The organism is Blautia sp. AF17-9LB, assembly GCF_003479185.1.
GTDB lineage: Bacteria > Bacillota > Clostridia > Lachnospirales > Lachnospiraceae > Fusicatenibacter > Fusicatenibacter saccharivorans.
Genome location: NZ_QUGU01000008.1, coordinates 57,672 through 173,014, shown reverse-complemented (window position 1 = coordinate 173,014; position 115,343 = coordinate 57,672). Strand labels below are relative to the sequence as shown.

92 protein-coding genes and 2 tRNA genes (2 of these 94 cut by a window edge) are annotated in these 115,343 nt (G+C 48.9%); 7 read left to right on the top strand and 87 right to left on the bottom strand.

Translation table 11 applies throughout. The features are described from left to right. The 15 genes from DWX00_RS10580 to DWX00_RS10510 all read right to left on the bottom strand — a co-directional run. A protein-coding gene (locus tag DWX00_RS10580) for an undecaprenyl-diphosphate phosphatase (protein ID WP_118595187.1) crosses the window boundary here: on the bottom strand, positions 1-259 show its start. 653 nt of this gene lie to the left of the window's left edge; only the first 259 of its 912 coding nucleotides appear in the window; it begins with the start codon at positions 257-259; its stop codon lies off the left edge, out of view. A gap of 202 nt (positions 260-461) precedes the next feature. Further along, positions 462-3,668, bottom strand: coding sequence for a carbamoyl-phosphate synthase large subunit (carB, locus tag DWX00_RS10575; RefSeq protein ID WP_022462958.1), 3,207 nt, complete (start codon positions 3,666-3,668; stop codon positions 462-464). Further along, a complete protein-coding gene (locus DWX00_RS10570; protein WP_055219571.1) occupies positions 3,668-4,741 on the bottom strand; it encodes a carbamoyl phosphate synthase small subunit in 1,074 nt (357 codons plus the stop codon). The genes carB and DWX00_RS10570 overlap by 1 nt, the downstream gene beginning before the upstream one ends. A gap of 241 nt (positions 4,742-4,982) precedes the next feature. Next, positions 4,983-5,066, bottom strand: a tRNA-Leu gene (locus DWX00_RS10565). A gap of 303 nt (positions 5,067-5,369) precedes the next feature. Then, positions 5,370-5,453: transfer RNA gene (locus DWX00_RS10560), tRNA-Leu, on the bottom strand. Between the two features lie 162 nt (positions 5,454-5,615). Then, positions 5,616-6,074, bottom strand: a complete 459-nt coding sequence (locus tag DWX00_RS10555) for a signal peptidase II (RefSeq protein ID WP_118595186.1) — start codon at positions 6,072-6,074, stop codon at positions 5,616-5,618. Continuing rightward, a complete protein-coding gene (locus DWX00_RS10550; RefSeq protein WP_117509222.1) occupies positions 6,071-6,562 on the bottom strand; it encodes a zinc-ribbon domain-containing protein in 492 nt (163 codons plus the stop codon). The genes DWX00_RS10555 and DWX00_RS10550 overlap by 4 nt, the downstream gene beginning before the upstream one ends. Before the next feature lie 80 nt (positions 6,563-6,642). Beyond that, positions 6,643-8,079, bottom strand: a complete 1,437-nt coding sequence (clpX, locus tag DWX00_RS10545) for an ATP-dependent Clp protease ATP-binding subunit ClpX (protein ID WP_055219393.1) — start codon at positions 8,077-8,079, stop codon at positions 6,643-6,645. Positions 8,080-8,304: 225 nt separating this feature from the next. Next, positions 8,305-10,026, bottom strand: coding sequence for a trypsin-like peptidase domain-containing protein (locus tag DWX00_RS10540; RefSeq protein WP_118595185.1), 1,722 nt, complete (start codon positions 10,024-10,026; stop codon positions 8,305-8,307). A 145-nt stretch (positions 10,027-10,171) separates the two neighbouring features. Then, positions 10,172-11,998 (bottom strand): glutamine--fructose-6-phosphate transaminase (isomerizing), encoded by a 1,827-nt coding sequence (glmS, locus tag DWX00_RS10535; protein WP_117509223.1) that lies wholly within the window; start codon positions 11,996-11,998, stop codon positions 10,172-10,174. A 173-nt stretch (positions 11,999-12,171) separates the two neighbouring features. Next, positions 12,172-13,125, bottom strand: a complete 954-nt coding sequence (locus DWX00_RS10530; RefSeq protein ID WP_118595184.1) for a glycosyltransferase family 2 protein — start codon at positions 13,123-13,125, stop codon at positions 12,172-12,174. 22 nt (positions 13,126-13,147) lie between these two features. Next, the gene (locus DWX00_RS10525) at positions 13,148-14,344 is read right to left on the bottom strand and encodes an LCP family protein (RefSeq protein WP_118595183.1); all 1,197 of its coding nucleotides are present in this window, start codon (positions 14,342-14,344) and stop codon (positions 13,148-13,150) included. Positions 14,345-14,362: 18 nt separating this feature from the next. Beyond that, positions 14,363-15,772, bottom strand: coding sequence for an undecaprenyl-phosphate glucose phosphotransferase (locus DWX00_RS10520; protein ID WP_118595182.1), 1,410 nt, complete (start codon positions 15,770-15,772; stop codon positions 14,363-14,365). Positions 15,773-15,922: 150 nt separating this feature from the next. Further along, positions 15,923-16,897 carry a glycosyltransferase family 2 protein gene (locus tag DWX00_RS10515; protein ID WP_117509227.1) on the bottom strand — a complete coding sequence of 325 codons (975 nt, stop codon included), beginning with the start codon at positions 16,895-16,897 and terminating at the stop codon, positions 15,923-15,925. After that, entirely contained in the window at positions 16,885-18,720 is a 1,836-nt protein-coding gene (locus DWX00_RS10510) for a glycosyltransferase family 2 protein (protein ID WP_118595195.1), read from the bottom strand. The genes DWX00_RS10515 and DWX00_RS10510 overlap by 13 nt, the downstream gene beginning before the upstream one ends. 250 nt (positions 18,721-18,970) lie before the next feature. Here DWX00_RS10510 and DWX00_RS10505 point away from each other — a divergent pair, with 250 nt between their 5' ends. Further along, positions 18,971-20,278, top strand: coding sequence for a D-alanyl-D-alanine carboxypeptidase family protein (locus tag DWX00_RS10505; RefSeq protein ID WP_118595181.1), 1,308 nt, complete (start codon positions 18,971-18,973; stop codon positions 20,276-20,278). A gap of 194 nt (positions 20,279-20,472) precedes the next feature. Here the strand turns inward: DWX00_RS10505 and DWX00_RS10500 are convergent, their stop codons facing one another. The 9 genes from DWX00_RS10500 to rfbC are packed head-to-tail and all read right to left on the bottom strand — an operon-like array spanning position 20,473 to position 31,407. Continuing rightward, on the bottom strand, positions 20,473-22,686 hold the full coding sequence (locus tag DWX00_RS10500; RefSeq protein ID WP_442857807.1) for a glycosyltransferase: 2,214 nt from the start codon (positions 22,684-22,686) through the stop codon (positions 20,473-20,475). A 21-nt stretch (positions 22,687-22,707) separates the two neighbouring features. After that, entirely contained in the window at positions 22,708-24,141 is a 1,434-nt protein-coding gene (locus tag DWX00_RS10495) for an ArnT family glycosyltransferase (RefSeq protein WP_118595179.1), read from the bottom strand. Next, positions 24,122-25,363 (bottom strand): rhamnosyltransferase WsaF family glycosyltransferase, encoded by a 1,242-nt coding sequence (locus DWX00_RS10490; protein ID WP_227093573.1) that lies wholly within the window; start codon positions 25,361-25,363, stop codon positions 24,122-24,124. The genes DWX00_RS10495 and DWX00_RS10490 overlap by 20 nt, the downstream gene beginning before the upstream one ends. 18 nt (positions 25,364-25,381) lie before the next feature. Then, positions 25,382-26,353 carry a glycosyltransferase family 2 protein gene (locus tag DWX00_RS10485; protein WP_022462975.1) on the bottom strand — a complete coding sequence of 324 codons (972 nt, stop codon included), beginning with the start codon at positions 26,351-26,353 and terminating at the stop codon, positions 25,382-25,384. 2 nt (positions 26,354-26,355) lie between these two features. After that, positions 26,356-27,732, bottom strand: coding sequence for a hypothetical protein (locus DWX00_RS10480; protein WP_022462976.1), 1,377 nt, complete (start codon positions 27,730-27,732; stop codon positions 26,356-26,358). 4 nt (positions 27,733-27,736) lie between these two features. Further along, positions 27,737-28,660 (bottom strand): class I SAM-dependent methyltransferase, encoded by a 924-nt coding sequence (locus DWX00_RS10475; RefSeq protein WP_118595178.1) that lies wholly within the window; start codon positions 28,658-28,660, stop codon positions 27,737-27,739. 28 nt (positions 28,661-28,688) lie between these two features. Then, positions 28,689-30,020 carry an ABC transporter ATP-binding protein gene (locus DWX00_RS10470; protein ID WP_117801715.1) on the bottom strand — a complete coding sequence of 444 codons (1,332 nt, stop codon included), beginning with the start codon at positions 30,018-30,020 and terminating at the stop codon, positions 28,689-28,691. 9 nt (positions 30,021-30,029) lie between these two features. Next, positions 30,030-30,830, bottom strand: a complete 801-nt coding sequence (locus DWX00_RS10465; RefSeq protein ID WP_055227566.1) for an ABC transporter permease — start codon at positions 30,828-30,830, stop codon at positions 30,030-30,032. A gap of 16 nt (positions 30,831-30,846) precedes the next feature. Then, positions 30,847-31,407, bottom strand: a complete 561-nt coding sequence (gene rfbC / locus DWX00_RS10460) for a dTDP-4-dehydrorhamnose 3,5-epimerase (protein ID WP_022462980.1) — start codon at positions 31,405-31,407, stop codon at positions 30,847-30,849. Positions 31,408-31,712: 305 nt separating this feature from the next. Between rfbC and DWX00_RS10455 the strand changes: the two genes are divergently transcribed. Further along, positions 31,713-33,662 carry a sulfatase-like hydrolase/transferase gene (locus DWX00_RS10455; RefSeq protein WP_243002033.1) on the top strand — a complete coding sequence of 650 codons (1,950 nt, stop codon included), beginning with the start codon at positions 31,713-31,715 and terminating at the stop codon, positions 33,660-33,662. A gap of 117 nt (positions 33,663-33,779) precedes the next feature. On the opposite strand, the gene DWX00_RS10450 is transcribed toward DWX00_RS10455, so the two are convergent. The 5 genes from DWX00_RS10450 to DWX00_RS10430 all read right to left on the bottom strand — a co-directional run bounded on the left by DWX00_RS10450 (position 33,780) and on the right by DWX00_RS10430 (position 37,620). Then, on the bottom strand, positions 33,780-34,910 hold the full coding sequence (locus tag DWX00_RS10450; protein ID WP_118595177.1) for an acyltransferase family protein: 1,131 nt from the start codon (positions 34,908-34,910) through the stop codon (positions 33,780-33,782). A gap of 95 nt (positions 34,911-35,005) precedes the next feature. After that, a complete protein-coding gene (locus DWX00_RS10445) occupies positions 35,006-35,344 on the bottom strand; it encodes an EamA family transporter (RefSeq protein ID WP_022462983.1) in 339 nt (112 codons plus the stop codon). After that, complete coding sequence (locus DWX00_RS10440) at positions 35,337-35,687, bottom strand: EamA family transporter (protein WP_055265337.1); 351 nt, start codon at positions 35,685-35,687, stop codon at positions 35,337-35,339. The genes DWX00_RS10445 and DWX00_RS10440 overlap by 8 nt, the downstream gene beginning before the upstream one ends. Before the next feature lie 16 nt (positions 35,688-35,703). Continuing rightward, positions 35,704-36,540 (bottom strand): hypothetical protein, encoded by an 837-nt coding sequence (locus tag DWX00_RS10435; protein ID WP_118595176.1) that lies wholly within the window; start codon positions 36,538-36,540, stop codon positions 35,704-35,706. Positions 36,541-36,552: 12 nt separating this feature from the next. After that, positions 36,553-37,620 carry a DUF6077 domain-containing protein gene (locus DWX00_RS10430; RefSeq protein WP_118595175.1) on the bottom strand — a complete coding sequence of 356 codons (1,068 nt, stop codon included), beginning with the start codon at positions 37,618-37,620 and terminating at the stop codon, positions 36,553-36,555. 199 nt (positions 37,621-37,819) lie between these two features. Here DWX00_RS10430 and DWX00_RS10425 point away from each other — a divergent pair, with 199 nt between their 5' ends. Further along, positions 37,820-40,066 (top strand): hypothetical protein, encoded by a 2,247-nt coding sequence (locus DWX00_RS10425; protein WP_158578799.1) that lies wholly within the window; start codon positions 37,820-37,822, stop codon positions 40,064-40,066. Positions 40,067-40,124: 58 nt separating this feature from the next. Here the strand turns inward: DWX00_RS10425 and DWX00_RS10420 are convergent, their stop codons facing one another. The 36 genes from DWX00_RS10420 to ftsH form a co-directional block, all read right to left on the bottom strand. Then, positions 40,125-41,105, bottom strand: a complete 981-nt coding sequence (locus tag DWX00_RS10420) for a glycosyltransferase family 2 protein (RefSeq protein WP_055219419.1) — start codon at positions 41,103-41,105, stop codon at positions 40,125-40,127. 17 nt (positions 41,106-41,122) lie between these two features. Then, positions 41,123-41,998 carry a LicD family protein gene (locus tag DWX00_RS10415; protein ID WP_118595173.1) on the bottom strand — a complete coding sequence of 292 codons (876 nt, stop codon included), beginning with the start codon at positions 41,996-41,998 and terminating at the stop codon, positions 41,123-41,125. Continuing rightward, a complete protein-coding gene (locus tag DWX00_RS10410) occupies positions 41,991-43,388 on the bottom strand; it encodes a sugar transferase (RefSeq protein WP_118595172.1) in 1,398 nt (465 codons plus the stop codon). The genes DWX00_RS10415 and DWX00_RS10410 overlap by 8 nt, the downstream gene beginning before the upstream one ends. After that, entirely contained in the window at positions 43,388-44,152 is a 765-nt protein-coding gene (locus DWX00_RS10405; protein WP_117804423.1) for a glycosyltransferase family 2 protein, read from the bottom strand. The genes DWX00_RS10410 and DWX00_RS10405 overlap by 1 nt, the downstream gene beginning before the upstream one ends. Positions 44,153-44,291: 139 nt before the next feature. After that, entirely contained in the window at positions 44,292-44,852 is a 561-nt protein-coding gene (locus tag DWX00_RS10400) for a manganese efflux pump (RefSeq protein WP_055219426.1), read from the bottom strand. A gap of 80 nt (positions 44,853-44,932) precedes the next feature. After that, positions 44,933-45,604 carry a ribulose-phosphate 3-epimerase gene (locus tag DWX00_RS10395; protein ID WP_118595171.1) on the bottom strand — a complete coding sequence of 224 codons (672 nt, stop codon included), beginning with the start codon at positions 45,602-45,604 and terminating at the stop codon, positions 44,933-44,935. A gap of 6 nt (positions 45,605-45,610) precedes the next feature. Continuing rightward, entirely contained in the window at positions 45,611-46,624 is a 1,014-nt protein-coding gene (locus DWX00_RS10390; RefSeq protein WP_118595170.1) for a galactitol-1-phosphate 5-dehydrogenase, read from the bottom strand. Continuing rightward, positions 46,621-47,325, bottom strand: a complete 705-nt coding sequence (locus tag DWX00_RS10385) for an IspD/TarI family cytidylyltransferase (RefSeq protein WP_055219430.1) — start codon at positions 47,323-47,325, stop codon at positions 46,621-46,623. The genes DWX00_RS10390 and DWX00_RS10385 overlap by 4 nt, the downstream gene beginning before the upstream one ends. A gap of 1 nt (position 47,326) precedes the next feature. Further along, positions 47,327-50,065, bottom strand: a complete 2,739-nt coding sequence (locus DWX00_RS10380) for a translation factor GTPase family protein (protein WP_118595169.1) — start codon at positions 50,063-50,065, stop codon at positions 47,327-47,329. 740 nt (positions 50,066-50,805) lie between these two features. Continuing rightward, positions 50,806-52,485, bottom strand: a complete 1,680-nt coding sequence (locus DWX00_RS10365; RefSeq protein WP_118595168.1) for an FMN-binding protein — start codon at positions 52,483-52,485, stop codon at positions 50,806-50,808. A gap of 254 nt (positions 52,486-52,739) precedes the next feature. Then, positions 52,740-53,678: a translation elongation factor Ts gene (tsf, locus tag DWX00_RS10355; RefSeq protein ID WP_022461153.1), complete on the bottom strand. Its 939-nt coding sequence runs from the start codon at positions 53,676-53,678 to the stop codon at positions 52,740-52,742. Positions 53,679-53,798: 120 nt separating this feature from the next. Continuing rightward, on the bottom strand, positions 53,799-54,530 hold the full coding sequence (rpsB, locus tag DWX00_RS10350) for a 30S ribosomal protein S2 (protein ID WP_022461152.1): 732 nt from the start codon (positions 54,528-54,530) through the stop codon (positions 53,799-53,801). Positions 54,531-54,708: 178 nt separating this feature from the next. Then, positions 54,709-56,328, bottom strand: coding sequence for an HAD hydrolase-like protein (locus DWX00_RS20440; protein ID WP_117801725.1), 1,620 nt, complete (start codon positions 56,326-56,328; stop codon positions 54,709-54,711). A gap of 90 nt (positions 56,329-56,418) precedes the next feature. Continuing rightward, positions 56,419-57,864: a hypothetical protein gene (locus tag DWX00_RS10340; RefSeq protein WP_118595167.1), complete on the bottom strand. Its 1,446-nt coding sequence runs from the start codon at positions 57,862-57,864 to the stop codon at positions 56,419-56,421. After that, complete coding sequence (locus DWX00_RS10335; RefSeq protein WP_243856003.1) at positions 57,861-59,318, bottom strand: serine/threonine-protein kinase; 1,458 nt, start codon at positions 59,316-59,318, stop codon at positions 57,861-57,863. Before DWX00_RS10335 ends, DWX00_RS10340 begins: the two co-directional genes overlap by 4 nt. 292 nt (positions 59,319-59,610) lie before the next feature. Continuing rightward, a complete protein-coding gene (argS, locus tag DWX00_RS10330) occupies positions 59,611-61,377 on the bottom strand; it encodes an arginine--tRNA ligase (protein ID WP_022461148.1) in 1,767 nt (588 codons plus the stop codon). Positions 61,378-61,399: 22 nt separating this feature from the next. Further along, positions 61,400-61,867, bottom strand: a complete 468-nt coding sequence (locus tag DWX00_RS10325) for a CBS domain-containing protein (RefSeq protein WP_022461147.1) — start codon at positions 61,865-61,867, stop codon at positions 61,400-61,402. A gap of 275 nt (positions 61,868-62,142) precedes the next feature. Further along, positions 62,143-63,393 (bottom strand): ABC transporter permease, encoded by a 1,251-nt coding sequence (locus DWX00_RS10320; RefSeq protein WP_117760814.1) that lies wholly within the window; start codon positions 63,391-63,393, stop codon positions 62,143-62,145. A gap of 11 nt (positions 63,394-63,404) precedes the next feature. Beyond that, a complete protein-coding gene (locus DWX00_RS10315; protein ID WP_117760812.1) occupies positions 63,405-65,801 on the bottom strand; it encodes an efflux RND transporter periplasmic adaptor subunit in 2,397 nt (798 codons plus the stop codon). Then, complete coding sequence (locus DWX00_RS10310) at positions 65,798-66,481, bottom strand: ABC transporter ATP-binding protein (RefSeq protein ID WP_022461144.1); 684 nt, start codon at positions 66,479-66,481, stop codon at positions 65,798-65,800. Before DWX00_RS10310 ends, DWX00_RS10315 begins: the two co-directional genes overlap by 4 nt. Beyond that, on the bottom strand, positions 66,478-67,908 hold the full coding sequence (locus DWX00_RS10305; RefSeq protein ID WP_118595166.1) for an efflux RND transporter periplasmic adaptor subunit: 1,431 nt from the start codon (positions 67,906-67,908) through the stop codon (positions 66,478-66,480). Before DWX00_RS10305 ends, DWX00_RS10310 begins: the two co-directional genes overlap by 4 nt. A 222-nt stretch (positions 67,909-68,130) precedes the next feature. Then, positions 68,131-68,394, bottom strand: a complete 264-nt coding sequence (locus DWX00_RS10300) for a hypothetical protein (protein WP_022461142.1) — start codon at positions 68,392-68,394, stop codon at positions 68,131-68,133. 223 nt (positions 68,395-68,617) lie between these two features. Continuing rightward, positions 68,618-70,426 (bottom strand): aspartate--tRNA ligase, encoded by a 1,809-nt coding sequence (aspS, locus tag DWX00_RS10295; RefSeq protein ID WP_055227607.1) that lies wholly within the window; start codon positions 70,424-70,426, stop codon positions 68,618-68,620. A gap of 92 nt (positions 70,427-70,518) precedes the next feature. Next, positions 70,519-71,775 (bottom strand): histidine--tRNA ligase, encoded by a 1,257-nt coding sequence (hisS, locus tag DWX00_RS10290; protein ID WP_055227609.1) that lies wholly within the window; start codon positions 71,773-71,775, stop codon positions 70,519-70,521. Beyond that, entirely contained in the window at positions 71,708-72,388 is a 681-nt protein-coding gene (locus DWX00_RS10285) for an HD-GYP domain-containing protein (protein ID WP_070103204.1), read from the bottom strand. The genes hisS and DWX00_RS10285 overlap by 68 nt, the downstream gene beginning before the upstream one ends. Further along, positions 72,385-73,884: a coproporphyrinogen dehydrogenase HemZ gene (gene hemZ, locus DWX00_RS10280; RefSeq protein ID WP_118595165.1), complete on the bottom strand. Its 1,500-nt coding sequence runs from the start codon at positions 73,882-73,884 to the stop codon at positions 72,385-72,387. The genes DWX00_RS10285 and hemZ overlap by 4 nt, the downstream gene beginning before the upstream one ends. Continuing rightward, complete coding sequence (locus DWX00_RS10275) at positions 73,856-74,479, bottom strand: MBL fold metallo-hydrolase (RefSeq protein ID WP_243037998.1); 624 nt, start codon at positions 74,477-74,479, stop codon at positions 73,856-73,858. The genes hemZ and DWX00_RS10275 overlap by 29 nt, the downstream gene beginning before the upstream one ends. A gap of 15 nt (positions 74,480-74,494) precedes the next feature. Continuing rightward, on the bottom strand, positions 74,495-76,792 hold the full coding sequence (locus tag DWX00_RS10270) for a RelA/SpoT family protein (RefSeq protein ID WP_022461136.1): 2,298 nt from the start codon (positions 76,790-76,792) through the stop codon (positions 74,495-74,497). Positions 76,793-76,839: 47 nt separating this feature from the next. Next, positions 76,840-77,364, bottom strand: a complete 525-nt coding sequence (locus tag DWX00_RS10265; protein ID WP_117509253.1) for an adenine phosphoribosyltransferase — start codon at positions 77,362-77,364, stop codon at positions 76,840-76,842. Positions 77,365-77,495: 131 nt separating this feature from the next. Then, positions 77,496-79,220, bottom strand: a complete 1,725-nt coding sequence (recJ, locus tag DWX00_RS10260) for a single-stranded-DNA-specific exonuclease RecJ (RefSeq protein ID WP_117509254.1) — start codon at positions 79,218-79,220, stop codon at positions 77,496-77,498. Positions 79,221-79,299: 79 nt separating this feature from the next. Next, complete coding sequence (gene secD / locus DWX00_RS10255) at positions 79,300-81,579, bottom strand: protein translocase subunit SecD (protein WP_118595192.1); 2,280 nt, start codon at positions 81,577-81,579, stop codon at positions 79,300-79,302. 24 nt (positions 81,580-81,603) lie between these two features. After that, positions 81,604-82,962 carry a thioether cross-link-forming SCIFF peptide maturase gene (gene scfB, locus DWX00_RS10250; RefSeq protein ID WP_117509255.1) on the bottom strand — a complete coding sequence of 453 codons (1,359 nt, stop codon included), beginning with the start codon at positions 82,960-82,962 and terminating at the stop codon, positions 81,604-81,606. Between the two features lie 116 nt (positions 82,963-83,078). Next, on the bottom strand, positions 83,079-83,219 hold the full coding sequence (gene scfA, locus DWX00_RS10245) for a six-cysteine ranthipeptide SCIFF (RefSeq protein ID WP_022461131.1): 141 nt from the start codon (positions 83,217-83,219) through the stop codon (positions 83,079-83,081). 133 nt (positions 83,220-83,352) lie between these two features. Continuing rightward, on the bottom strand, positions 83,353-83,745 hold the full coding sequence (locus DWX00_RS19630; protein WP_158554962.1) for a TIGR04086 family membrane protein: 393 nt from the start codon (positions 83,743-83,745) through the stop codon (positions 83,353-83,355). Positions 83,746-83,806: 61 nt separating this feature from the next. Next, positions 83,807-85,504 (bottom strand): hypothetical protein, encoded by a 1,698-nt coding sequence (locus DWX00_RS19625; RefSeq protein ID WP_158565830.1) that lies wholly within the window; start codon positions 85,502-85,504, stop codon positions 83,807-83,809. 152 nt (positions 85,505-85,656) lie between these two features. Next, positions 85,657-87,516, bottom strand: coding sequence for an ATP-dependent zinc metalloprotease FtsH (gene ftsH, locus DWX00_RS10235; protein WP_022461128.1), 1,860 nt, complete (start codon positions 87,514-87,516; stop codon positions 85,657-85,659). A gap of 257 nt (positions 87,517-87,773) precedes the next feature. Here ftsH and DWX00_RS10230 point away from each other — a divergent pair, with 257 nt between their 5' ends. After that, positions 87,774-88,664: an RluA family pseudouridine synthase gene (locus DWX00_RS10230; RefSeq protein ID WP_055219470.1), complete on the top strand. Its 891-nt coding sequence runs from the start codon at positions 87,774-87,776 to the stop codon at positions 88,662-88,664. A gap of 113 nt (positions 88,665-88,777) precedes the next feature. Here the strand turns inward: DWX00_RS10230 and DWX00_RS10225 are convergent, their stop codons facing one another. The 10 genes from DWX00_RS10225 to DWX00_RS10180 form a co-directional block, all read right to left on the bottom strand. Further along, complete coding sequence (locus tag DWX00_RS10225) at positions 88,778-89,278, bottom strand: heme-degrading domain-containing protein (RefSeq protein ID WP_022461366.1); 501 nt, start codon at positions 89,276-89,278, stop codon at positions 88,778-88,780. A gap of 191 nt (positions 89,279-89,469) precedes the next feature. Next, entirely contained in the window at positions 89,470-90,264 is a 795-nt protein-coding gene (locus tag DWX00_RS10220) for an RnfABCDGE type electron transport complex subunit B (protein WP_022461367.1), read from the bottom strand. Positions 90,265-90,277: 13 nt separating this feature from the next. Then, positions 90,278-90,853, bottom strand: coding sequence for an electron transport complex subunit RsxA (rsxA, locus tag DWX00_RS10215; protein WP_022461368.1), 576 nt, complete (start codon positions 90,851-90,853; stop codon positions 90,278-90,280). Then, entirely contained in the window at positions 90,850-91,554 is a 705-nt protein-coding gene (rsxE, locus tag DWX00_RS10210; RefSeq protein ID WP_022461369.1) for an electron transport complex subunit RsxE, read from the bottom strand. Before rsxE ends, rsxA begins: the two co-directional genes overlap by 4 nt. Then, on the bottom strand, positions 91,551-92,189 hold the full coding sequence (locus DWX00_RS10205; RefSeq protein WP_022461370.1) for an FMN-binding protein: 639 nt from the start codon (positions 92,187-92,189) through the stop codon (positions 91,551-91,553). Before DWX00_RS10205 ends, rsxE begins: the two co-directional genes overlap by 4 nt. Continuing rightward, positions 92,186-93,142 carry an RnfABCDGE type electron transport complex subunit D gene (locus DWX00_RS10200; protein WP_118595164.1) on the bottom strand — a complete coding sequence of 319 codons (957 nt, stop codon included), beginning with the start codon at positions 93,140-93,142 and terminating at the stop codon, positions 92,186-92,188. Before DWX00_RS10200 ends, DWX00_RS10205 begins: the two co-directional genes overlap by 4 nt. Before the next feature lie 13 nt (positions 93,143-93,155). Beyond that, a complete protein-coding gene (rsxC, locus tag DWX00_RS10195; protein ID WP_118595163.1) occupies positions 93,156-94,484 on the bottom strand; it encodes an electron transport complex subunit RsxC in 1,329 nt (442 codons plus the stop codon). Positions 94,485-94,590: 106 nt separating this feature from the next. After that, positions 94,591-95,328 (bottom strand): tRNA pseudouridine(38-40) synthase TruA, encoded by a 738-nt coding sequence (truA, locus tag DWX00_RS10190; protein WP_118595191.1) that lies wholly within the window; start codon positions 95,326-95,328, stop codon positions 94,591-94,593. 29 nt (positions 95,329-95,357) lie between these two features. Continuing rightward, a complete protein-coding gene (locus tag DWX00_RS10185; protein WP_118595162.1) occupies positions 95,358-96,797 on the bottom strand; it encodes an ATP-binding protein in 1,440 nt (479 codons plus the stop codon). A gap of 87 nt (positions 96,798-96,884) precedes the next feature. Further along, complete coding sequence (locus DWX00_RS10180) at positions 96,885-98,357, bottom strand: vWA domain-containing protein (protein ID WP_055227624.1); 1,473 nt, start codon at positions 98,355-98,357, stop codon at positions 96,885-96,887. Between the two features lie 175 nt (positions 98,358-98,532). Between DWX00_RS10180 and DWX00_RS20435 the strand changes: the two genes are divergently transcribed. Then, positions 98,533-99,072 carry an FKBP-type peptidyl-prolyl cis-trans isomerase gene (locus DWX00_RS20435; protein WP_055227626.1) on the top strand — a complete coding sequence of 180 codons (540 nt, stop codon included), beginning with the start codon at positions 98,533-98,535 and terminating at the stop codon, positions 99,070-99,072. 118 nt (positions 99,073-99,190) lie between these two features. On the opposite strand, the gene DWX00_RS10170 is transcribed toward DWX00_RS20435, so the two are convergent. The 9 genes from DWX00_RS10170 to DWX00_RS10130 form a co-directional block, all read right to left on the bottom strand. Beyond that, positions 99,191-101,182 (bottom strand): ABC transporter permease, encoded by a 1,992-nt coding sequence (locus DWX00_RS10170; RefSeq protein WP_118595161.1) that lies wholly within the window; start codon positions 101,180-101,182, stop codon positions 99,191-99,193. Then, the gene (locus DWX00_RS10165) at positions 101,175-101,942 is read right to left on the bottom strand and encodes an ABC transporter ATP-binding protein (protein WP_055227632.1); all 768 of its coding nucleotides are present in this window, start codon (positions 101,940-101,942) and stop codon (positions 101,175-101,177) included. Before DWX00_RS10165 ends, DWX00_RS10170 begins: the two co-directional genes overlap by 8 nt. A 146-nt stretch (positions 101,943-102,088) precedes the next feature. Then, positions 102,089-103,108, bottom strand: coding sequence for a sensor histidine kinase (locus tag DWX00_RS10160; protein WP_226906369.1), 1,020 nt, complete (start codon positions 103,106-103,108; stop codon positions 102,089-102,091). Positions 103,109-103,132: 24 nt separating this feature from the next. Beyond that, on the bottom strand, positions 103,133-103,804 hold the full coding sequence (locus DWX00_RS10155; RefSeq protein WP_118595160.1) for a response regulator transcription factor: 672 nt from the start codon (positions 103,802-103,804) through the stop codon (positions 103,133-103,135). 135 nt (positions 103,805-103,939) lie between these two features. Beyond that, positions 103,940-104,461: a nitroreductase family protein gene (locus tag DWX00_RS10150; RefSeq protein ID WP_118595159.1), complete on the bottom strand. Its 522-nt coding sequence runs from the start codon at positions 104,459-104,461 to the stop codon at positions 103,940-103,942. Positions 104,462-104,535: 74 nt separating this feature from the next. Next, complete coding sequence (locus DWX00_RS10145) at positions 104,536-104,712, bottom strand: DUF6472 family protein (protein ID WP_243025989.1); 177 nt, start codon at positions 104,710-104,712, stop codon at positions 104,536-104,538. 115 nt (positions 104,713-104,827) lie between these two features. Continuing rightward, positions 104,828-106,030: a class I SAM-dependent rRNA methyltransferase gene (locus tag DWX00_RS10140; RefSeq protein WP_118595157.1), complete on the bottom strand. Its 1,203-nt coding sequence runs from the start codon at positions 106,028-106,030 to the stop codon at positions 104,828-104,830. Positions 106,031-106,166: 136 nt separating this feature from the next. Beyond that, positions 106,167-107,075 (bottom strand): radical SAM protein, encoded by a 909-nt coding sequence (locus DWX00_RS10135; protein ID WP_226906368.1) that lies wholly within the window; start codon positions 107,073-107,075, stop codon positions 106,167-106,169. A gap of 90 nt (positions 107,076-107,165) precedes the next feature. Beyond that, positions 107,166-108,041: a methionyl aminopeptidase gene (locus tag DWX00_RS10130; RefSeq protein WP_022461385.1), complete on the bottom strand. Its 876-nt coding sequence runs from the start codon at positions 108,039-108,041 to the stop codon at positions 107,166-107,168. Positions 108,042-108,412: 371 nt separating this feature from the next. Here DWX00_RS10130 and DWX00_RS10125 point away from each other — a divergent pair, with 371 nt between their 5' ends. Both DWX00_RS10125 and DWX00_RS10120 read left to right on the top strand, forming a co-directional pair. Next, positions 108,413-108,841, top strand: coding sequence for a hypothetical protein (locus DWX00_RS10125; protein ID WP_118595156.1), 429 nt, complete (start codon positions 108,413-108,415; stop codon positions 108,839-108,841). A 283-nt stretch (positions 108,842-109,124) separates the two neighbouring features. Then, on the top strand, positions 109,125-110,888 hold the full coding sequence (locus DWX00_RS10120) for a Na/Pi cotransporter family protein (RefSeq protein WP_118595155.1): 1,764 nt from the start codon (positions 109,125-109,127) through the stop codon (positions 110,886-110,888). A gap of 221 nt (positions 110,889-111,109) precedes the next feature. Here the strand turns inward: DWX00_RS10120 and glgD are convergent, their stop codons facing one another. From glgD to DWX00_RS10105, 3 genes are all read right to left on the bottom strand, one after another. Further along, positions 111,110-112,252 (bottom strand): glucose-1-phosphate adenylyltransferase subunit GlgD, encoded by a 1,143-nt coding sequence (gene glgD / locus DWX00_RS10115; RefSeq protein ID WP_055227642.1) that lies wholly within the window; start codon positions 112,250-112,252, stop codon positions 111,110-111,112. Then, positions 112,246-113,454, bottom strand: a complete 1,209-nt coding sequence (locus tag DWX00_RS10110) for a glucose-1-phosphate adenylyltransferase (protein ID WP_022461389.1) — start codon at positions 113,452-113,454, stop codon at positions 112,246-112,248. The genes glgD and DWX00_RS10110 overlap by 7 nt, the downstream gene beginning before the upstream one ends. A 300-nt stretch (positions 113,455-113,754) precedes the next feature. Next, positions 113,755-115,343: the 3' portion of a glycoside hydrolase family 3 protein gene (locus DWX00_RS10105; protein ID WP_118595154.1), read on the bottom strand. It continues 1,027 nt past the right edge of the window; 1,589 of the gene's 2,616 nt are visible here — the last part of the coding sequence; its start codon lies beyond the right edge, outside the window — the gene reads right to left on this strand; it ends in the stop codon at positions 113,755-113,757.

Below are 115,343 nucleotides of genomic sequence, written 5' to 3'. Positions count from 1 at the left end.
GATTGGCAAAATAGCTCTTGCTTTTCGCTTTGCTTTTGCCATGAAACGGCCAGAGATCCCAGAAATAGATGACGACAACCGCAAGGATTGCACCGAGCTGGATAACAACTTCAAAAACATTCTTGAAATCAGCTGTCACATTCAGCTTAATAAACTCATCTACCAGAATCATGTGGCCGGTGCTGCTGATCGGAAGCCACTCGGTAATGCCCTCTACGATACCCAGCAGGATAACCTTTAACCACTCAATGATGTTCATACGATATGTACCTTTCTCTTTTTGAATTGGATGCCCTTTTCTGGCATTCTATTAAAAATCTATCATACTTATGCTAAAAACACAAGCGCGTCACGTTTTCTTTTTTGTAAAATCCATTCAAACCCACATTCGGCCAAAAAAGCTCTCTGCCGCTTTGTTTCTGCAGCAGAGAGCTTTTCTTTGCTTTATGCTTCTATCATGCTTATCTCTTGTCGATCGTTGCGATATCGATCAGGGTCAGCTTCTTCACATCTGTATTTTCCAGACTGGTTACGAGTGCGGTTGCGGTATCCAGAGAGGTCAGTACGTTGACACCTGTCTCGATCGCGTTCCGGCGGATGACGAATCCGTCTTTGGAGTGCTCAACACCCTGGGACGGAGTATCGATGACGAGGTCGATCTTGTGGCCGAGGATCAGGTCCATCAGGTTCGGGGACGGCTGCTCGATCTTGTTGGTGCGGATCGCATTGACGCCGTTCTCGTTCAGGGCTTTCGCGGTATTTCTCGTCGCATAGATCTTGTAGCCGAGAGCCTGGAATCTCTGTGCGATCGGAACGATATCCTCTTTATCCTCATCCTTTACGGTGATGATCATGTTTTTGTATTTCGGCAGGTTGATTCCGGCGCCGAGGAATGCTTTGTAAAGAGCCTCGTTGAAGGTCTTTGCAATACCAAGGCACTCACCGGTGGATTTCATCTCCGGTCCAAGGGCGATATCTGCGCCGCGGATCTTCTCGAAGGAGAATACCGGCATCTTGATGGCAATGTAATCTGCCTCTCTCTGCAGACCCGGCTCGTAGCCAAGCTCGCGGATCGTGTGGCCGAGGATGACTTTCGTTGCCAGCGGCACGATCGGGATTCCGGTTACCTTGCTGATGTACGGCACGGTACGAGAAGAACGCGGGTTGACCTCGATGACGTAAACATCCTCACCGCATACGATGAACTGGATGTTGATCATACCGATGACATGCAGGGATCTTGCCAGACGTTTCGTATACTCTACGATGGTGTCTTTTGCATGCTGGCTGATGCTCTGTGCCGGATAAACGGAGATACTGTCTCCGGAGTGAACGCCGGCGCGCTCGATGTGCTCCATGATACCAGGAATCAGGATATCGGTGCCGTCGCAGACTGCATCAACCTCGATCTCCTTGCCCTGCAGATATTTATCAACCAGGATCGGATGCTCCTGTGCGATCCGGTTGATGATGCCGATAAATTCATCGACGTCCTCATCGCTGATGGCGATCTGCATACCCTGTCCTCCAAGGACGTAGGACGGGCGGACGAGTACCGGATAGCCGAGCTCATTGGCTGCTTTTTTCGCCTCTTCTGCGGTGAATACGGTGTGTCCCTTCGGACGCGGGATTTCACACTGCTCCAGGATCTCATCGAACAGCTCACGGTCCTCTGCGGCATCTACGTTCTCTGCAGATGTTCCAAGGATCGGCACACCCATTTTCAGGAGTGCTTCGGTCAGCTTAATCGCGGTCTGGCCGCCGAACTGTACAACGGCTCCGTCCGGATGCTCGATGTTGACGATATTTTCTACATCTTCCGGTGTCAGCGGCTCGAAATACAGTTTATCTGCGATATCGAAGTCGGTGCTGACGGTCTCCGGGTTGTTGTTGATGATGATGGTCTCATAGCCCTCTTTCTTGAATGCCCAGGTACAATGTACGGAGCAGAAGTCAAACTCGATACCCTGTCCGATACGGATCGGGCCGGAACCAAGGACGAGGACTTTCTTTCTGTCGTTTGTCTCGACAGCTTCGTTTTCGCCGCCGTATACGGAATAGTAATACGGTGTGGTTGCTGCGAACTCAGCGGCACAGGTATCTACCATCTTGTAAGCTGCGGTGATATCATACTGTTTTCTTAACGCTTTTACTTCTTCTTCGGTCTTTCCTGCCAGTTTTGCCACCAGATAATCCGGGAACTCAAGGCGTTTTGCTTCGCGCAGCAGATCCTCATCCAGCTCTTTGGCCTGTAATGCCTGCTCCATCTCAACGAGGATAGCCAGCTTATCGATGAACCATACATCGATTTTGGTGATCTCGTGGATCTCGTCGTAGGAGATGCCCTGACGGATCGCCTCTGCGATTCTCCAGATTCTCATATCGTCTACGATGTGAAGCTCTTCGATCAGCTCGTCTTTTGACAGGTGGCTGAAGTCATAGGACATCAGGGAATCTACGTGCTGTTCCAGGGAACGGATGGCTTTCATCAGCGCACCCTCGAAGTTGTTGCAGATACTCATAACCTCACCGGTTGCCTTCATCTGTGTGGTCAGGGTACGTTTTGCACTGATAAACTTATCGAACGGCAGACGCGGGATTTTTACAACACAGTAATCCAGCATCGGCTCGAAGCTTGCGTAGGTTTTTCCGGTAATGGCGTTCGGGATCTCATCCAGAGTGTAGCCAAGTGCGATCTTTGCAGCAACCTTTGCAATCGGATAACCGGTCGCTTTGGAAGCCAGTGCGGAAGAACGGCTGACACGCGGATTTACCTCGATAACACAGTACTCGAAGCTGTCCGGATTCAACGCATACTGTACGTTGCATCCGCCGGTGATACCGAGCTCGGTGATGATGTTGAGTGCGGAAGTACGCAGCATCTGATACTCTTTATCTCCCAGGGTCTGGGACGGTGCTACGACAATACTGTCTCCGGTGTGAACGCCGACCGGGTCGATGTTCTCCATGTTGCAGACGGTGATGCAGTTTCCTACGCTGTCCCGCATTACCTCGTACTCGATCTCTTTCCATCCGGCGATACATCTTTCAACGAGTACTTCGCCGACACGGGAAAGACGGAGTCCGTTCGAGAGGATCTCGATCAGCTCTTCTTCGTTGTAAGCGATACCGCCGCCGCTTCCGCCGAGGGTGTAAGCCGGACGCAGTACAACCGGATAACCGATCTTGTTGGTGAAATCGATACCAGCCTGTACATCATGGACAACCAGGGATGCCGCTACCGGCTCGCCGATTTTTTCCATGGTATCTTTGAATTCCTGACGGTCCTCTGCTTTTTTGATGGTCTGTGCTGTGGTACCGATCAGGCGTACGTTGTTTTCTTTTAAGAAGCCTTTTTCTTCGAGTTCCATCGCAAGGTTCAGTCCTGCCTGGCCTCCCAGAGTCGGAAGAACGCTGTCCGGTTTTTCCTTCTGGATGAGCTGCTCTACCACTTCTACGGTCAGCGGCTCGATGTAAACGCGGTCTGCGATGTCTTTATCGGTCATGATGGTTGCCGGGTTGGAGTTCAGAAGAACAACTTCCATTCCCTCTTCTTTCAGGGAACGGCACGCCTGTGTTCCTGCGTAGTCGAACTCTGCTGCCTGTCCGATGACGATCGGACCGGAACCGATAACCAGAACTTTTTTAATATTCGGATTCTTTGGCATTATTTGTTACCTCCCATCATCTCAAGGAATCGATCAAACAGGTATCCGGAATCCTGCGGGCCAGGGCATGCCTCCGGATGGAACTGTACGGTAAAGATGTTTTTGCCGACGTATTTGAGTCCCTCGTTGGTGCCGTCGTTGACGTTCACAAAGGCCGGAACTGCCACATTCGGATCCAGGGTATCGGTATCTACGACATAGCCGTGGTTCTGGGAAGAAATGTAAACTCTTCCGGTTGCAAGGTCCTTGACCGGGTGGTTTCCGCCGCGGTGGCCGTATTTCATCTTGTGGGTATCTGCGCCGGTAGCCAGTGCCATCAGCTGATGTCCAAGACAGATTGCAAAGATCGGTACATTGGAATCGTACAGTTTTTTAATCTCTTTGATAATGGATACGCACTCTTTCGGATCTCCAGGGCCGTTGGACAGCATGATTCCGTCCGGATTTGCGGCGAGGATCTCTTCTGCTGTAGTAAGCGCCGGATAAATGGTCACTTCGCATCCGCGCTCATTTAAGGAACGTGCGATGTTGTTCTTTGCGCCAAGATCCAGAAGTGCAACTTTAAAGCCTTCTCCTTTTAAAACTGATTTTTCAGAGCAGGTTACCTTTTCTACAACTTTTCCGGTATTATACGCTTTTAATTTTGGAATAATTTCATCGAGGTGATAATTTTCGTTGGTCGTGATCATACCGTTCATGGTACCTTTTTCACGAAGAATTTTGGTAAGAGCACGAGTATCGATTCCGGCGATTCCGGGAATATCGAACTTTTTCAGGAAATTCTGAATGGTGTCCTGGCAACGGAAGTTGCTGGGGAGACGGGATAATTCTCTTACAATATAGCCATCCGGCCAGGGTCTTAAGGACTCCTGATCATCATAACAAATTCCATAGTTTCCAATAAGAGGATACGTCATACATACTGCCTGTCCCGCATAGGATGGGTCGGTCAGCACTTCGAGATATCCAGTCATGGATGTATTAAATACGATTTCACTGATCACTTCTTTTTGTGAACCAATGCTGGTTCCGGTAAAGACATGCCCGTCTTCTAAGATTAGAAAAGCTTTCATCATTCCACCGTTTTCCTTTCTTTTTCGTTCGGTTTTAGGTTTGCATAAGATATGCGTCTCATACTTTAATCTTTCAGATTCTATCACAACCAGGGAAACATTTCAACTATTTTTGTCGAATTACGGAAATTTCTTTTCTGGAAAAATAAAAATACCCTGACGGAAAGTTTTCACACTTCCCATCAGGGCAATCCGAATTGGTCCACCGGACCAATTCTTGATACGCAAAGCGAAAAAATAATGCAGGAGATGGGACTTGACCCCCCACGATCTGGCGACCACAGGCACCTGAAGCCTGCGCGTCTGCCAATTCCGCCACTCCTGCATTTCTTAGTTGTCTTAGCGGTTGTCCGCTTGACAAGATAGATAATAACAGCTTTCCAAAGAAAAGTCAACACCTTTTTTGAAAAAATTTTAATTTTTTTGATTTTATGAAAAATATGGATAATAGCGATAATTTTAAACAACTTTACACTGTCTGAGATTCGTCTGTTTTTCTTTCCCCGTCTGCACATCTTCTTCGCACAGAAATAAAAAGACCCTGCCGGGAAGTTTCTGCATCATTCCCGGCAGGGTAATCCGAATTGGTCCACCGGACCAATTCTTGATACGCAAAGCGAAAAAATAATGCAGGAGATGGGACTTGAACCCACACGATCTTGCGACCACAGGCACCTGAAGCCTGCGCGTCTGCCAATTCCGCCACTCCTGCATTTCTTGTCTTGCAGCTCTCATGTGCCGCTCAACAAAACATATATTACCAGATGATTCCGAATCTGTCAACAGCTTTTTTCAAATTTTTTCAAAAAATTTCAAATTTTCTTTTTTGCCCCGAAAAGCCCGCCATCCGCAGGGCTTTTCGTGAGATCCTGCATCACCTGGACTCCCGGCAGGAAATTGCCGTCAGCAGCGCAAGTCCGAAGAAAATACAGAAATCAGAAACATTGAACACAAGTCTGCGGAACTTCTCCGGTCCAAACCGGAAGCTGACATAGTCGGTCACGTAACCTCTCTTATGCCGGTCATACCAGTTCGACATGCCGCCGCCAATCGTAAGCGCAAGCCCAAGCTTCTTCGCCTTACACTTACGTCTGCCCGCCAGCGCTCCGAGACGCGCCCACAGTCCGGACAGCAAAAAGAAGGTGAGAATTTCCACCTTCTTCGTGCTGTCCGCGAAGCCGCCGCCCGCTACGCCGCGGTTATGACATTTCCGCAGGACAATATGTCCTTTGCAGACCGGGATCTGCTCATTTTCCTTTAACTCCTCTTCTGCCTTCTTTTTCAGGCCTCCGTCTGCAAGGAAAACCGCTCCCGGCAGCAGGGTCCAGATCATTCCTCTTCCGGTACCTCTGCTTCTTTTTCAGGCTCTTCTTCCGGCGCTGCTGCTTCGGTTTCTTCTGCTTTTTCTTCCGGTTCTACGTGTACAAACTCGGCATCCTCCGGCTCATCTTCCTTCTCCGGCATAGCAGCACCGCAGCGCATGCAGAAAGCTGCATCTTTCGGAACACTTGCGCCGCAGGCCGGGCATACGATGCGGCCTCTCTTGTTTGCCACATCTTCCTTGCAGTCTGCAATCTCTTTTTCCAGATCGGTGATATCTTTGCAGAAGCCGGCAAGATTCTCGTCGAATGCTTCGCCGTTCAAATAGCGGTTGTAGATGATCTGTCCGATATCCTGGTAATTCTTCTCAATCTGATCCTCGAGCGCATGCTGACGGGTGCGGATCTTCTGAATTTCTACGAATTCATCTGTTTTCTTTCCCACAGTATCCACTGTTTTTTTCAGTGTTTTACTTAAATTTCCAAAAAAATCCTCTGCCATAGTTAAAACCCTCTCTTTCTTATCTCTTATTTCAAGAAAACGCCAGTTTCACGTCTGCTCCGCTGTGTTTTCCAGTTACCTTATTTCTGCTCTAACTTTGGAACTTCCTGGCCGCGCAGGAGAATCGTCGGCCCGCCGGTCTTTTCAATATAGTCTTTTGTGATGATAACCTCTCCGATGCTGCTGTCCTTTGGAATCTCATACATGATATCCAGCATGAAATCCTCGATGATCGAACGGAGTGCTCTCGCACCGGTATCTTTTTCCAGCGCTTTTCTTGCAATAGAGCGAAGTGCATCATCATCAAATTCCAGTTTCACCTCGTCGAGTTCGAGCAGTCTCTTATACTGCTTCAGGATCGCATTTTTCGGTTCTTTTAAGATCTCGACCAGCATATCCTCATTGAGACTCTCCAGCGTAAATACGATCGGCAGACGGCCAAGGAACTCCGGCACCATACCGAAAGTCCGAAGGTCTTCTAAGGTCACCTGTGACAGCAGGTTCTTATCCCCATCATACTTGTCCTTCAGATCCGCCTGGAAGCCAATGGAAGCTGTCTTGTTCAGACGCTCCTTGATGATGTCCGTCAGATCCGGGAAGGCACCGCCGCAGATAAAGAGAATGTTTCTGGTATTGACGGTCTCGAGCGGAACCATCGCATTTTTGCTGTTGGCTCCCACCGGAACTTCGATGTCGCTGCCCTCGAGGAGCTTCAGCATTCCCTGCTGTACGGCTTCTCCGCTGACGTCTCTCTGGTTTGTATTTTTCTTTTTCGCAATCTTGTCGATCTCGTCGATGAAGATAATACCGTGCTCCGCGCGCTCCACATCGTTGTCTGCGGCCGCTAAAAGCTTAGATACCACGCTTTCAATATCATCGCCGATATAACCCGCTTCGGTAAGGGATGTGGCGTCCGTGATGGCAAGCGGCACATCTAAGAGGCGTGCCAGTGTCTGCACCAGATACGTTTTTCCGGAACCGGTCGGTCCGATCATCAGCATGTTGGATTTTTCGATCTCGATATTTCCGTCCTGCGGTGCAAAGACACGTTTGTAATGGTTGTAAACGGCAACCGACATGACTTTCTTTGCACGTTCCTGGCCGATGACGTATTCGTCAAGCATCGCCTTGATCCGGTGCGGCGGCGGAATGTCCTTGATGGAAAATTCTTTTGTTTTCTTCTTTTCTTCTTTTTTCTTTACCCGCTGCCGGTTCGGGATCTGGTTGGAAAGCCCGGAGAGATCGAACATGCCGATATTCGGCATGTTGTTCATATTATTCATCATCTCATTGATCTGGCCCGGGTTCTGGTTCATGGTATCAAAGCTCTTCTGCATGCAGTCCGGGCAGATATTGATGTTTCCCGGAAGGGTAATCATCTTTCCGGCTTTGCTCTCCGGTCTGCGGCACATGAAGCAGACTTTTTCATAAGTATCTTCTGTATGATGGTCAGAGCTTTTTGTTTCCGCCTTCGTTTCGTCCGCGGTACCGTCCACTCTGTCTTTCTCTTCTGACATGATTTTTCAAATTCCTTTCTGTAATAGATCGCTTGGTCTAGCTTGATTATAGCCCAAAAGCCATAGGGTCACAAGTAAAAACTTTCTTAAAAATTACCAACTTTTTTAAGAATTTTACGAATTCAAAAAATTATATCAAAAAATGCAGAAAAAGGCGGACAGCCAGGCGTTCATATTCCTGTGCTGTCCGTCTTTTTTCTCTTAGGAAATAGTTATTTCGAGTTTTTATCTGTTGCCAAACGGATTCTGAATACCCTGGTCATTCTGATCGGAGCTTCCGGTTCCATCGTTTGTGGTTCCGTTGCTGCTTCCGCTCGTCTGCGGCATATCTGCTGCAGAGCCAAGGGTCAGCGTCAGTGTTACTTCTTTGTACTCACCGTTATCCGCGCGCTGTACGGTGACATCTACAGTCTCGCCTGCCGCATAATAGGTCAGTGTCTCTTTTAAGCCTTTGGCGTTCGAGATGCTTCTTCCATCAAACGTGGTGATAACATCGCCTTTCTTGAAGCCCGCATCGGCTGCCGGGCTGCCGTCCACAACGCTCATGATGCAGACACCGGTCGGAATACCGTAGTTCTGGGAAACATCTGCGCTGACATCCGCCATGTTGATTCCGATATAAGCAGCCTCATCATCGCTGACTTTGTATCTTGTTGTCAGGTTCATCAGGTTCTGCAGAATCGGCTCCGCTTTCGAAATCGGGATCGCAAAGCCCATGCCCTCGACCTGTGTGGAGCTGTATTTTGCTTCGTTAATGCCGATCAGCTCACCGTTCATGTTCAGAAGGGCGCCGCCGCTGTTTCCAGGGTTGATGGCTGCATCGGTCTGGATCAGTCCCTCAGAAGTAATCGTCTCGCCGGTACTCTCATCCTGACTGGAGATCGTACGGTCTTTTGCACTGATATATCCGCTCGTCAGGGACTGGCCGGTTCCCAGTGCATTTCCGATTGCCACAACCTGATCACCGACCTCAAGGTCATCGGAATTTCCCATCACGGCAATTTTGATCTGGCTCTTTGTCTCGTCCTTGATGTCGGAAAGTTTTACTGCAACAACAGCAAGGTCATTGTCCGCATCGGTACCTTTGATCTGGCCTTCTACCGTCTCATCGTCGATAAAGCTGACGGAAAGAGACGTTGCACCGCTGACAACGTGGTTGTTTGTCGCAATCAGGAGCTCATCGTCGTTCTGTCCGACAATAACTCCGGTTCCGCTTGCAGGAACTTCCTGGCTTGTGGTTCCGAAGAATGTCTCAACTTCTTCCACCGTTGTCGTAGAAATTGCTACCAGAGACGGCATCGCACTCGATGCAACATCTTTCACGGACATCTCGCCGGTTGCTTTTACGGTATCGGAGGTATCACTGCTGTCTGCTGCCGTTGTTGTGGTGGTCGTCGGAATTGTAACTTCCTGCTTCTGCTCTGTTGCTGTACCGATCACTTTCGTACCGACTGCTGCAGTCCCAATGAAAACACCGCCTGCCACGAGTCCGAAGCACGCTGCCATGGCAAGTGTCATGCCCCATTTTTTTGCGGCTGACATTGGTTTTTTCGCTTTCTTTTTGTGATCCTGCGGCTGCGGAATGGCAGAAAACTGTGGTTTTTCCTGCTTCGGAGCACTCTGTGTCTGTGACTGGTACTGATAATGTTCTGTCTTTGCAGAAGATGTCTGCTCTGCCTTTGCCTCCGACGGGTCCGGTTTTCCGGTGTAGGAAGCACTGTTATTCTCCTCGTCGGTCTTTCCGCTGATTTTCGGATTCACCCAGCTGTAGGTTGTCGTTTTCTTTTCTTCCGCCTTCGGCGCTTCTGCGGTTTCCTGCGGTTTTTCCGTCTCTGCCGCACTCTGCTCTGCTGTCGTTTCTGCTTTTACTTCTTCTGTATGCTCTGCAGCTTTGGTTTCCTCTGCTGCCTCACCATTTATTTCTTCTTTTTTGAATTCTTCACTCATGGCTGATCCCTCTTTCTCTTTTCTATCTCAGGCACCAATACACAGTGCTCTTATTTCTTTCTTCATTTTCTACTGCCTATTGTACGTTAGAATTGTGTTGAAACTGTGATAATTTTGAAAAAAGAGGAATTTTATGCTGCGGTTTTTATTCTACCGTAACGGATTTCGCCAAGTTTCTCGGTTTATCCACATCGAGGCCTCTGCCGATCGATACGTAGTAGCCAAAGAGCTGCAGTGGAATGATCGCCAGGGAGTTTGCAAAAATCGGATTTGTCTCCGGCAGGTAAACTACGTAGTCGGCTACTTTTTCCACTTCTGTATTGCCAACGGTCGTTACCGCCATGACAAACGCGCCTCGTGTCTTCACTTCCTGAATATTGCTGATCGTTTTCTTGTAGAGCTCCGGCTGGGTCAGCACGGCTACGACAAGGCGTCCGTCCTCAATCAGGGAAATGGTTCCGTGTTTCAGCTCACCGGCTGCATACGCCTCGGAATGGATGTAGGAAATCTCTTTCAGCTTCAGGGAGCCCTCCATCGAGATTGCATAGTCGATGCCGCGTCCGATGAAAAAGACGTGTTCTGCCGCAAGATAACGGTTGGCAAAACGCTGTACGTTCTCCTTGTGGGACAGCAGCAGGGAAATCTGCTCCGGCAGGCGCTCAAGGCTCTGGATCATTGCATCGAAGTCATTCTGTGAAACGGTTCCGCGTACTTTGGCAAACTTCATCGCCAGAAGATACTGCGCGATAAGCTGTGTGCTGTACGCTTTCGTTGTCGCAACAGCGATCTCCGGACCGGCCCAGGTGTACATGACATTGTCTGCCTCTCTTGCAATCGAACTTCCAACTACATTTACGATGCCAAGGGTACGCACGCCCTTTTCTTTTGCAAGGCGGAGAGCCGCGAGGGTATCGGCCGTCTCACCCGACTGGCTGACGATGACCACGAGCGTATTTTCCGGCAGAATCGGATCACGGTAGCGGAATTCGCTTGCCAGATCTACCTCAACCGGGATTCTTGCCAGCTTTTCGAAGATGTATTTTGCGGTTACACCGGTGTGATATGCAGAACCACAGGCAACAATAAAGATCTTGCTGATTGCACGGATCTCTTCGTCCGTCATGCCAAGCTCCTCGATCACTACGTCACCATTCTTGATGCGTGGGGTCAGCGTATCTTTTACGGCTTTTGGCTGCTCATGCATCTCTTTCAGCATAAAATGCTCATAGCCGCCTTTCTCTGCGGCATTCATATCCCATTCGATGTGCGTAGGCTCCTTTTGCAGCTCCTCCTCATCGATATTGTAAAAATGAAGGCCGTCTCGGGTCAGCTTGACAATCTCCTCATTTTCCAGAAAATAGACATCTCTTGTATATTTCAGTACAGCCGGAACGTCGGATGCAATCAGGTTTCCGCTCTTACTTGTACCAACGATCAGCGGGCTGTCTTTACGGACCGCATACACCTCATCCGGATGGTCGCGGAACAGGATACCCAGTGCATACGATCCCTCCATACGGTGCATAACCTTTGTGATCGTTGCAAGCGGATCGCCGTTATAATAGTAATCCAGCATATGGGCAATTACCTCGGTATCTGTCTCCGAAAGGAACTCATATCCTTTGGACATCAGTTTTTTCTTTAATTTCAGATAATTCTCAATAATTCCATTGTGTACAACGACAATCGAGTGGTCTTTATTGAAATGCGGATGTGCATTCAGATCGGAAGGTGCCCCATGCGTTGCCCATCTCGTATGTCCGATTCCTACGGTACCCGGAAGTGTCGCTCCATTTTGTGTCATTTCCTCAAGCACCTTCAGACGGCCCATTGCTTTCTGCATCTGAATTTTGTTTCCATCGTATACAGCAATTCCGGCCGAATCGTATCCGCGGTACTCCAGCTTTGACAATCCGTCCAGCAGCACCGGGGCAGCCTGGCAGGTTCCAATATATCCAACAATTCCACACATAGATTTTTTCCTCCTAACAGTAAAAGGCGGCACCCTTGTTCTGTTTTCAGGTTATGCCGCCTTCTAATTTCTTGTTCTTTACTTTTTTACCACTCTGCTCCGTTCTCTGTCAACCTTATGGAGCATTTCGTATTTACTTACAAGATCTTTTTATTTTTGTTTTTTACTTTCACTTATCTTCTATTTCGTTTTTTTCGTATCTTTCCGTGATATTCCCACCATGTTTTGTTTGAGGTACACCAGCGGATTACACTGTCCGGAAGGCTTTTGTATCGTTTTCCGAGGAAGTAGCCCACATATTTGAATCCGCTTTGAAAGAATAAAGTGACGAGCAGCCACGGCTTATGAATTTCGCAGACGTAAGATGCCGATTTTTTCACCATACGGATTCCCTCACTCTCAGACGGATACGCATCAAAGATCTCCGGATGCTGTGCCTGGGATACACCGAGGTCGAAATTGCGGTGAAGCTGTGCCAGACAACCGTAATTGTGGGAATGTACCACCTTCGCATCTGCCGCATAGGCAATCGCATAGCCCGCCTGCACAAGATGCCCGGCATAGATCATATCTTCGTTAAACAAGGTGCTTTCTACAAATCCACCCAGCTCTTCATATGTCCTGCGGTCATACATTGCACAGACATTGGAACAGAAAAAAGTCTTAACACCAAGTTTTGGCAGATCACCGGCATCCTTGATATCACTCTCGTCCGGATAGTTAAAGCCTCTCGTAAACCGTTCCAGTGTACGGCAGTCATCCCGCGGAAGCTGCCGCGCATAGGCCGCCTTCACATGCGGCAGTGAAAATTTTTCCACCAGATGTTCCACGCACGCATTATCGTACGGCATGGCATCCTGGGTCATAAAAAGCAGAAGATCCGCATCTGAACTTTCTGCCATCGCCCTTCTCGTTCCGCCGTGGTCGAACTCGCTCGGCTGAATATGCTCCACCATAATCTTGTCTGAAAGCTGCTCCCACGCCGGATTCCAGAACTTTTTCCCCGTATTCACGACCCGGATCGAACGGATCGGGTAAGTCTGTTTTAAAAGGCGGGGCAGAAGTTCTGCGAACTCCTGCCCTGGTTTATACGTTGGTATCATGACATCAACGGTATATTGACTCATCTTGTCGTATTCTCCCTGTATTTTAATCTCCTGCTACCACAGAATCTGTTGCAGCGCCCGGTCCCTGATTCAGTACATACTCAATCATATCATCATCGTAGCCGCTCTCTCTTGCAATATAGTCACTGTACTCTATCACGGCTGCAGATGGATCATAGCTCATCGTCGGATACAGATAAGCGTGCAGTTCCTTTACATTGTGTTCCAGTGTAACCGGAATTACGACATCAACACCAAGTGCGCTTTCTACATTTTCTCCATAACACAGCTGGAACGGATATGCATAAGATGTTCCCATTTTGTACGTTACCGCATGCATGCCAAGTTCCAGAATTTCGTTTTTGGTAAGACTGGTGCTGACATTTCCCATCACTTTATCCAGAATCTCCGGAATCTTGGTCGGATTCTGTTTAATCTTCTGTACCATGAGATTGATGACGATTCGCTGACGGCTCGTACGTTTCGCATCGTCGCCGCCGCCGTAACGGATCCGCGCATAGGAGGTTGCAAGTGCACCGCTGACATGACGTACTTCGCTGTAATCATCCCCAAGGTCCTCATCATACGGAATAGCTTCATACTCTACGCCCTGTGCTTCCGATACCTCTCTGTTGTAGTTGTTTGCATGAACACACTCTGCATTTGTCATCTCGATGTCGAGACCGCCCAAGACATCAATCGCATCGGCGAGTGCCTTGAAGTTTACGGTAACGTAATCGGTCAGTGCAAGGTCAAGGTTTGTATTCAGCATGGAGAGCATACTCTCCGGACCGCCGCGGTTATAGGCGGAATTGGCTTTGTCAAACTCATAATATTCATCGGTATATTTCGCCATATTCATCCAGGTGTCACGCATAATCGACACCATACGGATTTCCTGCTTGTCGTGATCAATACAACAGAGAATAATAGTGTCACTGTTCATGCTTTCTGCCAGCTCGGAGCCTTTCACACCTCTGGCATCCACGCCGACCAGCGCGATGACCTGTGTACCGGACATCTGTGAGAGATCGGTATTTGCCTTTACTTCACTGTTGATCTGAATCTGGGAGCTGTCCAGCGTATCCTGATTCATCTTATCCATCGAACGGTTGATCCATGCGTAGACGAACAGAATTCCGGAAAGAATCAGCAGAACGGTGATTTCAATTCCGAAAATTATTTTTCTGCGGCGCATTTTTTTGTATTTTCTGCTCTTTTTGTAATTCTTCTTCGACATCTCTTTTCCCCTTATCTTTTAGTAAGCGTTTTTATTCACAAATCCTTTGAAAAAGGTCAGGAACAGAATTTTAAAATCAAGTCCCAGCGTCCAGTTTTCAATATAATACAGATCACAGTCAATACGCTTTCGGATGGAAGTGTCTCCCCGGTATCCATTCACCTGTGCCCACCCCGTAAGACCGGGACGCACCTGATGTTTTACCATATAACGCGGGATTTCCTCCCGGAATTTTTCCACAAAGAAAGGTCGCTCCGGCCGCGGTCCGACCAGGCTCATATCTCCTTTTAAGATGTTAAAGAGCTGTGGAAGCTCATCAATGCTGGTATGGCGCATGAATTTTCCAAATCCCGTCACACGCGGGTCATTCTTCACGGTCCATGCCTTCTTTTCTTTCTCCTCCGTCTGAACTTCCATCGAACGGAACTTGTACATTTCAAACGGTTTGTTGTGCAGTCCGACGCGTGTCTGACGGTAGATCAGCGGACCCGGTGAGGTCAGCTTGATCATGATGCAGGAAAACAGCATCACCGGTGAGAACAGAATGATCGCCACGAACGCGCCGAAAATATCCACAATCCGTTTCAGCATCGCGTTGAACGTGTTGGAAAGCGGCACATAGCGGATATTGATGACAGGAAGTCCCTGCAGGTCTTCTGTGTACGGCTTTGTCGGAATGATGTTGTGGTAATCCGGCACAAACTGGGTATGTACGCCGGATTTTTCACACATGGCAACGATCTCCTCCAGGCGGAAGTATTCGTTCAGGCCAAGGGTAATGGCAATTTCATCCAGTTTGTTTTCCGGCAGAATGACTGAAAGATTGTTGATTCTTCCAAGAACCTTGACACCGCGGTACATCGTTCCCGCTTTGACATGGTCATCGAGGATTCCGCGGACGAGATAGCCCCACTCCGGGTTTGCAATGATCCGGTCAATATATTCCTCGGTCGCACGGCTGTAGCCGACCATCAGAATCTGCTTCTGGTTGCGGCCGTGTTTCCACATATTGCTTAAGATATAGTGGATCAGATTTCTTATGATCGTTTCCAGTGTCACATTCAGCACAAAGAAGATGCAGAGCATACCACGGGAAAAGTGAACCTGGCGCACCATGTAAAGGCTGGCCAGCCAGACCAGAAATCCAACCGTATTCGCTTTTAAGATATTGGCAAATTCCAGACGTCTTCCCTGAAAACGCTTGGATGCATAGAGATTGAATGCATAGTAAAGCAGCAGATAGCCGGGCACGATATAGAGCAGTGCCATCATATACGTCGCCGGCGGCAGAATTCCCCTCTCCGGATGATTATTCATAACGCCCAGCCGCACATAGCAGTACCAGGACAGTACGTAGGAAAGTGCGAGCACCAGGGCATCGATCAGAACGTGCATCCGGTCAAAATATTTCTGATTATCGTTGATCAAATTCGTTCACCTTATCTGTTTTTTTCGGGATTTAAAAATTCCCTACCCCTAACTATACAATAAGTTTCAAAAAAGAGCAATCATATTTTTCTAACATTCTTCTTATTTCCGTAAACTTTTTAACTTTTTCGTAATCTTTTGAAAGAATCCTTATGCCCTCTCCAGAAATCTCCGGAACACATTGATAAAAAGCTCCCATTCGATGACAAAATACGTGCCGAGGCGCTTCCACTCAAAACGGATCTTTTTTGCTCTGTTTTCCGGCTTCCGGCAGATGAAAAAACCATTCTTGATTCCTGCCAGATATTCTTTTCCGTATCCCTTCGATGCAAAAAAGACCAGTTTTGCCGAAAAACCGAGGATAAAGGCCGGCAGGTTAAGCAAAATCTGTAAAACCGGCATATTTTTATAGATCAGATAAATATTGTTCCTGGAAGAATAACGGATTTTAAAGAGGTTATACCGGGAGCCGCTCGTTCCGCTTCCGACGTGGTAAACCTTCGCGGACGGCTCATACCAGTTCTCGTAGCCCAAAAGCCGCGCACGATAGCCGATGTCGGTATCTTCCAGATAAGCGAAATGTTCTTCGTCAAAAAGTCCGGTCTTTTCCAGAAATTCCCGGCGGTAGATCGCTGCTCCGGCGCAGGCCGCAAAAATCCGGTCGGACGTTTCAAATTCACTGACCGGTTTTCCTTTTCCTCTTGCGAATGCCCATCCCAGCATATTATAGTAATTTCCCGCATCGTCGATTTTATCACGCTCCTGATAGGAAATCAGCTTTGCGCTGCATGCAAACGCATTCTTTCTTTTACAGATTCCCTCATAAAGGCGCTCGACAAAGTCCTGGAACACTTCGGTGTCGTTGTTTAAAAGGATCACATACGGCTCCTTCGACTGGCGGATGCCTTCGTTGACCGCACGGCTGAAGCCATAGTTATCATCGAGCTGGATGATTTTCGTCTCCGGGTAGTGTTCCCGCAGAAACGCACAGCTCTCATCCTGTGAACCATTGTCCACGAAATATGTGGTAAATTCCGTAAAGGTCTGCTTTGCAAGCGCTGCAAAGCACGTCTCCAGATACCGGTATCCATTATAATTTGGTATTACAACTGCTACTTTGTCCATGGTTTTACTCCCCTGCCGTCGGCACGCAGTCCATAGTTCCACGATGCCAGCGTTAAATTTGGATTGTAGCAGGGATCTCCTGCCTTTAACAGCCCAATCCAGCGGCTGCGCATAAATTCGATTTCCGACTGGAAGCGGCGCACCTTCTTCTCGTCATCCTCTGCTCCCCTGGATTTAGATTCATAATGGTACAGCTCCACGTGCGGATTGTATACGATTTTATAACCTGCTTTTCCAATGCGCAGGCACAGATCAACATCATTGAAAGCGACGGACAGTTCTTCTTCAAAGCCGCCGACCTCCTCAAAAACCTCTTTTTTCATCATCATGCACGCTGCTGTCACCGCACTCACATTCATCTGGAGCGATGCCTTATGCAGGTAGCCGCTTCTTCCGCGCGCCAGTCCTAAAAAGGCGTGGCCCGCAATGCCGCCGATACCGATGATGATACCCGCATGCTGCACCGTGTTGTCCGGGTAATACAGCTTCGCGCCGACCGCCCCGATCTGCGGTCTTTGCAGATTGGACACCATCTTTTCCATAAAATCGGGTGTAATAATTTCCATATCGTTATTGAGAAACAGGAGATACTCTCCCTTTGCCTCTTTGACGCCGAAATTATTGATCGCAGAATAGTTAAAGCCCTGTTTTGGATACTTCAGGACACGGATGCCCTGTGCTTCGAGTTCTTTGTAATAGGAAAACGTTGCTTCCTCAGTGCTGTTGTTCTCAATAATCAGAATCTCATAGGATGGATACATGCACTTCTTCTTAATGGATTCCAGACAGGTGCGTAACGTATCGGCCTGATCCTTGTTCGGGATCAGAATCGAAACCAGAGGCGTTCCCCGCAGTTTATAATCTACATCGTAGAAGCCATAATCCGAACGCAGTGTGACGGTTCCCTCTTCGCCGCAGCGCGCAAGGTTTCCCTCAATTGCCTTTTTTCCGGCCTCATACGCGTACAGCTTGCTTGCCGGATTGTCTGCGGTGGAAGCGCTGTGGACCCTCCAGTGATATAAAACTCTCGGAATGTGTACAATTTTTCCCGCCATTTCCGTGCAGCGGAAGATATAATCATAATCCTGCGCCCCATTGTATTCCGGACGAAGGCCGCCGGTTTTCTCCGCAATCTCCCGCCGTACAACGAAGAAATGGCAGATATAATTGTTTGACCGCAGCAGATCCAGATTGAAATCCGGTTTGAAATGCGGCTGGAAATACTCGGACAGATCGGTCCGTACCTTGTCCTCATCGGTATAAAAAGCATTGATGGACGGATCTTTTTCCAGACGGATGGCAATTTCAAAGAGTGCATCCGGCGCAAGCAGATCGTCGTGATCCATAAAACCGACGAAATTTCCCGCTGCTGCGGCAAGCGCTGCATTTGTATTCTCTGCAATGCCGATATTTTCCGGAATCGGAACGTTCTTTACGCGCGGATCTTTTCCGGTATACTCTTTCAGGATGCGCGCCATCGTCTCATCCTCCGGGCTGGCATTTCCGATCACCAGTTCCCAGTTTTCATAACTCTGTTTTTCCAGGGATTCGATCATCTGACGCAGAAAAATTTCCGGCGTACGGTAAGCCGGAACAACAACGCTGATCTTCGGACAATAAGAAAATTTATGATTTTTCTGACACGCCAGGTCCTCCTCTTTTGCGCAGTACTGCTCCCGCCACGGTCCGTACGGAACCTCCTCCGGCTCCATCCTCTCCGAAAGACGGATCAGGAATTCCTTTGGGCCATAATGTTTCAGGTAACGCAGTCCCTTCTGTATGTTGTAAGGTTTCAATTTCCGTATAAAACGGAGCCATTTCATATCTGACACTTTTTTTAACTCCTTGGGGTTTTTGTTTTTCAGGTTTTTTGTTTTTCCGTATGAACTCGTTCGCATTATACTCTATTTTACTGCATTTTGCAAATCCCGACTGAAAATATTAAGAAATTATGTGTTTCTTCCCTGCTCGCTTTATGTTATAATAATAAAAGTGTGTCTAATACATTTTAGAGAGATCCGCTGCCCGGACAGTCTTATGCAGCTGTACCCGCTGGATCAGAAGGAGTGAGTTATGATTAGAAAGAATTCTGCAGCCCGCACATTTTTATGCCTGTTGCTTGCTTTTGTTTTTGCCGCGTCCTGCCTCCCGCAGACGATTTTTGCCACAACCGATAAAAAAACAGTCACCACCTGGCCCGAAGGACCGGAAAACAATTCCGGCGCTGTCTGTTTACTCGATGCCGATACTGGTGCTGTTTTATACGATAAAAACATGGACGAGCAGCGCTATCCTGCCAGCATCACCAAGATTCTGACGGCTCTGCTGATCATTGAAAACAAGCAGATGACCGACACCGTTACCTTCGGCGAACATGCTGTCAGCGAATCCATTCCGGGAAATGCCCGCATCAACGTTCAGCTTGGCGAAACGATCACAGTGGAGGATGCTCTTCACGCGATTCTTCTTGCCTCGGCAAATGAGGTCTGCACACAGCTTGCCATCGACATTGCCGGAAGCGAGGAAGGTTTCGCCGCCATGATGAACGAACGCGCCGCTGCACTTGGTTGCACGAATACCCATTTTGTCAATGCAAACGGTCTGCCAGATCCGAACCACTACACCAGTGCACACGATATGGCACTCATTATGCAGGAGTGCATCAAAAACGAGACCTTCTGCCGCATCGAGTCCGATCTGACCTACACAATTCAGCCGACCAATATGACCTCGACACCGCGTGATCTTCAGAACCACCACGCATTGCTGTTCCAGGACGGTCAGTGGGGATACAAGGGTGCTTTCGCCGGAAAGACCGGTTATACCGATGAGGCACACAACACACTCGTTACCGCTGCCAAGCGAGGCAATATGACGCTGGTCTGCGTTGTTTTAACCTGTGATAACCTCGATTATATCAACGATACCCGTACCGTACTTGATTTCGGTTATGATAATTTTACACATTATACCCTGAAGAACGCAAAAAAGGAAAGTCTTTCCGGTGTGGTAACGCTTCCAAAGAATGCGAAAATTGAAACTGCAACCTACACCGATCCGGACGGCGCTTCCGTTGAGGAACCGTACACCCGCCAGTATTTTTTCGATGATCACTTCATCGGAACAGCCGAGGTTTCCGCTCCAGGTACTGTTTCCGACAGTTCTTCGGTTTCCTCCAATTCATCAGAAGAAACCGACAGCACAGATATTCCAACACCGGAAGAAACCAAGAAAATTTCTTTTCTCTCCACACTGCTCTATATTCTGCTTGGCCTGAACGGTGTCGCTTTTCTAATTCTGATCATTGTCGTGATCAACAACGCGAGAAAGAGACGGAAACGCAGAAACAGACGCCGCAATAACCGAAACAAACGGCACTGATCTTCTAATTTATAAGCAATCAGGACCTCCCGTCCAACGGGTGATCCTGATTCAAGAGTTCGACGGAAGTCGAACTTTCCTATAAGAAGTAAAGAATGGCATCGAAAACGCAACCGATTTCGATGCCATTTGGGTATAAAGCAGAGCTACCGCCAGAAATATTTGCTAGTGCGACAGCCCTTTTTGTTGCTTATTTATTTTCCAAGATACTGTTCTAAAATCTGTGGTTCGATTCTTTTCCAGTTTCTTTCCTTTACCGTCTCTTCTGCTCCCGTATCCAGTTTTTTCCTCAGTTCCGCATCTGTCAGAATACGCTCAATCGCCGCTTTTGCCTCCGCGAGATTTCCCTGCGGATAGAGAATACAGTTTTCCCCATCTTTCAGGTATTCCAGATTGCCACCGTTCGGCACAGCAACGACGTAGCCGCCGGACGCCATCATCTCAAGCGGCGGATAGGAAAAGCTTTCCAGCAGGCTTGTTTTCAGCAGGATATCACACGCCGCATAGACTTCCGGTGTTTTTTCATATGGAACCCGGTGTAAAAAGCGGTCCACGCGGTACCAGGATTTCGGATTTCCATTGTAGGACATGTACCAGATCTCGAATTTTTCCAGATCCAGCTGTTCCACGATACGGAAGCTCTCGTCCACGTTTTTATGCTCCGCGCTGCAGTCTCCCTCGATCAGAATCCGAATTTTTCCCTGCAGATCCCGCCCCCGTTTCGGATAGAAGGACGGATCGATGCCGTTCGGAAGATAGGCTGCTTCGGTATGGTATTCCTCCCGCAGCCAGTTCTGACACCATTTGGAAATGGTTACGTACTCCATCGGGCTCCTCATCCGGTAAGTCGCCGAAGTTGCGATCCGGTACGGGCTTCCCGGCGGATAAAATCCAACTTCAAAATTCTGCACCAGATATTTTTTCTTTCGGATCTTGCTGGACTGTTCGACGAACTCTGCGGTATTCCACATCGTCGCTACCGCAAGATCCAGCGTTCCCTGCAGTTTCTCTCGCTCGGCCGACAGCACCGGAAAATGGAAATCACCCTCATGATACCACTCCACCTCCCCTTCCAGAGTAAAGAGGCTGACCTGCGCTCCTGCTTTTACCAGCATTTCCGCATGAAGAAGTGCAACGCGGATGCCTCCGCTGATCTCCATCGCTGGAAGCACAAAGGCACAGCGTAGATTCCAGTGGCGCTCCACCCACTCGCAAATCCCGGTGGCATGAAAGATTGTGACACACTCGCGGCTGCACCGGCCATATGCCCGTCCGGCAATGGCTTTTCGTGCCGGTTCGTCGTCGATCAGCCACTGCAGTTTTTCCAACCACTCCGCTTCGTCTCGGCAGAGTACGCCGTCTTCTCCATCCTGTACCATCTCAGCAAAAGCGCCGAGATTGCTGGCTGCTGTCACAGTCTGCACCAGAGCCGCTTCCACCCATTTATTTTCCGATTTCGCACGGTTAAAAATCGTATCGGTAAGCGGAGCCAAGTTGATATCCACCGACGCAATCCGCTCCGGCAGTTTTTGGTAATCGACAAAGCCCTCCATCTGGATCTGGGAAGCAAACAGTTTCAGCTCCACCGGGAGTTCCAGAATTCCCACGATGAGGAGTTCCAGGTTCGGATTTTTGCCAAGCAACTGTTTCAGCACCGGAACGATCATCTCGATGTCGTCCAGATGCGTCGCACTGCCGCTGAAATAGCCAAGGCGTACTTTTTTCGCCGTTCCATCTGCTTCGTTCTTTTTCTGTTTTTCTTTTAACACCGCCTCGGACAGTAGCAGCATCTCATCTGACGCACAGTTGCGGTTGATCAGCACCTCCGGTACGTACTGCTTCAGTTCTTCTGCCAGCGCCGCTGTCGTCGTAACCGCCGCATCGCAGAGGGAAAGCAGCTCGCCCATGTTTCGGACATTCTGATCGTATGCCTGCCGTTCTTCCGGCTGCATCCGGTCGAGAAACGGAATCTGATCGGTGTATTTCGTATCGATCACAAGATCATCCACATCGTACCACAGAGGCTTGTTCATCTGCTTTGCCATTGTGGCAAATTCCCGCAGGGTGTCCGTCATCGGGCAGCGGAAAATCACGAACGCGCCGTAGCAACGTACCATCCAGGGCTTCAGCTCCTGAAAATAAACCGTATCACACGTATATCCGCCTGCCTCCAGCTGCTCCATCTGATGCACCACGCGGTACCGGTGTGGATGCGGCAGCTGTTCATTGCAGCCACTGATAAAGAGAATATCCCGGTAGACCCGGGATTTTTCTCTCTGAAACTCTTTTTCTTTTTTTGCCCGCGCAAGGTACCCTTTCGTACGCCCAGCCAGACCGCCGATTCCTTCTTCTGCAACAGCTTTTTTTAATTTTGCTGTCAGCACTGAAATTTTTTCCAAACGTTTCACCGCTTTCTTTCTCTGTTCCGCTTACCGCAATCCGTAGTAGTTCTGCAAGTACATCGGATAGATGATTCTCGCCCAAGTAAATGCCGCTAATGCCGCTGCCGCCACACAGACCAGAATACAGAACAATTTTTCATACTTCTGTAGTTTTTTCTCCCGTTTCAGGAACGCCTGCACACCCTTCGTCACGAAATACATCAGCGGAATCAGCATCGGCATGCTGTATCGTCCCTGCGGCTGAAAATCAGAACTGTAGGAGTAATACGCATTCAGATAATTCGGGATCAGCAGGGCAAACACATTAGCCCAGGTAAACCATCCCAGTTTACTCCATTTTCTCTTCGTTTTTCCGGTAAGAGCCGTCTGCGTGCCGTCTGCATTCCAGAAGAAAAAGTCTCTCTGGCAACAGTTCCGCATCAGAATGAGACCGACAAGAAGACAGCAGAGGTACGGAACAATAATCATCGTGGAAAGATAAATCTTATTGTAGCCAAACGCGCCGACAAAGCTGTACAGCACTGTTACCAGCCAGTCATGTTCCAGAAAACTCGGCTTATAGAAGATCATATGCAACATGGAGCCTCCTTTTTTCTGGAAGGTCTTGCTGTGCGACGGCTTGTACTGGTATCTTGCATACAGTTCCGCGCTTGCGCTCGATGCCTGGCGTCCCAGAAAATCTCCTCCATAGAGAATAGCATTTCGAATAAACCACCACAGAGCAATGACACAGACGATCACCAAAATAAAAAGACCTTTTTGGATCATTTCTTTCCATCGTTCTTTGACCGGTTTCGACTGGTCCGTCAGCATCGTTCCCACAAAGTAGAAAAACGTCATCAGAATAAATCCATACGCATTGTAATACGACAAGAAACAGATTCCCATTCCAACGGCCGATACCGCACACGTGGTCCAGCTCCATCCCTCTTTGTACGCCTTTACCCAGGAATAAAAGATAATGGCCGTCGAACACATTGCAAGCGCGTCGCAGTTGACATAGGAATATAAAATCACATTGCCCGGCAGGAAAACCACCAGAGTCGTAAACATCCATGCGTAGCGTCTTGGAAACAACAGCTTTGCCGTCTTTAAGACCACCCAGGCAGTAAGCGCTCCCAGCAGAACATTTACAAAACGGGCGGAAATGAGCAGCATCCACTCATCCGTGGAAAACAGGCTCATCCCCTTCATCAAAACTGCAGATGCCATATAGGAGAGAATCGGATTGAATGCATAGGAAATCCCCCAATCCTCATTCCGAATCAGCGGTTCGTCACCCCGCGGAAGCTTCCCATATTCATAAATGAACTGTGGAATCTGATACCGCATTGATTCATCCGACGAGAAATTGTATCGCTGCGTACAGGACCACAAAAAGTAAAACAGGAATACGCCGAATACAAACAGAATCTCGATTCTGTGTTCTCTGCTCACATCCTTACTGCAGTTTTTTCTCATCTTCCTCAATTCCTTTTAGCATACTTGCGTAAACTTTTTCGGCTTCTTTGTACCAGGAGGTTCCCTTTACGAAATCCATTCCCTTTTTGCGGATTGTAGCCAGCTCATCCGGGTGGTTGAAGTAATATTCCATTCTATCTGCGATCTGGATCGGATCATAGTCAACCAGAATGGAGTTTTCCTCATTTACCATCCAACTGCTGTTTGCACCCTTGGAGCAGACAGCGACCGAGTTGCAGGCCATAACCTCGAACGGTACGAGGGAAAGGTTGGTATTCGAAATAACAAGGCACATATCACAGATCGCATAGGAATCTGCCAGCACCTGCGGTGTTACGATACCTAAATTTCTGTGTTTGAACGGAATCTCATAGCCGCTGACATCCCATCCCGCGAAAACAACCTCGATCTCCGGCATTCTGCGGCACAGCTCATTGAGTGCCAGCATACCGAGCTCAAAATCACGTCTCGGGGTAACCGGGCGGGCATAGAAGAAAACTCTCTTCTCGTTGTCCTGCTTTTCCTTCGGCTGATATACCTTGTCATCGTAGGAGAAATGGAAGCTGTCTGCCTGCATGCCGTATTCATTTCTCATGATATCCCGCAGCCAGTCTCCTGCTGTGATTCCTCGGAATCCCATCTTGTACGTGTTCTCTGCAAACTCATACTCCGAACCGTGTGCATAGAAATGCGGCTCGAAATCCTGTACGAAGTAAAACTTCGAAATCGTATTCTGGAATTTTCTTACGTAGTAAGCGGTGGTCCAGGAGGTTGCTACGGTTGCATGTGCAAATTTCATCTGGGATACATCGCAGTAAACTTCTACTTCCGGCACAAGAAGCGGGAAGTACTCTTTTAGGAATTTGCGGATGGACGCATTATCCTGAAAATTCGGGGACATGTAGAGATAAACTCTACTGTGGAAACCGAGGCGCTCCAGGTTGGAAATAAAACGGAAAATGGTGGTATGACCGCCGGAACCAGGTCCCATTTCCGGTACAACCCAATTCAGGATCTTTTTCTTGTCGTTTTTATGTTTCTCATACTCTTTTTGATTGAACGGGATCGGATCGTTGTCTACGACAAATCTGTAAAATCCGATGACGTTGTTCTTCGGCGGTACAGCCGGCTCATTGCCCTGTTTTGCGCGCTCAATCGTTTCTTTTAATCCATGATTCTTCAGATACCGTAACGCACGGTATGCTACATTTGGTTTTTTCACGTTTCTTTTTCCTTTCTTCTATGCATGTCTCTGATCGTACTGCTGCGAAATGTGACGATCCAGGAACTGTTGTTTCCGTTTGGAATACAGATGGTATTTTCCGCCGAGATAGCCGCCCACAAAGCGGTCAAAATTGCGAAACAGGGAATAAAATGCCCAGTGGATTTTCTCTTTTTTACTGAGCGGCTGCTGACGGATATACACGCAGTCCCCTCTCACCTGACGGTACAGCATGCCCGGAAGCTGCGTCCATTTCTGTGCAATCATATACTGATGAACTTCATATAATCCCTTCTGCTCATCATAATACCGTTTGAAATACGTTCTGAGTTTGAAATTGTGGGAATGATATACCGGTGCATACGGGCAGTATACTTTTTTGAATCCGAGTTCAATCATCTTTCTCGCCCAGATCTGATCCTCGGCAAAGTTGACATCCTCATACGGATATTTTTCAAAAATATCTCTTCGGATACAGGAGTTATTGTCGGAGAAAAACGCCAGATAATGACGATATCCTTCTTCTCTTTCGTAGCGTTCCGGATCATCAAGGTGGAAAATCGTATTAGTTTCTCCAAATCCTTTAAAATGGCCGTCCAGATCACGCTTGTCAAGCAGATTGCAGTCCGGATACGGATAATGAATCCCGAATCCTCCCACGATTTCCGGGTCCATCTTCATGGCATCAATGAAATTCTGCAGCCAGGTATCGGTCGCCGGAAGCGCATCCTGCGTAATAAAGATGATATACGTTCCGTTTCCTTTGGAAGCACCATAGTTTCTCGTTTTTCCATGTCCAAATTCGGACGGCTCAATCTGAAACAAACGGCATGGATATTTGCGGATCACATCGAGAGTTCCGTCCTTTGACCCGGAATCCACGCAAATTACTTCATATTCATACTCTGTCTTCTGTTTGAAAACGGCATCCAGCACTTTTTCAAACAGATGCCCACCATTTTTGGTAGGAATGACAATGGATACATCCATAGTTATTTACTCCTTTTTATCACATGCTGCACTTTATCTGCCATACGCACAACCTTACGCTGGCGCATCCGCTCCAGCTCTTCCTCCAGAAACTGCTTCTGTTTTCTCGTTTCCTGGAGTTCTTCTTCCCTGTGTGCAAGTGCCGCTTTTTCTGCTTCGATTTCTGCCTGCAGCTGGCCTTTCCGATAAATCTCCCCGTTCAGTTCATCCCTCAGATCTTTATTCTGACGGATATATTGAATAAACTGGGACGTAACGCCATCGCCTTTGTAGTAAATCCGGTAATCAATCCGGATCTGTTCATAACCGGCATTCCGGAATTTCAGAACCGGCGTTCCAAGGAAATAATAGTCGTCGATAATCTCAAGCTCGGCGTTGTGCGAAAAAGCGATACGTTCCGTCTTTCCATCGCTGCATACGCCCGCGAGAGAACGGATTTTAATGACAGCCCCCTCTTGCATCAGCTGAAGGGAAAGCTCTCCGTCCGCGTCTGCCTTTTCAAGCATCATCACCTTCTGCTCATCCAAGCCGAAGCAGTCCTCATAATAGAGTTCTCTCTCCTCCGGTGCTGTTTCGGTGAGCACAACCGGGTACATCATTTTTTCTTTTTCCCAGATAGAAAGCGGATAATTGTGCCGGTGCAGTTTTCCATAGAACGTGGCGAGCGCATTTGGCTCACCCTTTCCGGCCGCGAATTCCTGGAAGCACTCTTCCATATGGTAGTATACCGGAATCTCTTCCATGGAAATACCGCCAATGGCGTACAGTTCTTCCTGCTCTTCCTTCGTCAGTGCACTCGCCGCCTCCTGTAAAAAGACGCTCCGCGCATAGATAAATGCAATCGGTACGGCAAACGGGAATACCCACTCGTAGTCTGCCACCCAGACCTTTTCTCCATCCAGAAGAAGGTTGCCCGGAATCATGTCAATATTGGAAATCTCCGCTGCGGCAAGTCCTTCTTTCAATGCCGGATGGCCGAACACCTCACAGAACGCATCGGTTTCCACAAAGGATTTCTGCCCTTTTGCCGATGCAATGATCTGATACAGCAGTTCATAATCCTTTTTCAGCGATGCAAAATCTTTTTCTTTTCCATGACGGGAAATGCGCGTTTCCAGACTTTCCCCTTCTACAAAAGGAAATGCAAGCGCGCATTTTTCTTCATCCAGTTCGCATGGGCAGATCTGTACGCCCGCATAGGTGTACAGATGCTCCAGCTTTCTATAGTTTTCATACATATGCCGGATGTGGAGTTCTCCCTCTTTCTGCAGCGAAAGCTTCCACACACGCCGGATCCCATCCTCTTCTGTAATCCGGGTCATAATCTGAAATTCGTTCCGACGTTCTCTCGAAAATTTCGTATACAGAACTTTCCTCATACGTTTACTCCTTTTTCTCCACTTCAATCAGAAAGGAATTAGAAAAAACCGGAAACAGACCGGACTTCAGGATTCCGTCAAATGCTTTGCCTTCGTCAAAAAGTGTGATCCTGTCAGCATCAAAATTCCGCTGATTTTTTCTCAATTCACCCGGCTTCGGCAGATATTCATCCGAATAAATGACCGCCGGAAATTTGTAATCCGGATAGGGATAATAAAACTTAAACTTCGAAAAACCGTTTTCCTGCAGCATCTGCTCCAGCTCCGGTTTGCTGAATGTCTCGACAAAATCGATCCCCGGATATCCTTCAATTCCGACAAATTCCCGGCCCACATGGTCTTCCCTGCAGCCGGCAAAATACTTCAGTCCCAGACGGTTCTCAATCGCAATCAGGATTTTTCCGCCCGGTTTTAAGAGACGATTGATCTTTTCCAGATATTCCGGATACGGATTATCCTTTCCAATATAGCTTTTTGCATACTCCAGAACACCGATCAGTGTCACGTAATCGAAGCGTTCTTCCATTTTTTCTGCAACAACATTAAAGTTTCCAACCATAACCTCCAGGTTGGACGCATCCTGATTTTTGTAGGCATTGATCGTACTGCGCCGCTTCGACAGATCGTTTGCCACTACCCGCTTTGCATTTCTGCAGAGCACGCCGGAAATGGCTCCGCAGCCGGCTCCGACTTCAAATACGGAAGCATCGTCTTTCCACTCATACCAGTCCAGAATATTTTCCCGTTCCGGAGAGAGATGATAAAAAATCGGCCAGCTTTTTTCTGTGAGGATTACCTTCTGGTAATCCTCTTTCGGCGTCGTCTTGACGATCTCCAGCAGCCGGTCCTCAATGCTGCCGTCGCTGTAAGCATCTTCGCCGTCATAATAATCCAGGTTCAAAAGAACATTTCCTATTGTTTCTTTCATATAACCCCCGTCGTTTATCCTCCGCATCCTACTCGTAGGTCACGGTAGAGTTCATATCAAAAAATCCTACGGTGTCTTTCATGGAGAAGACTTCCAGGAAGCAAGCATCGTACAGTCTGTGGTGGATCACCAGCTCTTCCAGATGGTAGCTGGTACATCCAAACGACATCAGATACTGTCCGCTCTGCAGCGGCATGATCTGGTCAAAGCATACCGTGACGGTCTTTCCTGCTTCCACCACGTCTTTTGTGTAATCCTCCAGCGCCGTATTCGTTCCGGTAATCTCCGTTCCCTTCCGGTCTTTGATCGAAAAGGCAAAAATCGGATGCTCCATCGTTTCATGGAACTTGATTTTCATCTTGATGCGGAATCTCTGGTTTTTATCCACAGAAGATGTAATCATACCTTTGTGGTCGATAATCGCAAAGTCCACGATCTCCGCAGCCTTGTCTCCATACTCTACCAGCTGCGCATTCGCAATCAGGCGTTCTCTCCAGAGGCCTTTTTTCGGCTTTTCTGCCGATACGGCACCGGATGCATCTGCTTCGGTTCTCTCTTCGGTCTGTTCTGCACTCTCTTCGGTCTCTTCCTCTTCTTTTGTCTCGTCATCGTACTGGTTGGCAAGAATCTTCTTGTAGACATCGACTGCCTCCGACGATTTTCCAACCATCACCTGTTTTCCTTTGTTAATCAGAAGACATCTCTCACAGTACTTGATGACGCTGCCCATATCGTGGGAAACGAAAAGGATCGTTTTTCCTGCTTCTTTCAGATCGTTAAATTTCCGGTAACACTTGGACTGGAAGAAAATGTCTCCGACGCTTAAGGCCTCATCGACAATCAGAATATCCGGATCCACATTGATCGCAACCGCGAAGGCAAGGCGGGCAAACATACCGCTGGAATACGTCTTAACCGGCTGATTGATAAAGTCACCGATCTCTGCAAACGCAATGATATCGTCGAGCTTTGCCTTCATCTCCTCCTCGGTATAGCCAAGCATCGTTCCGTTCAGGAAAATGTTCTCAATACCGGTATACTCCATGTTAAAGCCTGCACCCAGTTCCAGAATGGCACTGACTCTTCCCTTTAACTCCACGTTTCCGCTCGTCGGGTTTAAGACACCTGTGACGATTTTCAGCAGTGTGGATTTTCCGGAACCGTTCGTTCCAATGATACCGACACACTCGCCCTTATGCACCTCGAGCGAGATATCCTCCAGCGCAAAATGATCGGTGTGATAGTTTTTATGTGTCAGTGAAAGCGATTCTTTCAGACGGTCCATCGGCTTTTCAAACAGCTTGTAGACCTTGCTGACATGGTTAATTGAAATTACTGTTTCTGTATTTTCTGTGCTCATTCCATCCTCCTATAATACATCTGAGAAATGAACCCGGAGGCGCTTGAACACTTTGGAACTGATTAGTCCTGCCATAAGCACAAAAGCCCAGAAGTAAAGGGTGTGCCATGGATGCTCGAAGAACCAGAGTCCATTCATAAAGCTGTCACGATATCCCTGGACAATATAGTACAGAGGATTCAGCTTCAGAAGGCTGTTCAGCCAGTTCGGAATATTCGGAATTGTTGTGGTATCCCACAGAATCGGGGTTGCCCACATGCCGACATTCAGAATTACATTGATAATCTGGCCGAAATCGCGGAAAAACGGTGTGATGGAACAGGTCAGATAGGAAAGTACAACGACGAGACAGATCACCGCAAAGGTATAGTACCCGATCTGGATAATCTGAACCGGCGGAAGTTTTCCCATCAGTGCAAAAATCAAAATAGCAAACACAATAAAGAACAGATGTACAAACAGGGAAGAAATCACCTTCACAATTGGAAGCACACTGATCTTAAATACAACCTTCTTTACCAGGTAACTGTATTCCAGCAGACAATTTGACGCACTTGGCAGTGCATCAGAAAAGAAGAACCACGGAATAATACCGGAAACCAGCCAGCAGATATACGGATATCCAGTGGCAGCTGGCTGTACACGCAGTCCGAGCTGAAACACGACAAAATAAACAGCAACCGTCACCATCGGCTGAATGAATGCCCATACGATGCCAAAATACGCTCCGGCAAATTTGTTGCGGAAATCATTTTTCGACAGTTTCCAGATCAGTTTCCGGTTCTGATAAAGTTCTTTGAATACGTTCATAAATGTTTTTTACTCCTTATTTCTTTAAATCCTTAATTCCGCCCCATTTATGATCTTTTTCCGAAATAATCAGATCTTCTTTTGTCATTCCTTCCGGCATCGGCCACTCCACGCCGATCTCCGGATCGTCAAAGTACAGACCGCCCTCATCGTTTGGATGATAGAAATCGGTACATTTATAAGCAAACTCTGCATAATCAGAGAGTACGATAAATCCATGTGCAAAGTTCTTCGGAATAAAGAACTGTTTCTTATTTTCTGCCGAAAGCAGGACGCCGAACCATTTTCCGTAGGTTTTGGATCCCTCGCGAAGGTCAACCGCAACATCGAATACTTCTCCGTTTACCACGCGTACCAGTTTGTCCTGCGGGTAATTGATCTGGAAGTGAAGTCCACGCAGGACACCTTTTTTGGATGCAGACTGGTTGTCCTGTACGAACTGGACATCAATGCCGGCTTCTTTAAAATCATTGTAATTGTATGTCTCCATAAAATATCCGCGCTCATCGCCGAATACGGTCGGGGTAATTACTTTTAATCCTTCAATTTCACAAGATTCTACTTTAATTTTTCCCATTTTTCTTTCCTTTCTCTTCTCCACAAAAATGTGAACAGATCTTTTTTTGACCTCTTTTGTGTCTACAATCTTTGCTATTATACCATTCTTTTCTGAGAAACTCAAGAACCCATTTTCACGCCCGCCCCGCCGCTTTTTATGTAAATTCCCGGATTTTCATTTTCCACTCGTATTTTTTAAGAAAATACTATTTTTTTCGTAAAGTTTCTGTTATAATATCGTAAGTTCCCAGTTATATTTTATACCTAACGCTACCTGTTTGTTACCTATTATAAAACACTAAAGAAAACTGGAGGTTATTTACTGTGTCTCGCAAAAAAGTACAGCATGTTGGAAAGATACTTTTTTCCATTCTTTCCGTTCTGTTAGGATTCCTTGGGATCCTTCTTTTTACGTCTTCCCGCTGGATGCTCGCGACCTGGGCGCATCTTGATATGGAAGAACTTGTTTATCACTTAAAGGCACCCCTTGAGGGTACCAGCAAGGATGTGCTCTGGAGTTACGTCTGGTCCTGCGGCATGATCTCTTTTGCCGTTCTTGCTATTCTGATCGCGCTTTTTATTATCCTGCGCCATCGGAAGAAAGTGGAAATCATTCTCGGTTGCATCTGCATTGCCCTGGGAATCGCTCTTTCTTCCTATTCTCTTTATAATGTCTGGACGACGCTGGATATCGATACTTACCTGCACATTCAGAACAGCTACAGCACTTTGATCGAAGATAATTACGTCAATCCGTCCCAGACAACGATTACATTCCCGGAAAAGAAACGGAATCTGATCTATATTTATCTGGAATCAATGGAAAGCACCTATTCTGATAAAAAAGACGGCGGTGCTTACGACCACAATTTTATTCCCGCCCTGACTAATCTTGCCCTGGACAATATCAATTTTTCCAACTCCGACAAGCTGGGCGGCGCTTATCCGACAACCGGAACCACCTGGACCATGGGCGGTCTCTTTGCACAGACTTCCGGTCTTCCGCTGAAGCTTTCGATTCAAGGCAATGAGATGGCTTATCAGGACAGCTTTTTTCCGCAGCTTTCAACACTTGGCGACGTTCTCAATGAAGCCGGCTACAAACAGTACTTTATGATGGGTTCCGATGCCGCATTCGGCGGACGGAAGAATTACTTCACTTCGCACGGTGATTATGAAATTGACGATTACTACTGGGCGATCAGCGAGGGACTGATCCCGGAAGGCTACTACCAGTGGTGGGGCTATGAAGATGCCAAACTGTTTGAGTATGCAAAAGATAAACTGACGGAGATTTCCAAGAATGACGAACCGTTCAACTTCAGTATGCTGACTGTTGCCACCCACTTCGAGGACGGCTACAAATGTGACGAGTGTGATGAAAAGCAGTACGGAGATGACCACTACGGTATGGTGATTGACTGCTCCAGTTCCCGTGTCAGTGAGTTTATAGACTGGATCAAGGAACAGCCTTTTTATGAAAACACGACTATAATTCTTTCCGGTGATCATCTGACCATGGACTCTGATTTTTGTGAAAACATCGCTGAAGATTATCAACGTTCTACTTATAACGCTATTTTAAATTCACCCATTCTTCCGGTTCATGAAAAAAATCGGATTTTCACCACGATGGATATGTTCCCAACTACTCTCGCAAGCCTTGGAGCTGTCATTGACGGTGACCGTCTTGGACTTGGTACGAATCTTTTTTCAGACAAGCCTACACTTGCCGAAGAACTTGGCTTCGATGAACTGAATCGCCAGCTCTCTATGGGCTCCCGATTCTTCGATGAACTTGATGCTGATCTTACCCCCGTCTGGGTCGGCGATGGCGAATATCAGAAATTTTATATTAAGGAAGAAGATCGATTTGCCAATAACGAATGGGTAACTTACAATCCACATCAGCTCTGGGCTGACGGTAAGCAGTCTTATTTTATTGATAAGGACGGCCACGCGGTTTCCGGCTGGCAAAAGCTTGAGGATGGGAAATGGTATCATTTTTCCGAGTCGGATTACCATCTCATCGAGGGTCCTTGCGATACAAATCCTGAATTGGAAGAGGAAACACCCGACTCCACTTCGGTAAATGACATTTCCTCCGCTTCTTCTTTTACAGAAAACGATTTGGATTCCACAGTCGAAAGTTCTTCTTCTGGAATAGATGAGGACGATTTCTCTGAAAATGAGGATAATTCCAAAACCATCAGACATCTAGGCTCTTCTGCGGAAGATGATCCTCACGACCTGTCTCCTATCGATTATCAATAAAAATTTGATAACGATTCAGATCTATGCAATATAAAATAAAATCCCGCAGAAAAAGTTTTCATTTCTTTTTCTGCGGGATTTTTATCTTGCAAAATATTTAAAGCAGTATACGCTTAACTATTGTCTTACGTACAAAAATATGTTTTTTCCCATTTTTTTCACCTGTGTAAGGATCCACTGGATCAGTAAGGCAGCAAAAATCGCTGCTAATAAATACAGAATTTTTGTCTGTTCTACGTCCTTCGGCATATAATACCACCAAATATCACTTTTACATCTTGACCAGTCAAACTTCAAAAACAGCTTTGTGCCATTCGCAATTGTTCCGAAAGCAACTTTTACAAGTAAAAAACCCAAAAACTGATTTTCCATAATCGAAAATGTGTTGTCTGCAAGAAGATTAATCCACTTTTTTCTTCCAAATACTGGTTCCATTATCGTTGCAATCCGCATCCAAAGTGCAATTCCCAAAAAACCAATAATAATTGGCATGACCGGTCCTTGATTAAAGTCATTGCACCACGCTGGCGTATAAGCCAACCTAGTTTTATAATGAAGAAAAATCATAAGTTTTGCAGCAAACACAATCGCAAAATACACTACAGATGGAATCCTGTCCACATATTTCTCCAGTATCTTTTTATAAAAAATACCCATTGCATAAAACGGAGCAAAATACAGAATTCTGACCACTGTCAGCCACCAGCTGGTGCGATATTCCATAATCGCCAAAAAATTGCCGCCCATTCCAATAAGTACTGCCCCTGCAAAAAATATCCATTCCGGTATCTGCCATCCTTTTCGCTTAAAAAATGCCCGAATCATACAATTTAATATTTCTACCATAAACAAGGGCACAATATACCAGCCGGCCATATTAAGGACAAACTGATGCCCATCGTTTAAAGGTGAAATCAGAATATTGTGCAAATTAAATTTTCCACCGATTTGAAAGCCCCACCGATGTAATAACCTGACAAGCAGCCCATACGCAATCATATACCCATACATTGGAAGTATCAGGGTACGAAGCTTTTTACAGACATATCTCCCCGGTCGTTTCAGTGCTGCATCTTTAAAAAAATATCCTGAACAAAAAGTAAACAGCGCCAGATGGATTCCCTCATACGGAAACCATTGCGCAAAGTCCAAAGAAATTCCACCACCATCACAATGTCCCGCAACAACCATCAGAATCGCCACAGCATATAATATCTTAAAACGATAATCTATTTTTTTCTTATTCATAATCAAAAGCCGTTCGTTTGTTGTACGCAGACCCCCTATTTCAAAGGACAAGGACTGCTTAGCTGATATCGCTTTCTTTCCATCATCGGAACGTTTTACGGCAATGTATACACCAGTACTCCCAGGATAATAATCAGATTCCCAATCAGCTTTCCTTTTGATACCTTTTCTTTCAAAACGCCAAAGGAAAGCAGCAGGACAAAGACGTACGTAAAGGTATCCAACACCGGACCGTATTTCAAATCTACCTGTGTGTAGGCATACGTATTTAAAAGAAGTACACTGCCAAAAATCAGATACGCCACAATCACGCGCCAGTTCAGATACTCGCGAAGTGCAGATGCATGCTCCTCGTTGGCGCTCTGTTTCAGCAGAATCTGTGATACTGCTGAAAACATTGTACAGATCAGCATTAAAATCATATATTTATTCATATCGCTGCACCACCATAACTCCCACCAGCACAATCAGAAGGCCGATGATATTTTTTACCGTCAGATTTTCATGAAAAATGAGCACGGCCCAGATCTGGGACCAGATCAGATAGACGCTGCGGTTTGCATATGCGGTTGACAAAGAGAATTTTTTGATTACCTTCTGCCATGCAATAGCGTAAATGCCACAGTTTGCAACCATCAGAAATAAAAATACATATAATAGAGGATTTTTGATTCCTCCCCGGTTCAGCTGAACCGATGCTGCTTTTGAGAACACACTCGTCAGAGAAAACAGCAGGATATTCAGGTGCAGCTGAATATAATCTTTTGCCTTATTCAAAAACAAGTCCTCCTTCTTACTTTTCTTCCACGCGGAAAATGATATGCCCTTCTACTTCTCTTACCGGGATGCACCCCGCTGTTTCCACATAGGATACTGCCGCTGAACTGCTCGAAAGTACAATATACTCTGCATTCATTTCCCTAAGACTTCTGTAAAATTCTTTCTGATCCAGCGACAGATCCATCTGTGTGATAATCTGAAGGATCTTTGTTTCGTCTTCAATTTCCTGCTCGGTCAGTGCATCGGTTGATACCGTATTGGAGCCCTGATAGGTCAGAACCATATCGCGATCCAGAACCAGTTCAAACGAAGCATCATACTGCCGCACGATCAGGTTGAAATCCGGTTCAAAGACAACTCTTACGGTTCCCTCTCCCGCTTCTTCGTGCAGCACCGTACAGACGGCCAGAAGATCATCTGGCATCTTGTACTGGTTATCCGGTACCTTCGGCAGTCCGCCAGCCAGTACGGAATTTCCGCCAAAACAGATGACCGCTGCCAGCGCAGCCGCGGTCAGATACCGTCTCCAGCCTTTTTTCTGCCCGCCCACAACTTTCGTGCAGGCATATCCGATGGTCAGTACCATCGGCAGAATCCAGAAAAACCGGTAATAGACATTGACCATTCCAAGTTTTCCCAGGATATATTTCACCGCAAATGGATTGTATACCGTAAAGGCCAGAAAAACAGCGGTTGTTACGAACACATACCGCTCTTCCTTTTTTCCTTTTAAAGCGAGATACAGCACCGACAGCAGAAACAGCGTCAGTACGGTTGTGTTTCCTCCAAACGTCACAAAGACCTGTCTCACAAAATCGAGGCCGCTCTCATTCAGATTTATTCCGCCCACATTTTCTCCTTTCTACCGCACAACCGGAATCTGCAGGATACCGCGCACACCAAGGAGATAGACCCCAAGCACCAGCACACACGGCAGCACAGCAAGCAGATAGAGCCCGCTCTTTCCCCAGCGTTTTTTCCGCACAAGATTCGGCAGAATCACAGCACTCATGGCCACCGGTACGGTCATCATGGATGACATCGTAAGGTCAATCGCAGCGACGCCTGTCATGAAAAACAGCAGCCAGACTCTCTTTCCGTTTTTCTCCTGATACATGCGCAGGCCAAGATAAAACAGAAACGGGAGGATGATATTGCACAATACGGCCTTTCCCTCGTATCCCCTCGTCAGTAGGAACGACGCATTTGAAAAGATCGTATGAAAATTCAGATTCACAACACTAATAAAGCACAGGAGCACCCATACCATCTGTTTTTCTTTTAACAGCGCCTTTCCGATCTGTGCATAGACGAGATAACTTAAAACTACCGTCATCATACAGAGAATCACCTTCGTCACTACGAGCGGATGAAGGCCCGTTAAACGGCACAGTACTGCATTTGCTGCCGGATACATGCTGAACACATAACGGATGTTAAAAAAATCCAGTGCTTTTCCTGTATATGGGTCAAAGCTACTGATGGAATCTGTCGCAAGGTTCGTTGTCACACTTCCCACATAATACGCTGCATCCGCACTGCCGTTTTCCTGCAGTGCAGCAACAAAATACAGCTGGATTCCAATCAGCACCAGCATCACATAAAAAGCCGCCGTCTTTCCTCTCCAGAAACCGCCGCTTCTTTTTCCCCACTCTCTCCACATTCCCAGATGAAGACAGATGGAAGCAATTACAAGGACAGCCACAACAGCAGCCCATACCCATGCGAGCAGATGCAGCTTTGCACCGAGCACCATCATCGGCACAGAAATCAGTTCAAATAAGAAGTAATATGCAATAAAGCCAAACAGCACAGTTTCACCCAGATGTCCGCTCTCATACCTGTTTTCTCTGATAAAAAAAGAACCCAGGCAGCAGAACACTGCGAGCATTCCCAGAAACAGTGCCGGCATTTTTAATAAGGTAATCATGTTTGGTTCCTTTCTTTTCCTTACATTCCCAATCCCACTCATTCTAACATGATGCCCTGTCTGCGTCAAGTAATCGAAATTCTAATAAACATTGACTTTTCCCTGAAATTTTGTATAATTGTGATGTTGAGCGCTTATTTTCCACCCGGCTGTTTTACTTTTTGTTTTAATGATATATGTTACGAAAGGAGCCATTGATATGCCTTTTTCCCGGCATACCCGCAGATCCATGTTTTCCATTGGCGCGGCATCCCTTGCCGCTGCTTTTCTTTTTCTCACCCCGGAAAACACACATGCGGCTGATACTACAGCAAAAATTCACATTCTGACACTCGACAGCGGCTCCAATGCCATCGTTCTGGAAAGTGTAGACGATAATGGCCAGAAAATTTTCGGCATGGTAGACTCCGGCGAGGACTGGGATTACCCTGACGGATCTGATCCGCGTTATCCGCTGCGCAGCGGCATCACAACGTCGACCGGCTACGACGATGAGGTACTCTCCTACCTGGACTCCCTCGGTGTCACCTCCGATAATCTGCAGTTTTATGTTGCAACACATCCGCACAGCGACCATATTGGAACCGGCGATACCATCGTGCGGCTGTATTCCCCCGACCGGGTTTATCTGCTCCCGTATGATGACAGTTATATCTATAATACTGCGCGTCTCTGGGACAATCTTTATGTCTACGACCAGCTTCTTACTGCTGTAGAAGAGACTGAAGGTGTGACCCTGATCCAGCATCTGAATCCCGGTGCCGCCTCCGCAGAAGAAGGATCTCCTGATTTTGCTTTTGGAAATTTCCAGATCCAGATTGTCAACTACGAGGAAGATTATCTCACAAGTCCAAAAGAGGACGCCAACCAGTTCTGTCTTGGTGTAATTGCCTCCGCAAACGACCACCGCGCTTTTCTGACGAGCGATATCGACGACGTCGAGGGCGATGCCAGCCGGATTGTTTCGAACTACGGGCTGTACAGCATTGATCTGATGACTTCCAATCATCACGGATATCCGAATGCTGTCGATGCAGACTATCTTGCTGCCGTCAACCCGGAATATTTTATCCAGACCGGTGACTTCCGTATTATGGATAACGATACCGTCGAGACCCTGACCTCTCTGGGGCTGCGCGTATTTTCCACGACAGAATATTCCGGCGATCTTCCGGCAGTCATTGCTGACTTTTCCGGTTCCGCGGTCACTTCCAACGTGGATGATACCTATGAAATTTACCGCGGCCGTTCTTCCAAGCTCGTTGCTTATCATGACGGCATCCCGTACAGCGGATTTTTCACCCGCGGCGGACAGAAATATTATGCAGACAGCAGCCATCTTCTCGTATGCTCCACTTCCTGGCGCGACACAGAAACGGGCATCGAATATACCTCCGATGAAAACGGCGTGATCACAAACGAACGCCACGTCATCGGCTGGATAAAACGGGATGGAAAATGGTATTACTACAACGATGATGAAACACCGTATACCGGCTGGCTCACCCTCGACCACAAAACGTATTACCTCGGCGCGGACGGCGTTATGGCAACAGGCTGGCTTCTGCTTGATGGAGATTACTATTATTTTTCCGGCAGCGGTGAGATGCAGACCGGATGGCAGTTTATCAGCAACAACTGGTACTATCTCGCCAAGGATACCGGTATTATGTATTCGTCCGGATGGCACGCTGATCCGGAGACCAAAACGATGTACTATTTTTACACATGGGGAGGTGCCGCACGCAATACGACACTTACCTTAAACGGTTACCGCGTCAAATTTCTTTCCTGGGGCGGTATTTCCGGCAGCACCTGGCTGTACCATGACGGTGCCTGGTATTATGTACAGAAATATTCCTGCGTAACCAATGGCTGGTATCAGATCGATGGCGCCTGGTATTTTATGAATGCGGACGGTTCCCTAAAGCAGAACGAAAGTTTCCTGTATGACAACAATCTCTACTTTGTAAATAAGAGCGGAAAAATGTATCAGAACCAGTGGCTGAAATGGGATGGAAACTATTATTATCTCAGAAGCTGGGGCGGTGCCGCACACGAAGGCTGGCTGCTGCTTCAGAATAAATACTATTATATTAATGAGGACTGTACACGGAAAACGGATGAAGCCTTTACGTATGATAACAATCTTTATTTTGTTGATGAAAACGGCGTCATGCCGGCAAACCAATGGGTGATCCGGGACGGTGTCTGGTACTTTACCTACAGCTGGGGCGGTGCGAGAAAATCGCAGTGGTTCTATTATAAAAACAACTGGTATTACTTCAACGATGATGCTTCCATGCAGACCGGCTGGGCAGAAATTGACGGAAAAACATATTATTTCCAGAGCTGGGGCGGATGCGTCACCGGGACGAAAAAAATTGACGGAACAACGTATGTGTTTGATAAAAACGGTGTTCTGCTTTCCGAAAAAGAAAGCTAGAAAAATCCATATAAAAATGCGGCAGAAACGAAAATCTCATTCGTTTCTGCCGCATTTTTTATAAATTTCTTTTCCGGAACAGTGCACGAACGCACTGCCGGTAAATTCCGGTTCCCAGAAACAGGGTCAGATAGGCGATTTTCCGCCCATTCGTGAAGTGATCGCCTTCCAGTACCAGAAGCGGATGCTTTTTAAGCTCTTTTGCCAGCCTCTTCGCAAGCGCCTTTTTCTCCGCGTCCATGGTTTCCAACAGCATCAGCTTGTCCAGCACGAAAAACCGCGCCCAGCAGCAGCGCACACCTGCTTCTTTTTTCAGCGCCGGGTGGCGTTCTTCCACGACATTCTGATTATGATCCCATACTTCCACCGAACCCAGATCTGACCAGCGAAAACCGCTTGTCGTGAGGCTTTCGCGCCGGTGCACATAATAGTATTTCTGTGCTGTGGAAAAGGCCACCTTCCGGCAGTGCTCCATTAACGGAACGATGACGTATGCATCCTCGGCGATTGTTTTCTCCGGATAGACAACGCCCTCGAAAATCTCTCTCCGATACAGCTTGCCCCACGGCATCACGCCGAACACGCGCGCCTTCATCACCTGGCGCAGTCCCTCCTCGCTGTCGGTCACAGATTCGATTCCCTCCTGTTTCAGATCCGGCACCGGCCTTCCTTCATAGAGATCGTATCCGCGGCAGATACTCATTTCGGCATCATATTTTTCCGCCAGACGATACAGTGTTTCCAGAAGATCCTCCGCTGCGAAATCGTCGCTGTCCACAAACGTGATATAACGCCCCTCTGCAAGCGCAACGCCCGCATTCCGCGCCGAACTGACGCCGCCGTTCTCTTTTTGGTGATAACGGATCCGCGCATCCTGTTCTGCGTATGTCCGGCAGATTTCACTGCTCTTGTCGGTGCTTCCATCATCTACAAGAAGCAGCTCCCAGTCCGTAAAAGACTGGGAGAGAATGGAATCCACACATTTTTTTAAAAATTTTTCTGCCTGATACACCGGGGTAATGATTGAAATTTCCGGCATTGTTTTATCCTCTTTCTTTATTTCTTACAGCAGTAGTGTATCCCCTTATACTGCTCATACGGATGATCGAGATCCAGAAACGCCGCATCGTGGTGCCCTTTCTGCTGTTCTTTCGGCGGCAGTTTCATATAATTGCCGAACGCCATGCGCAGATATGTGTCATATCCGACCGGAATCGGCAGGCACTCATTCTCGAACGGAACCTCAATCGCCGATGCAAAAATCTTTTTCGGATATTTCCGGAGAATCGCCTGCGGTGCGCACATCTCGGTGATGCCGTCCACCCGTGGGCTGTCGATATCAAATTTTGTAATATAGTTCTCTGCCTGCTTCCAGATCCGGTACCGCATCTTCTGCGTCGGAGCCAGCGCCAGCAGAATCGTTCCCAGGTAATGCATAAACGCGCCGTGGCGTTCTTTGGTCGGAATAACCTGCGTGCAGAAGAGCTGGAAAATCTTTCCCTCGATCACCTGCCATTTCCGCGCAAGGTTTCCCGGTGCATAGCCCTCGATCGGGAGAATATCAAGCGCAACGCCGTGGCAGAGATCCATATCGACCTGCTCCTTTTTCACCTGCGTGGTGCGGCTGTCGCGGATGTTCGCAAACGTGTGCGCATTGCAGAAGCCCTCTTTCGGGTACTCGAGCTTGTAGATTTTACTCTCCTCCTGCGTATCCCAGATTTTCAGGAACTTCTCGTAATCTTTCCGCGGCATGAAAAAGTCGAGATCATCGTCCCACGGAATAAAGCCGCCGTGGCGGATTGCACCGATACAGCCGCCGCCGCAGAGATAACAGGTCAGATGATTTCTCTGGCACCAGTGGTAAAACATAACGGCCATTTCCAGATTTTTTTCCTGCAGCCGGCGCAGAATTTCGTCCTCGGTATTAAACATCTTTTTTCTCCTCTTCCTTCGCGTTCAGGCTGATCGTCTGTCCTTCCTCGAGCCCTTCTGTGCTCTCCTTTGTGAAGACAATCTTAAAGGTTGCAAGAATCAGCTTCAGATCCTCTAAAATCGAATAGCTCTCTATGTACATCAGATCCAGCTTCAACTTGTCGTATGCGGTCGTGTTGTACTTTCCGTAAATCTGGGCGTAGCCGGTAAGGCCTGCCTTTACTTTCAGACGGTAAGCAAACTCCGGAATCGATTCCTCATATTCCTTTGCAATCTCCGGCCGCTCCGGGCGCGGTCCGACGACGCTCATATCGCCCTTGAAAATGTTCAGAAGCTGCGGCAGCTCATCAATTCTCGTCGCGCGGATCACCTTTCCGACCGGCGTAATGCGGCTGTCGTTCTTCGTTGCCAGACGGGCTACGCCGTCTTTTTCGGCATCCACGATCATGCTTCGGAATTTGTAGACATAGAATTTTTTTCCGCCGATCGTGAGACGTTTCTGTTTAAAGAACACTGGGCCATGGTCATACAGCTTGATGCAGAGCGCTGCGATCAGCATAATCGGCGACGTGATCACAAGAAGAATCGTCGATACGAGCAGATCCAGCAGGCGCTTGCAGAATCTCTGATCAAACGAAAGACCACTGTTTCGCGCGAGCAGAAGCGGTGTATCGAAAATATGGAGCGCTTCCGCTTTCCGTACCATAATATCCGACAGCTTCGGCGTCAGATAGACACGGATTTCTTTCGCATAGCAATATTTCAGCAGACGGTTGCGCAGCTCCGAATGAAGATCGCCCAGGATCACGCCCTCCTGACCGTATGCGTCAATCTGGCGGCAGAGCTCTTTCTCTCCCACTTCCACGCTCACCTTATGTGCTACAATATACTTGTCCGGCCGCTGGTTCATCTTCAGCTCCAGGCTTTCCATCGGGTATTCACCGTAAATCAGAAGCACCTCTCTTGGCGGAAAGAGACGCGCAAACGTCTTCTCAAAAAGCCAGGATACAATGCCTGCCAGCGCAAAGTCCACGAGTGTCATGCCGACCATCGGCAGAATGTACGGCAGGTGGCGCCACAGCAGGATAATCTGCAGATACATCAGCGCATTGGCACAGAATGCCGTCATCATCTGGGAATAGATGATGCTGCTTCCCTTCATGTAGCCGATCTTCATGCCGCCGTAAATGTACATGAAAACCAGAAGAAAAATGCCGTAGATCACGACGATAATCTGATTTCCCTTATCCCAGAACGGCTCCAGCCACAGGTGGCTCGCATAGTATCTGTCCCAGAACACAGAAAAAACAGCGCATTCCAGAAGCACAATCGCCGCGACCGCCAGGACACGCATCAGATGTTTGTACTGTTCCCTGTTTTTATAGTTCATCAATCTCTTCCTCTCTTTTTGCCCTTACCGTAATACTTCCGCACACCGTTTACGGCATAGCACGCAAAACAGTACAGGGAGCGGAACGTTCCCATTCCCAGCTCGCGGTAAACACGGTAAGTCATTCCTGCAGAATGCAGTTTATTCCCCGATTTTCCTGTGCTGGACAGCCGGTATTTCAGCAAAGGCTCATCCACACCGCAGGCTGTCCCGTATTTTTTCAGGATCCGCAGCCAGTCCAGATAATCCTCGTGGCACTCGTCCTTTTCCATCGGGAATTCCAGCAGAACGCTTCTTTTGGCCAGTACCGACGAGCAGCCGATCACGTTGCCGCGCAGTAGCATTTTGTAGGTGATCCGCTCCGGGACAGAAAAAATCTTCTGCTTTTCCGGTTCCTGATCGTAAATCAGCTCCCGACCCGTACAGCAGAGCACATCACCGGTCTTTGCAAGGGCTTTTTCCTGCTTTTCCAGTTTTTCGGGATCCCAGTAATCATCCGCGTCCAGAAAGGCAATGTAATCGCCCTTTGCGAGCTGTACACCGCGGTTTCTGGATGCGGATGCTCCTTTGTTTGTCTCATTCCGGATATACCGTACCCGGTCATTTTCTCCGTAACGCCCCATCTTTTCCATCGTATCGTCCGTGGAATGGTCGTCGATCACCAGGATTTCCAGCGGGGTTTTTGTTGTCTGGCAAAGGACTGAGTCGATTGCCTGAAACAGTGTTTCTGCACCGTTGTACGAAGGGATTACTACTGAAATCATGTATTTTCCTCTCTTACTTTGTCTGCTGCATCTGTTTTTTAAATTTTCCAGCAGCAAACCTCCTACTTTTATAGCATATCTGCACGGGCTTGTCAATTTTACGCCGGGATCTGCTGGTTTTTCTTTCTTACATGTAATTCTATGTGAGCTTTAAAAACGCCAGTAAATAGAACAGAATTCCTCCGAACAGTGCTCCGTTTCCGCCGTTTTTCTGCCCCGTCTTTTTTCCGATGGCAGTTCCGGCATACATCGCCGCCATTCCGACCGCGAAGGAGGCAAAAAAGATCTGTCCTCCTGTCACCGGAAGATCCGCGGCAAAGACGCCGGAGACAATTCCATCCACCGACATCGAAACCGCCAGCAGGCCAAATTCCAGTGGGTGGAGCTGTTTTTCCAGATGTTCCAGTCTTGCTTCTGGTTTTCCCTGCTTTTTTCTTCTGCGTTTTCTCAGTTCTTCGAAAATTTTCAGCGTTCCCATAAGAAAAAAGCAGCCCGCACCCACTCTGGTTCCCCATTCCGGTCCTGCGGACTGCAGAAATCTTTTTCCAAACTGCGCGGAAGCAACCAGGGCAGCACTGCAAAACAGATTCAGCAGCGCCGTCATGCCGGGTGAAATTCTCGTATTGCTGCTTCCATATCCGATGCTTACTGCAAAGTTATCGGCTGAGAGCGCCGCAGCAAGCAGAAGCAATTCTACCATATGACACGCTCCGTCATTTCTCACTTTACAGTATTCGTCTGTTTTTCAAACCGTGCATCCCGGGAAGGCAGTTCTTTTTCTTATTCCACTGCTTTCCGGAATTCCCGGATTTTTTCTCCGAAGTGCGATACATTGGTGCAGAAAATGCTCGAAGTTCCCGCCACAAAAATGCTGGCTCCAAAGGAACGCAGCGTCGCGCCGTGCTCCTTCGTAATGTTTCCGTCCACTTCTAAAATGATGTCCTCCCGGTGCATCTCCTGCAGAAATTTCTGCAGCTTTTCCGCCTTGCGCAGCGTACTCGGCACAATTTTCTGTCCGGCAAAGCCCGGATTCACCATCAGAAGATTGACGCCGTCGATATAATCAAGCACTTCCTCGATCTGCCCGATCGGTGTCGCCGGGTTGATCGCGAGGAACCGCTTGCAGCCGTACGGCACGAGGTAATCGAGCGCGCGCTGCACCTGGAAAGTGCTCTCATAATGAATCGTCACGATGTCCTCTTTGTAAATGCCGATCCACGGCAGCTTGTACTCCGGGTCTTTAATCATCAGATGAAGATCGAGCGGAATACTCGTCAGTTCCCGCAGTCCGCGGATGTAGTCGACGCCAAGGCCGAAGTTCGGAACGAACTCGCCGTCCATCACATCAATATGGAGATATTCGACTTTTTCTTTTTCAAATACATCGATCGTCGCCTGCAGATCCACAAGGTTTGAGCACATCATGGATGCCGATATCTGACTTTTTCTCATATTTTTCTACTCCCATGAAACCATTACTTTGCAGTATGGCTCTTTATGATTTTTCATCAGTTCCAGTCCGTCCATCAGCTTTTCGGACGGGAAACAGTGCGTGATCAGCGCCTGTGCCGGGATTTTCTTCTTCGAAAGCGCATCGAGTGCCTCCGTCCAGTCGCAGGCTTCATCTTTTTCATAAGAAGAATTCCACGTTCCCATCAGGTTCAGCTGTTTGCGCAGGATGCGCCAGTACACGTTCTTTTCCATCGCAAGATCGCCCGATGGATTTCCCATCAGCACGATGCTTCCGCCCGGTCTTGCAAGAAGAACTGCACCGGAAACGGCCTGCGGCGTTCCGACCGCTTCTACTACAACATCCGCCTGAATCGCTTTACTCTCCTCTTCCGTCACATATGAGATGCCCGGGATCTGTTCTGCGATCGCACGTTTTGCTTCGCCCCGTCCAATCACAAAAACGGTTTCGGCGCCGAGCGCTTTCGCCCACGCTGCCGCTGCAAAACCGATCATGCCCGTTCCGATCACTGCTGCGGTATCGCCCGGCTTCACACCGCTTCGTTTCACCGCATGAAGCGCCACAGAGAGCGGCTCCAGCATTGCTGCCTCGCGGAAGCTGACGTTTTCCGGCAGCTCCATCAGGTTCCAGTCCGGCACGGCCACGTATTCCGCAAAGCCGCCGTCCCGGCGCGAGCCGAGGTAATCGTAGTGTTCGCACATCTCATATTTTTTCTGCCGGCACTGCGGGCAGGTGCGGCATGGGATCAGCGGGAAAATGCCGACCCGTTTTCCAACTCGCTCTTCCGGCACACCCTCGCCGTATGCGGCAACCACGCCTGAAAACTCGTGACCCGGAATCGTTGGAAAATGGTATGTTCCGTTTGTGAAAATCCGCGGAATATCGGAGCTGCAGATTCCTGATGCCTTTACCTGCACCAGAACCCAGCCGGATGGGATTTCCGGTTTTTCGATGTCTTCCCTTCTTAAATCATTGACTCCATGCAGCTCGTATGCTCTCATTTCGTTTCTCCTTCCACAATCGTACAGAAACGCTCCAGGTCGCTCCTTGTTGTAATCTTAAAGTTCCGCTCATCCCCTGGGATCATCGCCACATCCATTCCATGGCGGTAGGCAATTTCACTCGTTCCCCTTGTGAGGGACAGCTCCTCTTTCGATGCTTCCCGGTTGATCTTCGCGTACGGATGCAGCCGGAAGGCTTCCGGCGCCTGACCGGCAAACAGCGTGCTGCGCTCCAGCAGATGGTCAATTTTCGTTCCGTCGCTGCTCTGATAGATCGTGTCCTTCATCGGCAGCACCGGCATACAGCCCTCATGATCGGCAAGCGCCGCAAGGCAGTCGCCAATCAGCTGTTCGCTCACCAGAGGCCGCACGCCGTCGTGGATGATCACACCGTCGTTCTCCGATACGGAATCCTCCATGCAGACGGTAAGGCCATTATGAATGGATTCCTGCCGCGTATCCCCGGCATCCGCAAAGGCGAGAAATTTCGTAATCCCGTCTTCTTCCATCCATCCGCGGATCTTCTCTCTCCAGGCATCTGCCGCCACGATGACGATTTTCTCAACGGCACTGCTTTTCTGAAACTGCTCCAGCGTATACAGCAGAATCGGTTTCTTTTCCACTTCCAAATACTGCTTCGGAAAATCCCCCATCTGCATTCTCGTTCCGATTCCCCCCGATAATATGATTGCGTAATTCATCTTAAGCCTTTCCTTTGCTCTTTTTACTCTCTTTTTTTCGCTCTTCTTCCAGCTCTTTTAAAAAGTCTCCCAGTTCTCCAGAGGCGTTCTCCAGCAGGTACGACTTCGTTTTCTGTTCTTTCTCCAGATAGTTTTCCCGGATCTGGCCGTTTGTATGTTCAATCTCGGTGCGCAGATCCCGTGCGGAGAGACGATGCGCGCCCGCTCCCATAATGATGATCTGCTCGAGACCGTCCGAGGAAGCCACCGTTACGTTGCCGTTGTGGCCGATCCTGTGAACCGTTTTCTCGATGTACTGGTCAGCCGTCTCCGCCTCTTTCGTATAAACGACATGAATATTATGGTACATGCCGACCTCACCCTGGTTGCCTTTTACTTTGTAGGCATCAAAGACAAGAATCAGCGTCATTTTTTTATATCCCTGATAATTTGACAGGATGTCCATCAGCTTTCCTCTGGCGCTCTCAATATTATACCTCGCCAGCTCATTTAAATCATCCCATGCAAAAATAACGTTATAGCCGTCCACCAGCAGATATTCCTCCTGCGGCTCCTTCGGGCGGTTTGATTTTGCATATTTGGGATCCCCGATGCCGGATGACGAGGTGACCGGACGTGTCCGCCGCTCGAAACCGGCGCGCTTCCGCTCCACTTTGCCGTATGTCCTCGTAAAGATTTCTTCCAGCTCCTTTGCCTCCTGCAGGGAAGCTGCCATCGGCACGCGGTCGGATGCTTTTTTTGCTTTCTGCACAGAGGATACTCCGCCGCTCCGGTCTGCCGCAGATTCGGCTGAATCGCTTTCTTCTTCCGGATTTTCCAGCGTGTATTCCAGATGCATATGGTCTTCCACTTCATTCCATGGAACGACAAAGCCTGCCCCGTTGGCACAGAACACAGAACCCGTCGGATTTTCCACATCCGCCTCGGAATCGTAGCCGATGGAGGCAATCACTTCCTCCTCGTTGTGACACGGCTCATATCCTTTTAAGGTACAGAACACTCTTCCGCGTCCCCGGCTGTAAGCAGTTACTTCTTTCTGATAATCCCGCATCGTCACAACCGGTGCGGTTCCGGTAATCACTGTCATATCGCCTTCCATTTCCGGCGGTTCAAAGCTGCCGTACATCCGCTGGATATCGTTCAGCGCCCGTCCCGTCGATTCCGACGGAATTTCCAGACGGAACGCATAGACCGGCTCCAGCAGAACGGATTCTGCTTTTTTCAGCCCCTGCCGCACCGCACGGTACGTCGCCTGGCGGAAGTCGCCGCCCTCGGTGTGCTTAATGTGCGCACGGCCCTTGACCAGCGTGATTTTCATATCAGTAATCTCCGACCCGGTCAGCACGCCGGGATGCTTCCGCTCCAGCAGATGTGTGAGGATCAGACGCTGCCAGTTGCGGTCCAGGGTGTCCTCGCTGCAGACGGTTCCAATCTGCAGTCCGCTGCCCGGTTCTGCCGGCTCCAGTAGCAAATGAACTTCCGCATAATGGCGCAGCGGCTCGAAATGGCCGACACCCTCCACGGTACTGCGGATCGTCTCTTTGTATACAATATTTCCGGCTCCGAATTCCACCCATTCGCCGAAACGCTCGTGGATCAGACTCTTTAAGATCTCGATCTGCACCTCACCCATGACCTGCGCATGGATTTCCGCGAGGCGCTCATTCCAGACAATGTGGAGCTCCGGGATTTCTTCTTCTAACTGGCGCAGTTTTCCAAGCATCTGATGGACATCGCAGTCCGGCGGAAGCTCGATGCGGTACGTCAGCACCGGCTCCAGCACCGGTTTTTCCGCCTCGGTTTCGTTGCCGATGCCCTGACCGGAGAAAGTGCTGTTCAGTCCCGTTACGGCACAGATCGTCCCCGCCGGTGCTTCCTGTACCATCGTATAGCCCGCACCGGAATAAATACGGATCTGGTCTGCCTTTTCTTCGCCGAGCATCTGCTTCACCTTCAGCACGCCGCCCGTGATTTTCAGATGCGTCAGACGGTTTCCTGCCGTGTCCCTTGAAATCTTAAAAACGCGCGCGCCAAAATCCCCGCCGTACTCCGGCGTTTTTGTAAACCGGTCCAGAATTTTCAGAAATTCCGTCACGCCCTCCATCTTGAGTGCAGAGCCAAAGCAGCACGGAAAAACCTTCCGCTCTGCGATCATCGTGCGGATCTGGTCTTCTTCCACGCTTCCCGTTTCCAGATACTGCTCCAGCACGTCCTCATCACACATGGCGAGTTCTTCCAGCAATTCTGCGTTCTGGAGATCCTGCGAGAAATTCAGGCAGTGCTCTGAGAGACGGCTCTGCAGTTCTTCCAGCAGTTTTTCCGCATCCGTGCCTGGCTGATCCATCTTGTTGATAAAGAGAAAGACCGGGATCTCATACCGCGCGAGCAGCCGCCACAGGGTTTCCACATGCCCCTGCACGCCGTCCGCACCGCTGATCAGAAGAACCGCATAGTCCATGACCTGTAAAGTGCGCTCCATCTCCGCCGAGAAATCCACATGGCCCGGCGTGTCAAGGAGTGTGACCTCCGTCTCGTTCAGCTTCAGCACGGCCTGTTTGGAAAAGATCGTGATGCCCCTTGCTTTTTCCAGTTCCTCCGTGTCCAGAAAGGCGTCCTTGTGATCCACTCTTCCGGCTTTCCGGATCTGGCCTGTTTTATATAAAATTCCCTCTGCCAGCGTCGTCTTTCCCGCATCGACATGCGCTAAAATGCCTACCGCCAGTTTTTTGGTTTTTTCCATTTTGTTTCATCCTGTCTGTATGATTCATATTTTTCAGGCCCCCTCATCCCCTGCGGCCCGACTCACTGCTTATTGTACCACAAAACCTCTCATTGCGGAACCCCGGAGTGAAACGCAAAAAATCTCAAAGCGGATTTCTCTCCTGCTTTGAGATTTTTTATGCTATGTTCTGTTTTATCTCTCCCCCGCCATCGGCTGCCGATCTGCAATTTTCAGGAAAACAAATCCCAGTGCAAATAAAATCGCCAGGCATGCAACCGCCACGTTGATCGTTCCGCCTGCCAGTTTTACAGCTGCAATAACTGCAGAACCGAGGAACGATGGTTACTCTGTCTTCCAACGTCATATCCGTTTCTTTTAAAAGTTCATTTGCAAGAAGTGCACCGTACTCTGCCTGATGGGCAACCTGCATACAGTGTTTCTGCGAATGATCCGTATATCCCAGCTGTCCCAGGTTTTCGTTTCCTTTTTCAGATATGCGCTGCATCCATTCCAGACTCCAGCCTAACCGCTGTATTTTTGCTGTTCCTGCCATTTCTTTCAGAATATTTTTTACTACAATCACGATCGTAGCACATTTGTATTTTAACTGCTATCCTGTTCCTATAAGGTCTATATCAAATGATTGTTAAATTTTTTATATTTTTGATGCAGTCAGGCGGGGTTCTGTTACAGCAGAAAAGCACTGCAAATACAGATGGATGTATTTACAGTGCTTATTTTGAGATTATTTTTGTTTTTTAATTCTGTGCGTCTTCGTATTCTTTTACTTTTTCTTCATACTGCTCCTGGCTCTCGATCGTATGTTTTACAATATGACCGTGCTCTTTCTGCTTATGTGCCAGATCCCGGCCAGGACGCGGTGCATATTCGTCTTCCGGGATTTCGAGTGCATTGGCGGTGGCGTGAATGATACCGTTGCTGCTGTAGGTGGCACCGCTCAAGGCGTCGATGTTAAGGCTCTGTTCTTCTTTCATCTGCCCTATCACGTAAGGCGCTGCACGGAAAAAGTATTCCTCGGTGTCGCAGTAGGAAAGGATGGAGATGTCGGTCACTTTCTGGTTTTCTACCGTTACCTGCACTTCGACATCCCCGCGGAAGGCATCGGCGGTACCCGTGCAGATGCCGTCTTTCAGGTCGTGGAAACGGCCGGCGTCCAGGAATGCCTGTTTTTCTTCCGTTGTATCCGTCGATTCAGATGCTGTATTTTCCTGTACAGTATTCTCATCTCCGGCGGCTTCTTTTAACGCATTTTGAGTGGCCTCAATCAACCCTTTACTGCTGTAGGTGGCGCCGGAAACGGTATCTATCTCCTCGGCACTCTGTTTTTTCATGATTTCCGAAAAGATTCCTGACTTTGCTCTGTCCAGATATGTCTGATCATCCTCGGCGTTCTCTATCGTCAGTCCGGTTATCGTTCCCTGTTCCACTTTTACGGAAACGGTCACGGTTCCGCGGTAGCCTTCTCCACTTCCGGAATAAGTGCCGTCCTGGAATCTGCTGTCCAGATTTTGTTCTGCCGTATCAATGGCCGCATCACCTGCTGTCTTACCAACGGAACCGCTCTCGCTCCGGATCAGGAACTGTGACGCTGCAATCGTAAGGCAGGTCACCCCGACACCGATCCACACGCTGTATCGGTACTTCCAGTGTGCATTGTTCTTCAGACATCCGTTTATACATCCCCCGCATCCAATACACTCGCCGCCTGCCGTCTGCTCTTTTTCTGTCAGATCAATTCCCATGGTACATTTTGCAGTACAGAGACGGCAGTTTCCGCATTTGCTCCGCGGTTTTACAATTTTTAACAGAGTACATCTGGAAATCAGGCTGTAGATGGCTCCCATGGGACAGAGATACCGGCAGAAAAAGCGCTGGATTAAGACGGATCCGACGAAAATCACCAGAATCAGCGCACCGCCAATCGAAAACATCGGCTTCACACCCGGCCAGTGTCCGATGGAACTGTACTGTCCAAATACCTGCCACGGCCCTGCGATGTTCCATTTTATCATACCGCTCCATACGAAGACTGCCCAGAACAGGAGCACACCATATTTGATCCAGCCTGTTGGAACATTTCTTCCACTCTTCTTTGAATTTGAATGCAGGTTTTTCGCACCTGCTTTTCGAAACCGCTTTTTCAGCTTATTTCCTGCAAACCACAGAAAATCCTGCACAGCCCCGAAGCTGCAGAAATATCCGCAGAAAAACCGTCCCACAATAATCACCGCCGGAACCGTCGCCAGCACCATCCATACCGAATACCTGATCCGTTCCCACGAAACCGTCCCCTGATAAACTGCGGAAATAATCGTCCCAACCGCAGAAAACTGCGCCTCAAACAAGCCCGGGATCAGCAGGAAAGAAAGGATCTGAATCACTGCTTTCGGCCAGTTTCTTTTGTCTTGTTTTTTCAAATTTGTTCCTCTTTTCTTATGTTTAACGTTTCATCTCCATTACCGGACCATTCGATTTATGTTCCTGGATTAATTCACAAATCTCCGAAAGATTCATTGCCGGGAAATCTCCGGGGACGGTATCCTTCAGGGCACTTACTGCATTTCCGATGGATACTGCCTGTGACAGTAAAAAACCCTCATAAATCGTGTATTTTCTGCACATTTATGAGGGTTTTATATTTTTGCGTTATTTTTACAAATTCACAGTTGAATTATGCGTTCATCTGTTTAGCAACTTCCTCAGCAAAGTTCTCTTCTTTCTTCTCGATTCCTTCACCGGTCTCGAAACGAACGAAACCTTTTACTGCTACGGTTGCGTTGTTTGCTTTAGCAACCTGTGCTACGTACTGAGCTACGGACTGTTTTCCGTCTTCTGCTTTTACGTATACCTGGTCAAGCAGGCAGATCTCTTTGAGCTCTTTGTTGATACGGCCTTGGATCATTCCCTGGATAACTTTTTCCGGTTTCTGAGACTCTTTCGGGTCGTTCTGAATCTGAGCCATGAGGATTTCTTTCTCATGTGCGATGTAATCAGCGCTTACTTCGTCGCGGTTTGTGTACTGCGGACGAAGAGCTGCAATCTGCATTGCAACGTTTTTAGCCATCTCTTTGAGGTCATCGTTTACAACATCTGTCTCAACGTCAACCAGAACACCGATTTTACCGCCCATATGAGTATAAGAAGCAACGAAACCGTTCTCCTCTTTTACCTGCTGGAAACGACGGATGTTCATGTTCTCGCCGATGGTAGCGATCTGATGAGCCAGCTCTTCGCCAACGGTCTCGTTGGTATCGAATTTCCAAGGCTCTGCCAGGAATCCTTCTACGTCTGCTGCAGTTGTATCCATAGCCTGCTCTGCAACCTGTGCTACATAGCCACGGAATTTCTCGTTCTTTGCAACGAAGTCTGTCTCAGCGTTTACTTCTACAGCGACAGCTTTCTTTCCATCCTCGGATACGTTCAGCATAACGATACCCTCAGCTGCGATTCTGCCAGCTTTTTTCTGAGCAGTAGCAAGTCCTTTTTCTCTCAGGAACTCCATTGCTTTGTCCATATCACCTTCGGTAGCTGTAAGAGCTTTCTTGCAGTCCATCATACCAGCACCGCTTACTTCTCTTAACTCTTTTACCATTGCTGCTGTAATAGCCATTGTTTTATTCCTCCGTATACGTGATTCAGCAGACTGCATCTTCATGCCGGTCTGCTATTGTGAGATTCGCCGAAGGGAACCTGAATTTCAAGTTCCCCCCAGTTCATTACTTCGCGTAAATTATTCAGCGTCTGTCTCTGCTGCTTCTTCGTATGCAGCTTCCTCAGCCTCGCCCTGTTTTGCCTCGATAACTGCGTCTGCCATTTTGGAAACGATCAGTTTTACGGCACGGATAGCGTCGTCATTACCCGGAATTACATAGTCAAGCTCTTCCGGATCGCAGTTGGTATCGCAGATACCGATCAGCGGAATTCCCAGTGTATGAGCTTCCTGTACGCAGATTCTCTCTTTTTTCGGATCTACTACGAAGATAGCGTCCGGCAGTCTCTTCATTTCTTTGATACCGCCAAGGTTTTTCTGCAGTTTTGCAAGCTCTTTCTTTAACTCAATGACTTCTTTTTTCGGAAGAACTTCGAAGGTGCCATCCTGCTCCATGGTCTCGATTGCTTTCAGTCTTGCAATACGGCTCTGGATGGTTTTGAAGTTGGTCAGCATACCGCCGAGCCATCTCTCGTTTACATAGTACATTCCGCAGCGCTCTGCCTCAACAGCGATAGCGTCCTGAGCCTGTTTTTTGGTTCCTACGAAAAGGATTGTGCCGCCGTCTGCTGCGATGTCTGCAACAGCTTTGTATGCGTCATCTACCATTCCTACAGATTTCTGCAGGTCGATGATGTAGATACCATTACGCTCTGTGTAGATGTACGGAGCCATTTTAGGATTCCATCTTCTTGTCTGATGTCCGAAATGAACACCGGCTTCCAGTAACTGTTTCATTGAAATTACGCTCATTGTTTTATCTCCTTATGGTTTTATTCTTCCCCATGTTTTTTCACCTTGGAACCTGTTTTTCAAAAAACAGGCACCATCCTTGGTACCGCATGGGTGCTTATTGTGCAACAGTAAGATTGTATCACAGAGTTTTTTTCATGACAAGCATTTTTTTCGCGGATTCTGCGGTTTTTTTCTGTTATTTTTGTGTTTTTCCCTGTTTATCCTTTAAAAACAGATACCAGAACGTTCCGGCGCAGATTACCGCTTCCAAAAAGATGAACATCCATGCACCTGCCGGCGCTTTTTGGGTCATCCAGGATACGAACTGGCTCCGGTAAAGTCCCCAGATATTTTCTGCCATGTGCGCAAGAACCGGGGCAAGGAGTGTTCCGCACCGCTCATAAATAAGGATCAAAAGCACACTTACCACGGCTGCATAGACAAACTGCGTCACATTGCCGTGATATGCACCGAACAGCAGACATGATGCTGCGATGCCCCAGCCGGTTCCCCAGAAATCTTTTGCCCTGCGGTAAATCATGCCGCGGAAAACAATTTCCTCTGCGGCCGCGCTCAGCACACCGACGGACAGGATCAGAAGCAGCGGGTTCTGTCCTTCATAAATCTTTGATGCCATGTCCTGATAGCCGGAAAAGATTCTGGTAAAGCCGGTCACGTTCATTACAGTATTCAGGAGATGGCCGAAGGTCATAACCAGCAGAATACAGGCGGCTGCCTCTGCCGCACTCCACCGTTTTTCCGGTTTCGGGAACATGCCTTCATCTTTTTTGTACTGTTTCCAGAGAACCGGGATCGCCGCCAGACTGCCGATTGCTGATGCAAGAACGGATGTCGCGTGCATACGCTCTTCCAGATAACCGCCGGTCGTAAACGTCATCAGGATCAGCGCCAGAAGTACGGTTGCTCCGATCAGAAACAGTTCGTACGTCAGAAGCGGTTTTAAAAGACGCCATAGCTTCCGCTGGATAGGAATTACGATTTCCTCCGTTTTTGGCTCTGTTTTCGCTGTCCTTTTTTCTTTTATATTCTCTGCTTTTTTCTCTTTCGGCGCAAAGATTCCTGTTCCACTTTCTCCTCTTGTCAGCCACGGGATACGCTCCGGCTTCATTTTTTTGATGCGGTCGCGTCTTTTCTTCTCTTCTTTCGGATCCTCCGCCAGCAGTTTCAGTTCTTCCGGTGTATCACATACCTTTGCGGCACCTGCTGCCTCGAGTTCTTCTCTTCCGCCGTACCCATACGATACGCCGACACAGAGCAGTCCGTTTTCTCTTGCCCCGATTACGTCATAGCTTCTGTCACCAACCATCACCACGTCGGAACGGCTGTCTTCTGCTCCGAGTCGGCGCAGCGTCTCTGCGATGACTTCTCCTTTGTCGGTTCTGGTTTCGTTCATTTCTGAACCGGTTACTACGGTAAAATACTTTCTGATTTCGAAATGCTCCAGGATCTGCTCCACGTATTTTTCCGGTTTGGACGATGCTACCGCCAGAATTTTTCCCTTCTCTTTCAGATACGCCAGAACCTCCGGGATTCCCTCGTATACTTCATTTTCAAAAATGCCCTCTGCCTCGTACCGCTCCCGGTATTTTGTGATGGCCTGCTGTGCTTCTTCGCAGCCAAGGCCTGCAAAATTCATGAAAGATTCCAGAAGCGGCGGTCCCACGTAACAGTTCAGTTTTTCCAGATCCGGCTCTTCGATGCCAAAGGATGCCAGCGCATACTGTACGCATCTTGTAATTCCAGGACCGGAATCGGTCAGGGTTCCGTCCAGATCAAATAATATCATATCTGACATACTCTTATTTCCTCTTTTACTTTTTTATCGTATGACATGTCTTTTATTCTAGCATATCGAAATTAGAAATACAAACAAAACCGGATCAGGCTATTTTCTGCAGAGTGCACGCAGATAGCGGGTGGTCTGATTCTGAATTTCGGCAATGGTACGAATCAGGTTCCAGAGGCGCCTTAAGGACTGCAAGAGGCGGGTTCCTTTTGGTTTCTGGCTGGTTCTTTGGCTGACAAGTGTGCAAGTTTTTGGTTTCACGTTGACTTCCCACGGTTTCATGGTTCGGACAATGCCGTCTGCGCCACGCACTTTTACAGTGATGCGGTTGTAGCCTTCGGAAAGGCTCTCGGCTTTCAGACAGATTTTGTTTTCTTTCCATTCATATTCGGCTTCGGAGCCATTTACCATGCAGGAAAGAATTTCAGCCGTGTCGGCGGCTCCCTCGAGCAGAATTTCCGGGGTATAACCGGGATCTATTTCGACGCTGGTGTCGGCCGGGCGGATAATCAGGGGGTTCGGCGCTTCGAAATCTTCGTCTGCTATCTGTGATAATACGAAATCGGCGATGATCTGCGGCCGTATTTGAGATGGCTCCTCCCCGGCACTCTTAGATGGAGTTTCGGCAGGCGGAGGACTGCTTTCTTCTGTTTGTAGCGGAATATCATCTGGATCTTGGGTCACCTCCTCGGGCGTGGCTGCAGCAACGGGCAGCTGTTCGTCTGTTTTGAGTTCTTCTTTCTCCGGAGACGATTGCCCGGGCCCCGTTTGTTCCTGCTTTTCTGTGTTTGACTTTCCGGCATCTGGCATTACGGTAGGCTCCTCTTTTTCTGGTGCTTTTGTTTCCGAGGTTTGATTTTCTGACTCTTTTTCGGTTGACGGAGATTCCTGCTTCGTTTCTTCCATATCAGGCTTTTCCGGTTCCGGATCTTCTGGCATCAAATTTTCCGTTCCGGATTTTTCTGAACCTGTATCTTCATAATCTGGTTTTTCTGTGTCCATTTCTCCAAAATCCGTTCTCTCCGAATCTGACTCTTCTGTCTCTGATTCTTTTGTATCTGTTTCTTCACATCCTTCCTCTGATTCCGATTCCCCGGAACCCATATCTCCTGCCTCCGGCAATTCTCCTGGCTTCCCCGATTCTGAATCTTCCGAAATTTCTTTCTCCTCTTCTTCCCACCTTTCCGCTGGTTCTTTCTCCGGATCCGGAATTACCGTCGGGGGAAGCATTTTTTCTTCTCCTTCTTTCTCTTTCTTTCCGGTCTCTGCCGGATCTGTTTTCTCTTCCGGCGGCTCTGGTTCCTGCTCTGGTTTCTCTTCTATAGGCGGTTCTTCTTCTGACTTTTCGTCCGGCAGCAGTTCCTCCGGTCCGGCTTTCCCGTCTGCATCTGTCACATCACTGTTCTCGATGATTTCAGCTTCTAATTCCACGCTTTCCACCGCACTTGCGGCCTCGCCTGTCGTCTGCTGTGTCTCCGCGTGGACTTCGATTCCCTGGACTGCCAGGAATCCTGTCATCATTGCGCATATGGTCTTTTTTCTCATCCTGCTTCCTCCCATCTTTTTCTGATCTGCTGATAAAAAATATCCTCCTCCATTCCCGGAATTTCTGCGGCCTCGTTGAGGTACTGTTCTGCTTTTTCCTGCATGTCGAACTGAAGTGCCAGCTCTGCGGCCCTGAGCAGATTTTTCCGCCGGTTTCCATCCTGTCTGCTGCACAGAAGCCGTTCGTAATAGAGAAAACTCTCCTGGCACCAGTCCTGTTCTCTTTCCCCATCCCCGGATTTTCCGCCAAGATAGCACGCATCCGCCAGTCTCTGCCAGATAACCGCCTCCCACTGCCCCTCCATATTCTCGCCTGCGGCCTTTTCCAGCACTTCGATTCCTTTCCGCATGGCGTCTGTGTCATTTTCACGCGCCAGTTCTTCGGAAAAACTGAAATACATTCCTGCAACAGCAAGATATCTGCGGCAGCGTTTTTCCTTTTCCGGCTCCTGCTGCGTGTCATCATAAAATTCAGCCAGCAATGGCTCCATCTGCATTTTTTCCCTTGCCGCATCATCCGCCAGACAGTATTCCACAAGTTCCTGCTCCACACGCCCCGCCTGACTGAGATGGTCTGCCTTTAAGAACGCTTCCCGCGCTTTCTGGTAGTTCGGCAGACTGCCTTCTTCCACCGGATTTCCGCAGAACCAGAGATCTCCCTGCTCCTCCCATTCGTCTGCCGCCGGAAACTGCCCCCATGGCATCCTGCTGGCAACCGCAGCCGCTCCTCCTGTCAGAAAAGCAAAAACTGCAAAGATACGCAGAGTCTTCCTGCCTTTTTGCTTTCTTTCCAGCCGCCGCAGTGCCTTTTTGACTTCTCCGGCAGACGCATACCGCTCCTCCGGCTTTTTCTGCATACACTTTTCCATCACCCGCCAGAGTCCTCTTTTCTGCCGCTTTTTCGCATGCTTCGCCATTGCCGCAAGCAGTGCGCCGAGTGCATAAAGATCGGAACGGGCGTCACACTTCCCGTCATACTGCTCCGGCGCTGCATAACCGCGGGTTCCATAACGGACTTCCACACCCGTTTCTTCTGTTCCGGCTGCACCGAAATCCACAAGGTATATTTCACCACGCTCTGTTATCATCACGTTGTCCGGCTTCAGATCCCGGTAGAAAACCGGCGGGTTCTGTGCATGGAGATAACAGAGAATCCCGCTCAGGGCAATTCCCGTTTTCAGAATTTCCCGGCTGGAAAACCGTTCTCCCTTACGCATACGCTGTCCGATAGATTTTCCGTTTACAGCTTCCATCACCAGAAAGCTTTTTGTCCCACTTTCCAGAAGTTCCACCGCACAGGGAATCCCGGGATATGAAAACTTCTGTAAAAGAAACGCTTCCCGGCGCAGTTTTTCCCTGTCACATATACTTACCTTGACTGCATACCGCTTTCCGGATCCAGTTTTCTCTGCAAGATAAACGACAGACGTTGCCCCTCTTCCGAGCACTGACAGCAGGCGATACTTCCCTCCCGGAAGTTCTACTTTTCCAATGATCCCGCCTCCTCTTTTTACGTCAAAGTGTTTGTCAGTCCGATATTCTGTTTTTGTACATGGATATAAATTGAGCCGAATGGCTCTTCGATAGAGTAATATAGAATCGATTTTTCAGGACGAATGTCCAAGCGGATGAAAAATCGTGATGTAAGTATAACACAACAGCCGCCGTTTCCGCAAGAACTACAGAAGCCGACGGCTGCCAAAAAAATCGCCTGTTTTTTATCTATTTTTTCCCTCTTGACGAATCTTACATCCGTTCCGGTGCCGAGAATCCCAGCAGGTCGATGCAGGTCTCAAGTACCTCGCGGACAAGATCCAGCAGTGCCAGGTAAGATGCTTTTCTTGCCTCATCCTGCTCACTTAAGATCTTGGTCTCGTGGTAGAAATGGTTGAACTCGTTTGCAAGCTCGTAGATATAAGCACAGATCTTATGCGGTGCTTTCTCCTCGAATGCGTTCTCCACAACGCCGTTGAAACGGGATACGGAAAGCATCAGAGCTTTCTCGCTGTCGCTCTTCGGTGCCAGAAGTGCGCCTTTCTTCAGTTCATTTCCCTCTTCTTTATATTTTCCGAGGATGGATTTTGTACGAACGATCGTGTACAGGATGTACGGACCGGTGTTTCCCTCGAAGGAAGTAAATCTCTCAACATCGAATACATAATCTTTCGATGCCTGGTTGGACAGGTCACCGTATTTAATAGCAGACAGTCCGACAATCTGTGCCGTTCCTCTTGCATCCGTATCTTTTACGCTGCGGTTCTCCACGATCTTCTGATACATCTCATCGTTGATCTCGCCGATCAGACGCTCCAGACGCATAACGCCGCCCTCACGGGTCTTGAACGGTTTTCCGTCTTTTCCGTTCATGGTACCAAAGCCGATAAAGGAAAGAACGGTATCATCATTCACCAGTTTTGCTTTTCTTGCACAGCGGAAACACTGTACGAAGTGAAGCTCCTGACGTTTGTCTGCCAGATAGCAGATCTCGTCCGGCTTGTACAGTTTCATACGCTGGATGATGGTTGCCAGGTCTGTCGTATCATACAGAGCTGCTCCATCGGATTTTAAGATCATGCACGGCGGGATCTCTTTTGTGTCTGTCTCTTCTTTGACATCAACAACGAGTGCGCCCTGGTCATAATGTGCATAACCATTGTCTTTCAGGTAATCTACCATGTCCGGAATGTACTCCTGTGCATCGGACTCACCCATCCACAGATCGAAATGAACGTCGAGATTTCCATAGTTCTTTTTCAGATCGGCAACAGAAACGTTCATAATGTGTTTCCAGATCGCACGATATCCTCTTCTGCCCTGCTGCAGCTCTCTCGTTGCCTCGAGTGCACGTTTCTTATAGTCCTCGTCCTCTTTCGATTTGCCGCTTGCGCAAGGATAAATCTCCTCGAGCTCGCTGATCGTAAACGGTGCTTCCTCCGGGTACTCTCCCGTAAAGGACTCATCAAAATAAACAAGCTCCGGATGGCGCTCCTGCAGCTCGGTGATGATCAGTCCCATCTGCAGACCCCAGTCTCCAAGATGAACGTCACCGATCATGTTGTGGCCCATGAAGCGTCCCATACGCTTGATGCTCTCGCCGATGATCGCGGAACGGAGATGGCCGACGTGAAGCGGTTTTGCCACGTTTGCTCCGCCGTAATCTACGATGATGGTTTTCGGATTTTTTGCTTTCTCTACAGAAAGATCTTCGTCGTTCTGCATTTTGGAAAGATAATCTGCCAGAAATTCCGGGTTGATTTTCAGGTTGATGAATCCCGGTTTTACGGCTTCAATTTCACCGATCACGCTGTGATCGGTCACTTTTTCTACAACTGCTTCAGCCAGCTGGATCGGTGCTTTGTGGTATGCTTTTGCAGCTGCCATTGCGCCGTTGCACTGGTATTCGCACAGATCCGGGCGGTTGGAAACGGAAACCCTTGCATAGGACGGGTCCATCTCCGCAGCGGTAAAGGCTTTTACCAGCTCTTCCTGGATAAGATCGATCAGTTTTTTCATAATGTTTCCCTCATTTTCTTCTTTACTGCAGAATCATCTGTTCTGCGTTTTGTTTCCGCGCGCTGCGCCGGGCTTCTTCCTCTTCTTTGATGCCGCTTTTCTGATAACAGTACTGGATGATATCTCTTCTTCGGATGATGCCGATGAAGATTCCCTCGTCATCCACAACTGGAACGAAATTCTGCCGCATGGACATCTCGATCAGGTCCTCGATGTTGCTGTTGATGTTGACGGACTCATAATTCCACCGTTTCGGAACCTGCCAGAGCGGGATATCCTCTGCTTCATGGTAATTCAGCAGATACCGTTCTTTTATGATGCGGAGCAGATCTCCTTCTGTCAGTGTTCCCACGTAGCAGCCCTTTTTGTTCAGTACCGGAACCGCCGTGTATTTATGATATTCGATCTTCTCGATGGCCTGCCGAAGTGAGCAGTCGTCATACAGATAAGCCGTTTCACTTTTCGGTGTGATAAAAAACAAAATATTCATTCGCGTATACTCCTTTTCGTTGGTCATACTCTTGTTTGATTATACCATAAACGAATGTGAAATGTCTTTGAATCTTTCTTATATTTTCATAAACATACCGAATCCGAAACTCGAATGCCTCTTTGCTGCGCCGCAAATTGCGCTTATTTTCCAGTATAACCGACTTTCCGCAAAAAGTAAAGATCTTAAGTTTCATCCGCACACGCCGCACAAAAAATCCGCACGGATCCAGCACCTACGCTGTACCCGCACGGATTTTTCAACTCTTTTTTGTTCTATTCTCTTCGCAGCGCATCGATCGGATTCAGGTTCGCTGCTTTTACCGACGGCAGCAGTCCGAATACGATACCGATCACCATGGAGAAGACCACGGAGAAAATGATTGCCGGAATACTGATCGCCACAGGCGTCTGCGATACCCTCGAAATCACCTGTGCCATGATAATGCCGCCCAGCACGCCGAGCAGTCCGCCGATGCTGGTGAGCACCGCCGCCTCGGTCAGGAACTGGAACAGAATTCTGCGTTTTCTTGCTCCGATCGCCTTTTTCAGGCCGATCTCGCTTGTACGTTCCGTTACAGATACCAGCATAATATTCATAACACCGATACCGCCGACCAGAAGCGAAATGCTCGCGATCCAGATCAGCTGCTGGTTCGTGCTCTGGCCTAACTCCTGCAGACTCTTTGCTTTCTCCAGCAGATCCTCTGCCTGATAGGAAAGAGAATCAGTTGTATTGGTCACGGATTCGTTCATGATATCCGCTGTTGTCTTTCCCACCGTGCTCATATCCTCGGTCGTTTTTGCCATCACAACGGCATTTTCCGGTTCATCATACTGGAATACGATCGGCCAGCAGACATCCGGCATCAGCACCAGCGGATAGGATTCCTGATTGTACGTATAGTAGTCATCTCTGGAATTGATGACCGGCTGGAACGAATCGGCTTTTTTGATCACGCCGATCACCGTGAACGGCTCTCCCATGATCTCGATCGTTTTGCCGACCGGCGACTCATCCGGGAAGAGTGTCAGCACTGCGGTATCGTCGAGGAGGACAACTTTGTGGGTCTTCGAGAAATCGCTCTCCACAAAGCCGCGTCCCTGATAAATCTGATATCCGCACGTCGACAGATAATTTTCATCCACTCCAAGCGCCTTCGCACTGTCCAGTGTTGTGTTTCCTTTTGCGATGCCGCTCACATACGTTCTTTCGGTGTAAAACGATGCATTTTCCACCTGATCCTGCTCGCGGATCCGCTTTTTCTGATCACCGGACAGTTTCGACACGCCGCTTGGCAGTCCGTTGTCCATCCAGTAATCACCGTCGCCCTGCTTTAAGCTGACGGTCACGTTGTTGTTTCCAGCTCCGATCAGGTTCTGTTTGATCTGCTCATTCGTTCCCTTGATCGTGGAGACAATTGAGATGATCGACGCAATTCCGATGATAATACCCAGCATCGTCAGGAAGGAACGCATTTTGTGTGACCAGATTCCCTGAAAGGAAAGTCTTACATTTTCTAACATAATGCGCCTCCTTAACTGTTGTAATAATCCGATGAACTGGATTCCTTCGTGTCTGCGCCTTCCACCACGGTTTTGCCGTACGGAAATGCAATGTAATCCTCTTCGGAAAGACCGCTCTTCACTTCGTAATAACTGCCCCACAGAAGTTTTCCGGTTACCACATTCTGTTTCTTTAATTTATCATTTTCATCCCGGATATAAACGAATTTCTGTCCGTTTTCCTCGCGGATGAATTCTTTGCTGACGTACAGGCCGTTGCCGTTTTCTACATCGTTTCCGACAGTGATTGCAATCTCGATCCAGTCACCGTTTTCAAAACCTTCTCCGCCTTCCGGGATAACGGCTGTGAACGGATAGAAGGAGGCTGGTGTCTCGCTGTACGACATGTAGCTTGTTGTCGGGTACGGAGAAATCTCGGTTACGGTTGCCGCTGCAAAAGCACCCGAAGACCAAGAAGTCACGTTGAGTTCATCGCCGACTTTTACCTGATCGAGATACGTCTCGCTTAAGTAGCCGCGCACGTACAGACCTTCGTTTCCACTGACCTGGATAAAGGCGCTTCCGTCGTTGGACGGGTTTTCTGCATTTCCAACCTTCTTTACCACACCGCTGATCGTCGCTTTTACGGTCTGGGAATCCAGGGATTTCTGCGTATTTTTGACTTTGAGTTCCTCTTCCTTCTGATCCAGCTTCAGATTACGGATCTGGCTTTCTTTTTCGCTGATGGCTTTTTTCAATTCATCTTTTGTGTAGGTCATCTGGGTATCATCACCGGAAGAAGTATTGTTATTTGCGCTGCTTCCTGTGGATGATGTAAAGAGGGACTGTACCGATGCTTTTTCACCGTAGAATACGGTTTTTGCTGTCGTCTGCACTGCTTCCGGCGCATCTTCGCTCTGCGGTTCCGCTTCCGGTTCTGCCGGGGCTTCGGTCGGCGTCGGCGTTTCCGTCGGAACTGGGGTCTCGCTCGGCACCGGAGTTTCTGTTGGAACCGGCTCTGTGGTCGGAATCGGTGTTGTACTTGGTTCCGGGCTGACGGTCGGCTCTGGAGTTACACTCGGTCCCGGCGTAACGCTCGGGGTCGGAGTTACACTTGGTGTCGGGGTAATCGTTCCTTCTTTTACCGCCACATTTGCAGTGCTGACTGCCATGGAAGTACCCTTGTCATTTTTCGCTGTCACTTCTACTGTATAGATTCCGGCATCCTCTTTTGTGATGTTTTCTTTTGTGTAAGTATCCTTAAAATCTCCGTCGATTGTCTTTCCGTTGTGTTTCCAGACGTATGTGTAAGTGACATCCGTTTCGGTGTTTTCCGTGGAATCGTCTGCCTCACCGCTTCCATTTCCGGCTTCACCCGGCTGTGTCACATCGTCCTCGGACGGACTCTCGGTTCTATCATCCGTTTTATCGTCGGCTTTCTCATCCGGCTTCTCTTCGGTATCTTTCTTCTCATTGATTCCGATTTTCAGCTTCAGCTCGCCGCCCTCTGCCACCTCTGTGTTGGCAAGCGGCGTGGTGATTTTTATTTCCGGTGCATCCGCCGATTCGGATTCTTTCAGACTCAGGACTGCTTCATACGAAGTCTCGTATGCTTTCGCAATCTTCGTTCCATCCTGCTCCCACACGGTTTCCAGCGCCTCTGCGGCTTTGTTTTCCTCATGAATCTCCAGGCGAAACCAGTATCCTTCGCTGTCCTCTTCTTTTTTCGTTCCCTTTTCATCCGCGTATCCTGCCATCTGATTCAGGAATCCGCCTGTTAGGACTGTTCCCGGTGCGCAGAGATAGGTGTATGGGTCTTCCTGCGTTCCTTCTCCTTTGTATGGTTTGGAACCAAATACAAGCTTATTCGTACTGCTGTACAGAACAGCATCCTCGTACGTCGGCTCCGGTTCTGGGGTCGGAATCGGTTCGTCCGGGAAATCCGGATCGATGGGTTCATCTGGAAAATCCGGGAAATCCGGGAAATCCGGCTCCACCGGATTCAGCGGCGTATCCGATACCGGTTTTGTCTTTTTCAGCTTTTCCAGTTCTTTTTCACTCTGCTGGATTTTCAGCTTTGTCTGTGCAAGCTGTAACTGCTGCGTTTCCAGATCCAGCTTGATCATGCTGGTATCGTATGTCATCAGCGTGTCTCCGGCATTTACCACATCGCCCTCTTTGACGAGAACCTGGGAAATGGTCTGGCTGTCGGAAAGATAGATGTTCTGGGAAGCCGTCGAGGTGATCTGGCCTTCCATGTTCATGCTGTCTCCCCAGTAACCACTCGTAAAGTCACTGACCGGATACACTTTTACGGTCGTCTTCTGCGCCTGGCGGATGCCGTAATAACCGCCGACACTGACACCGCCCACGGCAACTGCGGTCACAACTGCAATCGCGGCTTTCTTTGCTGCTTTTCCTTTTTTCATGTTTCAGCCACCTCCTTCGATTTCATCATTCCGTCGCGGATCTCCACGGTGCGCTGTGCCATCGATGCGATCTCCGCGTCATGTGTAATCATCAAGATGCTGACGCCCTCGTCGTTCAGGCTCTGGAACAGCTCCATGACCTGCTCGCCGGAATGGGAGTCGAGTGCTCCGGTCGGCTCATCAGCCAGCAGAATTTTCGGATGGTTGACAATCGCTCTTGCAATCGCCACACGCTGTTTCTGTCCGCCGGAGAGCTGGGTCGGTTTGAAACTCATACGGTCGCCGAGCCCCACCCGCTCGAGGGCAATCGCTGCCCGCTCTCTTCTCTCTTTTTTCGGCACGCCCGCGTACGTCAACGGCAGGCATACATTTTCCATTGCGCTCTGTCTTGCAAGGAGTTGGAAGTTCTGGAAGACAAAGCCGATTTTCTGCAGGCGGATGTCCGACATCTGATTGTCACTGCATTTGCTGATGTCCTGTCCGTCGAGGATCAACCGTCCGCTCGTCGCCTGGTCGAGGCAGCCGACAATATTCATCAGTGTTGTTTTTCCGGAACCGGAAGGACCCATGATCGCAACGTACTCGCCTTCTTCCATGGAGAAGTTGATGTTTTTCAGAACCGGAACCGGGATTTTGCCCTGCATATATTCTTTACAGATATTCTCTAATTCCAGAATCACGGCTGCACCTCCCCGTCATCTGCTGATCCGGCTTCCTGTGTGTCTGCCGGTTCTGCCTCACCATTGTCGGCGCCGCCGATCACGTTCGTTGTATCTTCCTCACCGCTGTACTCTGCGCCGTCCATGGTATTGTCGACCATGCCGTTTTCATCCTGCGTCATACCGTCGTCGACCATTCCATCGTCGTTGTCAAGCATACCGTCATCCTCGCCGCCGGCCGGATTGCTCTGTCCCAGCGAACCATCGGTACTAACGACGGTCTTCATGCCCTCTTCCAGTCCATCCTCCGGGAAGGTGATGGCATCCTCCTCTTTGAGACCATCAGTGATCTGATATTCCATCATATTTTCATCGTATGTTCCCAGCGTTACGCTTCGTTTTTCCAGTTTGCCGTTTCCATCATCGGCCCAGACGTAAGGGTTGCTGTCGACATCGTTGATAAAGTAATCGGACAGCCAGATTCCTGTTTTGACTTCCTGCTGGCCGATATCCGGCTCTACGTAAACGTGCTGGCCGAGCATCAGGCCGTTCGTTCCGTCGAGCTGCACATAAAACGGATAGTTGCTTGACTGCGTCATACCGTCTCCTGAACTGCTGTAAACGTTATTGCTTCCTGTCCGTGCATTTTCCCGATCAATCTTTGTCACAGTTCCAGTCCAGGTCTGATTCTCATCTACACGAGAATGCACGATCACCTGGCTTCCTTCAGTAATCGAACCGTCGCTCATATTCTGTTCATTGATCTGGCCTTTTACACGGAAATCTCCCGTTGCAAGAACGGTCAGGAAGGAATTGTCGGAGTTGTCACCGGAGTAAGCGCCGGCGCTGCTGTCATCGTTGTTGATTGATTTTACAACACCGGCGATTTCGCTGATCACGGTCGCATTGGTGATGTTATCGTTTAATTTATCAATCTCCGCCTGTTTTGATTTTCCTTCATATTCTTTTTTCTTTAAATCCAGCTCCGCTTCCTGAATTTCCAGTGTGATGCTTGCCTGCTGGTCTTTTGATGCCTGCTTTTTGTCTTTGTAAAGCTGGTTGATATTGGTATTCATACTTGAAAGTTCATTGTTTATGCGTTCCAGATCCAGCTGCGCCTGCTCGAGGTCACTCTGGAATTTCTCGGTATCGTAGGAGAACAGCGGTGTTCCGACCTGAACCTCCTGACCGACTTCCACATAAACTTCCTTTACCTTTTTCTCGCTGTTTTTCTCTACCTTCCAGGTATTTTCCGACTCCACAACACCGGCATAGCGGTTTTCCATTCCATTTCCGGTTCCCAGATTGGTCAGGGCTTTTACAGTATTGACATAGACGACGTTATCGTCCTCTTTTGTACCGTTTCCAAGGAAATGCCATGTCACTCCCCCTCCGGCTGCCGCAAGCACTGCGACTGCACACACAATCGCGATTACTTTTTTCTTCATATGCTTCCTCCCACTTTTCTATTTTACAAATTAATTTTCTGCTTTCCCAAGTTAGTTCTATCGTATCACATTTTGTTTTTTGTTTTCTTACTTTTTCCTTACTCTTTTTTTAGCAAATACTGGCTTTTTCTGAAAATAGATTTTTGTTTTTGTCATTAAAAACCTGCCTCCGTGTTTATGACGGAAAGCAGGTTTTCTTTCGAATCTGTTAGATTTTATTTTTTATGCTACAAGTTTCATCTCCCGCAGAATGCGGTATACGAGATAACAGATCAGCGCTGCACAGACCAGTTTGAACAGAAGCGGAACGACGGCGAACACGATTTTAAATCCAAGCCAGATCACGCCGATCGGGAGAAGAATAGTGGCGCATGCGCCGAGGACTTTTCCTCCAAATTTCAGCAGCAGTCCGACGATCCCAAATAAAATTCCAATTCCGCAGAGCAGACCAAAACAGGTTGCCAGCATGACTAATGTAACTAACATCGTGATCCCTCCTTGTCTTTTTCTCTATGTGTTCCACTTGCTGTGGATGTTTCCGTATCTTTCTTACAAACCATATTGTAGCACTTTTTTCCAGCAAAACAACGGGGAAGACGTGGAAGAATTTCTTAAGTTTTTCTTTACACCGATCGAGTGAAACCTAAAAAAGGACAGACAACGCTGCACTTCTGCAAAATTGTCTGTCCTGTAAATTACAAAATTTTCTTTACTCTTCTATTGTCTCTTCCTCAGCCTGCGGCTCAACCTCAAGACCAAGCTCTTCCAGCTGTACTGCGTCAACCGGTGACGGAGCCTCGGTCATCAGACAGGAAGCATCTTTTACCTTCGGGAATGCGATGACGTCGCGGATGCTGTCCTCTTTTGCCATCAGCATAACGAGACGGTCCAGTCCGTAAGCCAGTCCGGCGTGAGGCGGAACTCCGTATTTGAAAGCATCCAGAAGGAAACCAAATCGCTCATGTGCCTGTTCCTTTGTGAAACCAAGCATCTCAAACATCTTCTCCTGCACATCGTTCTGGTGAATACGAACGCTTCCTCCTCCGATCTCAGTGCCGTTCAGGACGATATCGTAAGCTTTTGCACGAACTGCGCCCGGATCGGTGTCCAGAAGCGGCAGATCCTCGTCCATCGGCATGGTGAACGGGTGATGCATTGCGGTGAAACGGTTCTCCTCATCGGACCACTCCAGAAGCGGGAACTCGGTAATCCATACGAAACGGTACTCGTTCTTGTCGAGCAGTCCCATCTGCTCTGCCAGTTCCAGACGAAGTGCGCCAAGAACGTTCCAAACAATCTTGTTGCGGTCTGCTGCGAAGAGAAGAAGGTCTCCAGCCTGTCCGTCCATGGCTTTGATGAGGGCTTCCATCTGCTCCTCTGTCATAAATTTGGAGAAGGAAGATTTCCAGCTTCCATCCTCATGGATTGCAATGTATGCAAGACCTTTTGCACCGTAACCTTTCGCAAACTCAACGAGCTTGTCGATTTTCTTTCTCGGCATTGCGCCCTGTCCCTTTGCGTTAATACCGCGGACAGAACCGCCGTTTTCAAGCGCGCCCTTAAATACAACAAACTCGGTATCTTTTACGGTCTCGGAAACATCAACCAGCTCCATACCGAAACGCAGGTCCGGTTTGTCGGAACCGAAACGGTTCATAGCCTCTTTCCAGGTCATTCTCTGGATCGGGAGCTGTACCTCAACGCCGAGCACCTCTTTGAACAGGTGTGCCAGCAGTCTCTCATTGACATCGATAACATCGTCTACATCAACGAAAGCAAGCTCCATATCGATCTGGGTGAACTCCGGCTGACGGTCGGCACGCAGGTCCTCGTCACGGAAACATTTTACGATCTGGATATAACGGTCATAGCCGGAGCACATCAGAAGCTGTTTGAACAGCTGCGGAGACTGCGGCAGTGCGTAGAAGCTGCCTGGATGAACACGGCTCGGTACCAAGTAATCTCTGGCGCCTTCCGGTGTGGATTTCGTCAGCATCGGGGTTTCGATCTCAAGGAAGCCTTCTTTGGACATGAACTCACGGGTGAGCATTGCCACTTTGCTTCTCATGATCAGGTTTCTCTGGATGTCCGGGCGGCGCAGATCCAGGTAACGGTATTTCAGACGGAGCTCTTCTCTCGTCTTGGAATCCTCCTCGATCGGGAACGGCGGGGTTTCTGCCTCGGAAAGAATGCGTAAGGACTCAGCCTTTACTTCGAGCTCTCCTGTTGCCAGATTTTCATTGACAGCACCGGAGCGGGCCATAACTTCACCTTCTACGGCAATGACGAACTCGCTGCGCAGTTTTGCTGCTTTCTCAAAACCTTCCTCACTGATCGGGCCGTTCTCAAAGATGATCTGCATAATACCGCTTCTGTCGCGCAGATCGACGAAAATAATTCCGCCTTTATTACGGCTCTTCTGTACCCAGCCCATCAGGGTTACTTTTTTTCCGATATCTGCTTTTGTGACTTCCGCACAGCGGCAGGTTCTCTTCAGGCCTTTCATGGATTCAGCCATTTTCTTGTTCCTCCTATTTGGAACTGCGGACACAAAGAATCTGCATCCGCAGCACATCGTTTTTTCATGCGATTACTATTATTGGATATTCCTTACATTTTGTCAACAAAAAATTCTTCGATCTCAGTGTAGCCCTCGCTGGCAAGCTGCTCTTTCTGGAATTTCTTGTTCTTCTTCATCACGGCGATGTTGATGGCCGTGCCTTCACTTCTCTCTTTTGTCGCCTGCTGAATGATCTTCTGCATTCCTTCTGCCGGCATGTTTTTCTCAATCAGATATGCTTTTTTCTTCTGAGCACCCGGAATCTGGTAATCTCTCTCGAGCAGCAGCATAACGATACGCTCAAATCCGATGGAGAATCCGCATGCGCAGGTCTGGTTTCCGGTGAATTTTCCGATCATTTCATCGTAGCGTCCGCCGCCTCCGACAGATCCGCCGTACTCATCCATAGCGATCTCGAAGATCGGTCCTGTGTAGTAGGACATTCCGCGCACCAGAGTCGGATCGAAAGCGATCTTGAATTCTGCGGTCTTCACGGCATTGACACTGTCGATGATGGTCTTCAGGCCGTCTGCGTACTCTTTGTCAAGGAATCCCTCGAGTTTCTCACGGCAATACTCTACGCCTGCGGTATCCGGGGTGATCTCCTCGAACATTTTCAGGTATTTCTCTACGGACTCTTTTGCAAAGCCGGCTTCCTCGAGCTCTTTGGCAACGCCCTCAAAACCGATTTTATCCATCTTATCGAGGATAATAAATACGGTGTCATAGGACTCCTCCGGGAATCCGCTGTAGGCTGCCATTGCTTTTAAGATGCGGCGGTCATTGATACGGATCGTAAAGTTCTTGAAGTCCAGTTTTCCAAGCAGTGTGGTGGTAGCAAGGATCAGCTCAATCTCTGCAAGGTTGGTCGGCTCGCCGAGGATATCGATATCGCACTGCATGAACTGGCGGTATCTTCCTCTCTGCGGACGGTCTGCACGCCATACATTTCCCATCTGAAGTGCTTTGAACGGGGACGGAAGCTCGTTTGCGTTGTTGGAATAGTAACGGCAGAGCGGAACGGTCAGGTCATAACGCAGGCCGCTGTCTACGAGATCGTTTTCTTTCTCAGCGGTCTCGAGTTTCAGCTTCTCTCCTCTTTTTAAGATCTTGAAAATCAGTTTCTCATTCTCGCCGCCCTGTTTGCTGTTCAGGTTTTCGATGTGCTCCACGCATGGGGTCTCCATGGAGGTAAAGCCGAAGGTTCCGTAAGTTTCCTTGATCAGACGGATCACATAGTCACGGATTGCCATTTCTTTCGGTAAAATATCTTTCATTCCGGTAACCGGTTTCTTTTTTAATGCCATTTTCTGTTTTCTCCTTTATGATTTCCCGGATCAATTCATCGACATCAGAAAGCTCGATCGCTTTCCGGCTGCCGCTGTGGATCACTCTCTGAAATGCCAGGAACATTTTCAGATCGAAATTTTTGACTTCTTCTGTCATAAGCTCCATCGCCTGTTTCCGCGTAAACGCACTCCGGTACGGGCGGTCGGAGGTCAGCGCGCAGTACACATCACAGATGCGTAAGATACGCGCCCCAAACGGAATCTTTTCTCCCGCCAGATTGGCCGGATACCCGGTTCCGTCATAATTTTCATGGTGATACAGAATACTCTCCAGCACAAAATCGGAGTAGCCGCGTCCCTGCAGGAGTTCATAGCCCAGTGTGGAATGGGTCCGCACAAAGCGCATCTCCTCGACGACGAGTGTATCCTGTTCTTCTACGTAATTCTCCAGTACAATCTTTCCGATATCGTGGAGAACGCCCGCTTTTGCAAGCTCATAGCAGATTTCTTTCTCATACCCAAGTTCCCGCGCAAGATCGTAAGCTAAATTGCTCACTTCCATGCCATGGATGAGCTGCTCGGTCAGGGTATAGCGCAGCATGTGAAGCTGCTGACTGGAATTTTCTTTCATTTTGGCAGATACTTCTCCATTCCGATACGTTTTCTCTCGATCATTTCATCGATACGCTCCACGTAGTTTTTCAGATCCTTCACGTTCTCCACCCGCTCAATGCGCTCTCCGTGTTCAAACACGAATTTCGTGGACGCTCCGGCTCCCGCGGCCAGAATGGACTGTTTTTCCTCCATAATGAGGATGTTGTAGATACCTGCTTTTCCTTCGCGGGAGTAGCCGACATTCTCAAAGTTACCCGCCATATTTTTCTGGCGGTACATGTAATACGGTCCCATCTCCATGCGGTGTGCGCTGTCCATCGTCATTTTCATGATCTCGGCAGAGTTTTCAAACGAGATTTCCTGATATTTGTCTTTGAACAGGTTGAGTCTCGTTGCACGCTTTAACGCAAGGGAATGGACGGTCAGGGAATCCGGATTCAGCGCTTCCACTTTTTCCAACGTATGCGCCACTTTTTCCTTGTCCTCGCCCGGCAGACCGACGATCAGATCCATGTTGATGTTGTCAAATCCAAGGGAACGCGCCATACGGAACTTCTCCTCGATCTCCTCCACGGTATGGTGGCGTCCGATCAGATCCAGCGTTTCCTGGTTCATGGTCTGTGGATTGATCGAAATACGGGTGACCGGGAATTTGCGGATGGCTTTTAAGACCTCCTCATTGATCGTATCCGGCCGTCCTGCCTCCACGGTGAACTCCTGCACCTGCTCCATCGGGAAAAGCTCTGTCACTTTCGTGAGCAGGCGCTCCATCTGTGCCGCATTCAGCGTGGTCGGCGTACCGCCTCCGATGTAGATCGTATCAAGGGTGTAATCCTTCATGTTCTCACTGATAAAGATCAGTTCTTTGATCAGTGCATCGAGATACGGATCTACCATATGCTCCCAGCGGCTTAACACATGGGAGCCGAAGGAACAGTACAGGCAGATGCTCGGACAGAACGGGATGCCGATGTACAGGCTGTAACCGTGTTCGTAGTCGATCGTCTTTAAAATGTCCTTTTCCCGGTTGGCAATCGTGATCGCAAGTGCCGTCTTTTCCGGGCTGGTGTAGTAAGTTTCGCGCATGTATTTCGCAATCTCTACATTTTTTTTACCCTCTTCAAGCATCTTCATCGGAATTTTCGTCGGACGGATGCCGGTGAGATCGCCCCACGGAAGTTCTTTTCCGCTCACTTTCGAGAGCGTGCGATAGACCATCCGTTTCAGGACATTTTTCGTTTCGTGGCGGTCTTTTTCATATTCCACCGCCTCACACGCGGCAGAAAGCTCTTCGTGCTTCTCATTTTCTATGGAAAAGCAGATCTGGTCTGCCGCGTACAGGATCTTATCATAATATGCAAATTCCCCGTCCGGCGCCCCATCCTCTTCGTACCACGAGGTGATCTCGCAGCCGGGATAGAATGCCTTGATCAGGGAATACACATCGTATTCAAAATCTTTTCTGTTAAAACAAAGGCTGATATTAAGCAAGGGGATTGTACCTCTTTTCATGTTCAATCGTAGTTTCATCGTTGTGGCCCGGATACACAGTCACATCCCCGGGAAGCTCTTTTAACAGGCGTTTGACCGATGCAATCAGATCTCTTCCGGAGGATGTCGGGAAATCGTATCTTCCATATGATTCGCAAAACAGCGTATCGCCGGAAAAAAGTGCTTTTTCTGCCGGAATATAATAGCAGACGCCTCCTGCCGTATGGCCTGGTGTTGCAAGCACATGGATTTTAAAATCCGCCAGATGCAGAATATCGCCCTCTTTTACCGTTTTGTCTGCCTGCATCGTGTACGGCGCGCTCCAGAGGCCGGAAAGATTTTCCCTTGCATCCCCCAGAAGGTGCTGCTCCTTTTCATGGACATAGACCGGAATATGGTATTTTTTCCGCAACGCATCCGCTGCCAGCATATGGTCGAAATGGCCATGGGTCAGCAGAATGGCCTCCGGGTCGCCGTCGATCTCGTCGATCTGGCGTTCAATCTCCAGCGGCGAATCGCCCGGGTCCACGATCAGCACCTTCTGGCTGTCCGGATTTTCCACAACGTAGCAGTTTGTCGAGAGCATTCCAAGTGCCCGGTAATTTACCTTTATCATACGCTTTTCTCCTTTTTATCCTCTCGATCTCTGAATATCGATCACGCTCTCCACCTGGCGCACCTTCTCGATGATGCTGTTCAGCTCTTCGTTGTTGTGCACGTCGAACGTCACATCGATGGAAGCCGTTCCCTGCTTGCTCGTTCTCACGTTCATCGCCGCAAGGTCGATCTTCCGCTCGGTAAAGATCTTGGAGATATCCACCAGAAGACCGGTACGGTTGTTTGCGTAAACGCTGATCTCCACGGTATAGAGAGAGCCGCCGTTGTCCTCTGCCTGCCATTCAGCATCAATGAGGCGCGCCCGCTCAGATTCCGGCAGATTCAGGACATTGACACAGTCGGTGCGGTGAATGGTCACGCCGCGTCCTCTTGTGACAAAGCCCACGATCTCATCGCCCGGGATCGGATTGCAGCATTTGGAGAAGCGAACTGCCACATCGTGGATACCGCGCACGACGATGCCGCCCTTGCTCTTTCCAACCGGCAGAACTTTCTCTCCGGATGCCGCCTCGAGCACCTGCTCGTCGGTGATCTCTTTTTTATGCTGCTTTTCATACGTCTCAATCAGCTTGTTGAGGACCTGGCCCTCTTTTAAGCCGCCGTGGCCGATGGCCGCAAGAACGGAATCCCAGTCGCGGAAGCCGTACTTTCTCATGACAGCCTCTTCGTACATCGGTTTTGTATAGATTCCAAGATTTTTGCCCTTCAGCTTTGCATAGCTGGTGAGCATTTCCTTGCCTTTGACGATGTTGTCCGTCTTGTTCTGCTGGCGGAACCACTGGTTGATGCGGCTCTTTGCCTGGGAACTCTTCGCAATTTTCAGCCAGTCGCGGCTCGGTCCCTTGGAGTTCTGCGAGGTGATGATCTCGACGCGGTCTCCGTTGTGAAGTTCCGTCTCGATCGGCACGAGTTTTCCGTTGACCCTCGCTCCGACCATCTTGTTGCCGACCGCACTGTGGACGGAATAAGCAAAGTCGATGGCACAGGAGCCGACCGGAAGCGTTTTGACATCGCCCGCCGGGCTGAAACAGTAAACATTGTCGGCAAACAGGTCGAGATCGCTCTTTAAGAGGTTCATGAACTCATGGTTGTCCGCCATGTCCTGCTGCCACTCCAGAATCTGGCGCAGCCAGGTCAGTTTTTCCTCTTCCTGCTCCGGTCCCGGTTTCTTGCCGTCGGAGGCCTCTTTGTATTTCCAGTGTGCAGCGATACCGTATTCTGCAATCCGGTGCATCTCATAAGTACGGATCTGAATCTCAAACGGCTGTCCGTTCGGTCCGATCAGGGTTGTATGCAGGGACTGGTAACGGTTTGGCTTCGGCATCGCAATGTAATCTTTGAAACGGCCCGGGATCGGCGTGTACATTTCATGGATGACACCGAGCGCTGCATAGCAGTCTTTGACGGATTCCACGATGATGCGGACCGCAAAGAGGTCATAGATCTGATCCAGCGTCTTATGCTGGTTGACCATCTTTTTGTAGATGCTGAAAAAGTGCTTGATTCGTCCGTTGACATCTGCCTCAATGCCGGCCTGGTGGATATGACGGGTCACCTCTTTTACGATCGCATCGACAAACTCCTGCCGCTGCTCCCGCTTCATGCTGACCTTCTGCACCAGTTCATAGTACGCATCCGGCTCCAGATATTTCAGAGAAAGGTCATCGAGTTCGACCTTGATCTTGGAAATACCGAGGCGCTGTGCGATCGGGGCATAAATATCCATCGTCTCACGCGCTTTTTTCTTCTGCGTCTCCGGCGACCAGTACTGTGCGGTCCGCATGTTGTGCAGACGGTCCGCCAGTTTTACCAGAATAACACGGATATCCTTTGCCATCGCAAGGAACATCTTTCTCAGGTTTTCTGCCTGCTCCTCGACCTTATCCGCAGAATATTTCAGCTGTGCCAGCTTCGTGACACCGCTTACAATCAGGGACACCTCCGGGCCGAACTCCTCGGTCAGCTCTTCTTCGGTCATGACGGTATCTTCGACAACGTCGTGCAGAAGGCCTGCCGCGATCGACTCCTTGTCGAGCTCCAGATCTGCCAGGATAATTGCCACACAGAGCGGATGGATGATGTACGGTTCCCCGCTCTTTCTTTTCTGGTCCTTATGTGCATCCGCTGCCACGCGGTATGCTTTTTCGATCAGGGAAATATCGTCCGATGGATGATATTTTTTCACAGAAGCGATCAATTCCCCGTATAATTCCTCCGGACTTGTAAAATCGTCCGTCTTGCGGATTCTGGCTTCTGCCGCCGCCACATCCTTCTTTAATTCTTCTTCACTGATTCTTTTCTCTTCTTCCATATGTATCCTCCGCTCTCATGATTAACCCCTGCGTTTCGTTGGATACGTTATTTGCCATCGTAACGGATGACAGATTTTACATCATATTTTGCCAGTTTTTCGCGTCCTTTTAAGCCGGCAAGCTCCATCAGGAACACGATTCTGGTTACTTCGCCGCCGAGGCGCTCGATCATTTTTGCACAAGCCTCCACGGTACCGCCGGTTGCAATCAGGTCGTCGATGATGACTACCTTCTGGCCCGGTTTGATGGAGTCTTTGTGCATCTCGATCGTTGCGCTGCCGTACTCTAGGTCATAGCTCTCCTCGATGGTCTCCAGAGGAAGTTTTCCTTTTTTACGGATCGGCACGAACGGTTTGTGCAGATTGTAAGCAATCGGCATACCGAAAATGAAGCCGCGGGACTCGGTTCCGCAGATTACGTCACAGTCTACTTCTTCTACAAAATGCTGCATCTCATCTATGGCAAGCTGCAGTCCGTCTGCGTCCTGCAGGATACTCGTTACATCTCTGAAAATAATACCCGGTTCCGGGAAATCCGGAATACTTCTTACGTAATCCTCTACTTTTTTCATAAAATATTCCTCCGTTTCGTCAAGGTTTGACAATTCACCTTACAGTATAGCATCAATATTCTTCTGCGTCAATTTTGTTTCCGATAGAAAACAGGGCAGAAAAATCAGGTATTTGCGGCTTTTCTGCATCTTTAAAAATAACTCTGGATATTGATCTGTAATTTGTCGCGTCCGTTCCACGTATCGATCGACGGATAGTACGCTACCGAGAGGGTCGGATGTGCATCCACGTATGCGGCGAACGCTTCTCCCTCGCCGAAATAGACACCATCCATCTGGTATCCGCCCGCATCGGCAAGCTGTACTTTCACCACGTTTCTATTCTTTCCAAAAATGCGGTAATTTAATACAGTCAGTCCTTTCTGTGCGAACAGCGGTTTCGTGTTGCCTTTTCCGAACGGCTCCAAGAGACTTAACTGGCGGATCAGATTTTTGGTGATGTAGGTGATCGGCATCGGCACATCGATCACAACTTTTTCGACGAAATCCTCTTCCGTCAGCGTGGAATTATCGTTCAGTGCCCGGCGGAACGGTTCGATCATCTCCTCTCCTGCGAGGGAAAGGCCCGCAGCCATCGGGTGGCCGCCGAATTTCGTCATCAGTTCTTTGCATTTGCAGAGCTCCTCATACATCGAATACGCTTCGATCGAGCGGCCGGAGCCCTTGACGCCCTCCTCACTTCTGGTGAGTACGAAGGATGGTTTGTGGAAGTGCTCCCGCAGGCGACCTGCGATGATTCCGGCAAGGCTCTCGTGGCAGTCCGGCAGATAGACGACGAGGACTTTGTCGTTCTGCAGCGGGGAGGTTTCCACGAGCTCGATTGCTTTCGCCTCACCCTGGCGCGTCAGCTCTTTGCGGCTTTCATTCAGGTCTTTCAAGTCCCCGGCAAGCTTTGCGGCCTCCTCACGTGTCTTTGCGCAGAGCAGTTTTAACGAATGCTCCGCCGTGTCAAGCCGTCCCGATGCGTTGATGCACGGGCCGAGAACGAAGCCGATGTGATACGGTGTCACGTTTTCCGCCTCGATGCCCTGCACACGGATCAGCTCCTGCAGGCCGAGGTTCTGCGTTTTATGGAGCGCCCGAAGGCCGGCTTTTACAAAAATCCGGTTTTCTCCCTGCAGATCCATCACATCACCGATCGTCGCAATGGCGACAAATTCCAGAAAGCGGAAGCTGTGCTCCTTTGGAATACCTGCTTTTGCCTCCATCGTCTGGATCAGTTTCCATGCGACGGCCGCACCGCAGAGGCCCGGAAACGGATAGGAACAGTCTTTCTGTTTCGGATTGACAACCGCGTCCGCCGGCGGCAGGATGTAGCGGCGTTCTCCGTTTTCATCCTCCTCAAACGGAACCTCGTGGTGGTCCGTCACAACAACCGTCATGCCAAGTTCTTTTGCCAGACGGATCTGACTGCCCGCCGCGATGCCGTTGTCACAGGTGACGATCGTGTCCCGCCCCTCATCCGCGGCAAACTGCACAAGATGCTCATTTAAGCCGTATCCGTCTGCAATCCGGTCCGGGATACGCACATCCGCATCGGCACCGAGATCTTTTAATCCGGTCAGCAGAATATACGTTGCCGTAACACCGTCGATGTCGTAGTCCCCGATGATGCGGATCGGCTTTTTCTCCCGGATTTTTTCTGCGATCAGATCTGCCGCGCGCTCCATATCCTTCATCAGCAGCGGATCGTGGAGCTGCTCCAGATCACCGAAGAGATACTCTTCGATCTCTTTCTCCCCGGTCACATCCCGGTTCCGGATCAGGCGGGCGATGACGGGATCGATGCCGAACCGGTCCGCAATTGCCTGGAAATCAGCGCGTTTTGCCGAAACTACCCAGCGTTCTTTCTTCATATGTTCTCCTCTTTCCTGTTAGCAGGAAACGCCGGACTTTTCCGGTCCGGCGTTTCTCTTTTTATGGTTTTTGCTGCTTTTATTTATTTTTTGTCTTATTCTGTACTGCTTTGGACGGCACATATTTGTTTTTTCCAACGTGCTTCATCACATACCACAGGGCACCTGTGATGCAGACAGAAGTGTAAGCTCCGCATACGATACCAACCATCAGAGGTGCTGCAAAGTCGCGGATGGAAGAAACTCCCATCACGAACAGAACAAAGATGGTGATAAAGGTGGTGAGGGAACTGTAAATGCTTCGGGTCAGGGTGTCCGTGATGCAGCGGTCAACCAGGGACTCGATCGGCTCTCTCTTTAACTCCGGCAGATTCTCACGGATACGGTCGAAGATGACGATCGTACTGTTGATGGAATAGCCGAGGATCGTCAGCATACACGCGATAAAGGTGCTGCCGACCGAAATACGGGATACCACATAGAATCCGAATACAATGGCGATATCGTGCATCAGTGCAAGGATGGCACTCGATGCGAAACGGATGTCGCGGAAACGGATCCAGATGTACAGCAGCATGCAGACTACAGCGATGATAACTGCTTTCATCGCATTCTGGCTCATTTCTTTACTTACAGTAGAAGAAATGTTGTCGAAAGTGATTTCAGAAGTATCGACACCGAAATTGTCTGCCATTGCCTGGTAAACCTGCTCACGCTCTTCCAGAGTCAGAGAACGTGTTTTGATGATGACATTGTTGCCTCCGACAACCTTTGTCATCTGAATATTGGAATCTTTTGTCACGCCTTCCACAACCGGCTCTACCTCTTTGTCCAGCTCTTCGATGGAGTAATCCTCGTTGAACGGAACGTTGATGGAAGTACCGCCCTTGAAGTCAAGGCCGAAGTTCAGTGCGCTTCCCTTTGTCTGATGCATGAAAATCATGCTGGCCGGAACGGCAAGCAGCAGAATGCAGGAGATCGTGAAGAAGATCTTTCTCTTTTCCACAAATGGAAATCCCTTGCGCTCTTTCTTGGTTCCGTAGTATTTCGCATCCTTCAGTCCCATACCGTACAGGCTGTTGACCAGCAGTCTGGAAACAACCATGGCGCTGAACATGGAAAGAACAATACCAAGAGCAAGTGTCATGGCGAATCCGCGGACACTTCCGCTCGCAAGCGCATACAGAACAGCTGCTGCAATCAGGGTCGTCACGTTTCCGTCCAGGATGGCAGAAGCTGCCTTCTTGAATCCGTCGCGGATTGCCGCATGAACCGTCTTTCCGGCACCGATCTCCTCCTCGATACGGGCGTAGATGATAACGTTCGCATCGACCGCCATACCGATCGACAGGATAACACCTGCGATACCAGGCAGGGTCAATGTCAGGTCAAATGCATTTAAAGCAATCAGATTCAGCTCAACATAGATGAGCAGTGCCCATCCGGCAGCAATACCAGGCAGGCGATATACGATTGCAAGGAAAAGGATAATCAGTACAATGCCGATCGCTCCCGCTTTTACGCTGGTGGAAACAGCTGCAGATCCAAGCTGTGCTCCAACGACGCTGGAGTTGATCTCCTCAAGTTTCAGGGAAAGGGAACCGATACGGAGGGTGGATGCCAGGCTGGTTGCTTCATCCCAGTCCATGTTTCCGCCGGAGATGACTGCAGTACCATCGGAAATCACAGCGTTTACACTCGGTACACTGACGAATTTTTCATCATAGTAGATACCGATGCTCTTTCCTGCGCTGTAGGCTTCCTGGGTTGCGTCTGCAAATTTCTGTTTTCCTTCGTCGGTCATTTTCAGCTGAACGACGCTCTCGGTTGCTTTTGTGGTGGAGTTCTGCTGATGCATGGCTTCTGCGCTCTCCACATCTTTACCGGTCAGAACGACGGAGCCGTCCTCCTCGAGCTCTTCGATAGTTTTTCCGTTCAGAACGTACTCGCCGGTCGTGCTGTCGTAGGTGTAGTTTTCTGTTCCGTCATCGTTGGTCTGTTTGATGAAATACAGGCTTCCCGGTTTACCCATCTCTTCCAGAATGGTGGTTGCATCGGTTGCACCCGGGATTTCAATGGTGATACGGTTGTCGCCCTGCAGATATACCTGTGCCTCTTCGCTGTACTGCTGCGCACGCTGTTCCAGCTTGTAGCGGGTATCTGACATTTCTTCGTCTGTCGGGTTGTCCTTTACGGCCTGATAGGTAATGCTGACACCGCCGGACAGATCCAGACCCAGGTTGATGTTCTTCATCGAACCGGTTCCGGTAGGACCCCATCCTTTGATCATCGTCCATCCAAGAAGCACTGTTACAATGGCTGCCAGGACGAGTGCGATGATACTCTGTTTCTTCTTCATCATGTCGCGATTTTCCTCTTTTCTTTAATCTTCGGCCAGAGCTGCCTTTATCATCAATGCACACTCGATCCGTTTCTGCTGCATCTTGCATCCGATCTCGTAAACATCGTTGATCTTACCTGTGAAATTGTAGGAGTTTGCCGCGCATCCGCCGCTGCAGTAGAACCGTGCAAAGCACTGGCTGCACTCCTTCTTGGAATAAACGTTGCATTTTTTGAATTCGTTGACAGTTTCTGTCTTTTTCACGCCTTCGTAAACATTTCCGAGGCAGAAATCTTCCTGTCCTACGAACTGGTGGCACGGATAGAAATCGCCCCACGGTGTTACCGCAAGGTACTCGGTTCCGGAACCGCAGCCGGAAAGACGTTTATAAACACATGGTCCGCCGGTCAGATCGATCATAAAGTGGAAGAAATTGAAGCCTCTTCCTTCTTTTTCTCTCTTGATCATCTCTCTTGCCAGAATGTCGTACTGTTCGAAGATCACCGGAAGGTCTTCCTCACGGATCGCATAGTCCTCGGTCGGAGGCGCTACAACAGGCTCAACCGAGATCTGCTTGAAGCCGAGGTCTGCCAGATGGAGAACATCAGCTGCAAAGTCTGTGTTGTAATGCGTGAAGGTTCCGCGCACATAGTATTTATCCTGATGACGAAGCTCAGCGAATTTCTGGAATTTCGGCACGATCAGATCGTAGCTTCCGGCACCTTTGCGGAACGGACGCATGTGATCGTGAACTTCTTTTCTTCCGTCGATACTTAATACGACGTTGCCCATCTCTTTATTGCAGAACTCCATGACCTCGTCGTTTAAGAGAACACCGTTGGTGGTCAGGGTGAAACGGAAGTTCTTGTTATGTAACTTCTCCTGTTCCCTTCCGTAGGCTACGAGCTGTTTTACAACATCCCAGTTCATCAGCGGTTCACCGCCGAAGAAATCTACCTCGAGGTTTCTTCTGCTGCCGGAGTTTGCGATCAGGAAATCAAGCGCTTTTTTGCCGACTTCCAGGGACATCAGTGCACGTCTTCCGTGATACTCGCCCTCTTCTGCGAAGCAGTAACGACAGGCAAGGTTGCAGTCGTGTGCAATGTGGAGGCAGAGTGCTTTTACGACGGTCGGACGGTTGGAAAACTGATCAATTGCGTTTTCGTAAATGTCTTTTGTAAAGAGCATGCCGTTGTCTGTAAGTTCCTGAATTTCTTCTCTGGCTTCGGTGATGTCCTGCTCGGCATATTTACTGCTAAGCGCCTCTGCTGCCTCTTCTGCATTTTTTCCTTCGTTCATGCAGGAAAGGACATCGTATACGCAGTCATCCACAACATGGACGGAGCCGCTGTTGACGTCCAGCACCATGTTGAAGCCATTGCTTTTATATAAATGTATCACTGTGGTATTCCTTTCTATAACTCTCTCTTTTTTTGATGTGCCTGGCAAAAAGAATGTTCCCAAATCCGGCGAAACCGGTTCTGGGAACACCTTTTACTCGTCCTTATGGATTACTTTTACTTATGCTCGCAGCTCTGGTTGCCTACGGTGCAAGAAGTCTTACATGCGGACTGGCAGGATGTCTGGCACTCACCGCATCCACCTTTTTTTACAGTGTTCTGTAAGCTTTTTGTATTTAAAGTTTTGATGTGTTTCATGGCACATTCCTCCTTCATTGTAGTTGACGCGCGACTTTTTTATAGTCTTCGGCCATTAGCTCTTCCCATTATAGCATAGGTTTTTCAAATTTAAAAGTCTGTTTTTTGAAAAAATGTTCTGTTTTGTCCGCTTTTATCTGCCGTGTGCCGTCATTCCGCCTGCCATTCCGCCGACGGCACAGACTGCTGCCGCCCACAGAAGTCTTCCGGCTCCGGCAAATCCGCCCGGCAGGAAGACTGCGGAGACGATGATCAGAATGGCAAAATACACGATTCCAAAGCAGATGCCCCAGAGAAACCGCCGTTTTCCCGCCATGTTTCCTGCCATTCTTCCGCCGGAAAAGCTTGATGCCAGATAGATCACCACAATGCCCGCCTGCACCCAGCTTTCCTTCCAGGAAAATTTCCAGAGCAGGAAAGACAGCAGCAAAAGAAGAAGCACCGAGATCAGATAGGAAACGAGAAGAGCCTTCAGCCAGCTGATCCCGCTGCCCGCACCCACCGCCCATGTTTTCTTTTCTTCCATAAGAAAAAGCCCTCCCATACTGTAAATGTATGGAATGGCTTTTCCGGATATGCCTGTTTCTTTATTTTTCGTCAAACGGATGATTCTTTTTGAATTCCAGCCATGCGGCCATGCTCTTTGCGCGTTTCGCCTGCATCTGAAGGAATGCCATGCAGAACATAACGGCTGCAGAAAGTGCGGAGCTGATCGCCAGCGGAAGCACCATCGTCTCATCGCCGGTGTTGACCGGGATGCTGCGGATGCTTACAGTGGTCTGTGTCTTCTTCTGCGGAATCTTTGTGCTTCCGGTATTGGAATTGGAAGAGCTGTTGTTACTGCTGCTCTTCGACGGTGTGGCTGTCGGAGTCGGAGTGGATGTCTTATTCGTTCCGTAGTTGTCCGGTCCTACAAGGATCGTTCCTGCGGCACGCAGCGTACTTACGTCATCGGCTGCACTTGCTGTCATTTCACCTGCACTCAGGTTGGATTTCTGCTCTGCAGCTGCAAGCAGTTCATGCTCGCCTTCGTCCGCCGTCTCAGCTTCTGCTGTTTCCGTCTGCTCCTCTGATACAAGGCTTCTGGACAGACTTACTGCCACCGGCTGGATCAAAAGAGAGACATTGGAGATCAGATAGCCGTCTTCTGTGCTGTCCGTACCGGATGGATTGGAAATTTCATCGAAATTTTTTACGGTTTCGTTTTCTTTCTGAATTTCATCTTTTACAAGGTCATCCAGATTTTCATCCTGTTTCCACTGGTCCGATGATGCATCATTTCCCGTTCCGTTCTGGTTATCCTGGTTTGTATCGTCCTGGTTTGTATCATCTGCTGCAGGATCGTCTTTTGCTGTATCATCCGGGGCAGGTGTCACGGTTGGATCTTCTGCCGGAGTTTCCGGATTCTCCGGATTTTCACTGTCATCGGTATTCTCGCCCGGTGCTGTCGTCGGAGTTACTTCCGGCGTTACGGTCGGTTCCGCATCCGGTGTCGGCGCTGCCGTTGGTGTATCCCCTGTATCTTCTCCGTTGTCCGCATCCGGTGTCGGAGTTGCCGTTGGTTCCTCCGCCGGCGTTACGGTCGGCTCTGCGTCCGGCGTTTCCGTCGGTTCTGCGTCCGGGGTCACCGTTGGTTCTGCGGTTGGCTCTGCATCCGGCGTTTCCGTCGGACCCGGAGTTGGTGTTACGGTATCTTCTGCCGCATCCGGTGCCGGAGACTCGCCTGGCGCAAGCGTTGGTGTTTCCGAAACCGTTTCTTTTGCTTTTTCTGCTGCCAGAACAGCCTCATATCCGGCTTCTGTCACCACGATTTCATCTGCCGCAAAAACGGTATCTGTTACTCTTCCCCTGAAGTCTGTTTTCTGCTGTTTCTTTCGATACGTTTCCAGCTCTTTTTCATCCATTCCGACGAATACCAGATATTTTTCTGCTGCTTCCTCCGCTGCCGTTTTGCTGGTATCTGCAGCAGTGTTTTTTTCGGTTGTTTTCCCGTCCGCCTGCAGTTCTGCCGCTGCAACCGCAAGAAGCTCCTGTGCTTTTTCCACGGTTTTTACTGCTGTCTCTGCCGTTGTACCGTCTGCCGTATCATCGCCGGTTTTCAGATTCACATAAACGGCTGCCCGTTTTGTCTCTGTACCGTTCTCCGTTCCGGAGACAGTTTCGTTCTGTACTGCGCTTTTTTCCGTTCCTGCCGATGCGCTGGCACGGAGCGGAACTGCATCGGAAAATACCAGTGTGCCCGCAAGGACAGCACCCATCACTTTCCATGCCTGTTTTTTCTTCATTGCGTTTCTCCTTATGTTCTCTTGGTCTATCCTAAAAAAATCTGTCTTTTTGTGTCATAATTTCGCATTACAGCATTATAGCACAAGAAAGAATCCCGCGCAAGGCTGAAGTCGCCTTGAAACGCGGGATTCTCATCTGCTTTTATCGCTTTTTAGTTTGTTTCCATTCTCGTTGTCGTGAGCTGATCCGGGGATAAATTCAGGATTTCCATAAACTCATCACCTGTGATTGTCTCTTTCTCATACAGATATTTTGCCAGCTCGTGGAGTTTCGGCATGTTATCTTTTAAGAGCTGCTCTGCTTTGTCGTACTGTTTTCTGACTGCTGCAACAACCTTCTCATCAATCTGTGCTGCTGTCGATTCGGAGCATGCCAGGGAAGTGTCACCGCCGAGGTACTGGTTCGTTACCGTCTCAAATGCAACCATACCAAATTCCTCGTTCATACCGAAGCGGGTGATCATGGATCTTGCCACCTTCGTTGCCTGCTCGATATCGTTCGAAGCACCTGTCGTGATGGAATGGAACACCAGATCCTCTGCCACACGGCCGCCGGTCAGCGTTGCAATCTTGTTTTCCAGCTCTTCGCGGCTCATCAGGTTGTGCTCATCTTCATCCACCTGCATCGTATAGCCGAGGGCGCCGGACGTACGCGGGATAATGGTGATCTTCGTAACCGGAGCGGAATGGCTCTGCAGTGCTGCGACGAGTGCATGGCCGACCTCGTGGTAGGAAACGATCAGTTTCTCTTTGTCGGTCATGATCTTATTCTTCTTCTGGTATCCGGCGATGACAACCTCAACGCTCTCCTCCAGATCCGCCTGGGTGACGAATTTTCTTCCATCACGGACGGCACGGAGTGCTGCCTCGTTGATCATATTGGCAAGTTCTGCACCAGAAGCACCGGATGCCATACGTGCGATCGCATTGTAATCGACATTGTCGCCCACGCGGATGTTTTTCGCATGGACTTTCAGGATTTCCTCACGGCCTTTTAAGTCAGGCAGTTCAACCGGCACACGGCGGTCGAAACGGCCCGGACGAAGAAGTGCCGGGTCCAGGGAATCCGGACGGTTCGTCGCTGCCAGAATGACAACACCTTTCTTTCCATCGAATCCATCCATCTCGGCAAGCAGCTGGTTCAGGGTCTGCTCACGCTCGTCGTTTCCGGAGAATCCGCCGCCGTCACGTTTTTTGCCGACGGTATCGATCTCATCGATAAAGACGATACACGGTGCTTTCTCGTTTGCCTGCTGGAACAGGTCACGCACCTTTGCAGCTCCCATGCCGACGAACATCTCGACGAACTCGGAGCCGGAAATGGAGAAGAACGGAACATTTGCCTCTCCGGCTACTGCCTTTGCAAGCAGCGTTTTACCGGTTCCTGGAGGGCCGACAAGCAGTGCTCCTTTCGGCATTTTTGCACCAATTTCTTCATATTTTTTTGGATTATGCAGGAAATCAACAATCTCCTGTAAAATTTCTTTTGCCTCATCCTCTCCGGCAACATCTGCAAATTTAATGCCGGTTTCGGACTGTACATAAACCTTGGCGTTGCTCTTTCCAAAGCTCATCGCATTTCCCATGCCGCCCATCATCTTACTCGTCATGCGTTTCATCAGCCACTGTCCGAGCGCAACCATCACAACGATCGGTATTACCCATGTTAAAAGAAATTCCATGAGCGGCGACATCTGCTCTATGATCGGCGTTCCAAATTCGGTAATACCTGCCTCATATAAACGGTCTACCAGCTTGTAATCATTCATCACACCCGTCTTATAATAATTCGCCGGGCTTGATTTGTCGCTGAAAATAATCTCATTTGACTGGATCTGGACTTCGCTGATTTCGTTGTTATCTACCATCTGCAAAAATTTTCCGTAATCAACTTCTGTTACCTTTGGCTCGAGAAGTCTCGGGAAAAGCAGAAGATTTAACAGCAGAATGACGATCAGCGCAACCACATAATAAAAAATTATGGGTTTTTTCGGTTTCTGCACCTGCTTCATCTGTATCCCCTCCTGTTTCTTGATTTTCTTTCTTTTTTAGTAGCATAAACTTTTCTTTCGCTAAAATCAATCAAATTCTGACATTTCATGAAACTTTTATACTTTTTTATATTTTCGCTATAAAAAGGTAAGTTTCTTGCTTTTCCATCTGTTTTCGGCTATACTTGCGAAAGACTGGGAAAGTCTCTTTTTGAAATTTTGCCCCGAAATGACGGGGTTCATTCGATAAAAAAGCTATAGAAACGGAGGTTTTGTGTATGGGACACAGGTTTACATATGTGGTTTCGCCGGAGGAGGAACGGGAAAATCTGACTGTGGAATGGTTTCTCCGCCGGCATGGATATTCGCGCCATATTATTACGGGCTTAAAACGCACAGAGGACGGCATTTTCCGAAACGGCGTCCGCGCCTGGACGAGCCAGGCCGTGCACGCCGGGGATGTGATCGAAACGCACCTTGTCGAAACAGAACCCTCCGACGGAATTCTGCCGCGGCCGGTTCCGTTTTCGGTTGTGTATGAGGATGACGACATCCTCGTTGTGGATAAACCCGCTGATACGCCGATTCATCCGTCGATTGGAAATTATGAAAATACGCTGGCAAACGGCATTGCATGGTATTTTGAACAGAAAGGTGAACCCTTCGTCTACCGCTGTATCAACCGCCTCGACCGCGACACCACCGGCCTTATCGTGCTCGCCAAGCACGCCTTAAGCGCCGCCGTTCTCTCCCAGGCCATGCGCTCCCGCGAAATCCACCGCACGTATCAGGCCTTCGCCCTCGGCGAAACCGCTGCATCCGGCACCATCGACGCCCCGATCGCCCGCCTCAACGGCTCCCTCATCCAGCGCACCGTCGACTTTGCCTCCGGCGAGCGCTCCGTAACCCATTACCGCACCCTCGCGCACTGCTCCGTTTTCTCCCACCTCGAACTCAACCTCGAAACCGGCCGCACCCACCAGATCCGCGTCCACATGGCTTACATCGGCCATCCGCTGCTCGGCGATACCCTCTATAACAAAACTCCCGGCACTTTCCCCCGCCAGGCACTTCACTCTGCATCGCTCTCCTTCGTCCATCCGATCACCGGAGAACCCTTAAACTTCCACGCACCACTGCCGGAAGATATGCAAAACCTGCTGACATAAACCAACCCCCGTGAGTTGCCGCTCACGGGGGTTTTGTTGTCCCTGATGGAACTGTCATGTCTTTTTGCCGGTGACATTATATCATACACAAAATTTAGTTTCAATCATCATTTTCATACAGTTCTGATTCTTGGTACTTCATCGATATGCAAATATTTGCTGATGCATTTCACAATCACATCATGATCCGAAACCTGTCCCATGCCGGACACTGCTACGGTTGCCACAACGCCGACTTCTTCCACGCAGATCGGAAAACCTCCGCCCAGCATTGCGTATTCCTTCGGGTCCAGTACCATCTGTTTTACGCTCTCCGGCGCATTCGTCGCTGCCATGTAAAGCTGCAGCGAACTCCGCTCCGTCAGAAGCACCGAATTGCTCTTCCGTCTCATCAGCTCCACATTGTGCGGCGTAATGCCGTTATCGCAATACTGGAATACAACTTCCCCGTTGCTTCTGCGGATCATGATGCCAACCTGTGCTCCGCGCCGTCTTGCCTCCATCAGGATCATCGTTCCCAGTTCCCATGCGTCTGCATTTGTAAAATGCGTAAACTGCAGAATATCCTCCTGCATATCGAGCACTTTCATCAGTTCATCCATTGTCATTGTCATACTTTTGCCCCGTCCTTTCTGCCATTTTATATTTTTTTAGCTTTTCGCCCCTCATTTTCTGACTTTCAGTTTATCATTTTCCCAAATTCAAGTCAAGCCAGCCACCCCCGGCATTGGCTAACACGATATCACCGAAAAGCAAAAATTCCACGCCGCAGAAGTTCCCTCCCACAGCATGGAATTTCTCATTTTTATTTTTCTACCATAATACACTTCCGCGGGCAGTTCTCCGCGCAGAGGCCGCAGCCTGTACATTTTGCCGGGTCGATCTCCGCGCGCTGGTCCACAACGTGAATTGCATCCGACGGGCAGTTCTTCTCGCACTTCTTACATCCGATACAGCCGATCTCACACGCTGCCATCACCGCCTTGCCCTTCTCGGTTGAGCGGCATTTCACCGTGATCTTCTGCTCATACGGAATCAGGTCGATCAGATTTCTCGGACAGGCCTTCACGCAGGCACCGCATGCCTTGCACGCTTCGCCGTCCACAACGGCAATGCCGTTTTCAATATGGATCGCATCAAACTTACATGCCTTCACGCAGTTTCCAAAACCAAGACATCCGTTTCCGCAGCTCTTCGGACCGCCGCCCGGTACAAAACCGGCGTAGGAGCAGTCCCTTGCACCCGTGTATTCATACTTGTTCTTTGCCACGTCACACGTACCGGCGCACCGTACCACTGCTTTTTTGCGCTCCTGTACATCGGCTTTTTGTCCCATGATAGCTCCGACGGCCGCTGCAACCGGCGCTCCGCCGACCGGACAGACAGAAACCGGGGCTTCACCCTTTACCACTGCAGCCGCCGCTCCGTCACAGCCCGGGTAACCGCAGCCGCCGCAGTTGTTGCCCGGCAGCGCTTCACGGACCTTCGTCTCGCGCTCGTCCACTTCCACATAAAACTTCTTTCCGGCAATTCCAAGGAGAATACCAATCAAAAGGCCGGTTCCACCCACCATCAGGGTGGCTGCTAAAATACCATTCATCTCTTCATCCCTCCTAGATCATTCCGGAAAATCCCATAAATGCCATTGACATCAGCATAGCCGTAAGAAGAACGATCGGCATTCCTTTGAATGACTCCGGGATATCGTTGTACTCCATCTTTTCCCGCAGGCCAGCCATCAGCACCATGGCAATCGTAAAGCCAATTGCGGTTGCCAGACCGTAAACCGTACCCTGCAGAATCGTGTAATCCTTCTGTACGTTGATGAGTGCCACACCGAGTACCGCGCAGTTTGTTGTAATCAGCGGAAGGTAAACGCCGAGCGCTCGGTACAGAGATGGAATCGTCTTTTTCAGGAACATCTCAACGAGCTGTACCAGCGCCGCGATGACAAGAATAAAAACGATCGTTTTCAGATAATCAAGTTCTGCCGGTGCTAGGATAAATTTGTAAATCAGACTTGTCACAAATGAAGAAATCGTGAGGACAAAAATAACCGCTCCGCCCATGCCGGCCGCCGTATCCATCTTTTTGGAAACACCGAGGAAAGCACAGATGCCGAGGAACTGGCTTAAGACAACGTTGTTCACCAGCGCCGCACCGATCGCAATTAAAATCAGTTCTTTCATTTCGCTTCCTCCTTTCCTTTCACAGCCTGGCAGTATGCCTTATTGGCGCACGCCATACAGCCGGTCTCTTCTGCCGGGACTGCCGGTTTTCCGGTTTTCTCTGACTTCTGGCGTTTGATGCGGTTCTGCACCGCAACGAGCATTGCCAGCACAAGGAATGCACCCGGCGCCATGATGAAGATGTTGACCGGCTCGTAAGCACTCGGCATTACCTGGATACCGAACAGGGTTCCGGCTCCGATCAGCTCACGGAACATACCGATCAGGGTCAGGCCGACGGTAAATCCAAGGCCCATGCCGATACCATCAAATAAAGACGGGATCGGACCATGTTTTCCAGCATATGCCTCGGCGCGTCCCAGGATGATACAGTTTACAACGATCAGCGGGATGTAGATGCCAAGGGCGGAATAGAGTGCCGGAATAAAACCTTCCATCAAAAATTCCACGATGGTTACAAACGATGCCACAACAACGATGTATGCTGGCATACGCACGCCGTCCGGGATGATTTTCCGAAGCAGGGAAATCATCAGGTTGGAGGCGGTCAGGATGACCATCGTCGCAAGGCCCATGCCGATACCGTTCTTTGCAGAAGTGGTAACCGCAAGCGTCGGACACATACCCAGCATCATGACGAAGGTCGGGTTTTCTTTTATGATACCATTATAAAGCCGTTCCAGCGGCGTATCTTTTCTCATGAGTTCCCTCCCTCTCCGGAAAGCAGACCGGATTCGTTGCAGTAGTTAAAACAGCAGATTCCTGCATTGACACCGTTTGTTACAGCGTTCGTTGTCAGAGTTGCTCCGCTCAGCGCATCGATTTCATCATCCGCGGATGCGCCGGATTTTGTGTAGGAGAATGCTTCTACGTTTTTATCCTTGAACTGATTCTTGAAATCGTCTGTGTCGGCACGCATACCAAGGCCGGCCGTCTCGGAAAGTGACAGGAAAGAGATTCCTTTTGTCGTTCCGTCCGATGCAATTCCCATCGAGAACTGCATGCCGCCGCCATAGCCTTCGGTTGTGGAGATGATCTCAACCAGGCCGATCGTTGCGCCGGATGCGTCTTTTGCAAGCAGCAGTTCGTCAATCGTCTGTGCTTCAAAACCGTGGCCGATCAGTGCTGCCGTAAGCTCTGCCTGTTCTGCATCGCTCATCGTTACTTCTTCAAAGGAAGCTGCCTCAGGGAATACGTTCTGGCAGGATTCCTGTTTTTCTTTTTCCTGCTGTTTCTGGATCGGCTCTAAGGTTACCTGATGTGCCGCCCCGAGAAGCAGTCCGGCAATCAGCGTGATCGCCGCAAGAATCAGTGCGTTTTTTATAATTTTGTTCATGCTTTTTTCTTGCCTCCTCTTCCGAATCCAACCGGCACGGTCACACGCTCAATGAGCGGAACCAGAAGGTTGGTAAAGATGATGGCATAGGAAACGCCCTCTGCCGAATTTCCAAAGATACGGAATACGCCGGTCAGAAGACCTAAAATGACCGCATAGATATACTGTCCCTTCTTTGTGATCGGGCGGGTAACGTAATCGGTTGCCATGAACCATGCGCCGAGCATCAGACCGCCGCCCAAAAGATGCGCGCCAAGGAAGTTGATATCAAAACCGTGGCCGCCGAAAAGCAAGGCGAACAAAAGCTCTGTTCCGATGTAGATGAGCGGAATATTGAGGTCAATCACATGAATGCAGACAAGGAAAATGCCGCCAATCAGAAGGGCCAGTGCGGAAGTCTCACCGATCGTTCCGGCCGTATTTCCAAGGAACATGGACAGCAGATTCACCTGCTCTCCTGCTTTTGCTGCGGCGAGCGGTGTCGCACCGGATACGGTATCCACGAGGTGTGCGGCTGCCGGGGCAGCGAAGTTGGTCATATGACCCGGGAAGGAAATCAAAAGGACGCATCTTCCTGCAAGCGCCGGGTTCATAATGTTCTGGCCAAGACCGCCGAAAAGCTGTTTTACGACGAGAATTGCAAACACACCGCCGATCACCGGCATCCAAAGAGGCGCCTGCACCGGCATGTTCATGGCCAGCAGAAGGCCGGTTACCAGTGCACTGCCGTCGGCAATCGTCACCGGTTTCTTCATTCCTTTTTCATACAGATATTCCGTCAGGGGACAGACTGCCATCGAAATCGCAATCAAAAGCAGTGCCCGAAGGCCGAAATTCCAGACTCCCACGCAGGCTGCCGGGGCAAGGGCAAGCAGGACGGCAAACATGATTTTGTCTGTCGTCACCTTGGACCGCGCGTGTGGGGAAGATGATACGTGTAATAATCCATTCATATGTAAGATCCCCCTATTTCTTCTTTCTCTTTGCCAGAAGCACTTTACGCATCGAGCTGATTTCCTGCGTCAGCGGACGTCTTGCCGGGCAGATAAAGGAACAACAGCCACATTCACAGCACTCCATTCCGCCGTATTTCAGGAACTTCTCTTCCTCTCCGTGCTCCGCAAAAACGGAAAGGCGGGCCGGAAGAATCTGACCCGGACAGACGGAAACGCAGCGTCCGCAGTTGATGCAGGCAGATGGTGCCAGCGCAGATACTTCATCCTCCGTAAGGCAGGTCAGTGCAGATGTTGTCTTAGTAACAGGAACATCCATTGTAAACAATGCTCTTCCCATCATCGGGCCGCCGCAGATGATCTTAGCTGCCTCATGTTTCAGACTGCCTGCCTGCTCTAAAAGTTCGGACAAGAGCATGCCGACCGGCACTTCAAAGTTGCATGGATTCTGTACTGCATCTCCCGTCACGGTAACGATACGGCTCATCAGCGGTTCACCGAAGCGGACTGCCTGGTAAATAGCGGTTACGGTGTCGATGTTGTCCACGATACAGCCCGCGTCCGCCGGCAGCATGGAGGAATTTACCTTTCGTCCCGTTGCTGCATAGATCAGCATACGCTCGGCACCCTGCGGGTATTTCGTTTTAAGCTCCAGAACCTCAATGTTATCCTCCGGAAGCACCAGCTCACGGAACTTCGCGATACAGTCCGGTTTGTTGTCCTCAATGCAGATGACTCCCTTTGCCCTCGGGAACATATGCAGCATGATTTTTAAGCCTCCGATCACCTTTTCCGGCTCCTCGAGCATTCTGCGGTAGTCGCTTGTCAGATATGGTTCGCACTCGGCACCGTTGACAAGAATATGGTCAATCGCTGACGGATCTTTCGGGGATACTTTGACGTGTGTCGGGAAGCCTGCACCTCCCATTCCCACGATTCCGGCCTCTTTGATCTTGTTCCGGATCGTATCTGCGTCGAGTTTTTCCCAGTGCGGGCACTCCTCAAATGTTTCTTTTTCATACAACCCATCGTTCTCCACAACGATACTGTCTACCGGGGAACCGGCTGCGGAAACTTTTTTCTCAATTCCTTTTACCGTGCCGGAAACCGATGCGTAAACAGGAGCCGAAACAAATCCTCCCGCTTCTGCGATTTTCTGTCCCGCTTTTACATGGTCGCCCTTTTGTACGATCGGCACAGCAGGCGCTCCGATGTGCTGTGACACTGCGTAATACAATAAGTTGCCCGGCTGCGCTTTGACAATTGGTTTGTCCTTGGAGAGCTCTTTTCCCTCGTACGGGTGAACGCCGCCATGAAAAGTATTTCTTTTCTTCTGAAACATGCTTTTCACCTCATCCTTTCTCTTTTCTATGCTGCATTTATCAATTCACAGCCTTTTTTCGGTTTTTTATGCAAAAAAGGCTGGTGCATTGCCCTGATTATTTCGGTTATTCATATCGGACTTCTTTTAACAGGAGTCCGCATGCCGGTGCAAGAAAACCCGCACTTTCGCGATTTTTTGCTTTGAGAAGCTCCGTCATTGATGCGATATCCCGTTTTCCCATCCCGGCCTCCACAAGCGTTCCTGTCAGGATCCGCACCATGTGGTACAGGAAACCGGTTCCGGTATAGGAAATGGTAAGAATCCCGTCTTTCTCGCAGAAATCAATTCCGGTAATCGTCCGCACCGTCGATTTTTTCATACGTTTGTTGGCACAGAAGCTCCTGAAATCATACGTTCCGATAAACGCTTTCGATGCTTCTTTCATTTTTTCCACATCGAGCGGTGCTTCCGGAAAATACACGTATTTCCGCTCGAAAACATGCTTTCTGCCATCGATCACGATACGGTATTCGTATGTTTTGTCCGCCGCATTCAGACGGCTGTGGAAGCGCTCCGGCATCCGCGCGAGGCTGGTGACTTCGATGTCTTCCGGCAGATAATGGTTGATTGTCTGCAGAAGTTCTTCATCGGATAGATCGGTATGGAACTTTGCATTTGCGACCTGTCCCGCCGCATGGACGCCGGCATCGGTTCTGCCCGCGCCGTGAATCTCCACCGGCTCTCCTGCAATCCTGGACAACAGCGTTTCGAGCTTGCCCTGAATCGTGTTGTCCGTATTTCCCTGCTTCTGCCAGCCGTTATAGCGCGTGCCATCGTACTGCAGGATCATTTTATAATTCATCTTTTTCTCCTTTCCAAAGTGGCCGCTTATCATTCGGCATCCATGCTTTTCTCAATCAAAAAAACCCGCAGCGCAGGACTTCGCGCCAGATTTGCTTCAAACAGCACCACTTCTGCTCCGCCCGGAAAGCTGTTCTGTAAAAATTCAGCGGCACGGCGGATCTGCAGTTTCACATCCTTTACTTCCTTCTCCGCTTTTTCCTGTTCCAGTTCACATACCGTTTCAAAAAGCTCTTTCATCTGATCCGGATCGTTTTTGCGACATTTTTTAGCGGTCTCCTCGAGTTTTTTTAACTTTTTCAAGACCCGCGCATTCGTTTCTTCCTCGCCCTGTTTCAGCAGTCCCTGCTGTTTGCACACTGCAAATCCCTGCTCTTTCTGCCGCAGCCAGGAACGATACGTTTCTTCTTTTTTCTGCCTGCAAAGTCCGGTAAACTGGCGCAAGCACTCGGAAAGCTCCTTTGCCGTGCGCTCCTGCTTCTGACAGGCGGATGCCTCTTTCCGAAGTGCCGCATGAAGCAGAGACAACAGTACAGATCGCTCTTCTGCGGAACCATTTACCGCCATCTGCTGTTTTTCTGCCTTGATTTTTCCGGAAAGTGCACCGGCCAGAATCTCCTCCACGCCGTAATCCTGTCCATATTTTTCGTAAATCCGGTAGTACGAGCTGAATTCCTCCGCCGTCTTTTCTTCCTGCAAATATTGTCCGATCAGTGCTTCGTCGACCGGAAAATTCAGGATTTCATAACTTTTCAGCACTGCCGACAAATCCTCCCAGCCGCGTGCCGTTACAAAACGCTTTTCATCCGCTTCCTGCGAAACAGAATAAAAATGGTCACTGTGTGCCATAAGGTACGTTGTCACAGCACCGTGGATCTGATTTTTCTCTGCATAGGAAAGCCACACGGAAAGCTCGGGAACCACCTCGATCTTCCGCACACGGTCAAGCGTTGCCACATCAAATTCCCGCACAGATTTATTATATTCCGGCGGATTTCCGGCGGCCACGATCAGCCAGTCATCCGGGATGTGCTGATTGCCGAATTTTTTGTCCTGCAAAAGCTGCAGCATTACCGGAGCGAGGGTCTCGGAGACACAGTTAATTTCATCGAGAAAGAGGATACCTCGCTTCTTTCCGGTCTGCTCCATGCAGTCATAGATCGAGGCGATGATCTCGCTCATCGTGTATTCCGTTGTATGTACCATTTTCCCTTCGATTCCACGTGTGCAGATCTCCGGAAGGCCCATGGCACTCTGACGCGTATGGTGTGTCATCGTGTAGGCGACAAGCCCCACACCGCACTCTTCTGCGATCTGCTCCATAATTGCCGTTTTTCCGATGCCCGGCGGGCCGATCAGGAGAATGGGACGCTGCTGCCGGAGGGGAACCAGCGGAAAACCAATTTCATCTCTTGCAAAGTATGCGCGCAGGGCTTTTTCAATTGTCTCTTTTGCTTCTTGTATGTTCATATGTTCTCTCTTATCTTGTGCACTCTTTATGTACTCTCGAAATCTTTCTGTGTTTGATTTTGCGAGATGCTTTTTTGTCAGTTGTGTTCAAAGAGTACATTCTTCTGTCAGCAGTTTTTTTGCCCATTTGGGGACAAGATTCATTCTTTCGGTCTGTCTGACAAAGACAAATGCCGTCTCGTAATCTGGCTTTTGTTCGGGATAAATTCCGTCTCCGTCGGTAAAATAGATCAACGCTTTTAAGTTTCGGAATACATGCTGTTTCCGCAACTCTTCCACTTTCTGAAAGACAGGACGGAAATCGGTTCCGCCCCGGCCCTTGATGGTAATTGTTTCACGGTAAGCTTCCCATTCTTTCGGAGAATGGATCATCGTGACATCCTGCACGAAGCTGTCGCACTGGATCAGGCAGACGTTCCATCGGGAAAAGAAGTTTTCTTTTTCTTCAAGAATGCTGCGTGTCTCACCAAGGAACTTTGCTACAATTTCTCTTTTGCACGAGCCGGATGTGTCGATTGCGATGACCAGCTCTTCGAGGCGGTTTCCTTCCCGCGTCTCCGGCGGCTCGATGAAAGGGAGACTGCCGTAGTGCTCCAGGCCGTAATGGTAGGCGACTGGGTCAAAACTGTCGAGATCCAGTTCCATCTCCTCACGGGTGACGGTGAATTGTTTTAAAAAGCTGCGGTAATTGTACGCTCTTTTTTCGATCTCGGACAGAGTTTCTTTTTTTCCACCGCAGTTCTGACCTCGCCGCAGGCCGCCGGTGCCGTAGTTTTCCGCCAACTTGCGGGAAGCACGTTCCCAGACTGATTGAAAAGACTCGATAAGTTCCGGCTCTTTTCCCGGCACCAGCCATGAAACCGGAGACTGTTTTTCTTTTTCCGGCATCAGCCATGAAACCGGGGGCTGTTCTTTTTTTTCCGGCTCCGGTGTTTCTTTCCCAAACCGGCGGATGCATTCCAGCAGCAGGTGCTGATAGCCTTCCTTGAGGAACGATGAATTTTCGGCACACATGCGGAGTACAAAATCGGAGTTAAAATATATCGTATGACCGTCGGATGTGATGGCTTTTGTCCTGTCGGACGGCTGATGACGAAAGAAGAGAATCGCTTCACCAAGTTCCGGGTACAGCCAGCAGAGATTTTTGCGGGCTTCTTCGAAAAGCCGGAGCGCCAGCGCTTCTTTTTCTTTTGTGGACTTTTCTTTCTGAACCGCAGCTTCTGTTTTTCTGCTTTCCGTATTCTCCTGCATCGGATCCTGTGAGTTCCGGTTCAGGAGAATGTGGAAGGCCTGCCATTTCTGCTGGTCGGCGGCAAGGTTGAGAAAACGTTTTCGGTCTGCATCGGACAGCCATCCGGTCTGCAGAATACGTTCCAGCTTTGAAAAATCATCCTCACGAATCAGCATTTCGACAGCGGGACGAATGCGTTTCCGCAGGTATGCGGTATATGCGGCTCGCTGTTCTTCCGGAAGATCCTGCGATTCACAAAAGCTGGAAAGTGCAGCCCGGAGGCGCTGCTGTTCGGATGTCGTCGTTCTGAAACTACTCCAGTCATCCATTTTATTCACTCCCTTACTCGCCGCGTTGGCTCACTTGCACTCATTATATCGTCATTTTTGAGCATTGACAATGTTGGATCGTGTTATTTTTTTCACACTTTTACCATATTTTTATGATATACTTGATATTATAAAATACGATTGCAGTCGTAAAAGCGCAAAGGAGATCCTTTTTATGAACAAAGAAAACAGAAAAGCTGCCAAGGAACGGCGTGCCAAAGAGCGGGAGCACGAAGCGAAAGTAGCGCATTACAAAAAGATCTGGAGCTGGGCCGGACCGGCTCTGATTATCGTTGTGATCGTCGGCCTTATTATTGCCAGCGTACTCGATTCCAAACGACTCTCTGTCAAAAGTGCCTCGGAGGATACCTCCACAGCCTCATCGGCCGCATCCGCCTCATCAGCCTCCACTTCGGCTTCTGCCTCTTTGCAGACCGACACTTCCCTTACCATCGAGGACGGTGATACCGTCAATATCGACTATGTCGGCTCCATTGACGGCGTGGAATTCCAGGGAGGAAACACAAACGGCAGCGGCGCTGATCTTGTGATCGGTTCCCACACTTACATCGATGACTTTGAAGAACAGCTCATCGGTCATCACCCGGGCGACAGCGTAGATGTAACCGTCACTTTCCCGGAAGACTATGGAAAAGACGAACTCAACGGAAAGGAAGCTCTTTTCAAAGTTACCGTCAATGGCATTTATAAATAGAACAGCAAAAAAGACATCCTCCACAGATTTTCCGTCTGCGCCGGATGTCTTTTTCTTATTATTTTTTTGTTAAGTTTTTTTCAAAGACGCTTCGATGTATTAAAAAAAGTACATCTTCTTATTCCACAATTTTGTAATACGCCCGCGCCGTCAGCACATAGACGATCAGGTAAACCACGGCAAACGCCGCAATCGTAATCGCTGTTGCAATCAGGAACAGATTGCTGTCCGGGAAATTCAGCATTGCCATGATACGCCTGGTCAATGGAAACGCTACCATTGTATGCACCACGGCCACCGCGAGCGGCAGGAAAAAGACCGTTACCACCTGTGACTGAATCGTCTGACGGATTTCTTTGCGGCTCATGCCGACCTTCTGCATAATCTGGAACCGTTTTCGGTCATCGAAGCCTTCTGAAACCTGCTTATAATAGATAATCATAACGGCACCCATCAAAAACAGCGCACCGACGAAAACACCTAAAAACAGAAGTGAACCATACAGACTGTAAACCGTATTGCGCTCTTTTTCGCGCACTTCCACCCATCCGTTAAAAGATGACTCCGTCAGTATCGTCTCAATCTCATCTCCAACTGTGATCTGTTCGCCAGCATCCCCGATAAGATCCAGAGCATATTCCCAACTGTATCCTTCTGGCTCCTTTCCCTGCACAGCTGCATACGCTTCCTTTGCTTCCTTGTTCCGCGTCACCACCGTCATTGTCTCATACACCTGCGTCTTCTCATCCAGAATGTACGATTTCTTATCGGTATTCCATTTTTTTACTTCATACGTCTGATTTCCCAGTTCAATCGTGTCATATCCATAATTTTTCTGTTTTGCCTGAAAAACCAGAGCCTGCCCTGGTTCCAGCTCTACCTGTTCGCCGGTTACCTGATTGTACTCCGACTCTTCCATGATTTTTATCAGTGTGCTCGCCGCAGCATCATCTGACTGTGTTTTTTCTACTTTGTTTCTATCTACAACAGCAAGCATAACATAGTATCTCTGATCACTTTCATACTTTTTTCTGAGCTGCTTTTCTTCCAGATGCTGATCAATCCCAGTTTTCACTTCCTCTATCATCTTCTGACTGACCGGTTCCACCGTCTTCATAATGCCGCTATTTGCTTCGATCGAAATCTGATGTGGAAACCGCGTATAGGTAACCTCCTCAATCCCCGTCCACAAACATGTGCTGATGGAGATAACCAGAAGCACACCCGTTGACAGAATACAGATATTCGCAAGACCGACCGCATTTTGCTTCATGCGGTACAGCATGCCCGAAATGCTTGTAAAATGGCGTGTCTGGTAATAGTAATTCTTGTTTTTCTTCAGAATTTTCAAAAATGCAATACTTCCAGCAGAAAACAGGCAGTACGTTCCCACCATAACCAAGGCGATTGCATTAAAAAACTTATCAAGTGCGTCCATCGAGGATTGGCTGGTCAGAGCCAGATAATAGCCAACACCAAGAAGCATGAATCCAAGAACCGCCGTCAAAAGCTTCGTTTTCGGTTCCCGCTCACCCTGCGCGCCGCCGTGCAGCAGTTCGACCGGCTGTGAGACGTGGATCTGGCGAAGGCTTAAGAGAAAATTGATCACAAAAGTCAGGCCGAACAGCAGCATCGTACTTCCTACGGCTTTTGCACTGAACGCAAAACCAATTGTTCCGTTCAGTCCGGTCAGCTTCATCAGCACCAGAAACAGCAGGCGGTACAGCAACACACCGAGCAGAATACCGATTCCAAGCGATGCCGCCCACAGATACAGACTCTCAAAAAAGAGGATCTTCGCCAGATGCTTTTTCTCCATGCCGAGAATCTGGAACAGACCGAACTCTTTTTTTCTTCTTTTTGCCAGAAAACTGTTGCTGTAGATCAGAAAAATCACCGCGAACAGGCCAATGATATAGGTTCCCATCCCCATCACTGTCAGGATCGTATCTTTTCCGATCATGGAATCAAAGCCACTTCCCTGCGCCAGTGTATCCATGATAAAAAACATCACCACCGTGCCGATGCATGACAGCAGATACGGAAGAATATTCTGACGATTTTTGCTCAAATTTGTTTTTGCCAGTCTGGCATACAGCAGATTATTCATCCCGTTCACCACCCGTCGCAAGAATTGTCAGCGTATCGGAGATCTTCTGATACATCTCATCGCGCCCTAAAGAACCGCGATACAGCTGGTGGAAGACCTCGCCGTCCTTGATGAACAGCACACGTTTCGCCGAGCAGGCCGCCTTCACACTGTGCGTTACCATAACAATCGTCTGGCCCTCCTCGTTGATCTCCCCGAACAGTTTCATGAGGCCATCCGCTGCATGGGAATCGAGCGCGCCGGAAGGCTCATCCGCAAGAACCAGCTCCGGATTGGTAATCAGCGCACGCGCAACGGCTGCACGCTGCTTCTGTCCGCCGGACACCTCATATGGGTATTTATTGAGGACCTGGGTGATGCCGAGTTTTTTCGCAATCGGCTCTGCCCGAAGACTCATCTCCTCGTATTTTTTTCCTTCCAGCACGAGCGGCAGATAAATGTTGTCACGCAGGGAAAAGGTATCGAGCAGGTTGAAGTCCTGGAACACGAAACCTAAGTTTTCGCGGCGGAATCCGGCAATCTCCTTCTCTTTTAATTCGCCGAGATTCTTTCCATTTAACCGCACCTGTCCGCCGGTTGGCTTGTCTAGTGCTGCGAGCAGGTTCAGAAGCGTCGTTTTTCCGCTTCCCGATTCGCCCATGATTGCAACAAATTCGCCCCGTTCCACTGTAAAATTAACGTCTTTCAACGCTTCCACCCGGTTGCTGCCAAGGCGCGTGGTATATGTTTTTTTCAGATGTTCTACTTCCAGAATTGCCATGTCACATTTTCCTTTCTGTCTGAACTGTTTTCTTAATTGACAAGGCTTATTATACCCGTCCGCGCCCTCTTCTGCCTTAGGATCATCTTACAAAAAGACCGGCAACCTTACATTTCTGTAAGATTCCCGGCGAAGCTCTCTATGTACTACAGGGATACGGTATCCAGCCCAAGATACACCTTCGTTCCCGCTCCCATCTCCGACTCGATGCGGATGGTATGCGAAAGTTTCTCCATGATCTGGCGGCACAGATACAGTCCGATGCCCGTTGACCGCTTGTCTGCGCGGCCGTTGCAGCCCGTGTAGCCTTTTTCGAAAATCCGCGGCAGATCCTCCGGCGCAATGCCGATGCCGGTATCCTCAATCACCAGCGTTTTTGGTGCATCCGGTGACAGATAGATGTGAATGCTGCCACTTTTCGTGTATTTCAGCGCATTTGACAGAATCTGCTCCAGCACAAAGACGAGCCATTTTTCATCTGTCAGCACCTCGCAGTGCACCGGCTCGTAGGAAAGGATAATTTTCCGGCGGATAAAAAGCGGGGCATATTTCCGCACAGCCTGGCGGATCAGCGCATCCAAATCGTACCTTGCAAAGACAAGATCCGATGTCATTTTTTCCATGCGCAGGTACTGCAGCGCCATCTGCACATACTGCTCCGTCTGGAAAAGTTCGCTCTGCATTTCACGCGAAAGCGGCGTATCCTCCTCCTGCAGAAGCAGCCGCATCGCCGCAATCGGCGTTTTGATCTGATGGGTCCACATCGTGTAATACTCCATCATATCGCGGTATTTCTGCTCCATCTTAATCTGTTCTTCCTGAAACTGCCGCTCGTAGGATGCGATGATCTGCTGGTAATCCCGCGCCAGAAGCCCGTCCGCCTCCGGAAGCGCTTCTGTTTTGCCCTGCGGTTCGGCGGCAAGGAGTGCTAAGACCAGATGATGTTTCCGGTACTTCCCATAATGAAAGCAAAAACCTGCGGCTCCGACAGCAGCCATCAGCACGATCATATAAACGGTGACATCCTGCGGCACATTGCGCAGAAAACAGAGGAGTGAAAATACTCCTATAAAAGCGGCAATCCGCACGGCCGATGCAAGATGCTCTTTCAAATACCAGTTAAGAAGCATAAACTCCTGCCGGATTCCCTCTTTCTGTTGTTCCATCCTTTTTCTCCTGTTCTGCTTCCGTCATGCGATCAGGTAGCCGACACCCTTTTTCGTCTGGATAAAGTCTGTAAGTCCTGCCTCCTCCAGTTTTTTCCGCAGGCGCGTGACGTTGACGGTCAGCGTGTTGTCATCTATAAAGCTGTCCGACTCCCACAGATGCATCATCAGCATATCTCGGCTGACGGCTTTTCCTTTATTTTCGAGAAGGGACTGCAGAATGCGCCACTCATTTTTTGTCAGCTCAATCCGCTTTCCCCGGTAATTCAGCACACCACTTCCCGTATCGAGCATGGCACCGCGGTGCTCGAGGAAATTCGTTTCTCCGGCAAATTCGTAGGTGCGGCGGAGCATCGCCTGGACTTTGGCGGTCAGGACACTTAAATCAAACGGCTTCGCGATAAAGTCATCGTCGCCCATATTAACGGCCATAATGATGTTCATGTTGTCCGATGCAGAAGAAAGAAAAATTACCGGCACTTTAGAGACTTTTCGAATCTCCTGGCACCAGTGAAATCCGTTAAAAAAGGGAAGATGAATGTCCATCAGCACTAATTGCGGATTTTTCACGGCAAATTCGGCGAGAACACAGGAAAAATCCTGTACGCAGAACGCATCCATGCCCCAGGAAACCAGACTCTGCTGCACGGCGCGGGCGATGACTTCATCATCTTCTACAATCATAATTCGATACATGGCTGTTCCTCTGTTGTCTCTAGCAAAGCGGATATTCGCAATCCGCTTCGCTACTTGCTTGATTCGGTTAAAAATATGGACTCCGGGCGGGTGTTTTCAACGCACAGCCGCTCCCGGAGCCGTTTTCGCAGATGATTATACTCTTACAATATAATCTGATTTTCTTTCTTTTGCCTCTGGGTACTCACAGTCGCGATAGCCGAGGATGCAGTGGCCGATTCCAACATAATTTTCGGAAAGTCCCCACTCTTTTAAGAGGGCTTTTCCCTCCGGGCTCGCGAACTCTTCTTTTGCACGATGGATCCAGCAGGAATCCACACCAACGGCATGTGCTGCCAGCATCAGATTTCCCATGACAAGAGAGCCGTCCTCCACATAAGTTCCGCGCTCCGGGTCAGCAAGCACGATCAGAACGGTCGGTGCGCCGTAGAACGGATCGGATGTTGTACCCATAACAGCCGCATTCATTTTCGAAAGTTTTGCAATCAGCTCCGGTTTCTGTACCACAACAATCACCGGCGACTGTTTTCCCATGCCGGTTGCCGCATACGTTCCGGCCTCCAGAATTGCATCGAGCTGCTCATCGGTAATCTGCTCCGCTTTGTATTTGCGGATGCTTCTTCTTGTTTTGATTGCATTTAATACTTCGTTGTTCATGGTAAAAATCCTCCTGTTCTTTTTTTGTTTTTATCGCAAACGCCGCAGCTTTGTATACCGGACGCATTGCCTGCCTACATCTGTTTCCGCACAATCCGATACTCGTCGCCGAGCTGGTAGTACGGACAGTTGTAAAATTTATCCTGCAGAAAACGTGCCATCTCATCCTCATCGAGATCCACCTCGCAGGTGTAGCACTCATAATCATCATCATACACAAAATTGCCGCACGACTCACAGCTTGTGGCCATCTGGCGGGAGTGCTTTTTCTTTTGTGCATGGGGTGTTGGTTCTGTCATATGGCAATTCCTCCCATTTCTTACACTTCGCTTTTCCGTTTCTGCGCTTCCGACAGAGGAAGAATTTCTATTTTTCATCCACAACCTGGAAAATATAAAATTTCAGGTAATAGGACTCATCCGCCGCCCACAGAATTGGGTGATCCGGAGCCTGGGTGCGGTATTCTACCTGACGGAGACGTTTGTGGACGTTGTGAGCCGCCTGGTTGATGGTTTTCGTGAAGAGTTCGTAGTCCATAAAGTGGGAACACGAACAGGTGCACAGATAGCCGCCGTCTTTGACCAGTTTCATGCCGCGCAGATTGATTTCACGATATCCCTTGATTGCGTTTTTGATGGAGTTTCTTGATTTTGTGAAGGCCGGCGGGTCAAGGATAACGACGTCGAATTTTTCTCCCTCTTTTTCAAGACGCGGCAACAGTTCAAAGACATCCTCGCACACGAAAGATGCTACGTTTTCCAGACCATTTAAGGCTGCGTTTTTCCGTGCCTGCTCTACACCGAGCTCTGATGCATCAACGCCGATAACTTCCTTTGCTCCTGCATATGCCGCATTCAGTGCAAACGACCCGGTATGGGTAAAGCAGTCGAGCACTCTCGCGTCCTTGCAGAGCTTCTGCACAGCCAGACGGTTGTATTTCTGATCCAGGAAGAAACCAGTTTTCTGGCCGTCCTTGACATCGACGAGATAGTGGACACCATTCTCGATGATTTCCACGCTGGTGTCAAACGGCTCGGAGAGAAATCCTTTCACACGCTCCATGCCCTCCTGCTCACGCACTTTTGCATCGCTTCGCTCAAACACGCCGCGGATCTTAACCCCGTCAGCTGCCAGAACCTCCTCCAACAGGCGGATAATCGTCATTTTCATTTTGTCGATACCAAGTGCCAGCGACTGAACGACCAGCACATCGGAGAATTTATCCACTACGAGTCCCGGCAGGAAGTCTGCCTCGCCAAAGATCAGGCGACAACTCGATGTGTCCGTCACTTTTTTGCGGTACTCCCAGGCATCCTGCACTCTTTTTTTCAAGAATGTTTCATCGATTTCCTGGTCGATGTTTCTTGTCATCATACGGATACGGATTTTGGAATGCTCGTTGATGAAACCGCGCCCCATCGGGTATCCGTCGAAGTCGCGCACCAGCACGATATCTCCGTTTTCATATGCTCCTAAAATCGAAGCGATCTCATTATCAAAAATCCAGGCTCCGCCCTGCTTTAAGGCGCGGCCCTCTCCTTTTTTCAATGTTACAACTGCGTTGCTCAAAAGTTTTTCCTCCTTAAAACAATATAGTTAGCCATATCTAATCATAGACAACTGTGTTTTGCTTGCATTCTCAAAACCGCGCTTCCAGCGCTTTTTGCTGCTGCGCAGCTCCTTTTTGCACGAGTGAACTATAACGTCAGATTCCTCTTCCGTCAAACTCCGGAATGAAGCTCTCCTCGGCCACCGGGCCTTCCTGTAAAAAGGCGTTGGTGACGCCGAGGGAAAACGTATAGTCCAGCAGACGCTCATACTCCCGCTTTGTCGTTTTCCGGTTCAGCGGACTTATGTTTTCCACCTGCGGAAGCGGCGTGTACTGGCTCATGAGGCTCAGCCAGACGGTATCGCCGTACGTCTCATAGACGTATTTTACCACAGCTTTTGCATTTTTTACAGCACCGGGCAGCAATAAATGGCGCACAATCACACCTTTTTTCATCAGACCATTCTCATCGAATACAGCCTCTCCTGTCTGACGCACCATTTCCGCCAGCGCCCGTTTTGCTGTTTCCGGGTAATCTTCTGCCCGCGAGTACACTTTTGCAAGGGAGGAGTCCATATACTTAAAATCTGTCAGATAAATATCGATCAGCCCATCCAGGGCCTGCAGGGCTTCCACGCTCTCATACCCGCCGCAGTTATACACAACCGGCACGGTAAGTCCCTTTTTCTTTGCCTGAAAAAGTGCCTCCCGGATCTGCAGCACGTAGTGGCTTGGTGTCACAAGATTGATATTGTTTGCATTCTGTGCCTGCAGCTCCAGAAAAATGTCCGAAAGCCGCCCGATCGAAATCACTTTTCCGCTCTCCATCTCCGCAATATGATGGTTCTGACAGTAAACACACCGCAGATTACATCCGGAAAAGAAAACCGTCCCCGACCCCGTCGTCCCGGAAATACACGGCTCCTCCCAGAAATGCAGTGCAGCCCGCGCCGCCGCAACCCCGGAGGGCGCCTTACAATATCCCGTCTTTCCATGCTCCCGGTCCGCTCCGCACTTCCGCGGACAAACCCGGCACCGGCTCATCTCCTGTTCCAAATCCAGCATAATATTTCTCCCTTTTCTCTTTAGAAAAAAGCCGTGTCTCCGGAAAATAGTTTCTTCCACAGACACAGCTTTTGTATTTCTATGCGTCAATTAATATGCCAGAATTTCATATCCATCTTCTGTTACCGCAACCGTAACCTCCCACTGGGCTGACGGTGCGCCGTCTTCGGTGTAGACAGTCCAGTCGTTGTCGGAGTCGATGAAGATTTCATCGGTTCCGAGATTGATCATAGGCTCAATGGTGAATACCATGCCCGGTACGAGCAGCATTCCGGTATCTCGTCTTGTGACATAGCTGACGAACGGATCCTCGTGAAACTCCAGACCGACGCCATGGCCACCGATGTCACGGACAACTTTATAGCCCTGGCTCTGGGCAAATTCATTGATTACCGCGCCGACATTGCCAAGCCGGTTAAACGGACGTACTTCGGAGAGTCCGAGCTGTACGGCTTTTAACGTATCTTCCACCAGCTTCTTTGAAACATCGTCTACCTCACCGATACAGAACATACGGGAAGAGTCGGAAAAATATCCCTTATAAATAGTAGAAACATCGACGTTGATGATGTCTCCGTCCTGCAGAATTTCCTCCTCATTCGGAATTCCATGGCATACTGCATCGTTGATGGAGGTACACACGCTCTTCGGAAATCCTTCATAATTCAGCGGTGCTGCAATTCCGCCGAGTTCTTTTGTCTTTTCTGCGACCAGACGGTCGATATCTTCCGTACTCATGCCTGCATGAATGTTTTCGGCCACATAATCCAGAACTGCAATATTGACAAGACCGCTTTCACGAATTCCATCGATCTGATCCGGTCTTTTGATAATTTTCTTCGGCGGAATTTTCCATCCCTTTAATTTATAAGAATTGATTTTCTCATCCAGCGCCAGATGGCAGTCTTTGTACTTCTTCCCGCTGCCGCACCAGCAGGGATCATTTCTTCCAATTTTTTTCAGCATAATGTTCTATCCTCTTTCTGAACGCGGAACGACAGATCCGATTTTCTGTCTCCCGCTGAAATTCATATAACTCCTCTACTACTTTACCACACTCCGGCAAAACTGCAAGCAAAAGTTACCAAATGAATAACTCTCTCAAAAGAGACCATCTGCCCAGATGACAGATCCCGTTCCTCCCAGAATCCCAATCGCCGTCTCCGGCCCGTAATGCACCATATCTTTTGTGGTCAGCAGATGCCAGCCGTCTTTCCTGTCGCTGCCGAAATATGGATTTCAGGTAAAATTACAATTAAAATCAGGTATATTTACCCCGATTTCCGGCAATACTTTTTCATGAAACCACCAAAGAAAGTAAGAAAGGAAGATGCACGATGAGTGGAGATGCAGAGCTTTTAAACTTTATTTACCAGAACTCCCAGATGGGTGTCGACACGATCCGGCAGCTCATTGGAGTCGTTGAGGACAAAGACTTAAAAGAACATCTGAAAACCCAGTTTCAGGGCTATGAGGAATTTCATCAGGCGGCAAAGGAGCTGCTGAATGAACACGGCTACGATGAAAAAGGCCTTGGCATAATGGAAAAAGCACGCACGTATTTTATGATAAACCTGCAGACTATAACGGATCCGTCCGTCTCACACATTGCCAGCATGCTGATTACCGGAAGCAGCATGGGCATCGTCGAGGCAATCCAGAAGTACCGCCAGTATGAGGACGCGGATCCCAAAATCCGGGATCTGATGGATAAGCTGCGAAAATTTGAAGAATACAACATGGAAAAGTTAAAAGATTTCTTATGAAAATCATATTCAGCCAAACTACCCGCATCTGCAGATCCTGCGAGTGGCAGCTTCTTTCGGATGCAAAGGAATCGAGAAACGATCCGGTACCGGCACAAAACAGTGCCGCACCGGATTTTGAGTTGTTTTGACCGTTTTACAAACTTTACATACATTTAACACAAAACTGTTTTTAGATGTGTTATCTTCTAAATGTAGGTTTTTTCTCGAGTAAGACCTGCAAAACGTGTATCTATTGTTAAAACCACGAAAAGAAAAAGAAAATTACGTAAAGGGAGAAATTATGGACATTTTTGGAGTGTTATCCTTTGTCGGTGGCCTTGCCATGTTCTTATACGGCATGAGCGCCATGGGCGATGGCCTGACCAAACTTTCCGGCGGTAAACTGGAATACCTGCTGGAAAAGCTGACATCAAAGCGGATTATGGCAGTTCTTTTAGGTGCCGGTGTTACCGCAGTTATCCAGTCCTCTTCTGCAACTACTGTTATGGTTGTCGGATTCGTAAACTCCGGCATCATGAAGCTGAACCAGGCAGTCGGCATCATCATGGGCGCCAATATCGGTACCACCATCACTTCCTGGATCTTAAGTCTTACCGGCATTCAGGGCGACAATGTATTCATTAAAATGCTGAACCCGTCGTCCTTTTCCCCCATTCTTGCAATCATCGGCGTTTTTATGCTGATGCTGGCAAAGAGCGATAAAAAGAAAAATGTCGGTACCCTGTTAACCGGTTTTTCCATTCTGATGTTTGGTATGCACACCATGAGCAGCGCTGTATCACCGCTCGCAGATGTACCGGAATTCACGGGACTTCTCGTAAAATTCTCCATGCCGGTTCTAGGTGTTCTTGCCGGAACCATTTTGACCGCCGTGATCCAGAGTTCCTCTGCTTCTGTCGGTATTCTTCAGGCACTCTGCGCAACCGGTTCCGTCAGCTACGCCGTAGCCATTCCGATCATTATGGGACAGAATATCGGTACATGTATTACCGCACTGCTCTCCTCCATCGGTACAAGCCGCAATGCACGCCGTACCGCAATGGTTCACCTTTATTTTAACATCATCGGTACTGTTCTTTTCCTGGTTCTCTTCTATGGAATCAATGCCTTTGTGCATTTTCCATTCCTGGAAACCTCCGCAAATGCAGCCGGCATCGCAATCGTTCACTCCGGCTTCAATATTTTTGCAACACTAATCCTGTTCCCGTTTGCAGACGGACTGGTCAAACTTGCGAAACTGACCATTCCGGACGGACCGGAAGAAAAAGCAGACGAAGCTGTTCAGATGCTCGATACCCGTTTCCTCGACAGCCCGGCTTTTGCTCTGCAGCAGTGTAAAGTCGCAGCCGCAAAAATGGCAGAGCTGACCGAAACCGGTCTTGTTACTTCTGTTGACCTGATGGCCTCCTACAACGAGGCGGATGCGGAAAATGTAGATATTCTTGAGAAAAAGGTGGATCATTTTGAAGATGCCCTCGGCACATATCTGGTGAAGCTTTCCAGTGAAAAGCTTTCCCCAAAGGACAGCCAGACACTTTCCATGATCCTGCACTGCATCGGCGATTTCGAACGAATTTCCGATCACACCGTCAACATCATGAAAGCTGCAAGAGAGATGCATGACAAGAACCTGCAGTTCTCCGCTGACGGAGCCGCAGAGCTTGCTGTTTATGGAAAAGCAGTCAAAGATATTGTCAGCCTGACCTTCTCCGTTTTCAACAATGAGGATGTAAAAAAAGCAAATGAAGTGGAACCACTCGAGCAGGTGATTGACAGCCTGAATTCCAGCCTGAAGAACCACCACATCGAACGGCTCCAGAGTGGAAAATGCACGATCGAGCTTGGTTTTATCCTTTCCGATGTGATGACCGACTTCGAACGGATTTCCGACCACTGCTCCAACATTGCCGTCTGCGTCAGCCAGATCCACAGCGGATCCTTCGATACACATGAGTATCTGCATGCATTAAAGAAAGAAGAAGAATTTGAGACAGAATATAAAGAGCTGAAAAAACAGTATCAGCTGCCAACGCTGAAAGCCTAAAAACAGACTGTACTGTAACCATCAGCTGTACAACCGGGAATTTTTATGGTAAGAATCTTCCCTTCTTTAGGCTGTCACTGTTTTGTTTTATTACCATATCACATATGCATTACTCAATCTACTATTTTTCTCTGAATTTTTCCAAAAAATACCGACTGCCCATCAATATTGATATATTCTACATTGGCAGTCGGTATTTCTATTTCATTCTATTCTTTTCTTTATACCACCTGATCCTTCGCAATAAATACCGGGAAGGAATCGGTTCCTTTGAGCTGTTTTCCCTCAGATACCGTAACGTATTTATCAGAAACAACGTACTCAATCTCAGCGCCTGCTTCAATCACAGTATCCTGCATCAGAATGCAGTTCTTTACTTTTGCTCCCTTGGCTACCTTGACACCACGGAACAAAATGCTGTTTTCGATTTCGCCTTCGATCACACAGCCGTCTGCTACCATCACGTTTTTCGCTTTTGATCCGTTGATATAACGGGTCGGATTGTCATCGCGGACTTTAGTATAGATCGGGTTTCCCAAGAAGAGGCTATCCAGATTTTCATCTTTTAAAAGCTTCATGTTCTCATCGAAATAGCTCTTCATATCATCAATTCTTGCCTGATAGCCGGTAAACTCATATCCCTGAATGTTCAGCTTCTCAGTTTGGGGTGCCAGGACATCACGCTCAAAGAATTTATTTCCAAGGACAAAACCTTTTTTGATTTCGTCGATCAGAAGCTGACGCTCCATCACGTAGATATTCATCGATACATTCTGTACTCCGTTTTCCTCCGAGTTTACAAAGATCTTGCTGATCTTCTGTCCTGCCATGGAGAAGGTGTAGTGCAGATAATTGGTTTTCTCGTAAGAGCTTCTGACGCCTTCCGGAATCGGCTGCTTGGTATAAGCTGCAGTAACATCTGCGCCGCTTTCGATATGCTGATTCAGCATCTCTTTGAAATCAAAATTGCAGGCAATGTTGGTGTCTGCCATAACAACATATTTTTCTTTCTGCCATTTCAGGAAATCGAGAACATTTGCCAGTGCTTCCACTCTTCCGGAATACACCTGAATTTTCTTCTCGGAATAAGGCGGAACAATGTTTAAGCCGCCTTTTTTTCTGGCGAGATCCCACTCACGTCCGGAGCCGAGATGATCCATCAGCGAATGGTAATTTTTGCGGACGATAATGGATACATTTCCGATTCCGCAGTTTACCATGCTGGATAAAATAAAGTCCACCATGCGGTAACGGCTGGCAAAAGGAATGGAGGCCATCAGACGCTCGTTTACCAGATCCGGTACCTGCTCATCATAGCTGTTTGGGAAAATGATGCCCAGTGCATCTGCATTTGCGTTTACCATTCTTCTTCACCATCCTTTACATTTGCATTTACCATTGCATTTGGTCCTACTTTGGCACGCTCACCGATATGGATTCCGGATCCGATGGTGGCAACACCTTTTTCACCGTCATGCGGCATTTCTCCTACCACGGCATTCTGGCCAATCACAACGTTTTCCGCAACGATACAGTGTTTCACGACTGCTCCGGATTCGATCACGGTTCCTCCCATGATAACGGCATCTTCTACTTCTGCGCCCTCTGCAACCTTTACACCGGAGAACAAAATCGAACGTTTGACATGACCTGCAATACGGCAGCCATCGGTGATCATACAGTTTTCCACAACGGCGGTTTCTGTGATCTTATGGCCTGTTTTTCCGCTGTTTCGGCTGTAAATCTTCCAGTCATTGTCAAAGAGGTTGATTCCGCTGTGTTCCGGATCGAGGATTTCCATGTTTGCCTCCCACAAGGAGGAGATGGTTCCTACATCTTTCCAGTATCCGCTGAAGTGATAAGCGTACATATTGCGTCCGTCTTTTAAAAGATTCGGGATGATGTTGTTTCCGAAATCGTTCGAAGAATTCGGGTCTGCCTCGTCCTCAATCAGATATTTTTTCAGGATATCCCAGTTGAAAATGTAGATGCCCATGGATGCCAGATTGGATTTCGGCTGTTTTGGTTTTTCCTGGAACTCGGTGATTTTGTCATTTTCATCTGCCACCATAAGTCCGAAACGGGATGCCTCCTCCCACGGCACTTCCATAACCGCAACGCTGAATTCTGCGCCCTTTTCCTTATGGAAGCGTAGGAAATCACTGTAGTCCTGTTTGCAGATCTGGTCTCCGGAAAGGATGATGACGTACTCCGGATCGTAGCTCTCGATGAATGGAATGTTCTGGTAGATGGCATTCGCAGTTCCTTTATACCAGTCAGAACCTGAGGCTTTCTGATAAGGAGGCAGCACGTGAACACCTCCATGGAGGCGGTCCAGATCCCACGGCTGGCCGTTTCCTATGTACTCATTTAACACCATTGGCTGATACTGTGTCAGAATACCTACGGTATCAATTCCGGAATTTACGCAGTTAGAAAGCGGGAAATCGATGATTCTATATTTTCCACCAAATGGAACTGCCGGTTTTGCAAGCTTCTCGGTCAGCGCATAAAGGCGAGATCCCTGACCTCCGGCAAGAAGCATTGCTATCATTTCTTTTGCCATAATCTATCCCCCTGTTTTAATAGATGCATTCATTATAACACACTATTTGCTCTATGGACAATCTTTTTGTGCATTTTTCACTATTTTTTATTTTTTTAACGATTTTATTCTGTATTTTTCTCCAGTTTTACAGTTCTTTCGTGAGCTTTTTACATTTTATGCCACCAAGCTTGGCTTGCAGATTGCGGAAATCGCTTATCTCTTGCAGTCACAGCCTTGCTCCTTTGACCGTACAAAAAGCAGCCCCGCAAAGCCTTATGGTAAAGGTCTGCGGGGCTGCTTCTATGTTTTTTTGATTTTTTATGCTTTTGTAACGGTAACTGCCTCTTCGAGTTCGAACTGATCACCGTATGGTTTGCAGTCATCATATGCGAGGGACTGCAGAACAACATTCAGAATGCGGTATGCACAGGTCTGAAGCTGTCCAATCGGCAGAGTTCCGTCTGCAACAGATGCTACAATTTCCTGACGGTTTCCTTGCTGGCCAGGCATCTGCAGATCGTTTCCTGCAAGAACACACTCTCTTGAAGTGGAATGTCCATATTTCAGGTTATATTTGTAAGCGAACAATCCGCTCATGTCCTCTGAGGTTCCCCAGTCGGTCATGACATAGCCTGCGAAGCCCCACTCATCTCTTGCTGCTGCCGTCAGAAGGTCGTGGCTGTTGGCAGTATGTACACCGTTTACCAGGTTGTACGAGGACATGATTGTCATCGGCTGTGCTGTCTTGACTGCGATTTCAAAGCCCTTCAGATAGATTTCACGCATTGCACGCTCGCTGATATGCTCATTGACGTACATACGGTTGTCTTCCTGGTTGTTGGCTGCAAAGTGCTTGATACTGGTTCCGATTCCGGCATGGGACTGGATTCCTCTGGTATCGGCTGCTGCACACAGACCTGCCACAAGCGGATCCTCTGAATAGTACTCGAAGTTTCTTCCGCACAGCGGATTTCTGTGAATGTTCATGCCAGGTGCCAGCCATACGGAAATGTGGAATTCTTCCATCTCTTTTCCGACGATATCACCGCATTTCTGAATCAGATCCATGTTCCACGATTGTGCAAGAAGCGCTGCTACCGGGATTGCGGTGCAGTACTGGAAATACTCCGTGCCGCCTTCCGGAACTTCGATTTCATTTTTGTTAAACGCATCTTCCAGAGGATTTCCGGAGGATACCATCTTTCCGTCTGCATCAACGACAAAGTGCGGAATCAGACGAAGACCGGCCGGACCGTCTGCAAGAATCGTATTGTAAATACCTCTGTCCGCAAGAAGAATGGAAGTCGTATCTCCCGCTGCTCCAGGCGCCATATCGGAAGAAGATCCGATAAAGCCTTCCTGTCCGAGGCCGTCTGCCGTACCATTGCAAACGGTAGCCATCTCTTCTACGGTCAGCTGCGATACGAGATCTTTTAACGTCGCTTTTCCGCTCTTTACATCTGCCGCAGTCAGCTTCTCTCCCTCATAAACTGGGAATGCTTCCGGTGTTCCACTGTAAATAACGGTCTCTGTCTTGATGCATTTACTGCAAATCTCAATCTGTTTTGCAGCTGCTTTTTCTTCTGCCTCACCTTCATAGCTGTACGGTGTTACGCCTGCTTTGGAGAGTTCCTGCGGAGCGTCATCTGCCGGGAAGAGATTCTTTCCCTGAACCGTAACAACGGTCTCTTTGAGATTCAGGGCTGCTGCCACTTTCGTTGTTCTGGAGCTGTTACCGACACGGATGTAATACGTTCCTGCTTCGAGTACCCATGCTGCTTTTTTCTCATCGTAGGAAGCCATAGATCTCGTCGGGAAGGAAATGGTAATCGTCTGGGACTCACCCGGCGAGAGCAGATCGGATTTTCCGAAGCCGCCAAGCTCCTGATACGGTTTCTCAATCGTTC

Excerpts from the sequence above, each read along its gene's own strand:
- DWX00_RS10180 (WP_055227624.1), bottom strand. The coding sequence starts at position 98,357 with ATGGATGACTGGAGTAGTTTCAGAACGACGACATCCGAACAGCAGCGC.
- DWX00_RS10285 (WP_070103204.1), bottom strand. The coding sequence starts at position 72,388 with ATGAAAGAAAATTCCAGTCAGCAGCTTCACATGCTGCGCTATACCCTG.
- DWX00_RS10325 (WP_022461147.1), bottom strand. The coding sequence starts at position 61,867 with ATGAATATTTTGTTTTTTATCACACCGAAAAGTGAAACGGCTTATCTG.
- DWX00_RS10540 (WP_118595185.1), bottom strand. The coding sequence starts at position 10,026 with ATGAGTGAAGAATTCAAAAAAGAAGAAATAAATGGTGAGGCAGCAGAG.
- DWX00_RS10485 (WP_022462975.1), bottom strand. The coding sequence starts at position 26,353 with ATGGATGTATCCATTGTCATTCCTACCAAAAATGGTGGGCATCTGTTT.
- aspS (WP_055227607.1), bottom strand. The coding sequence starts at position 70,426 with ATGGCTGAATCCATGAAAGGCCTGAAGAGAACCTGCCGCTGTGCGGAA.
- DWX00_RS10275 (WP_243037998.1), bottom strand. The coding sequence starts at position 74,479 with ATGATAAAGGTAAATTACCGGGCACTTGGAATGCTCTCGACAAACTGC.
- DWX00_RS10145 (WP_243025989.1), bottom strand. The coding sequence starts at position 104,712 with ATGGCCACAAGCTGTGAGTCGTGCGGCAATTTTGTGTATGATGATGAT.
- DWX00_RS10550 (WP_117509222.1), bottom strand. The coding sequence starts at position 6,562 with ATGGCAGAGGATTTTTTTGGAAATTTAAGTAAAACACTGAAAAAAACA.
- DWX00_RS10505 (WP_118595181.1), top strand. The coding sequence starts at position 18,971 with ATGATTAGAAAGAATTCTGCAGCCCGCACATTTTTATGCCTGTTGCTT.
- DWX00_RS10265 (WP_117509253.1), bottom strand. The coding sequence starts at position 77,364 with ATGAAAAAAGTAGAGGATTACGTAAGAAGTATTCCGGATTTCCCGGAA.
- DWX00_RS10400 (WP_055219426.1), bottom strand. The coding sequence starts at position 44,852 with ATGGTAGAATTGCTTCTGCTTGCTGCGGCGCTCTCAGCCGATAACTTT.
- rsxE (WP_022461369.1), bottom strand. The coding sequence starts at position 91,554 with ATGAGAAAAGATACGCCGCTGGAACGGCTTTATAATGGTATCATAAAA.
- DWX00_RS10480 (WP_022462976.1), bottom strand. The coding sequence starts at position 27,732 with ATGAGGAAAGTTCTGTATACGAAATTTTCGAGAGAACGTCGGAACGAA.
- DWX00_RS10445 (WP_022462983.1), bottom strand. The coding sequence starts at position 35,344 with ATGAATAAATATATGATTTTAATGCTGATCTGTACAATGTTTTCAGCA.
- DWX00_RS10200 (WP_118595164.1), bottom strand. The coding sequence starts at position 93,142 with ATGAATGGATTATTACACGTATCATCTTCCCCACACGCGCGGTCCAAG.
- DWX00_RS10305 (WP_118595166.1), bottom strand. The coding sequence starts at position 67,908 with ATGAAGAAAAAAGTAATCGCGATTGTGTGTGCAGTCGCAGTGCTTGCG.
- glgD (WP_055227642.1), bottom strand. The coding sequence starts at position 112,252 with ATGGTAAACGCAAATGCAGATGCACTGGGCATCATTTTCCCAAACAGC.
- DWX00_RS10555 (WP_118595186.1), bottom strand. The coding sequence starts at position 6,074 with ATGATCTGGACCCTGCTGCCGGGAGCGGTTTTCCTTGCAGACGGAGGC.
- DWX00_RS10315 (WP_117760812.1), bottom strand. The coding sequence starts at position 65,801 with ATGAAAAAAGGAAAAGCAGCAAAGAAAGCCGCGATTGCAGTTGTGACC.
- ftsH (WP_022461128.1), bottom strand. The coding sequence starts at position 87,516 with ATGAAGCAGGTGCAGAAACCGAAAAAACCCATAATTTTTTATTATGTG.
- DWX00_RS10470 (WP_117801715.1), bottom strand. The coding sequence starts at position 30,020 with ATGAGCACAGAAAATACAGAAACAGTAATTTCAATTAACCATGTCAGC.
- hisS (WP_055227609.1), bottom strand. The coding sequence starts at position 71,775 with ATGGCATTAAAAAAGAAACCGGTTACCGGAATGAAAGATATTTTACCG.
- DWX00_RS10425 (WP_158578799.1), top strand. The coding sequence starts at position 37,820 with ATGCCTTTTTCCCGGCATACCCGCAGATCCATGTTTTCCATTGGCGCG.
- DWX00_RS10185 (WP_118595162.1), bottom strand. The coding sequence starts at position 96,797 with ATGAACATACAAGAAGCAAAAGAGACAATTGAAAAAGCCCTGCGCGCA.
- DWX00_RS10385 (WP_055219430.1), bottom strand. The coding sequence starts at position 47,325 with ATGAATTACGCAATCATATTATCGGGGGGAATCGGAACGAGAATGCAG.
- rsxC (WP_118595163.1), bottom strand. The coding sequence starts at position 94,484 with ATGTTTCAGAAGAAAAGAAATACTTTTCATGGCGGCGTTCACCCGTAC.
- hemZ (WP_118595165.1), bottom strand. The coding sequence starts at position 73,884 with ATGAAAAGAGGTACAATCCCCTTGCTTAATATCAGCCTTTGTTTTAAC.
- DWX00_RS10120 (WP_118595155.1), top strand. The coding sequence starts at position 109,125 with ATGGACATTTTTGGAGTGTTATCCTTTGTCGGTGGCCTTGCCATGTTC.
- DWX00_RS10390 (WP_118595170.1), bottom strand. The coding sequence starts at position 46,624 with ATGAGAGCATACGAGCTGCATGGAGTCAATGATTTAAGAAGGGAAGAC.
- glmS (WP_117509223.1), bottom strand. The coding sequence starts at position 11,998 with ATGTGTGGAATTGTTGGATATATTGGAACCTGCCAGGCTGCCCCGGTG.
- DWX00_RS10170 (WP_118595161.1), bottom strand. The coding sequence starts at position 101,182 with ATGAATAATCTGCTGTATGCCAGACTGGCAAAAACAAATTTGAGCAAA.
- clpX (WP_055219393.1), bottom strand. The coding sequence starts at position 8,079 with ATGTCAGAAGAGAAAGACAGAGTGGACGGTACCGCGGACGAAACGAAG.
- DWX00_RS10450 (WP_118595177.1), bottom strand. The coding sequence starts at position 34,910 with ATGAATAAGAAAAAAATAGATTATCGTTTTAAGATATTATATGCTGTG.
- DWX00_RS10515 (WP_117509227.1), bottom strand. The coding sequence starts at position 16,897 with ATGGACAAAGTAGCAGTTGTAATACCAAATTATAATGGATACCGGTAT.
- DWX00_RS10465 (WP_055227566.1), bottom strand. The coding sequence starts at position 30,830 with ATGAACGTATTCAAAGAACTTTATCAGAACCGGAAACTGATCTGGAAA.
- DWX00_RS10270 (WP_022461136.1), bottom strand. The coding sequence starts at position 76,792 with ATGGAAGAAGAGAAAAGAATCAGTGAAGAAGAATTAAAGAAGGATGTG.
- DWX00_RS10155 (WP_118595160.1), bottom strand. The coding sequence starts at position 103,804 with ATGTATCGAATTATGATTGTAGAAGATGATGAAGTCATCGCCCGCGCC.
- DWX00_RS10340 (WP_118595167.1), bottom strand. The coding sequence starts at position 57,864 with ATGAGAAAAAAGACCATATGCGCAATGATGACAGGATTCCTGGCAGTC.
- DWX00_RS19630 (WP_158554962.1), bottom strand. The coding sequence starts at position 83,745 with ATGGAAGAAAAGAAAACATGGGCGGTGGGTGCGGGCAGCGGGATCAGC.
- DWX00_RS10230 (WP_055219470.1), top strand. The coding sequence starts at position 87,774 with ATGGGACACAGGTTTACATATGTGGTTTCGCCGGAGGAGGAACGGGAA.
- rsxA (WP_022461368.1), bottom strand. The coding sequence starts at position 90,853 with ATGAAAGAACTGATTTTAATTGCGATCGGTGCGGCGCTGGTGAACAAC.
- DWX00_RS10110 (WP_022461389.1), bottom strand. The coding sequence starts at position 113,454 with ATGGCAAAAGAAATGATAGCAATGCTTCTTGCCGGAGGTCAGGGATCT.
- secD (WP_118595192.1), bottom strand. The coding sequence starts at position 81,579 with ATGAAGAAGAAACAGAGTATCATCGCACTCGTCCTGGCAGCCATTGTA.
- truA (WP_118595191.1), bottom strand. The coding sequence starts at position 95,328 with ATGAATTATAAAATGATCCTGCAGTACGATGGCACGCGCTATAACGGC.
- recJ (WP_117509254.1), bottom strand. The coding sequence starts at position 79,220 with ATGAAGAAAGAACGCTGGGTAGTTTCGGCAAAACGCGCTGATTTCCAG.
- DWX00_RS10410 (WP_118595172.1), bottom strand. The coding sequence starts at position 43,388 with ATGAACTATAAAAACAGGGAACAGTACAAACATCTGATGCGTGTCCTG.
- DWX00_RS19625 (WP_158565830.1), bottom strand. The coding sequence starts at position 85,504 with ATGAAGAAAAAACAGGCATGGAAAGTGATGGGTGCTGTCCTTGCGGGC.
- DWX00_RS10220 (WP_022461367.1), bottom strand. The coding sequence starts at position 90,264 with ATGAATGGTATTTTAGCAGCCACCCTGATGGTGGGTGGAACCGGCCTT.
- rfbC (WP_022462980.1), bottom strand. The coding sequence starts at position 31,407 with ATGGGAAAAATTAAAGTAGAATCTTGTGAAATTGAAGGATTAAAAGTA.
- DWX00_RS10415 (WP_118595173.1), bottom strand. The coding sequence starts at position 41,998 with ATGTTTAATACCGAGGACGAAATTCTGCGCCGGCTGCAGGAAAAAAAT.
- carB (WP_022462958.1), bottom strand. The coding sequence starts at position 3,668 with ATGCCAAAGAATCCGAATATTAAAAAAGTTCTGGTTATCGGTTCCGGT.
- DWX00_RS10130 (WP_022461385.1), bottom strand. The coding sequence starts at position 108,041 with ATGCTGAAAAAAATTGGAAGAAATGATCCCTGCTGGTGCGGCAGCGGG.
- DWX00_RS10165 (WP_055227632.1), bottom strand. The coding sequence starts at position 101,942 with ATGGCAATTCTGGAAGTAGAACATCTGAAAAAAACATATACCACGCGC.
- DWX00_RS10495 (WP_118595179.1), bottom strand. The coding sequence starts at position 24,141 with ATGAGAAAAAACTGCAGTAAGGATGTGAGCAGAGAACACAGAATCGAG.
- scfA (WP_022461131.1), bottom strand. The coding sequence starts at position 83,219 with ATGAAACACATCAAAACTTTAAATACAAAAAGCTTACAGAACACTGTA.
- DWX00_RS20435 (WP_055227626.1), top strand. The coding sequence starts at position 98,533 with ATGAACAAAGAAAACAGAAAAGCTGCCAAGGAACGGCGTGCCAAAGAG.
- DWX00_RS10405 (WP_117804423.1), bottom strand. The coding sequence starts at position 44,152 with ATGATTTCAGTAGTAATCCCTTCGTACAACGGTGCAGAAACACTGTTT.
- rpsB (WP_022461152.1), bottom strand. The coding sequence starts at position 54,530 with ATGAGCGTAATTTCAATGAAACAGTTACTGGAAGCCGGTGTTCATTTC.
- DWX00_RS10475 (WP_118595178.1), bottom strand. The coding sequence starts at position 28,660 with ATGAAAGAAACAATAGGAAATGTTCTTTTGAACCTGGATTATTATGAC.
- DWX00_RS10160 (WP_226906369.1), bottom strand. The coding sequence starts at position 103,108 with ATGGAACAACAGAAAGAGGGAATCCGGCAGGAGTTTATGCTTCTTAAC.
- tsf (WP_022461153.1), bottom strand. The coding sequence starts at position 53,678 with ATGGCTATTACAGCAGCAATGGTAAAAGAGTTAAGAGAAGTAAGCGGT.
- DWX00_RS10225 (WP_022461366.1), bottom strand. The coding sequence starts at position 89,278 with ATGACAATGACAATGGATGAACTGATGAAAGTGCTCGATATGCAGGAG.
- DWX00_RS10125 (WP_118595156.1), top strand. The coding sequence starts at position 108,413 with ATGAGTGGAGATGCAGAGCTTTTAAACTTTATTTACCAGAACTCCCAG.
- DWX00_RS10135 (WP_226906368.1), bottom strand. The coding sequence starts at position 107,075 with ATGCTGGATTTGGAACAGGAGATGAGCCGGTGCCGGGTTTGTCCGCGG.
- DWX00_RS10525 (WP_118595183.1), bottom strand. The coding sequence starts at position 14,344 with ATGTCGAAGAAGAATTACAAAAAGAGCAGAAAATACAAAAAAATGCGC.
- DWX00_RS10430 (WP_118595175.1), bottom strand. The coding sequence starts at position 37,620 with ATGATTACCTTATTAAAAATGCCGGCACTGTTTCTGGGAATGCTCGCA.
- DWX00_RS10530 (WP_118595184.1), bottom strand. The coding sequence starts at position 13,125 with ATGAGTCAATATACCGTTGATGTCATGATACCAACGTATAAACCAGGG.
- DWX00_RS10380 (WP_118595169.1), bottom strand. The coding sequence starts at position 50,065 with ATGGAAAAAACCAAAAAACTGGCGGTAGGCATTTTAGCGCATGTCGAT.
- DWX00_RS10570 (WP_055219571.1), bottom strand. The coding sequence starts at position 4,741 with ATGAAAGCTTTTCTAATCTTAGAAGACGGGCATGTCTTTACCGGAACC.
- DWX00_RS10395 (WP_118595171.1), bottom strand. The coding sequence starts at position 45,604 with ATGAGAAAAAGTCAGATATCGGCATCCATGATGTGCTCAAACCTTGTG.
- DWX00_RS10150 (WP_118595159.1), bottom strand. The coding sequence starts at position 104,461 with ATGAACAACGAAGTATTAAATGCAATCAAAACAAGAAGAAGCATCCGC.
- DWX00_RS10300 (WP_022461142.1), bottom strand. The coding sequence starts at position 68,394 with ATGTTAGTTACATTAGTCATGCTGGCAACCTGTTTTGGTCTGCTCTGC.
- DWX00_RS10420 (WP_055219419.1), bottom strand. The coding sequence starts at position 41,105 with ATGCCGGAAATTTCAATCATTACCCCGGTGTATCAGGCAGAAAAATTT.
- DWX00_RS20440 (WP_117801725.1), bottom strand. The coding sequence starts at position 56,328 with ATGTCAGATATGATATTATTTGATCTGGACGGAACCCTGACCGATTCC.
- DWX00_RS10320 (WP_117760814.1), bottom strand. The coding sequence starts at position 63,393 with ATGTTAGAAAATGTAAGACTTTCCTTTCAGGGAATCTGGTCACACAAA.
- argS (WP_022461148.1), bottom strand. The coding sequence starts at position 61,377 with ATGAAAAAACTGATCGATCTTATCCAGGAAGAGCTGGTAAAAGCCTTT.
- DWX00_RS10205 (WP_022461370.1), bottom strand. The coding sequence starts at position 92,189 with ATGAACAAAATTATAAAAAACGCACTGATTCTTGCGGCGATCACGCTG.
- DWX00_RS10510 (WP_118595195.1), bottom strand. The coding sequence starts at position 18,720 with ATGAAATGGCTCCGTTTTATACGGAAATTGAAACCTTACAACATACAG.